This is a genomic window from Serratia fonticola, from assembly GCF_001006005.1.
Classification (GTDB): domain Bacteria; phylum Pseudomonadota; class Gammaproteobacteria; order Enterobacterales; family Enterobacteriaceae; genus Chania; species Chania fonticola.
This window is the reverse complement of sequence record NZ_CP011254.1, coordinates 2,129,524-2,244,866: the sequence shown is the minus strand read 5'-3', so window position 1 is coordinate 2,244,866 and position 115,343 is coordinate 2,129,524. Positions and strand designations below refer to the sequence as shown.

At 55.3% G+C, this 115,343-nt stretch carries 97 protein-coding genes, 5 tRNA genes, 3 rRNA genes, 1 other RNA gene and 1 riboswitch; of the genes, 38 read left to right on the top strand and 68 right to left on the bottom strand.

Annotated features, from left to right (window positions below):
- Positions 1-17: 17 nt before the first annotated feature.
- The 9 genes from WN53_RS09955 (at position 18) to WN53_RS09915 (ending at position 7,206) form a co-directional block, all read left to right on the top strand.
- On the top strand, positions 18-533 hold the full coding sequence (locus WN53_RS09955) for an Rsd/AlgQ family anti-sigma factor (RefSeq protein ID WP_024485317.1): 516 nt from the start codon (positions 18-20) through the stop codon (positions 531-533).
- A gap of 113 nt (positions 534-646) precedes the next feature.
- A riboswitch (TPP riboswitch) is annotated at positions 647-769 on the top strand.
- Positions 770-886: 117 nt separating this feature from the next.
- Positions 887-2,830: a phosphomethylpyrimidine synthase ThiC gene (gene thiC, locus WN53_RS09950; RefSeq protein WP_024485318.1), complete on the top strand. Its 1,944-nt coding sequence runs from the start codon at positions 887-889 to the stop codon at positions 2,828-2,830.
- Positions 2,823-3,476 (top strand): thiamine phosphate synthase, encoded by a 654-nt coding sequence (gene thiE, locus WN53_RS09945; protein ID WP_024485319.1) that lies wholly within the window; start codon positions 2,823-2,825, stop codon positions 3,474-3,476. Before thiC ends, thiE begins: the two co-directional genes overlap by 8 nt.
- Positions 3,466-4,215: a HesA/MoeB/ThiF family protein gene (locus tag WN53_RS09940; protein ID WP_024485320.1), complete on the top strand. Its 750-nt coding sequence runs from the start codon at positions 3,466-3,468 to the stop codon at positions 4,213-4,215. The genes thiE and WN53_RS09940 overlap by 11 nt, the downstream gene beginning before the upstream one ends.
- On the top strand, positions 4,212-4,412 hold the full coding sequence (thiS, locus tag WN53_RS09935; RefSeq protein WP_024485321.1) for a sulfur carrier protein ThiS: 201 nt from the start codon (positions 4,212-4,214) through the stop codon (positions 4,410-4,412). Before WN53_RS09940 ends, thiS begins: the two co-directional genes overlap by 4 nt.
- A gap of 1 nt (position 4,413) precedes the next feature.
- Entirely contained in the window at positions 4,414-5,193 is a 780-nt protein-coding gene (locus WN53_RS09930; RefSeq protein WP_024485322.1) for a thiazole synthase, read from the top strand.
- A complete protein-coding gene (gene thiH / locus WN53_RS09925) occupies positions 5,193-6,356 on the top strand; it encodes a 2-iminoacetate synthase ThiH (protein ID WP_024485323.1) in 1,164 nt (387 codons plus the stop codon). Before WN53_RS09930 ends, thiH begins: the two co-directional genes overlap by 1 nt.
- Positions 6,357-6,611: 255 nt before the next feature.
- The gene (locus WN53_RS09920) at positions 6,612-6,932 is read left to right on the top strand and encodes a type II toxin-antitoxin system RelE/ParE family toxin (protein ID WP_024485324.1); all 321 of its coding nucleotides are present in this window, start codon (positions 6,612-6,614) and stop codon (positions 6,930-6,932) included.
- The gene (locus WN53_RS09915; RefSeq protein WP_024485325.1) at positions 6,922-7,206 is read left to right on the top strand and encodes a helix-turn-helix domain-containing protein; all 285 of its coding nucleotides are present in this window, start codon (positions 6,922-6,924) and stop codon (positions 7,204-7,206) included. The genes WN53_RS09920 and WN53_RS09915 overlap by 11 nt, the downstream gene beginning before the upstream one ends.
- Before the next feature lie 64 nt (positions 7,207-7,270).
- Here the strand turns inward: WN53_RS09915 and shiA are convergent, their stop codons facing one another.
- From shiA to WN53_RS09845, 15 genes are all read right to left on the bottom strand, one after another.
- A complete protein-coding gene (gene shiA, locus WN53_RS09910) occupies positions 7,271-8,617 on the bottom strand; it encodes a shikimate transporter (RefSeq protein ID WP_024485326.1) in 1,347 nt (448 codons plus the stop codon).
- Positions 8,618-8,726: 109 nt separating this feature from the next.
- Complete coding sequence (gene rpoC / locus WN53_RS09905) at positions 8,727-12,950, bottom strand: DNA-directed RNA polymerase subunit beta' (protein ID WP_024485327.1); 4,224 nt, start codon at positions 12,948-12,950, stop codon at positions 8,727-8,729.
- Between the two features lie 118 nt (positions 12,951-13,068).
- Positions 13,069-17,097 (bottom strand): DNA-directed RNA polymerase subunit beta, encoded by a 4,029-nt coding sequence (gene rpoB / locus WN53_RS09900; protein ID WP_024485328.1) that lies wholly within the window; start codon positions 17,095-17,097, stop codon positions 13,069-13,071.
- A gap of 332 nt (positions 17,098-17,429) precedes the next feature.
- Positions 17,430-17,795, bottom strand: a complete 366-nt coding sequence (gene rplL / locus WN53_RS09895) for a 50S ribosomal protein L7/L12 (RefSeq protein WP_021182158.1) — start codon at positions 17,793-17,795, stop codon at positions 17,430-17,432.
- A gap of 65 nt (positions 17,796-17,860) precedes the next feature.
- Positions 17,861-18,358 carry a 50S ribosomal protein L10 gene (gene rplJ, locus WN53_RS09890; RefSeq protein WP_024485329.1) on the bottom strand — a complete coding sequence of 166 codons (498 nt, stop codon included), beginning with the start codon at positions 18,356-18,358 and terminating at the stop codon, positions 17,861-17,863.
- Between the two features lie 331 nt (positions 18,359-18,689).
- Positions 18,690-19,394 carry a 50S ribosomal protein L1 gene (gene rplA / locus WN53_RS09885; protein ID WP_024485330.1) on the bottom strand — a complete coding sequence of 235 codons (705 nt, stop codon included), beginning with the start codon at positions 19,392-19,394 and terminating at the stop codon, positions 18,690-18,692.
- A 3-nt stretch (positions 19,395-19,397) separates the two neighbouring features.
- Entirely contained in the window at positions 19,398-19,826 is a 429-nt protein-coding gene (gene rplK / locus WN53_RS09880) for a 50S ribosomal protein L11 (protein ID WP_024485331.1), read from the bottom strand.
- A gap of 157 nt (positions 19,827-19,983) precedes the next feature.
- A complete protein-coding gene (gene nusG, locus WN53_RS09875) occupies positions 19,984-20,529 on the bottom strand; it encodes a transcription termination/antitermination protein NusG (protein WP_021182154.1) in 546 nt (181 codons plus the stop codon).
- A gap of 1 nt (position 20,530) precedes the next feature.
- Positions 20,531-20,914, bottom strand: a complete 384-nt coding sequence (gene secE / locus WN53_RS09870; protein WP_021182153.1) for a preprotein translocase subunit SecE — start codon at positions 20,912-20,914, stop codon at positions 20,531-20,533.
- Between the two features lie 256 nt (positions 20,915-21,170).
- Positions 21,171-22,355 (bottom strand): elongation factor Tu, encoded by a 1,185-nt coding sequence (tuf, locus tag WN53_RS09865; RefSeq protein ID WP_046808053.1) that lies wholly within the window; start codon positions 22,353-22,355, stop codon positions 21,171-21,173.
- A 111-nt stretch (positions 22,356-22,466) separates the two neighbouring features.
- Positions 22,467-22,542, bottom strand: a tRNA-Thr gene (locus WN53_RS09860).
- Between the two features lie 6 nt (positions 22,543-22,548).
- A tRNA-Gly gene (locus WN53_RS09855) sits at positions 22,549-22,623 on the bottom strand.
- A 40-nt stretch (positions 22,624-22,663) separates the two neighbouring features.
- Positions 22,664-22,774: non-coding RNA, RtT sRNA (locus WN53_RS29140), on the bottom strand.
- Between the two features lie 44 nt (positions 22,775-22,818).
- A tRNA-Tyr gene (locus WN53_RS09850) sits at positions 22,819-22,903 on the bottom strand.
- Positions 22,904-22,928: 25 nt separating this feature from the next.
- A tRNA-Thr gene (locus WN53_RS09845) sits at positions 22,929-23,004 on the bottom strand.
- Between the two features lie 393 nt (positions 23,005-23,397).
- Between WN53_RS09845 and WN53_RS09840 the strand changes: the two genes are divergently transcribed.
- Together WN53_RS09840 and coaA are read left to right on the top strand one after the other, a co-directional pair.
- Positions 23,398-23,946, top strand: a complete 549-nt coding sequence (locus WN53_RS09840; RefSeq protein WP_024486839.1) for a GNAT family N-acetyltransferase — start codon at positions 23,398-23,400, stop codon at positions 23,944-23,946.
- 220 nt (positions 23,947-24,166) lie between these two features.
- A complete protein-coding gene (coaA, locus tag WN53_RS09835; protein ID WP_021808140.1) occupies positions 24,167-25,117 on the top strand; it encodes a type I pantothenate kinase in 951 nt (316 codons plus the stop codon).
- A 41-nt stretch (positions 25,118-25,158) separates the two neighbouring features.
- Here coaA and birA read toward each other — a convergent pair whose 3' ends face one another.
- The 10 genes from birA to pepQ all read right to left on the bottom strand — a co-directional run bounded on the left by birA (position 25,159) and on the right by pepQ (position 37,353).
- Positions 25,159-26,121 carry a bifunctional biotin--[acetyl-CoA-carboxylase] ligase/biotin operon repressor BirA gene (birA, locus tag WN53_RS09830; protein ID WP_024486838.1) on the bottom strand — a complete coding sequence of 321 codons (963 nt, stop codon included), beginning with the start codon at positions 26,119-26,121 and terminating at the stop codon, positions 25,159-25,161.
- Entirely contained in the window at positions 26,118-27,155 is a 1,038-nt protein-coding gene (murB, locus tag WN53_RS09825; RefSeq protein WP_024486837.1) for a UDP-N-acetylmuramate dehydrogenase, read from the bottom strand. Before murB ends, birA begins: the two co-directional genes overlap by 4 nt.
- A 639-nt stretch (positions 27,156-27,794) precedes the next feature.
- A 5S ribosomal RNA gene (gene rrf, locus WN53_RS09820) occupies positions 27,795-27,910 on the bottom strand.
- Positions 27,911-28,018: 108 nt separating this feature from the next.
- Positions 28,019-30,926, bottom strand: a 23S ribosomal RNA gene (locus tag WN53_RS09815).
- A gap of 242 nt (positions 30,927-31,168) precedes the next feature.
- Positions 31,169-31,244: transfer RNA gene (locus WN53_RS09810), tRNA-Glu, on the bottom strand.
- Positions 31,245-31,389: 145 nt separating this feature from the next.
- Positions 31,390-32,930 (bottom strand): 16S ribosomal RNA (locus WN53_RS09805).
- The 16S, 23S and 5S rRNA genes sit together here with 1 tRNA gene alongside, the layout of an rRNA operon.
- Before the next feature lie 433 nt (positions 32,931-33,363).
- Positions 33,364-33,897, bottom strand: coding sequence for a menaquinone-dependent protoporphyrinogen IX dehydrogenase (gene hemG / locus WN53_RS09800; protein WP_021181453.1), 534 nt, complete (start codon positions 33,895-33,897; stop codon positions 33,364-33,366).
- Positions 33,898-33,920: 23 nt separating this feature from the next.
- Complete coding sequence (trkH, locus tag WN53_RS09795) at positions 33,921-35,372, bottom strand: Trk system potassium transporter TrkH (RefSeq protein ID WP_021181454.1); 1,452 nt, start codon at positions 35,370-35,372, stop codon at positions 33,921-33,923.
- Positions 35,373-35,407: 35 nt separating this feature from the next.
- Entirely contained in the window at positions 35,408-36,022 is a 615-nt protein-coding gene (locus WN53_RS09790; RefSeq protein WP_024486655.1) for an IMPACT family protein, read from the bottom strand.
- A complete protein-coding gene (pepQ, locus tag WN53_RS09785) occupies positions 36,022-37,353 on the bottom strand; it encodes a Xaa-Pro dipeptidase (RefSeq protein WP_024486656.1) in 1,332 nt (443 codons plus the stop codon). Before pepQ ends, WN53_RS09790 begins: the two co-directional genes overlap by 1 nt.
- A 320-nt stretch (positions 37,354-37,673) precedes the next feature.
- Between pepQ and fadB the strand changes: the two genes are divergently transcribed.
- From fadB to tnpA, 3 genes are all read left to right on the top strand, one after another.
- Positions 37,674-39,866, top strand: coding sequence for a fatty acid oxidation complex subunit alpha FadB (fadB, locus tag WN53_RS09780; RefSeq protein WP_024486657.1), 2,193 nt, complete (start codon positions 37,674-37,676; stop codon positions 39,864-39,866).
- 10 nt (positions 39,867-39,876) lie between these two features.
- Positions 39,877-41,040 carry an acetyl-CoA C-acyltransferase FadA gene (fadA, locus tag WN53_RS09775; RefSeq protein ID WP_021181458.1) on the top strand — a complete coding sequence of 388 codons (1,164 nt, stop codon included), beginning with the start codon at positions 39,877-39,879 and terminating at the stop codon, positions 41,038-41,040.
- Positions 41,041-41,263: 223 nt separating this feature from the next.
- The gene (gene tnpA / locus WN53_RS09770) at positions 41,264-41,722 is read left to right on the top strand and encodes an IS200/IS605 family transposase (RefSeq protein WP_046808052.1); all 459 of its coding nucleotides are present in this window, start codon (positions 41,264-41,266) and stop codon (positions 41,720-41,722) included.
- A 384-nt stretch (positions 41,723-42,106) separates the two neighbouring features.
- On the opposite strand, the gene fre is transcribed toward tnpA, so the two are convergent.
- From fre to pepE, 3 genes are all read right to left on the bottom strand, one after another.
- Positions 42,107-42,808, bottom strand: coding sequence for an NAD(P)H-flavin reductase (gene fre / locus WN53_RS09765; protein WP_024485471.1), 702 nt, complete (start codon positions 42,806-42,808; stop codon positions 42,107-42,109).
- A 43-nt stretch (positions 42,809-42,851) separates the two neighbouring features.
- A complete protein-coding gene (gene ubiD / locus WN53_RS09760) occupies positions 42,852-44,333 on the bottom strand; it encodes a 4-hydroxy-3-polyprenylbenzoate decarboxylase (RefSeq protein ID WP_037412731.1) in 1,482 nt (493 codons plus the stop codon).
- Between the two features lie 213 nt (positions 44,334-44,546).
- Positions 44,547-45,272, bottom strand: coding sequence for a dipeptidase PepE (pepE, locus tag WN53_RS09755; protein WP_024485470.1), 726 nt, complete (start codon positions 45,270-45,272; stop codon positions 44,547-44,549).
- A gap of 232 nt (positions 45,273-45,504) precedes the next feature.
- On the opposite strand from pepE, the gene rfaH reads away from it, so the two are divergent.
- Positions 45,505-45,993, top strand: a complete 489-nt coding sequence (gene rfaH / locus WN53_RS09750) for a transcription/translation regulatory transformer protein RfaH (protein WP_024485469.1) — start codon at positions 45,505-45,507, stop codon at positions 45,991-45,993.
- 42 nt (positions 45,994-46,035) lie between these two features.
- Here the strand turns inward: rfaH and hemB are convergent, their stop codons facing one another.
- The 14 genes from hemB to udp all read right to left on the bottom strand — a co-directional run bounded on the left by hemB (position 46,036) and on the right by udp (position 59,258).
- Complete coding sequence (gene hemB / locus WN53_RS09745; RefSeq protein ID WP_024485468.1) at positions 46,036-47,058, bottom strand: porphobilinogen synthase; 1,023 nt, start codon at positions 47,056-47,058, stop codon at positions 46,036-46,038.
- A gap of 14 nt (positions 47,059-47,072) precedes the next feature.
- The gene (gene tatD / locus WN53_RS09740) at positions 47,073-47,855 is read right to left on the bottom strand and encodes a 3'-5' ssDNA/RNA exonuclease TatD (protein WP_024485467.1); all 783 of its coding nucleotides are present in this window, start codon (positions 47,853-47,855) and stop codon (positions 47,073-47,075) included.
- A gap of 52 nt (positions 47,856-47,907) precedes the next feature.
- Positions 47,908-48,678, bottom strand: a complete 771-nt coding sequence (gene tatC / locus WN53_RS09735) for a Sec-independent protein translocase subunit TatC (RefSeq protein WP_024485466.1) — start codon at positions 48,676-48,678, stop codon at positions 47,908-47,910.
- Positions 48,679-48,681: 3 nt separating this feature from the next.
- On the bottom strand, positions 48,682-49,254 hold the full coding sequence (tatB, locus tag WN53_RS09730; RefSeq protein WP_024485465.1) for a Sec-independent protein translocase protein TatB: 573 nt from the start codon (positions 49,252-49,254) through the stop codon (positions 48,682-48,684).
- 3 nt (positions 49,255-49,257) lie between these two features.
- Positions 49,258-49,524 (bottom strand): Sec-independent protein translocase subunit TatA, encoded by a 267-nt coding sequence (gene tatA, locus WN53_RS09725; RefSeq protein WP_024485464.1) that lies wholly within the window; start codon positions 49,522-49,524, stop codon positions 49,258-49,260.
- A 140-nt stretch (positions 49,525-49,664) separates the two neighbouring features.
- Positions 49,665-51,296 carry a ubiquinone biosynthesis regulatory protein kinase UbiB gene (gene ubiB, locus WN53_RS09720; protein WP_024485463.1) on the bottom strand — a complete coding sequence of 544 codons (1,632 nt, stop codon included), beginning with the start codon at positions 51,294-51,296 and terminating at the stop codon, positions 49,665-49,667.
- Positions 51,293-51,901 (bottom strand): ubiquinone biosynthesis protein UbiJ, encoded by a 609-nt coding sequence (ubiJ, locus tag WN53_RS09715; protein ID WP_024485462.1) that lies wholly within the window; start codon positions 51,899-51,901, stop codon positions 51,293-51,295. Before ubiJ ends, ubiB begins: the two co-directional genes overlap by 4 nt.
- Positions 51,902-51,914: 13 nt before the next feature.
- Positions 51,915-52,670: a bifunctional demethylmenaquinone methyltransferase/2-methoxy-6-polyprenyl-1,4-benzoquinol methylase UbiE gene (gene ubiE, locus WN53_RS09710; protein ID WP_021181470.1), complete on the bottom strand. Its 756-nt coding sequence runs from the start codon at positions 52,668-52,670 to the stop codon at positions 51,915-51,917.
- A 78-nt stretch (positions 52,671-52,748) separates the two neighbouring features.
- Positions 52,749-54,296, bottom strand: a complete 1,548-nt coding sequence (gene rmuC / locus WN53_RS09705) for a DNA recombination protein RmuC (RefSeq protein WP_024485461.1) — start codon at positions 54,294-54,296, stop codon at positions 52,749-52,751.
- 146 nt (positions 54,297-54,442) lie between these two features.
- Entirely contained in the window at positions 54,443-55,756 is a 1,314-nt protein-coding gene (locus WN53_RS09700) for an OprD family outer membrane porin (protein ID WP_024485460.1), read from the bottom strand.
- A gap of 108 nt (positions 55,757-55,864) precedes the next feature.
- Positions 55,865-56,653, bottom strand: coding sequence for a histidine phosphatase family protein (locus tag WN53_RS09695; RefSeq protein ID WP_080660734.1), 789 nt, complete (start codon positions 56,651-56,653; stop codon positions 55,865-55,867).
- Between the two features lie 284 nt (positions 56,654-56,937).
- The gene (locus WN53_RS09690) at positions 56,938-57,468 is read right to left on the bottom strand and encodes a DedA family protein (protein ID WP_024485458.1); all 531 of its coding nucleotides are present in this window, start codon (positions 57,466-57,468) and stop codon (positions 56,938-56,940) included.
- An 86-nt stretch (positions 57,469-57,554) separates the two neighbouring features.
- Positions 57,555-58,337 carry a tyrosine-protein phosphatase gene (locus WN53_RS09685; protein WP_024485457.1) on the bottom strand — a complete coding sequence of 261 codons (783 nt, stop codon included), beginning with the start codon at positions 58,335-58,337 and terminating at the stop codon, positions 57,555-57,557.
- A gap of 159 nt (positions 58,338-58,496) precedes the next feature.
- Positions 58,497-59,258: a uridine phosphorylase gene (gene udp, locus WN53_RS09680; RefSeq protein WP_024485456.1), complete on the bottom strand. Its 762-nt coding sequence runs from the start codon at positions 59,256-59,258 to the stop codon at positions 58,497-58,499.
- Positions 59,259-59,560: 302 nt separating this feature from the next.
- On the opposite strand from udp, the gene WN53_RS09675 reads away from it, so the two are divergent.
- Entirely contained in the window at positions 59,561-60,388 is an 828-nt protein-coding gene (locus WN53_RS09675) for a dienelactone hydrolase family protein (protein ID WP_024485455.1), read from the top strand.
- A gap of 301 nt (positions 60,389-60,689) precedes the next feature.
- Here the strand turns inward: WN53_RS09675 and fsa are convergent, their stop codons facing one another.
- Positions 60,690-61,355, bottom strand: coding sequence for a fructose-6-phosphate aldolase (gene fsa / locus WN53_RS09670; protein WP_024485454.1), 666 nt, complete (start codon positions 61,353-61,355; stop codon positions 60,690-60,692).
- A gap of 51 nt (positions 61,356-61,406) precedes the next feature.
- The gene (ptsP, locus tag WN53_RS09665; RefSeq protein ID WP_024485453.1) at positions 61,407-63,908 is read right to left on the bottom strand and encodes a phosphoenolpyruvate--protein phosphotransferase; all 2,502 of its coding nucleotides are present in this window, start codon (positions 63,906-63,908) and stop codon (positions 61,407-61,409) included.
- 361 nt (positions 63,909-64,269) lie between these two features.
- On the opposite strand from ptsP, the gene WN53_RS09660 reads away from it, so the two are divergent.
- The 5 genes from WN53_RS09660 (at position 64,270) to WN53_RS09640 (ending at position 69,335) form a co-directional block, all read left to right on the top strand.
- Positions 64,270-65,346, top strand: coding sequence for a PTS fructose transporter subunit EIIC (locus WN53_RS09660; protein ID WP_024485452.1), 1,077 nt, complete (start codon positions 64,270-64,272; stop codon positions 65,344-65,346).
- Between the two features lie 74 nt (positions 65,347-65,420).
- Positions 65,421-65,741, top strand: a complete 321-nt coding sequence (locus WN53_RS09655) for a PTS fructose-like transporter subunit IIB (protein WP_021181481.1) — start codon at positions 65,421-65,423, stop codon at positions 65,739-65,741.
- Positions 65,742-65,809: 68 nt separating this feature from the next.
- The gene (locus WN53_RS09650; protein ID WP_024485451.1) at positions 65,810-68,107 is read left to right on the top strand and encodes a formate C-acetyltransferase; all 2,298 of its coding nucleotides are present in this window, start codon (positions 65,810-65,812) and stop codon (positions 68,105-68,107) included.
- Complete coding sequence (locus tag WN53_RS09645) at positions 68,073-68,969, top strand: [formate-C-acetyltransferase]-activating enzyme (protein WP_024485450.1); 897 nt, start codon at positions 68,073-68,075, stop codon at positions 68,967-68,969. Before WN53_RS09650 ends, WN53_RS09645 begins: the two co-directional genes overlap by 35 nt.
- Positions 68,970-68,990: 21 nt before the next feature.
- Positions 68,991-69,335 (top strand): PTS fructose-like transporter subunit IIB, encoded by a 345-nt coding sequence (locus WN53_RS09640; protein ID WP_021807973.1) that lies wholly within the window; start codon positions 68,991-68,993, stop codon positions 69,333-69,335.
- A 243-nt stretch (positions 69,336-69,578) separates the two neighbouring features.
- On the opposite strand, the gene WN53_RS09635 is transcribed toward WN53_RS09640, so the two are convergent.
- Positions 69,579-70,466 carry an AraC family transcriptional regulator gene (locus tag WN53_RS09635; RefSeq protein WP_024484620.1) on the bottom strand — a complete coding sequence of 296 codons (888 nt, stop codon included), beginning with the start codon at positions 70,464-70,466 and terminating at the stop codon, positions 69,579-69,581.
- 120 nt (positions 70,467-70,586) lie between these two features.
- The gene (metE, locus tag WN53_RS09630; RefSeq protein WP_024484621.1) at positions 70,587-72,863 is read right to left on the bottom strand and encodes a 5-methyltetrahydropteroyltriglutamate--homocysteine S-methyltransferase; all 2,277 of its coding nucleotides are present in this window, start codon (positions 72,861-72,863) and stop codon (positions 70,587-70,589) included.
- Positions 72,864-72,968: 105 nt separating this feature from the next.
- Here metE and metR point away from each other — a divergent pair, with 105 nt between their 5' ends.
- Both metR and WN53_RS09620 read left to right on the top strand, forming a co-directional pair.
- Complete coding sequence (gene metR / locus WN53_RS09625) at positions 72,969-73,919, top strand: HTH-type transcriptional regulator MetR (RefSeq protein WP_024484622.1); 951 nt, start codon at positions 72,969-72,971, stop codon at positions 73,917-73,919.
- A gap of 126 nt (positions 73,920-74,045) precedes the next feature.
- On the top strand, positions 74,046-76,628 hold the full coding sequence (locus tag WN53_RS09620; RefSeq protein ID WP_158645276.1) for a hypothetical protein: 2,583 nt from the start codon (positions 74,046-74,048) through the stop codon (positions 76,626-76,628).
- A 57-nt stretch (positions 76,629-76,685) separates the two neighbouring features.
- Here WN53_RS09620 and WN53_RS09615 read toward each other — a convergent pair whose 3' ends face one another.
- Positions 76,686-77,546 carry a carboxylate/amino acid/amine transporter gene (locus WN53_RS09615; RefSeq protein ID WP_024484623.1) on the bottom strand — a complete coding sequence of 287 codons (861 nt, stop codon included), beginning with the start codon at positions 77,544-77,546 and terminating at the stop codon, positions 76,686-76,688.
- A gap of 158 nt (positions 77,547-77,704) precedes the next feature.
- Here WN53_RS09615 and WN53_RS09610 point away from each other — a divergent pair, with 158 nt between their 5' ends.
- Complete coding sequence (locus WN53_RS09610) at positions 77,705-78,058, top strand: hypothetical protein (protein WP_024484624.1); 354 nt, start codon at positions 77,705-77,707, stop codon at positions 78,056-78,058.
- Here WN53_RS09610 and WN53_RS09605 read toward each other — a convergent pair.
- From WN53_RS09605 to WN53_RS09550, 12 genes are all read right to left on the bottom strand, one after another.
- Entirely contained in the window at positions 78,039-78,995 is a 957-nt protein-coding gene (locus WN53_RS09605; RefSeq protein ID WP_024484625.1) for an AEC family transporter, read from the bottom strand. The genes WN53_RS09610 and WN53_RS09605 overlap by 20 nt on opposite strands.
- Before the next feature lie 254 nt (positions 78,996-79,249).
- Entirely contained in the window at positions 79,250-79,987 is a 738-nt protein-coding gene (gene ugpQ, locus WN53_RS09600; protein ID WP_024484626.1) for a glycerophosphodiester phosphodiesterase, read from the bottom strand.
- Positions 79,987-81,060: a sn-glycerol-3-phosphate import ATP-binding protein UgpC gene (locus tag WN53_RS09595; protein ID WP_024484627.1), complete on the bottom strand. Its 1,074-nt coding sequence runs from the start codon at positions 81,058-81,060 to the stop codon at positions 79,987-79,989. Before WN53_RS09595 ends, ugpQ begins: the two co-directional genes overlap by 1 nt.
- 5 nt (positions 81,061-81,065) lie before the next feature.
- A complete protein-coding gene (gene ugpE, locus WN53_RS09590) occupies positions 81,066-81,911 on the bottom strand; it encodes a sn-glycerol-3-phosphate ABC transporter permease UgpE (protein WP_024484628.1) in 846 nt (281 codons plus the stop codon).
- The gene (gene ugpA, locus WN53_RS09585) at positions 81,908-82,795 is read right to left on the bottom strand and encodes a sn-glycerol-3-phosphate ABC transporter permease UgpA (RefSeq protein ID WP_021181493.1); all 888 of its coding nucleotides are present in this window, start codon (positions 82,793-82,795) and stop codon (positions 81,908-81,910) included. The genes ugpE and ugpA overlap by 4 nt, the downstream gene beginning before the upstream one ends.
- A gap of 328 nt (positions 82,796-83,123) precedes the next feature.
- Complete coding sequence (ugpB, locus tag WN53_RS09580) at positions 83,124-84,443, bottom strand: sn-glycerol-3-phosphate ABC transporter substrate-binding protein UgpB (RefSeq protein ID WP_024484629.1); 1,320 nt, start codon at positions 84,441-84,443, stop codon at positions 83,124-83,126.
- Positions 84,444-84,636: 193 nt separating this feature from the next.
- On the bottom strand, positions 84,637-85,824 hold the full coding sequence (locus WN53_RS09575; RefSeq protein ID WP_024484630.1) for an aminotransferase-like domain-containing protein: 1,188 nt from the start codon (positions 85,822-85,824) through the stop codon (positions 84,637-84,639).
- Between the two features lie 92 nt (positions 85,825-85,916).
- Entirely contained in the window at positions 85,917-86,618 is a 702-nt protein-coding gene (gene livF / locus WN53_RS09570) for a high-affinity branched-chain amino acid ABC transporter ATP-binding protein LivF (RefSeq protein WP_021807790.1), read from the bottom strand.
- Between the two features lie 4 nt (positions 86,619-86,622).
- Complete coding sequence (gene livG / locus WN53_RS09565) at positions 86,623-87,390, bottom strand: high-affinity branched-chain amino acid ABC transporter ATP-binding protein LivG (protein ID WP_024484631.1); 768 nt, start codon at positions 87,388-87,390, stop codon at positions 86,623-86,625.
- Positions 87,387-88,670 carry a high-affinity branched-chain amino acid ABC transporter permease LivM gene (locus WN53_RS09560; RefSeq protein WP_024484632.1) on the bottom strand — a complete coding sequence of 428 codons (1,284 nt, stop codon included), beginning with the start codon at positions 88,668-88,670 and terminating at the stop codon, positions 87,387-87,389. Before WN53_RS09560 ends, livG begins: the two co-directional genes overlap by 4 nt.
- Complete coding sequence (livH, locus tag WN53_RS09555) at positions 88,667-89,593, bottom strand: high-affinity branched-chain amino acid ABC transporter permease LivH (RefSeq protein WP_024484633.1); 927 nt, start codon at positions 89,591-89,593, stop codon at positions 88,667-88,669. Before livH ends, WN53_RS09560 begins: the two co-directional genes overlap by 4 nt.
- Before the next feature lie 184 nt (positions 89,594-89,777).
- Complete coding sequence (locus tag WN53_RS09550) at positions 89,778-90,893, bottom strand: branched-chain amino acid ABC transporter substrate-binding protein (protein ID WP_024484634.1); 1,116 nt, start codon at positions 90,891-90,893, stop codon at positions 89,778-89,780.
- A gap of 463 nt (positions 90,894-91,356) precedes the next feature.
- On the opposite strand from WN53_RS09550, the gene panM reads away from it, so the two are divergent.
- Genes panM through WN53_RS09535 form a run of 3 tightly spaced genes read left to right on the top strand, consistent with a single transcriptional unit; the run spans position 91,357 to position 95,025 of the window.
- Positions 91,357-91,749: an aspartate 1-decarboxylase autocleavage activator PanM gene (gene panM, locus WN53_RS09545; RefSeq protein WP_024484635.1), complete on the top strand. Its 393-nt coding sequence runs from the start codon at positions 91,357-91,359 to the stop codon at positions 91,747-91,749.
- A complete protein-coding gene (locus WN53_RS09540; RefSeq protein ID WP_024484636.1) occupies positions 91,746-92,963 on the top strand; it encodes a DUF3142 domain-containing protein in 1,218 nt (405 codons plus the stop codon). Before panM ends, WN53_RS09540 begins: the two co-directional genes overlap by 4 nt.
- Positions 92,950-95,025 (top strand): hypothetical protein, encoded by a 2,076-nt coding sequence (locus WN53_RS09535; protein WP_024484637.1) that lies wholly within the window; start codon positions 92,950-92,952, stop codon positions 95,023-95,025. Before WN53_RS09540 ends, WN53_RS09535 begins: the two co-directional genes overlap by 14 nt.
- Before the next feature lie 293 nt (positions 95,026-95,318).
- Here the strand turns inward: WN53_RS09535 and rpoH are convergent, their stop codons facing one another.
- From rpoH to ftsY, 4 genes are all read right to left on the bottom strand, one after another.
- Positions 95,319-96,176 (bottom strand): RNA polymerase sigma factor RpoH, encoded by an 858-nt coding sequence (gene rpoH / locus WN53_RS09530; protein ID WP_021181503.1) that lies wholly within the window; start codon positions 96,174-96,176, stop codon positions 95,319-95,321.
- 314 nt (positions 96,177-96,490) lie between these two features.
- Entirely contained in the window at positions 96,491-97,444 is a 954-nt protein-coding gene (ftsX, locus tag WN53_RS09525; protein WP_024484638.1) for a permease-like cell division protein FtsX, read from the bottom strand.
- A complete protein-coding gene (gene ftsE, locus WN53_RS09520; protein WP_021181505.1) occupies positions 97,434-98,105 on the bottom strand; it encodes a cell division ATP-binding protein FtsE in 672 nt (223 codons plus the stop codon). Before ftsE ends, ftsX begins: the two co-directional genes overlap by 11 nt.
- A 5-nt stretch (positions 98,106-98,110) precedes the next feature.
- On the bottom strand, positions 98,111-99,718 hold the full coding sequence (gene ftsY, locus WN53_RS09515; RefSeq protein ID WP_024484639.1) for a signal recognition particle-docking protein FtsY: 1,608 nt from the start codon (positions 99,716-99,718) through the stop codon (positions 98,111-98,113).
- Positions 99,719-99,946: 228 nt separating this feature from the next.
- Between ftsY and rsmD the strand changes: the two genes are divergently transcribed.
- Genes rsmD through WN53_RS09500 form a run of 3 tightly spaced genes read left to right on the top strand, consistent with a single transcriptional unit; the run spans position 99,947 to position 101,497 of the window.
- Positions 99,947-100,570: a 16S rRNA (guanine(966)-N(2))-methyltransferase gene (rsmD, locus tag WN53_RS09510; RefSeq protein WP_024484640.1), complete on the top strand. Its 624-nt coding sequence runs from the start codon at positions 99,947-99,949 to the stop codon at positions 100,568-100,570.
- Positions 100,560-100,832 (top strand): DUF1145 family protein, encoded by a 273-nt coding sequence (locus tag WN53_RS09505; RefSeq protein ID WP_021181508.1) that lies wholly within the window; start codon positions 100,560-100,562, stop codon positions 100,830-100,832. Before rsmD ends, WN53_RS09505 begins: the two co-directional genes overlap by 11 nt.
- Before the next feature lie 59 nt (positions 100,833-100,891).
- On the top strand, positions 100,892-101,497 hold the full coding sequence (locus WN53_RS09500; protein WP_235166963.1) for a hypothetical protein: 606 nt from the start codon (positions 100,892-100,894) through the stop codon (positions 101,495-101,497).
- A gap of 5 nt (positions 101,498-101,502) precedes the next feature.
- Here the strand turns inward: WN53_RS09500 and WN53_RS09495 are convergent, their stop codons facing one another.
- Complete coding sequence (locus WN53_RS09495) at positions 101,503-101,862, bottom strand: DUF2500 domain-containing protein (RefSeq protein ID WP_021181509.1); 360 nt, start codon at positions 101,860-101,862, stop codon at positions 101,503-101,505.
- 164 nt (positions 101,863-102,026) lie between these two features.
- Here WN53_RS09495 and WN53_RS09490 point away from each other — a divergent pair, with 164 nt between their 5' ends.
- From WN53_RS09490 to WN53_RS09470, 5 genes are all read left to right on the top strand, one after another.
- Complete coding sequence (locus WN53_RS09490) at positions 102,027-102,653, top strand: lysoplasmalogenase (RefSeq protein WP_024484642.1); 627 nt, start codon at positions 102,027-102,029, stop codon at positions 102,651-102,653.
- 141 nt (positions 102,654-102,794) lie between these two features.
- On the top strand, positions 102,795-105,131 hold the full coding sequence (locus WN53_RS09485; RefSeq protein ID WP_024484643.1) for a zinc/cadmium/mercury/lead-transporting ATPase: 2,337 nt from the start codon (positions 102,795-102,797) through the stop codon (positions 105,129-105,131).
- Positions 105,132-105,454: 323 nt separating this feature from the next.
- Positions 105,455-106,372 (top strand): hypothetical protein, encoded by a 918-nt coding sequence (locus tag WN53_RS09480; protein ID WP_235166964.1) that lies wholly within the window; start codon positions 105,455-105,457, stop codon positions 106,370-106,372.
- Positions 106,372-107,508, top strand: a complete 1,137-nt coding sequence (locus WN53_RS09475) for a BamA/TamA family outer membrane protein (protein WP_024484645.1) — start codon at positions 106,372-106,374, stop codon at positions 107,506-107,508. Before WN53_RS09480 ends, WN53_RS09475 begins: the two co-directional genes overlap by 1 nt.
- A complete protein-coding gene (locus tag WN53_RS09470; protein WP_024484646.1) occupies positions 107,508-108,629 on the top strand; it encodes a DUF4056 domain-containing protein in 1,122 nt (373 codons plus the stop codon). The genes WN53_RS09475 and WN53_RS09470 overlap by 1 nt, the downstream gene beginning before the upstream one ends.
- A gap of 15 nt (positions 108,630-108,644) precedes the next feature.
- Here WN53_RS09470 and tusA read toward each other — a convergent pair whose 3' ends face one another.
- Positions 108,645-108,896 carry a sulfurtransferase TusA gene (gene tusA / locus WN53_RS09465; protein WP_024484647.1) on the bottom strand — a complete coding sequence of 84 codons (252 nt, stop codon included), beginning with the start codon at positions 108,894-108,896 and terminating at the stop codon, positions 108,645-108,647.
- Positions 108,897-109,094: 198 nt separating this feature from the next.
- Here tusA and WN53_RS09460 point away from each other — a divergent pair, with 198 nt between their 5' ends.
- The 3 genes from WN53_RS09460 to WN53_RS09450 are packed head-to-tail and all read left to right on the top strand — an operon-like array spanning position 109,095 to position 110,863.
- Positions 109,095-109,760 (top strand): 7-cyano-7-deazaguanine/7-aminomethyl-7-deazaguanine transporter, encoded by a 666-nt coding sequence (locus WN53_RS09460; RefSeq protein WP_024484648.1) that lies wholly within the window; start codon positions 109,095-109,097, stop codon positions 109,758-109,760.
- 48 nt (positions 109,761-109,808) lie between these two features.
- Complete coding sequence (locus WN53_RS09455; RefSeq protein ID WP_024484649.1) at positions 109,809-110,243, top strand: GNAT family N-acetyltransferase; 435 nt, start codon at positions 109,809-109,811, stop codon at positions 110,241-110,243.
- A 53-nt stretch (positions 110,244-110,296) separates the two neighbouring features.
- A complete protein-coding gene (locus tag WN53_RS09450; protein ID WP_024484650.1) occupies positions 110,297-110,863 on the top strand; it encodes a DcrB family lipoprotein in 567 nt (188 codons plus the stop codon).
- Positions 110,864-110,898: 35 nt separating this feature from the next.
- Here WN53_RS09450 and glpC read toward each other — a convergent pair whose 3' ends face one another.
- From glpC to glpA, 3 genes are read right to left on the bottom strand one after another with little or no spacing between them, the layout of a single operon-like run.
- A complete protein-coding gene (gene glpC, locus WN53_RS09445) occupies positions 110,899-112,098 on the bottom strand; it encodes an anaerobic glycerol-3-phosphate dehydrogenase subunit GlpC (RefSeq protein ID WP_024484651.1) in 1,200 nt (399 codons plus the stop codon).
- Positions 112,095-113,366 (bottom strand): glycerol-3-phosphate dehydrogenase subunit GlpB, encoded by a 1,272-nt coding sequence (gene glpB / locus WN53_RS09440; RefSeq protein WP_024484652.1) that lies wholly within the window; start codon positions 113,364-113,366, stop codon positions 112,095-112,097. The genes glpC and glpB overlap by 4 nt, the downstream gene beginning before the upstream one ends.
- Positions 113,356-115,005 carry an anaerobic glycerol-3-phosphate dehydrogenase subunit A gene (gene glpA / locus WN53_RS09435; protein WP_024484653.1) on the bottom strand — a complete coding sequence of 550 codons (1,650 nt, stop codon included), beginning with the start codon at positions 115,003-115,005 and terminating at the stop codon, positions 113,356-113,358. The genes glpB and glpA overlap by 11 nt, the downstream gene beginning before the upstream one ends.
- Positions 115,006-115,343 lie beyond the last annotated feature (338 nt).

Sequence of the window (115,343 nt, the reverse complement as noted above, 5' to 3'; positions counted from 1 at the left end):
TACACACGGAGTCAATCATGCTAAACCGATTGGAAAGCCTGACTCAGCGCGTTGGTGGCAGTAATGAATTAGTCGATCAATGGTTGCAGGCACGCAAGCAACTGCTGGTTGCCTACTGCAGTTTAGTCGGCATTAAACCCAACAAAGAAAAGCATACGCCGCTCAATGAAAAAGCGCTGGAGAACTTTTGCCATAATCTGGTGGATTATCTCTCTGCCGGGCATTTTCACATTTATGACAAAATTATCAAACAAGTGGAAGGCTCCGCCAGCCCCAAAATGGCGCTAGCCACCAAGTTCTACCCAAAATTACAGGCCAATACCGAAGCCGTCATGGCGTTCCATGACCGCTACACCGAAGTCGATATCGATCAGGACGTGTGTGAAGAACTCAATCAGGCGTTGTCAGATATCGGCGAAGCCCTGGCATCTCGTTTCGCCTTGGAAGATCAGTTGATCCAGTTGGCGGCAGAAACCTGGCAGCAGGGCCAACCGGGCACTAGCAATACTGAATCGCTATCACACCCAGCCTGATTTTGATCTCTATCCTCCTATAGATTTCAAGCCGTAGCTAGGCAGCCAACAACGCTACGGCTTGAAAGATGACGGGGGAGGGCTTGTGGTTTTTGTTGACCCTCTTATACTGAGGACTCTTGTCGGAGTGCCTAGCGCTGATTTTTCATTAAATTAGCCAGGCTGAGACCGTTAATTCGGGATCCGCGGAACCTGATCGGGTTAATACCCGCGAAGGGAACAAGAGTAATCTATCGCCATAGGCAAGATGCTCCCGCCAGGGGCTGTGCCTGCCTTACCGGCTACCATCATTACTCCCTCCGAGCTCCAGACAAGCAATTTTCCACACATCACTACACTGATAGGAATTTGCTATGTCTACCGTGAACAAACCTCGTGCCCGTAAACAACAGCGTGACCAAGCGCAAGATTTTATCGACTCTCTGCAAGGCGTCACCTTCCCCAACTCACAGCGGATCTATCTCGCGGGTTCGCGCAGCGATATCCAGGTACCGATGCGTGAGATCCAGCTCAGCCCGACGCTGATTGGCGGCAACAAAGACCAGCCCCAATATGAACAGAACGAAGCCATCCCGGTGTATGACACCGCAGGGCCGTATGGCGATCCGCTGGCGGTGCTCGACGTACATCGTGGTTTGGCCAAAGTACGAGCGGGCTGGATCGCCGAACGTGCCGACACCGAAGCGTTAAGCGGCGTCAGTTCCGGCTTCACCCAACAACGACTGGCCGATGTTGGGTTAGACCATCTGCGCTTTGAACACCTTCCGCTGCCCCGTAAAGCCCTGCCGGGTAAATGTGTTACGCAGTTGCATTACGCGCGCGCCGGTATTGTCACCCCAGAGATGGAATTTATCGCCATTCGCGAAAATATGGGCCGTGAGCGCATTCGTGGCGAAGTGCTGCGCCACCAGCATCCCGGCCAAAGTTGGGGCGCAAATCTGCCGGAGAACATCACGCCGGAATTTGTGCGCCAGGAAGTGGCCGCTGGCCGCGCCATCATCCCCGCCAACATCAACCACCCGGAATCCGAGCCGATGATTATTGGTCGTAATTTCCTGGTGAAGGTGAATGCCAATATCGGCAACTCGGCGGTCACCTCTTCGATCGAAGAGGAAGTCGAGAAGCTGGTATGGTCAACCCGCTGGGGCGCTGACACTGTGATGGATCTCTCCACTGGCCGCTATATCCACGAAACCCGTGAATGGATCCTGCGCAACAGCCCGGTGCCGATCGGTACGGTGCCAATCTATCAGGCGTTGGAGAAAGTGAATGGCGTGGCGGAGAACCTGACCTGGGAAATGTTCCGCGATACCTTGCTGGAACAGGCCGAGCAAGGCGTCGATTACTTCACCATCCACGCCGGGGTGTTGCTGCGCTATGTGCCAATGACCGCCAAACGCCTGACCGGCATTGTCTCCCGTGGCGGCTCGATCATGGCGAAGTGGTGCCTGTCGCATCATCAGGAGAACTTCCTCTATCAGCACTTCCGCGAGATCTGCGAAATTTGCGCCGCTTACGATGTCTCGCTGTCACTCGGCGACGGCCTGCGCCCAGGCTCGATCCAGGATGCCAATGACGAAGCGCAATTCGCTGAACTGCATACGCTGGGCGAACTGACCAAGATTGCCTGGGAATATGACGTACAGGTGATGATCGAAGGCCCAGGCCACGTGCCGATGCAGATGATCCGCCGCAACATGACCGAGGAGCTGGAACATTGCCATGAAGCGCCGTTCTATACGCTGGGGCCATTGACCACCGATATCGCTCCAGGTTACGACCATTTCACCTCTGGGATCGGCGCGGCGATGATCGGCTGGTTCGGCTGCGCGATGCTTTGCTACGTGACGCCGAAGGAGCATCTGGGGCTGCCGAACAAGGAGGACGTGAAACAGGGGCTGATCACCTACAAGATCGCAGCTCACGCCGCCGACTTGGCGAAAGGCCATCCGGGCGCGCAAATCCGCGATAACGCCATGTCCAAGGCGCGCTTTGAATTCCGTTGGGAAGATCAGTTCAACCTGGCGCTGGATCCACAAACCGCCCGCGCCTATCACGACGAAACGCTGCCGCAAGAATCCGGCAAGATTGCCCACTTTTGCTCCATGTGTGGGCCGAAGTTCTGCTCGATGAAGATTTCCCAGGAAGTGCGTGACTATGCCGCCGCACAAGAGGCCGCCAAACCGATCGAAGTGCAACTGACCGGGATGGAGAAAATGTCGGCTGAATTCCGCTCACGCGGCAGCGAGCTGTACCACAGTGCGGCCAATTTGCAGGAGGAGATAAATAATGACTAACCTCACCTCTCCCTTCCCTGCTACACCGCACAAGCTGGGTTTATACCCGGTCGTCGACAGCGTTGAATGGATCGCCCGCCTGCTGGAGGCAGGCGTTACCACTATCCAACTACGCATCAAAGATCTGCCAGACGAGCAAGTGGAGGCGGACATTGCCGCCGCTATCGCCCTTGGCAAGCGCTATCAGGCCCGGCTGTTTATCAATGATTATTGGCGGTTGGCGATTAAGCATGATGCCTACGGCGTCCACCTGGGGCAGGAAGATTTGGACACCACCGATCTGGCCGCTATCCATCGTGCAGGATTGCGCTTGGGCGTTTCCACCCATGACGATGCTGAGCTGGCCCGGGCGATCGCCGTCAAACCTTCCTATATCGCACTGGGGCATATCTTCCCAACTCAAACCAAGGAGATGCCCTCTGAGCCACAAGGCTTGGCCGAGTTGCGACGCCACGTCGCCGGATTACAGGAGTATCCCACAGTAGCCATTGGCGGGATCAGCATCGAGCGCGTCCCCGCAGTGCTGGCCTGTGGCGTTGGCAGCGTGGCCGTGGTCAGCGCCATCACCCAGGCACCAGACTGGCGTGCCGCTACGGCAACGCTGCTGCAGCTGATTGAAGGCAAGGAGTCATGCGATGCTCAATGACCAAGAGTTCTTGCGCTACAGCCGGCAACTGCTGCTGGAAGACGTCGGTCCCGAGGGGCAGGAAAAGCTGAAACAAGCCACGGTGCTGATCGTCGGATTAGGAGGATTAGGCTCCCCGGCGGCGCTGTATCTGGCTGCAGCAGGTGTCGGTACACTGCTGCTGGCCGATGATGACCAGCTACACCTCACCAATCTGCAACGGCAAATTCTGTACCGCACCGGTGATATCGCCACCAGCAAGGCTCAGTTGGCAAAGAACCATTTGCAAGCACTGAACCCTCTGGTGGAGTCGATCGCGCTGGAGCAACGCCTGCAAGGGGCAACGCTGAACGATGCCGTCGCCCGTGCCGATCTGGTGCTTGATTGCAGCGACAACATGGCCACCCGTCATGCGGTGAATGCCGCCTGCATCCGAGCCAGCGTGCCGTTGATCAGCGGCAGCGCAGTGGGGTTCAGCGGCCAGTTGCTGGTTATCGAACCGCCCTATGCCCATGGTTGTTATGCCTGCCTCTACCCGGAGCAGACCGAACCGCAGCGTAACTGCCGTACTGCGGGCGTGCTAGGCCCGGTCGTTGGCGTGATCGGCACGCTGCAGGCGCTGGAAGCGATAAAGATGCTGGCTGGGCTGCCCTCCTCCCTTAGCGGCAAGCTACGCCTGTTCGACGGCAAGCAGCAAAGCTGGAGCACCCTGCAACTGAGCAAGGCCAGCACCTGCCCCCTCTGCGGAGAGCCAGCATGAAGATTACGCTCAACGATCAACCACTGGAGCTGGAGCAGCCGTTAAACATCGACGCTTTGCTCGAACGGCTGGAACGCCACCAGCCAGGTAGCGCTTTGGCGATCAACCAGGTCATCATTCCACGCAGCGACTGGGCCACCCGTCAGGTGCAGGACGGTGATGATATCTTGCTGTTTCAAGCGATTGCCGGAGGCTGACATGCTGCAAATCGCCGATACCACCTTTACCTCACGTCTGTTTACCGGCACGGGGAAATTCGCTACGCCCGAGTTGATGCTGGCTGCACTACAAGCCTCCGGCTCGCAACTGGTCACCATGGCGATGAAACGCGTCGACCTGCGCGGTGGGAATGACGCCATTCTGGCACCGCTGCAACGGTTGGGCGTGAAATTACTGCCCAACACTTCCGGGGCAAAAACGGCAGATGAGGCGGTATTTGCCGCCCGGCTGGCGCGCGAAGCGCTGGGGACTCACTGGGTCAAACTGGAAATTCACCCAGAGGTGAAATACCTGCTGCCAGACCCGATCGAAACGCTCAAAGCGGCGGAGATCCTGGTCAAACAGGGCTTTGTGGTGCTGCCTTACTGCGGTGCCGATCCGGTGCTGTGTAAGCGGCTGGAAGAAGCGGGCTGTGCAGCCGTAATGCCACTCGGCGCGCCAATCGGTTCTAACCGTGGCTTACTGACCCGTGATTTCCTTGAGATCATTATTGAACAGGCCAAAGTGCCGGTAGTCATTGATGCCGGGATCGGTGCCCCAAGCCACGCGTTAGAGGCGATGGAACTGGGAGCCGATGCGGTACTGGTCAATACCGCCATCGCCGTGGCGCGGGATCCGGTGCAAATGGCCCAGGCTTTCCGCCTGGCTCTGGAGGCCGGAGAGTTAGCACGCAACTCCGGGCTAGGCAGCCGCCAGTCGATCGCCGCCGCATCCAGTCCGCTGACGGCGTTTCTCAGTCATTCAGAGGAGAAATGCTGATGGCCAGTGATTTTAGCGAGCGCCTGCCAAGTTGGGATTGGGATGACCTGACGCTGCGTATTAACAGCAAAACGGCACGTGACGTTGAGCAGGCGCTGAATAGCGCCAAGCTGACGCGGGAGGATTTTATGGCGCTTATCTCCCCTGCCGCCGCCCCCTATCTGGAGCCCCTGGCGCAACGAGCACAGCAGCTCACCCGCCAGCGTTTCGGTAACGTGGTGAGCTTTTATGTGCCGTTATATCTTTCTAACCTGTGTGCCAACGATTGTACCTACTGCGGTTTTTCGATGAGTAACCACCTCAAGCGCAAAACGCTTGATGCGGCAGAGATCGAACGGGAATGCGCGGCTATCAAGGCATTAGGATTTGAGCACCTGCTGCTGGTGACCGGAGAACATCAGCGCAAAGTCGGCATGGATTATTTCCGCCAGCATATTCCGGCGATCCGCCGCCATTTCAGTTCGCTGATGATGGAGGTGCAGCCTCTGGCACAACAAGACTACGCCGAGCTGAAAGCCCTTGGGCTGGACGGCGTGTTGGTCTATCAGGAAACCTATCATCCCGCGACCTATCAGCAGCACCATCTGCGTGGCCAGAAACAGGATTTTCATTGGCGGCTGAGTACGCCGGATCGTCTGGGGCGCGCCGGGATCGACAAGATCGGGCTAGGAGCGCTGATCGGGCTTTCCAGCAGTTGGCGCACGGACTGCTATCTGCTGGCAGAGCATCTGTTTTATCTGCAACAGACTTACTGGCAGAGCCGTTACTCGATCTCGTTCCCTCGCCTGCGGCCCTGCGCCGGGGGTATTGAGCCGGCCTCGATCATGAGTGAACCGCAACTGGTACAGTTGATCTGTGCTTTCCGGTTATTCGCTCCTGACGTGGAGCTTTCATTATCTACACGAGAGTCGGCCTTCTTCCGCGACCATATGATCCCGGTAGCCATCAACAGCGTCAGTGCCGGTTCCAAAACCCAGCCGGGTGGTTATGCCGACGATGTGCCGCCAGAGCTGGAACAGTTCGAACCGCACGACAACCGAACGCCGCAGCAGGTGGCACAGGCTATCGGTGCCGCCGGGCTACAGCCGGTGTGGAAAGATTGGGATGATTATCTGGGACGCGCTACGCAACTACCTGCAACGGTTGCACCATCGAGCCAATAGGTCTGGAAACACTGCGCAAAGCCGCCAAGGCGAGCTGGCAGGGAGAAATGGCCTCGTTATAGTGGCGGTGTTGGCAAGCGTTCCTAAACCAACCAAGGTTATCTCCCCCTCTTGATAACCTTGCTTACCAAACGCCGGAGCGTGCGGGGACTGGCCGCACGCTTCCGGTTCCTTGGTTGACTTTGCCTATAAAATATAACTTATACATTATTATAACCCATAGGTTATGTTGACTATTCACCTGTGGGGGCTTATATGTATGAATTGCTATTTCACCCAGAGGCTGAGAGAGAAATTTATGAGCTCGAACCTGTTATGCAGGCCAAGGCGCTTAAAGGACTTGAAAAGCTGGAAGCCAAAGGACCGGAACTGAGATATCCGGACACGGACATCATCGAAGGCGGATTGTTTGAGTTACGGGTTGGCCGAAAAGATATCACCAGAACGTTTTTTGCTTATGCGAAAAGACGTAAGATCTACATCTTAAGAACGTTCATAAAGAAATCCCCTAAGACACCGAAAGCTGAAATAGCCTTGGCGAAGTCAAGATGGGAGGAACTGAAAGATGACAGTTAAAGGTATTAAATTTTCAGAAGTTAAAGCTAAATCTCTTGCTAATCCTGAAGTTAGAAAGGCCTATGAGGAAGAAAGCCAGGAAGAGGAACTTCGCGCAGTCCTGATCGAAATGAAGTCTAAATCAGGACTGACAAGCACAGAGATTGCTGTACGAATGGGGGTCAGCCAACCCGCAGTGAGTCGGCTGGAGAGGAATGTTTCAAATGCAAGCCTCTCCACTTTACGACGATATGCAGCGGCCTGTGGAATGCGCATTAAACTGTCCCTTGGTTAAAAACACCCGCTAGCGCTACCTTTCCCTTTGTCGGGGCGCCGTATACTGCGCCCCTATAAACGTTTCAATCCGCCGTCTGGGGTTTCATACGCATACCAACAATGGCCGAAAGCAGGCACCCTAGCGCCAGATAGGCGGCAACCAGATGCCAGGAGCCGTCCATCAACTCCACCAGCAACACGGCAATAAACGGCGTGAAGCCACCGCCGACCACGCTCGCGACCTGATAACCAACTCCGGCTCCGCTATAGCGGTATGCCGTGCCGAACAGCTCGGTAAACATCGGCTGCTGCACGCTGACCAGCATATCGTGCGCCATATTTCCCAGCATGATGGCAAAGAAGATAATCATCACCGTGTTACGGCTTTCCAGCGCCATGAAAAACGGTACCGTGCTGGCAACACCAATCAATGCTCCCGTCACGTAGATCCGCCGTCTGCCAAAGCTATCGGCCAAATAGGCAAAGCAAGGGATCGAGACACAGCTCACCGCCCCGACCAGCAAGCCAATATTCAGGAACAGATCCCGTGACAGGCCAAGATGGGTGGTTGAGTAGTTCATGGCAAAGGCCGTGACGATATACATCGTCAGCAGTTCGCCAAAGCGTAGGGCAATGATCAACAAGAAGGCTTTGGGGTTCTGGCGCAGCGCCTCAAAGATCGGGAACTTGCGGATTTTCTCGGCCCGTTCGTGCAGCGTTTTATTGGCTTCAAACTCCTGTGACTCATCCATGCCGTTACGGATCCACCAGGCAATGGCGACCAGCACCAGGCTGAACAGGAACGGCAAACGCCAGCCCCAGTTGATAAAGTCCTCATTGCTGGTGTAGTGGCTGACCAGGGAAACAGAACCAGTAGCCAACAGCAGCCCGACGCCAAAACCAATCTGTACGCCGCTGCTGTAAAAGGCTTTTCTCTTCTTAGGCGCGCTTTCTACCGCCAGCAAGGCAGCACCACCCCATTCACCACCCACAGCAAACCCTTGCACCGCTCGTAGCAGCACCAGCATGACCGGGGCCCACCAGCCGACCGAATCGAACGAGGGCAGCAGGCCGATCAACGCCGTAGAGATCCCCATCATCCAGACGGTGATCATCAGCATACGCTTACGGCCCAGCTTATCGCCAAAATGCCCGAACACCATGCCACCTAACGGGCGGAACAAGAAACCGACGCCAAAGGTGCCAAAGGCGGCCAGCGTGCCCATCGTTGGGCTGACCTGCGGGAAGAATTCGGTGTTAAAGACTAAAGCGGCAACTATTCCGTACAGTAGGAAGTCGTACCAATCGACTACGGCACCAACAAAGCTTCCCCAGGCGGCGCGTCGCGCGCGGCTTTGAGAATACTGGGTTGATGAGGTTATTTCACTGTTGGCAGCGCTGCTGCCACTGACTGAAGTTGAGGTATCCATGCCTGTCCCGTTATTTTAACTTTACAGCACTGTACAACAAAAAGCCCCGGCTAGGATAGCCAGGGCTTTAGTCATTCACTGCTTAACGTGCAGTCAGGGATGAAGTGACTTATTCGTCACTGCCACCCAGGTTACCGGCGTTGAGCAATTCGGCCAGGTTGGCTGTCGCTTCTTCCGCGCTAACCAGCGGAACAACCGGAGTTTCACCCAGAGCCTTACGGCGCATACGATCCTGGTGATAAGCGTAACCGGTACCGGCTGGGATCAGACGGCCCACGATCACGTTCTCTTTCAGGCCGCGCAGTTCATCACGCTTACCGGCAACGGCCGCTTCGGTGAGAACGCGCGTCGTTTCCTGGAACGATGCAGCAGAGATGAAGGACTCGGTCGCCAAGGAAGCCTTGGTGATACCCAGCAGATCGCGTGAGAAGGTTGCTTCGATCTTGCCTTCAGCAGCAAGTTTACGGTTAGCAATCTTAACACGTGATACTTCAGCCTGTTCGCCTTCCAGGAACTCGGTGCTACCAGCGCTAACGATGGTCCCTTTACGCAACATCTGACGAACGATAACTTCGATGTGTTTATCGTTAATCTTAACGCCTTGCAGACGGTAAACTTCCTGCACTTCGTTGGTGATGTAGCGGGTAACCGCATGCACACCACGCAGACGCAGAATGTCATGTGGAGATTCTGGGCCGTCAGAAACAACGTCACCACGTTCCACAATTTCACCTTCGAACACGTTGAGCTGACGCCATTTAGGGATCATCTCTTCGTAAGCGTCGCTGCCGTCCAGTGGAGAGATTACCAGGCGACGTTTGCCTTTGGTCTCTTTACCGAACGAGATAATCCCGCTGATTTCAGCCAGGATTGCCGGCTCTTTCGGACGACGTGCTTCGAACAGATCAGCAACGCGTGGCAGACCACCGGTAATATCCTTGGTACCGCCGGATTCCTGAGGAATACGCGCCAGGGTATCACCCGCACCGATCTGAATGCCGTCTTCCAGCTGCACAATCGCTTTACCCGGCAGGAAGTATTGAGCAGGCATATCAGTACCTGGGATCAATACGTCGTCGCCTTTGGCATCAACGATTTTCAGTGCCGGACGCAGGTCTTTACCGCTACCGGTACGCTCTGCGCTGTCCAGTACTACCAGAGAAGACAAACCGGTCAGTTCGTCGGTCTGGCGGGTAATGGTCTGGCCGTCAACCATATCGGCGAAGCGAATGAAACCGCTCACCTCGGTCACAACCGGCATGGTGTGTGGATCCCAGTTAGCAACGGTTTCGCCGCCGTTAACTTCTGCACCATCACCTTTGCCCATTACGGCACCGTAAGGCACTTTGTAGCTTTCTTTGGTACGGCCGAATTCGTCGATCAGCTTCAGTTCGGTATTACGCGAGGTAATTACCAGCTTGCCTGCGGCGTTCATAACGAACTTCACATTGCTCAGCTTCAGGTTACCTTTGTTCTTCACCTGGATGCTGGATTCTGCTGCCGCACGAGATGCCGCACCACCGATGTGGAACGTACGCATCGTCAGCTGTGTACCCGGCTCACCGATGGACTGGGCCGCGATAACGCCGATGGCTTCACCTTTGTTGATGATGTGACCACGTGCCAGGTCGCGACCATAGCAGTTGGCGCACACACCAAAGTCGGTTTCACAGCTAACTACGGAACGGACTTTAACGCTGTCGACAGAGTTCTCTTCCAACAGGTCACAAGTCTTCTCGTTCAGCAGGGTGTTACGTGGCACCAGGATGTCAGCCGTACCCGGCTTGATGACATCTTCAGCAGTCACACGACCCAGAACGCGTTCACGCAGTGGCTCTTTAACGTCACCACCTTCGATAACCGGAGTCATCATGATGCCGTTGTGAGTACCACAGTCGTCTTCGGTCACTACCAGATCCTGCGCCACGTCAACCAGACGACGGGTCAGATAACCGGAGTTTGCCGTTTTCAGTGCGGTATCCGCCAAGCCTTTACGAGCACCGTGCGTGGAGATGAAGTACTGGAGTACGTTCAGACCTTCACGGAAGTTCGCAGTGATTGGCGTTTCAATGATGGAGCCATCTGGCTTGGCCATCAGGCCACGCATACCCGCCAACTGACGGATCTGAGCGGCAGAACCACGAGCACCGGAGTCGGCCATCATAAAGATGCTGTTGAAGGAAACTTGTTGTTCCACCACGCCGTCACGGTTAACCACGTCTTCAACCGACAGGTTTTCCATCATCGCTTTAGCAACACGTTCGTTCGCCGCAGCCCAGATATCGATCACTTTGTTGTAGCGTTCGCCCGCGGTAACCAGACCAGATTGGAACTGCTCCTGGATCTCGGCAACTTCGGTTTCCGCTTCTTCGATGATCTCTGCTTTCTTGGCTGGGATAACCATGTCATCGATACCTACAGACGCGCCTGAACGGGCAGCGTAAGCAAAACCGGTGTACATGATCTGGTCAGCGAAGATTACGGTCGGCTTCAGGCCCAGGATGCGGTAACAGGTGTTCAGCATCTTGGAGATCGCTTTCTTGCCCAAAGGCTGGTTGACGATCGAGTACGGCAGACCTTGCGGTACGATCATCCACAGGATGGCGCGACCGATAGTGGTATCAATAATCGAAGTCTGGTGAACAGATTCACCTTCGGTATTCTTGATCTCTTCTGTAATACGCACTTTTACGCGTGCATGCAGAGAGGCCAGACCGGCGCGGTAAACGCGTTCAGCTTCTTTAGGACCCGTCAGAACCATGCCTTCGCCTTTGGCGTTAACACAGTCACGAGTCATATAGTACAGACCCAATACAACGTCCTGAGAAGGAACGATGATTGGCTCGCCGTTCGCTGGTGACAGGATGTTGTTGGTAGACATCATCAACGCACGCGCTTCCAGCTGGGCTTCCAGCGTCAACGGTACGTGAACAGCCATCTGGTCACCATCGAAGTCGGCGTTGTATGCCGCACAAACCAGCGGGTGCAGCTGGATCGCTTTACCTTCGATCAGAACCGGTTCAAACGCCTGAATACCCAAACGGTGCAGGGTTGGTGCACGGTTCAGCAGTACCGGGTGTTCGCGGATCACTTCGTCCAGGATATCCCAAACGACAGCTTCTTCGCGCTCAACCATTTTCTTGGCGGCTTTGATCGTTGTGGCCAGGCCACGCAGTTCCAGCTTGCCGTAGATGAACGGTTTGAACAGCTCCAGTGCCATTTTCTTCGGCAGACCGCACTGATGCAGACGCAGGTATGGACCTACGGTGATTACAGAACGACCAGAGTAGTCAACACGTTTACCCAACAGGTTCTGACGGAAACGACCCTGCTTACCTTTGATCATGTCGGCCAAAGATTTCAGAGGACGCTTGTTGGAACCGGTGATGGCACGACCGCGACGGCCGTTATCCAGCAGGGCATCTACCGCTTCTTGCAGCATACGCTTTTCGTTGCGCACGATGATGTCCGGCGCAGCCAGATCCAGCAGGCGTTTCAGACGGTTGTTACGGTTGATCACGCGGCGGTACAGATCGTTCAGATCTGAAGTCGCGAAACGGCCACCATCCAGTGGAACCAATGGACGCAGATCTGGCGGCAGTACCGGCAGCACGGTCAGGATCATCCACTCTGGTTTGTTACCAGATTGCACGAACGCTTCCAGCAGCTTGATACGCTTGGTCAGCTTCTTACGCTTGGTTTCGGAGTTGGTTTCGTTCAGCTCTTCACGCAGCTGCTCACACTCGGCTTCCAGATCCATGTTTTTCAACAGGGCCTGAATAGCTTCCGCACCCATCTTGGCGTCGAATTCGTCACCAAACTCTTCCAGCGCATCCAGATACTGCTCTTCAGTCAGGATCTGACGACGCTCGAGGTTGGTCATACCGCCTTCGACTACTACGTAGGATTCGAAGTACAGTACACGTTCGATGTCACGCAGCGGCATATCCAGCAGCAAACCGATGCGCGAAGGCAGCGACTTCAGGAACCAGATGTGCGCAGTTGGGGAAGCCAGTTCGATGTGGCCCATACGCTCACGGCGTACTTTGGTCTGGGTCACTTCAACGCCGCACTTCTCACAAATCACGCCGCGGTGTTTCAAGCGCTTGTACTTACCGCACAGGCACTCGTAATCTTTTACCGGCCCAAAGATACGGGCGCAGAAAAGGCCGTCACGCTCAGGTTTGAACGTACGGTAGTTAATGGTTTCCGGCTTTTTAACTTCACCGAACGACCATGAACGGATCATGTCTGGCGATGCCAGAGCAATCTTGATCGCATCAAACTCTTCGGTCTTAGTTTGCGCTTTCAGAAACTTTAATAAGTCTTTCACGGATTGGCTCCTGTCGGAGTTAAACCTGTTGGGCGCACGCTGACAAATCGCGCGCCCGTGTGACCTGAACAACCACCCTCTGGCTCCCTAAGGTCGGGAGCCAGAGCTGGAATAGCGATTAGTCGCCTTCCAGTTCGATGTTGATACCCAGCGAGCGGATTTCTTTCAACAGTACGTTGAAGGACTCCGGCATGCCTGGTTCCATACGGTGATCGCCATCCACGATGTTTTTGTACATCTTGGTACGGCCGTTGACGTCATCCGACTTAACGGTAAGCATTTCCTGCAAGGTGTAAGCTGCGCCGTATGCTTCCAGCGCCCACACTTCCATCTCACCGAAGCGCTGACCACCGAATTGCGCCTTACCACCCAGCGGCTGCTGAGTAACCAAGCTGTAAGAACCGGTAGAACGCGCGTGCATCTTATCGTCAACCAAGTGGTTCAGTTTCAGCATGTACATATAGCCGACGGTTACCTGGCGCTCGAACTGCTCGCCGGTACGGCCATCAAACAGCGTAATCTGACCTGAAGTCGGGATACCGCCCATTTCCAGCAGTTGCTTGATTTCTGACTCTTTCGCACCATCGAAGACTGGGGTTGCGATCGGCATACCTTTTTTCAGGTTCTCTGCCAGACGCAAGACTTCGTCGTCGGTGAAGGTGTTCAGGTCAACTTTCTGGCAAACGCCGTCACCCAGATCGTAAGCCTTCTGGATGAATTCACGCAGCTTGGCCACTTCCTGGTGCTGCTTGAGCATTTGGTTGATCTTCTCACCAATGCCTTTCGCCGCCATACCCAGGTGAGTTTCCAGGATCTGACCGATGTTCATACGCGATGGAACGCCCAGCGGGTTCAGAACGATGTCAACCGGCGTACCGTTTTCATCGTAAGGCATATCTTCGATCGGGTTGATCTTGGAGATAACACCCTTGTTACCGTGGCGGCCTGCCATCTTGTCACCCGGTTGGATCTGACGCTTAACGGCCAGATACACCTTGACGATTTTCAGCACGCCTGGTGCCAGATCGTCGCCTTGGGTGATCTTACGACGCTTGGCATCCAGCTTCTTCTCGAAGTCGGATTTCAGTTCGTCGTACTGCTCTGCCAGCTGCTCCAGCTGGTTTTGCTTGTCTTCGTCGGTCAGGCCCAGTTCCAACCAGCGATCGCGTGGCAGTTTGCTCAGCTTCTCGGCTTCGATACCACCAGAAACCAGTACCGCATGGATACGAGCGAACAGGCCAGCTTCCAGGATCTGCAGTTCTTCAGTCAGGTCTTTCTTCGCCTGCTTCAGCTGCATCTCTTCGATTTCCAACGCACGCTTGTCTTTGTCCACGCCATCGCGGGTAAAGACCTGCACGTCGATAACCGTACCGGAAACGCCGTTTGGTACGCGCAGAGAAGAGTCTTTAACGTCAGACGCTTTCTCACCGAAGATCGCACGCAGCAGCTTCTCTTCTGGCGTCAGCTGGGTTTCACCTTTCGGCGTTACCTTACCAACCAGAATGTCGCCACCGGTCACTTCTGCACCGATATACACGATACCGGATTCATCCAGTTTGGAGAGCGCTGCTTCACCCACGTTAGGGATGTCGGCGGTGATCTCTTCCGGCCCCAGTTTGGTGTCGCGAGACACGCAAGCCAGTTCCTGAATGTGGATGGTGGTGAAGCGATCTTCCTGTACTACACGCTCGGAGACCAAAATGGAGTCTTCGAAGTTGTAGCCGTTCCAAGGCATGAACGCGACGCGCATGTTCTGACCCAATGCCAGTTCACCCAGGTCTGTAGACGGGCCATCTGCCAGCACGTCGCCGCGCTCGATTGGCTCACCCAGATTCACACAAGGCATCTGGTTGATACAGGTGTTCTGGTTAGAACGGGTGTACTTGGTCAGGTTATAAATATCGATACCTGCTTCGCCCGGGTACATCTCGTCTTCGTTAACTTTGATAACGATACGGGAAGCATCCACGTACTGGATCACACCACCACGTTTGGCTACGGCAGTAACACCGGAGTCAACCGCTACGGCACGTTCCATACCGGTACCTACCAGCGGCTTGTCAGCACGCAGGGTTGGCACCGCTTGACGTTGCATGTTCGCACCCATCAATGCACGGTTGGCGTCATCGTGTTCCAGGAATGGGATCAGTGAAGCACCAACAGAAACAACCTGCTGGGTTGATACGTCCATATAGTCAACCTGGTCGCGGCTAAACAGGCTTGATTCGCCTTTGCTACGACAGGTAACCAGGTCTTCTTCGAAGCGGCCTTCTTCATCCAGGTTGGAGTTCGCCTGAGCGATAACGAAGTTGCCTTCTTCAATAGCAGACAGATAGTTGATTTCATCGGTAACCACGCCGTCACGCACGCGGCGGTACGGGGTTTCCAGGAAGCCATACTCGTTGGTCTGTGCGTACACGGACAAGGAGTTGATCAGACCGATGTTTGGACCTTCCGGCGTTTCGATTGGACACACGCGACCGTAGTGAGTCGGGTGTACGTCTCGAACTTCAAAGCCGGCACGTTCACGGGTCAGACCGCCTGGGCCCAATGCAGAGATACGACGTTTGTGCGTGATCTCGGACAACGGGTTGTTCTGGTCCATAAACTGGGACAGCTGGCTTGAACCGAAGAACTCTTTCACCGCCGCCGAAATTGGCTTGGCGTTGATCATGTCCTGAGGCATCAGGGTATCCAGATCGCCCAGGGACAGACGTTCTTTCACCGCACGCTCAACACGTACCAGACCGACACGGAACTGGTTCTCGGCCATTTCGCCAACGGAACGGATACGACGGTTGCCCAAGTGGTCGATATCGTCCACTTCGCCTTTACCGTTACGGATATCGATGAGCTTCTTCATCACTTCGATGATGTCGTCTTTGCTCAGGATGCCCGAACCTTCGATCTCGTCACGCAGCAGAGAACGGTTGAACTTCATCCGGCCAACCGCAGACAGATCGTAGCGGTCTTCAGAGAAGAACAGGTTCTCAAACAGGCTTTCCGCGGCTTCACGCGTTGGTGGCTCACCAGGGCGCATCATGCGGTAGATTTCTACCAGAGCGCTCAGACGATCGCTGGTTGGGTCGACACGTACGGTTTCAGAGATGTACGCACCGTGGTCCAGATCGTTGGTGAACAGCGTTTCGATACGCTTGTGGCCTGACTGGCTCAGCTTGGCCAACAGATCCAGTGACAGCTCCATGTTGGCTGCACAGATCAGTTCGCCGGTATTGGTATCGATATAGTCCTTCGCGACCACTTTGCCCGCGATGTACTCAACCGGTACTTCAATACTGCGAATTTCGTCTTTTTCGAGCTGACGGATATGACGAGCGGTGATACGGCGTGCTTTCTCAACGTAGATCTTACCGTTGGCTTCGATATCGAAGGACGCAGTTTCACCACGCAGACGCTCTGGAACCAGCTCCATCTGCAGCTTGTTATCACGGATCTCGAAAACAACTTTCTCAAAGAACAGGTCAAGGATCTGCTCAGTGGTGTAGCTCAGCGCGCGCAGAATAATGGTCGCAGGCAGTTTACGGCGACGGTCGATACGCACGAACAGGTTGTCTTTCGGGTCAAACTCGAAATCCAGCCATGAGCCACGGTAAGGGATGATACGTGCGTTATACAGCACTTTACCCGAGGAGTGGGTTTTGCCCTTATCGCTGTCGAAGAACACACCAGGACTACGATGCAGCTGGGATACGATAACCCTCTCAGTACCGTTAATGACAAAGGTACCGTTTTCGGTCATGAGCGGAATCTCGCCCATATAGACTTCTTGTTCCTTGATGTCTTTGACCGTACCTTCTGGTGCTTCACGTTCGTAGATGACCAGGCGCAGTTTTACGCGCAGCGGTGCAGAGTACGTCACACCACGGATCTGGCACTCTTTAACGTCAAACACCGGCTCACCAAGACGGTAGCTAACGTATTGCAGCTCCGAATTGCCACTGTAGCTCTGGATCGGGAAAACAGAACGGAATGCGGCTTCTAAGCCGTATTGCCCTTCTGGGTCTTGCTCGATAAATTTCTGGAACGAGTCAAGCTGGATAGAAAGGAGATAAGGTATGTCCAAAACTTGCGGACGCTTACCAAAATCCTTACGAATACGTTTCTTCTCGGTATAGGAGTAAACCATAGGGTTCCTCAGCTCGCTGGAAAGTCGAACCTATTGTCCGTCCGGATAGGGGACGGTTCATGCAACACCGTTTTGTTGACCGGAAAGCGAGAACACTTTCCGCAATACTCGTTTCTATCACGCTTAAATCATTTCATTGCCGTGGCGGCAGATTCGGCTGCGGCGCAGAGGGCAGTATATTAAGTCGTCGATAGAAAGAAATATTGGGGTTAGCCAGTAGTCAAACAGTGTGAAACTCTACTGACGCCCTACAGCGCAAAAAGGCTGGTGACCAAAAAGTCACCAGCCATCAGTCTGTTAGTTAAAACAGACTGCACTCCAAAAGCAGTGGCTTATTTAACTTCAACTTCAGCGCCAGCTTCTTCCAGAGCTTTTTTCAGTGCTTCAGCGTCGTCTTTGCTGATGCCTTCTTTCAGTGCTGCTGGTGCAGACTCAACCAGGTCTTTAGCTTCTTTCAGACCCAGGCCAGTTGCGCCACGTACTGCTTTGATTACTGCAACTTTGTTCGCGCCGATACCTTTCAGTACAACGTCGAATTCAGTTTTTTCTTCAGCAGCTTCAACAGCAGCAGCAGGACCTGCAGCTACAGCAGCAGCAGAAACACCGAACTTCTCTTCCATAGCGGCGATCAGTTCAACGATTTCCATTACAGACAGGGCTGCAACGCCTTCGATAATTTGGTCTTTAGTGATAGACATAACAAAAGTTCCTAAAATTCAGAAATAGTTTAAATACGTAAGCAAAGGCTAAGAAAGAGAGAGGCTTATGCCGCTTCTTTCTGATCGCGTACTGCAGCCAGAGTGCGAACCAATTTGCCAGCAGCGGCTTCTTTCATGGTTGCCATCAGGCGTGCGATTGCTTCATCGTAAGTAGGCAGCGTTGCCAAGCGGTCGATTTGTGCCGCAGGGATCAGCTCACCTTCAAAGGCCGCAGCTTTAACCTCAAATTTTGCATTCGCTTTCGCGAACTCTTTGAACAGACGAGCAGCAGCGCCCGGGTGTTCAGTAGAGAATGCAATCAAGGTAGGACCGACAAACGTGTCTTTCAGGCATTCGAACGGAGTGCCTTCAACTACGCGACGCATCAAGGTGTTACGAACAACACGCATGTAAACGCCAGCTTCACGACCTGCTTTACGCAGTTCAGTCATTTTATCAACGGTAACGCCACGAGAATCCGCAACTACCGCAGACAGCGCGCCTTTGGCTACTTCGTTGACTTCAGCAACAATCGCTTGTTTGTCTTGAAGATTTAATGCCATTAGCTTTTTGCTCCTGGATTTAGCCGGGGAAAATCCCCGGAACTCACTTCACTCAACAGCTTGTGCGAACACGCGCCGTTGAGCGGCTTAACACGGTGAGCAGAATCCAGCAAAGACCATTCTTTTTAAAAAAGAAAAAATTTCTTTAGGCTCTGTCACCGTCTACGCAGGAAGGATTAAGTGCCTTGCGGCACACCTGCGGTCTTGGACGGAGGCCTGGATAGGCCAGGCTCCAACCGAAAAATCTGTTGTTCCGCACGTAGCAGAACCTTGGGGGATAAGATTCTAGATGAATCCCACCCCCAAGTCAAAGCGATTAATCACCAGGTGATTAGTTCGCTACAGCAGTCAAGCCGCTTTGATCGATAGCTACGCCAGCACCCATGGTGGTGGAGAGGCTAACTTTCTTGATGTACACGCCTTTTGCCTGAGATGGTTTGGCTTTTTTCAGCGCAACCAGCAGAGACTCCAGGTTTTCCTTCAGCTTGTCTGTGTCGAAATCAACCTTACCGATAGTGGTATGGATGATACCGTTTTTGTCGTTACGATAACGAACCTGACCTGCTTTAGCGTTCTTCACAGCTTCAGCAACGTTAGGGGTAACGGTACCCACTTTCGGGTTAGGCATCAGACCACGTGGACCCAGAACCTGGCCCAGTTGACCTACAACGCGCATTGCATCCGGGGAAGCAATAACTACGTCGAAGTTCATCTCGCCTTTCTTGATCTGGTCAGCCAGGTCTTCCATACCTACCAGCTCTGCGCCTGCAGCTTTAGCAGCTTCAGCGTTAGGGCCCTGGGCAAATACGGCAACGCGAACGCTGCGACCGGTGCCGTGTGGCAGAACGGTAGCACCACGAACGTTTTGGTCTGATTTACGAGCGTCGATGCCGAGGTTAACGGCAACGTCAACGCTTTCTACGAATTTAGCGGTGGCCAGCTCTTTCAGCAGAGCAACAGCTTCGAGGATGTCATACTGTTTAGTAGCATCAACTTTGTCACGGATCACGCGCATGCGCTTGGTCAGCTTAGCCATTTCTTAATCCTCCACTACCAGGCCCATGGAACGAGCAGTACCTTCGATGGAGCGAATCATCGCTTCAACGTCAGAACCAGTCATGTCCGCAGCTTTGGTTTCTGCGATTTCACGAACCTGTGCACTAGTCACTTTGCCAACTTTTTCTTTGTTTGGCTTGCCGGAACCAGATTTAACACCAGCCGCTTTCTTCAGCAGAACTGCTGCCGGCGGGGTTTTGGTTACGAAAGTGAAGGAGCGATCAGAATAAACTGTAATAACAACCGGGATCGGCAGGCCTTTCTCAACGCTGTCAGTCTTAGCGTTAAATGCCTTACAGAATTCCATGATGTTAACACCTTGCTGACCCAGAGCTGGACCAACTGGTGGACTTGGGTTAGCCATACCGGCTGCAACTTGCAGCTTAACGTAGGCTTGTACTTTCTTGGCCATTGAAATTTCCTCGTTTGGGTAATATCGCCTCCTGAGAGGCTCCCCGTGTTTCGTCTCGCTGCAAGAGCAAGACATCTAAAAACAAAAGGCGCGAAATTATAGTTCAATTTCGCGCCTCTGACAAGCCACAAATCCGCTCGCCTTGCTGATTATTTGATCAGCCTTTTTCTACCTGGCTAAAGTCCAGTTCCACCGGCGTTGCACGGCCAAAGATGGAGACAGACACTTTCAGGCGGCTCTTCTCGTAGTCCACTTCTTCAACGACACCGTTAAAGTCAGCAAATGGACCATCGTTGACGCGCACCAATTCACCCGGCTCGAACATCGTTTTCGGACGTGGCTTATCACCAGCCTGCTGCAGGCGGTTCATAATAGCATCCACTTCTTTATCGCTGATCGGTGCAGGACGATCGGAAGTTCCACCGATGAAGCCCATAACACGAGGAACACTGCGCACCAGGTGCCAGCTGGCGTCATTCATCACCATCTGAACCAGTACATAGCCAGGGAAGAATTTACGCTCACTCTTACGACGCAGACCGCCACGGATCTCCACCACTTCTTCGGTGGGAACCATGACTTCGCCGAACAGCTCTTCCATATCGTGCAGTTTGATATGTTCACGCAGCGATTGCGCTACGCGACCTTCAAAACCGGAAAACGCCTGAACGACGTACCAGCGTTTTTTTGGGGCTTCAGACATTTTAGAACCTCAGGCCAGTAATAAACGATACCAGACGGACCAATATACCATCCAGGCCCCACAGAATCAGTGACATCACGGCGGTTACCGCGGCAACGATCAACGTGGTGTGTAACGTTTCCTGACGAGTTGGCCAGATCACTTTACGTACTTCAGTACGCGCTTCGCGCGCAAACGCAACGGTGGCCTTGCCTTTAGTGGTCATCAATGCCACTGCACCTGCAACGGCAATAACCACGACAACGGCCAACGCACGCAGCGGCAGGCTGAAATCACGGTAGTAATAGTTACCGACGATAGCCACAACCAACAGAACGGCGACGATTGACCACTTGGCCGCTTCAAGGCCGCGCCCGCTCCCTTGAGCCTCGGTATTCGCACTCATAAACCAACCTGTCACTAATGATTCGAACAAACAACTTTGCCTCGCAATGCGAGGCAAACCAAACCGAACAGATGCCGCTTGGCAGCATCTCGGTGTTTTACGCCATGACGTATTTCAGTCAATACCGTTTAAGAGCCCATCTCACCAATGATTATGACTGCAAAATCGCTGATGAGATAGGTTCTAGTTCACAGCGTAGAAAAAGGGCATCAAATGATGCCCTTTTATCGCATGTCGCGTCAAATATTATCCGCGATTAAGCGATAACTTTGGCAACAACGCCCGCGCCAACGGTACGGCCGCCTTCACGGATTGCGAAACGCAAGCCTTGGTCCATAGCGATTGGGTGGATCAGGGTAACAACCATGTTCACGTTATCGCCTGGCATTACCATCTCTACGCCTTCTGGCAGTTCGATGGTACCGGTCACGTCAGTTGTACGGAAGTAGAACTGTGGACGGTAGCCTTTGAAGAATGGAGTATGACGACCACCTTCTTCTTTGCTCAGGATATACACTTCTGAATCGAACTGAGTGTGCGGCTTGATGGAACCTGGTTTAGCCAGTACCTGACCACGTTCGATGTCTTCACGCTTGATACCACGCAGCAGAACACCAACGTTCTCACCAGCACGGCCTTCGTCCAGCAGTTTGCGGAACATTTCAACGCCAGTACAGGTAGACTTAACGGTGTCTTTGATACCAACGATTTCAACTTCTTCGCCAACTTTAACGATACCGCGCTCAACACGACCGGTAACTACGGTACCACGACCGGAGATGGAGAATACGTCTTCGATTGGCAGCAGGAACGGCTGATCGATAGCACGCTCTGGTTCTGGGATGTAGGAATCCAGGTGACCGGCCAGCTCGATGATTTTAGCTTCCCACTCAGCTTCGCCTTCCAGTGCTTTCAGCGCTGAACCACGAACAACCGGCAGGTCATCACCAGGGAAGTCATAAGCAGACAGAAGTTCACGAACTTCCATTTCTACCAGTTCCAGCAGCTCTTCATCATCAACCATGTCGCATTTGTTCATGAATACGATGATGTAAGGAACGCCAACCTGACGACCCAGCAGGATGTGCTCACGAGTCTGAGGCATAGGGCCGTCAGTCGCAGCTACAACCAGGATAGCGCCGTCCATCTGAGCAGCACCGGTGATCATGTTTTTCACGTAGTCGGCGTGCCCTGGGCAGTCAACGTGCGCGTAGTGACGAGTCGGGGTGTCATATTCAACGTGAGAAGTGTTGATGGTGATACCACGAGCTTTTTCTTCTGGCGCGTTATCGATCTGGTCGAAAGCACGTGCAGAACCACCGTAGGTTTTAGCCAGAACGGTAGTGATTGCAGCGGTCAGGGTAGTTTTGCCGTGGTCAACGTGGCCGATAGTACCGACGTTAACGTGCGGTTTTGAACGTTCAAATTTTTCTTTAGACATCGATTGTCCCTCTAAGACACGGATAAATCGGTGGTATCACCACATCAACCAAGCATTTGCTTGTTGAATTCAGGAAACAGAAAGAAAATCAGGGGGCGAGAAATTAAGAAGTGGTGCTGATAGGCAGATTCGAACTGCCGACCTCACCCTTACCAAGGGTGCGCTCTACCAACTGAGCTATATCAGCACATCTTGGAGCGGGCAGTGGGAATCGAACCCACATCATCAGCTTGGAAGGCTGAGGTAATAGCCATTATACGATGCCCGCATCCTGGAACTCGGCTACCTGACTTTTCTGTAGACTTTAAAGGTGGAGAGAAGGATTGTTCGTCGCTTAACTCTTCACCCTTCGTGCCAGCAACTTCCGTTACGCGGCGCGAACTGTTTGAAGGTTTTCACCTTCCCCGCTCGGCGCTTGATTCAGCATGACCGCTCGGTGTGACCATGAACTTCAGGTCTAAAATGGTGGTGGGGGAAGGATTCGAACCTTCGAAGTCTGTGACGGCAGATTTACAGTCTGCTCCCTTTGGCCGCTCGGGAACCCCACCAGATTTTAACTACTTTATACTTGAATGGTGCCGGCTACCGGAATCGAACTGGTGACCTACTGATTACAAGTCAGTTGCTCTACCTACTGAGCTAAGCCGGCATCAAGTGCAGCGCATTCTAGGTAGAGCTGACGGGCTATGCAACAAAAAAATTGCGATCTAAGCCCTATCGCTCATAAATCAGCCGATTTCTGCATCCGGCTCGCAATTTTTTACCGTTGAGGCGCAAAATTTCATCAATTATGGGCATTAATCTAAACTATTTTAGACCTACCCTGCTGAGGCTTTCCCTGAACTTTTCCGTATCGCTCAATCAAAGATAGCCTATCGGTTGAAAGCCGCGATCGGGATGGTGCACCACAAAAAGGACGGTGCTCTCTGATGGTGCTTATATACCGCTTTCGTCCCTGGACTGGCTGCACCCGCACAGGTTAGCCGCATTGGCGCGCTTATTGCTTATCATCATTATCCCTAATAGCCAGGAGGTATGACCGATGAAAATTGTCCTGATCAATGCGGCAACGCTTCCCATTTACCGCGCCGAACTGGCGCAGTTGCTCACCGATGCGGTCACTCACGGGGCTTCAGTAGGTTACGACACGCAAATTCCCCACGAAGATGCCGAGAGCTACTTCCATAGCCTACGCCCTGCTTTGGCCAAAGGAGAGTTGCTATTGTGGATTGCCAGAGATGAAAGCGGCGTCATTGGCACCGTCCAACTAGCCCTGTGTCAAAAGCCGAACGGCCGCAACCGGGCCGAAGTACAAAAACTGCTGGTGCACAGCCGCGCCCGCCGCAATGGCGTTGGGCAAGCGTTGATGAAATCGCTGGAAAAAATGGCGCTTGAGATCCGCCGTGGCCTGCTTTATCTGGACACCCAGGCCGGTTCTGCAGCCGAAGGGCTGTATCGCTCGTTGGGCTATCGTTGCCTCGGGGAGATACCCGATTACGCCGCGGCTCCCGACGGGTATTACCATCCGACGGCGATTTACTACAAGCGGCTGTTTGCCGTTCAACAACCCTCTCGCGCCGCCGTTAGCTGACCTGAAAACGGTATCATTGCCCAGTGATACCGCCTTGCAACAGGCCCTTTCTCAATTGCGTGCCTGTTCGCACTATTGGTAAAAACTGCCACTAATCGACCACAATTGCGAAAAAAGTCTACGCCTAAAAGCCAGCTGTCTATAATATGCAGTTTGATTATTATCTGGAGTTGGCGTCCAGCGCCTTTCCCAACCTGCGTTAACAGGCAGAATTTGGCTTATGATAAAAAGAGATCAATCTTTAGCGACGCCTTACCTTCAGTTCGATCGCAGCCAGTGGGCCGCGTTACGGGATTCGGTGCCGCTGACGTTGTCAGAAGAAGAGATTGTTAAACTCAAAGGGATTAACGAAGATCTCTCCTTGGAAGAAGTCGCACAGATCTACTTGCCGCTCTCACGGTTGCTGAACTTCTATATCAGTTCTAACCTGCGTCGCCAGGCAGTTCTGGAGCAATTCCTTGGCACTGATGGTCAACGCATTCCTTATGTGATCGGCATTGCTGGCAGCGTAGCCGTGGGTAAAAGTACCACAGCGCGTTTATTGCAGGCGTTGTTGAGCCGCTGGCCTGAACATCGTAGCGTGGAGCTGATCACCACAGACGGCTTTCTGCACCCGAACAAGGTGCTGAACGAACGCGGCCTGATGAAGAAAAAAGGATTCCCGCAATCCTACGATATGCATAGCCTGGTGAAATTCGTTTCGGAAGTTAAATCCGGTGCCAAACGTGTTACTGCCCCGGTATACTCTCACCTTATCTATGACGTCGTGCCAGAAGGCAATAAAGTTATCGAACAGCCTGATATTCTGATCCTGGAAGGATTGAATGTTTTGCAAAGCGGTATGGACTATCCACACGATCCTCACCGGGTATTTGTTTCCGACTTTGTTGATTTCTCAATCTATGTTGATGCCCCTGGCGATCTATTGCAAAGCTGGTATATCAACCGCTTCCTGAAATTCCGTCAGGGTGCGTTCTCTAACCCAGACTCCTATTTCCATAGCTATGCGCAGTTGCCGGAAACGGAGGCGATCAACATCGCCACTCAGCTGTGGAATGAGATTAATGGATTGAATTTACAGCAGAATATCTTACCGACTCGCGAAAGAGCCAGCTTGATTATGACTAAGAGTGCCAATCACGCTGTGGAAAGTGTACGGTTACGGAAATAATCGATAGCGTAAGAGAGGCCAATGGCCTCTCTTATTTTAGCTTATTCAGCACTCCGCAAAGATATCTCACCACCAATAAAGGGTTTTATTACCCCTTCCTGCTCAAGCAGCAATGCACCTTGCTGATCAATACCGCGGGCAATACCGAAAATCTGTTGTTCACCAATTAATAGCTTAACCGGGCGATCGATAAAGTTATCTAATTTACGCCAACGTGAAATAAAGGGAGCTAACCCGTCTATTTCAAATTGCCGTAATGAATTGCGTAGCTCATTAAGCAATTTGGCGGCCAATTCATTACGATCGATAGTGATCCCGGCTTCCTGTAGGTTGATCCAGCGCTGATCAATCTGACTGGCGTTGGTTTCGCGCATCGCCATGTTGATACCCGCTCCCAGCACCAACTGGGCTGCATCCCCGGTTTTACCGGTCAGCTCAACCAGAATACCGGCCAACTTGCGATCGTTAAGGTATAAATCATTGGGCCACTTCACACGGACCTGTTCTGCACCGAGACGCTGCAACACTTCTGCCATCACGATGCCAATAACCAGGCTCAACCCCATCGCGGCCGCTGGCCCTTGTTCAAGACGCCAAAACATGGATAAATATAGGTTGGCCCCGAAAGGTGAAACCCACTGCCGCCCACGCCGCCCACGCCCTGCCTGCTGATACTCGGCTATGCAGGCATCACCGGAAGTCAGTTCTGCAAGCCTGTCCAACAGATACTGGTTGGTTGAATCAACCACGGGCAACACTGTGACACGCTTGTCTTCCAGTAAGCCAAGAATACGCTCAGCGTCCAGCAAGTTGATCGCCGCAGGTAGGCTATAGCCTTTCCCCGGAACCGTGAACACATCCAAACCCCACTCCCGAATGGTCTGAATATGCTTGTTAATCGCTGCGCGGCTCATTCCCAATGACTCACCCAAATGTTCGCCAGAGTGGAACTCGCCGTCCGCCAGTAGGGAGATGATCTTAAGTGGAACTGTGGTGTCTCTCATGAAATGACCTCTACGGCATCCAACTCACCAGTGGCCCCCATAAAACGCACCTCCGGTTCTAACCAGACATCGAATTTCTGCGCTACCGTATTGCGCACGTGTCTGGCCAGTGCCACCACATCCTGGCTGCTGGCATTATCGACATTTACCAATACCAAGGCCTGCTGACGGTGCACCGCTGCGCCACCGATCTGATGCCCTTTGAGTGAACACTGATCGATCAGCCAACCGGCAGCCAACTTTTCTTGCCCGTCCGGCTGCGGATAATGTGGCATTGCAGGGTACTGGGCTAATAACGTTTTAGCGGCCTCCCCGCTCACCAGCGGGTTTTTAAAGAAGCTGCCTGCATTGCCGGTAATACGTGGATCTGGCAGCTTGCTGCGCCGCATGGCGCATACCGCGTCAAATACCTGCTGCGGCGTTACCGTCTTGGGATCCAGCTTGGCAAGGTCGCCGTAGTTCAGCAACGGGCTCCACTGTTTGCTAAGCCGTAAACCAACGCCCACAATCACGAAGCCTTGCTTAAGTTCATGCTTAAAAACGCTTTCCCGGTAACCAAACTGGCAGCGTTCAGGATCCATGCGATCGATTTCACCCGTAGTCAGGTTCAGCAGATCGACATACTCACAGACCTGTTTGAGCTCAATACCGTACGCCCCGATATTCTGGATCGGAGCCGAACCGACTAACCCCGGGATCAATGCCAGATTTTCCAGCCCCGGGATACCACGCTCGAGCATCTGGCTAACCAGATGGTGCCAATTCTCTCCAGCGCTGACATGCAGATGCCAGGCGTCCTGCTCTTCCCTGACGGTGATACCTTTTAACTGATTAATCATGACCGTACCGGCAAAATCCTCCAGGAACAGGACGTTGCTCCCTTCACCGAGTACCAGCAGTGGCTCTTGGCGCTTTTGCGCTTGCTGCCAGGCTTTAATCATCATTTCAATTTCTTCAGCAATGACTAAATGCGCTGCGTTGACCGGGAGCGCAAAAGTATTGTGATTTTTTAAAGACGCGCTTTCAGTAGACATGATTTAAATACTCTGACGGAACAAATTATCATCTAGTCTACTCGATCCACCGCGCATGGCTATTATTTGTTTTTATTCACTTGTAATTTCTTGTTAGCTAATAACCGCTGACTTCATAGGATATTAAAAATATCCTTGTAAATCATAACAATATGATAATTCCATTATCTCGATTCAAGCAGAAGTCTGAGTTATATAAAATCTATCGGCATTAATGATATGTATGAATTAGCCAGGCGGGTGTGGAACTAAAAATTTCATGAATATTTCCAGGTGGGAACCCGGTTATATTTAATCGTTTACCGATGCGGAGATAATTCGGGATAGCCGAGTAATGACCCCTCACCCTAACCCTCTCCCACAGGGAGAGGGAACCGATCGAGTCCACTGATATTCCTGCGCAATACCCCATCTTTCTGCTTACTCATCACTGCCGAAACGGCATGGGTTCATCAAAGCTTCCAACTTGCCGAAGCGGCACAGGCTCACCCACGGAGCCGGACAGCTCCCTCTCCCTCGCACGGGTGTTCAGGATGTTCTCGGTGGGTACTCTGGGAGAGGGCTGGGGTGAGGGGCATTTCCATTTCCGACCCATAGCAAAAAGGCCATCCTTGCGGATGGCCTCTTGGCTTAATTGATGCCTGGCAGTGTCCTACTCTCGCATGGGGAGACCCCACACTACCATCGGCGCTACGGCGTTTCACTTCTGAGTTCGGCATGGGGTCAGGTGGGACCACCGCGCTATTGCCGCCAGGCAAATTCTGTTTCATTTCAACCGCTTCACTCTCGTGTCGCCATTGAAACCAATCTCGGAACTTCGCTGAAAATCTACTTCAATCTCTTCAAAACACCTTGGGTGTTGTAAGGTTAAGCCTCACGGATCATTAGTACTGGTTAGCTCAATGCATCGCTGCACTTACACACCCAGCCTATCAACGTCTTAGTCTTAAACGTTCCTTCAGGGGCCTTAAAGGCCCAGGGAAGACTCATCTCGAGGCAAGTTTCGCGCTTAGATGCTTTCAGCGCTTATCTTTTCCGCACTTAGCTACCGGGCAGTGCCATTGGCATGACAACCCGAACACCAGTGGTGCGTTCACTCCGGTCCTCTCGTACTAGGAGCAACCCCTCTCAATCTTCCAACGCCCACGGCAGATAGGGACCGAACTGTCTCACGACGTTCTAAACCCAGCTCGCGTACCACTTTAAATGGCGAACAGCCATACCCTTGGGACCTACTTCAGCCCCAGGATGTGATGAGCCGACATCGAGGTGCCAAACACCGCCGTCGATATGAACTCTTGGGCGGTATCAGCCTGTTATCCCCGGAGTACCTTTTATCCGTTGAGCGATGGCCCTTCCATTCAGAACCACCGGATCACTAAGACCTACTTTCGTACCTGCTCGAGCCGTCACTCTCGCAGTCAAGCTAGCTTATGCCTTTGCACTAACCTCACGATGTCCGACCGTGATTAGCTAACCTTCGTGCTCCTCCGTTACTCTTTGGGAGGAGACCGCCCCAGTCAAACTACCCACCAGACACTGTCCTCACCCCGGATTACGGGGCCGAGTTAGAACATCAAACATTAAAGGGTGGTATTTCAAGGTTGGCTCCATGCAGACTGGCGTCCACACTTCAAAGCCTCCCACCTATCCTACACATCAAGGCTCAATGTTCAGTGTCAAGCTATAGTAAAGGTTCACGGGGTCTTTCCGTCTTGCCGCGGGTACACTGCATCTTCACAGCGAGTTCAATTTCACTGAGTCTCGGGTGGAGACAGCCTGGCCATCATTACGCCATTCGTGCAGGTCGGAACTTACCCGACAAGGAATTTCGCTACCTTAGGACCGTTATAGTTACGGCCGCCGTTTACTGGGGCTTCGATCAAGAGCTTCGCCTTGCGGCTGACCCCATCAATTAACCTTCCAGCACCGGGCAGGCGTCACACCGTATACGTCCACTTTCGTGTTTGCACAGTGCTGTGTTTTTATTAAACAGTTGCAGCCAGCTGGTATCTGCGACTGGCTTCAGCTCCGAGAGCAAGTCTCTTCACCTACGCGCCAGCGTGCCTTCTCCCGAAGTTACGGCACCATTTTGCCTAGTTCCTTCACCCGAGTTCTCTCAAGCGCCTTGGTATTCTCTACCTGACCACCTGTGTCGGTTTGGGGTACGATTTGATGTTACCTGATGCTTAGAGGCTTTTCCTGGAAGCAGGGCATCAACTACTTCTGCACCGTAGTGCATCGTCATCACGCCTCAGGGTTGATAGCGTTCCGGATTTACCAGGAACACCCCCCTACACGCTTAAACCGGGACAACCGTCGCCCGGCTAGCCTAGCCTTCTCCGTCCCCCCTTCGCAGTAACACCGAGTACAGGAATATTAACCTGTTTCCCATCGACTACGCCTTTCGGCCTCGCCTTAGGGGTCGACTCACCCTGCCCCGATTAACGTTGGACAGGAACCCTTGGTCTTCCGGCGAGCGGGTTTTTCACCCGCTTTATCGTTACTTATGTCAGCATTCGCACTTCTGATACCTCCAGCAAACCTCACAGTTCACCTTCAACGGCTTACAGAACGCTCCCCTACCCAACAACGCCTAAGCGTCGCTGCCGCAGCTTCGGTGCATGGTTTAGCCCCGTTACATCTTCCGCGCAGGCCGACTCGACCAGTGAGCTATTACGCTTTCTTTAAATGATGGCTGCTTCTAAGCCAACATCCTGGCTGTCTATGCCTTCCCACATCGTTTCCCACTTAACCATGACTTTGGGACCTTAGCTGGCGGTCTGGGTTGTTTCCCTCTTCACGACGGACGTTAGCACCCGCCGTGTGTCTCCCGTGATAACATTCTTCGGTATTCGGAGTTTGCATCGGTTTGGTAAGCCGGGATGGCCCCCTAGCCGAAACAGTGCTCTACCCCCGAAGATGAGTTCACGAGGCGCTACCTAAATAGCTTTCGGGGAGAACCAGCTATCTCCCGGTTTGATTGGCCTTTCACCCCCAGCCACAAGTCATCCGCTAATTTTTCAACATTAGTCGGTTCGGTCCTCCAGTTAGTGTTACCCAACCTTCAACCTGCCCATGGCTAGATCACCGGGTTTCGGGTCTATACCTTGCAACTATTCGCCCAGTTAAGACTCGGTTTCCCTACGGCTCCCCTATACGGTTAACCTTGCTACAAAATATAAGTCGCTGACCCATTATACAAAAGGTACGCAGTCACACCACGAAGGTGCTCCCACTGCTTGTACGTACACGGTTTCAGGTTCTATTTCACTCCCCTCGCCGGGGTTCTTTTCGCCTTTCCCTCACGGTACTGGTTCACTATCGGTCAGTCAGGAGTATTTAGCCTTGGAGGATGGTCCCCCCATATTCAGACAGGATGTCACGTGTCCCGCCCTACTCATCGAACTCACAGTTAATGCATTTTAGTGTACGGGGCTATCACCCTTTGCTGCGCGACTTTCCAGACGCTTCCACTAACACAAGAACTGATTCAGGTTCTGGGCTGTTCCCCGTTCGCTCGCCGCTACTAGGGGAATCTCGGTTGATTTCTTTTCCTCGGGGTACTTAGATGTTTCAGTTCCCCCGGTTCGCCTCGTATGGCTATGTATTCACCATACGATAGTGTGTCGAAACACACTGGGTTTCCCCATTCGGGTATTGCCGGTTATAACGGTTCATATCACCTTACCGACACTTTTCGCAGATTAGCACGCCCTTCATCGCCTCTGACTGCCTAGGCATCCACCGTGTACGCTTAGTCACTTAACCTCACAACCCGAAGGTGTTTCTGTAAACAGAGACACTGTCGTGCTGTTTATTTGAGAGACTCTATGACAGGTTAATCCTTACCCCAATACATCTACGGAGGGATAAGTTTCAGCTGTCATGTTTCAATTTTCAGCTTGTTCCAGATTGTTAAAGAGCAATATCTTAAACACGACTCGCAAGAGTCATCTTTAAGATAATCAGTCACGAATGACCGGTGATAATGTCTTTCACTCATTATCGGATGGCGTCCCCAAGGGGATTCGAACCCCTGTTACAGCCGTGAAAGGGCAGTGTCCTAGGCCTCTAGACGATGGGGACACAAAATCCGATTAAACCCAGGGTTTAACCGTTTCTCGTATCAGCATGAGTCCAGAAGACTCATTACATCAACAGGTAGCGCTTTGCTCATTACTTTTCATCAGACAATCTGTGTGGACACTGCACTCAACTGCATATCTTTAGGTAAGGAGGTGATCCAACCGCAGGTTCCCCTACGGTTACCTTGTTACGACTTCACCCCAGTCATGAATCACAAAGTGGTAAGCGCCCTCCCGAAGGTTAAGCTACCTACTTCTTTTGCAACCCACTCCCATGGTGTGACGGGCGGTGTGTACAAGGCCCGGGAACGTATTCACCGTAGCATTCTGATCTACGATTACTAGCGATTCCGACTTCACGGAGTCGAGTTGCAGACTCCGATCCGGACTACGACATACTTTATGAGGTCCGCTTGCTCTCGCGAGTTCGCTTCTCTTTGTATATGCCATTGTAGCACGTGTGTAGCCCTACTCGTAAGGGCCATGATGACTTGACGTCATCCCCACCTTCCTCCGGTTTATCACCGGCAGTCTCCTTTGAGTTCCCACCATTACGTGCTGGCAACAAAGGATAAGGGTTGCGCTCGTTGCGGGACTTAACCCAACATTTCACAACACGAGCTGACGACAGCCATGCAGCACCTGTCTCACAGTTCCCGAAGGCACCAATCCATCTCTGGAAAGTTCTGTGGATGTCAAGAGTAGGTAAGGTTCTTCGCGTTGCATCGAATTAAACCACATGCTCCACCGCTTGTGCGGGCCCCCGTCAATTCATTTGAGTTTTAACCTTGCGGCCGTACTCCCCAGGCGGTCGACTTAACGCGTTAGCTCCGGAAGCCACGCCTCAAGGGCACAACCTCCAAGTCGACATCGTTTACAGCGTGGACTACCAGGGTATCTAATCCTGTTTGCTCCCCACGCTTTCGCACCTGAGCGTCAGTCTTTGTCCAGGGGGCCGCCTTCGCCACCGGTATTCCTCCAGATCTCTACGCATTTCACCGCTACACCTGGAATTCTACCCCCCTCTACAAGACTCTAGCTTGCCAGTTTCAAATGCAGTTCCCAAGTTAAGCTCGGGGATTTCACATCTGACTTAACAAACCGCCTGCGTGCGCTTTACGCCCAGTAATTCCGATTAACGCTTGCACCCTCCGTATTACCGCGGCTGCTGGCACGGAGTTAGCCGGTGCTTCTTCTGCGAGTAACGTCAATGAACGGTGCTATTAACACCGAACCCTTCCTCCTCGCTGAAAGTGCTTTACAACCCGAAGGCCTTCTTCACACACGCGGCATGGCTGCATCAGGCTTGCGCCCATTGTGCAATATTCCCCACTGCTGCCTCCCGTAGGAGTCTGGACCGTGTCTCAGTTCCAGTGTGGCTGGTCATCCTCTCAGACCAGCTAGGGATCGTCGCCTAGGTGAGCCATTACCTCACCTACTAGCTAATCCCATCTGGGCACATCCGATGGTGTGAGGCCCGAAGGTCCCCCACTTTGGTCCGAAGACGTTATGCGGTATTAGCTACCGTTTCCAGTAGTTATCCCCCTCCATCGGGCAGTTTCCCAGACATTACTCACCCGTCCGCCGCTCGTCACCCAGGAGCAAGCTCCTTGTGCTACCGCTCGACTTGCATGTGTTAGGCCTGCCGCCAGCGTTCAATCTGAGCCATGATCAAACTCTTCAATTAAAAGCTTGATTTGCTTCAACTCGTGAAGCGATGCTCGAAAATTAACTTTCGTAATAATTCATTCGCATGAATTACTGCTTGGTCACTCTTCAAGACTTGATATTTTTTTGCTACCGAAGTAGCTGGATATCGTCTTGTGAGTGCCCACACAGATTGTCTGATAAATTGTTAAAGAGCGTTCGTTACCGGGATGTTTCTCGGTAACGCGGGAGGTGCATATTACGCTTTCCCGCTGAAGAGTCAACCTTTTTCTCTTACGAGACGCGGTGTTTTCACCGGGTTGCTTCTTCCTGGCTGGGCGACTTGTTCGTCGTTGTTCCCGGTCAGTGGAGGCGCATTATAGGGAGTTCTCAGAAGGGCGCAACCCCTAAATTCAAAAAACTTTTCAAGCGCGGCTTTTTTCGGCAAAACGCTGCACAAGGCAGCATTTCTATCACTTTTCGTACTGGATGCGGCTGAATTCCTGGGAAAAACGGTCCACCTGCTGCCAATCTGTATATTCCACTTCTTTACTGGTATCCGTCTCTCCCCCGGTCATTTTCATAATAAAGCGGATCATGACGCGATCGAACCAGCGATAACGCGGATAACGCAGCGCACCGGCGAACACGGCGCACTGCTTCGGCTGCCAAGGTGATGACAGTAAGAACTTACGGGTGTAGGCATTGGTTTGCGGCGAACGCTTTTCCGGTTTGCGTGCCGTCAGGTTAACCGCGAAGAACGCACTAGGCATCTGATTCAGTTGATCAGCGTGGCGTTTCACAAATCGGTGTAATGCCGTATTGAAATGCCCGTAGCGTATCGAAGCCCCTATAAGTACCTGTTGGTACTGCCCAAGCTCGATATGCTCTGCCTGCTGCAGATCGATAACGTCGCAGTTCAGGGTATCCTGCAACTGGTTAGCTATATAAGCAGCTATAGAGTGCGTTTGTCCGTCACGGCTAGAATAGAGAATCAGTGCCTTCATGGCGTTACTCCTCGTAGATACATTTACTCACGCCAGAAAGTCGGTGTGAAGAGAACCAGCAGCGTAAACACTTCCAAACGGCCAAACAGCATGGTCAAGACCAGTACCCACTTTGCCGGTGGCGGCATGGTGGTAAAGTTATCGGCGACGACGCCGAGGCCCGGCCCCAGGTTATTAAGCGTAGCCGTTACCGCGGCAAAGGCCGAGAACTCGTCCACGCCGGTGGCGATAATGGCCAGCATGCTGACGATGAATACCAATGCATAGGCGGAGAAGAATCCCCACACCGCTTCAAGAATACGCTCCGGCAACGCGCGGTTGCCTAACTTGATGGTGTAAACCGCATTTGGATGCACCAATCGCTTCAACTCACGCGACCCTTGCAGATACAGCAGCAGGATGCGGATCACTTTCAAGCCACCGCCGGTTGAACCCGCGCAGCCACCGATAAAGGCTGAACAGAGCAAGAGCATTGGCAAGAACAGTGGCCATTTGGCGATACTGTCGGTGGTAAACCCTGCAGTGGTTGCCATCGACACGACCTGGAAGAAAGCCTGATTAAGCGTTTCCATGCCGCTTCTATATATACCGTGCCACCACAGCACCACGGTACACACCGCCACCAGCGTGAACTGCACGGCGATAAACATGCGAAATTCCGGATCGCGCCAATACACTTTCAAGCTGCGCCCGCTGAGCAAGGCAAAGTGCAAGCCGTAGTTACAACCGGAGATCAATAGGAACACAGCGATAATGGTGTTGATGGCCGGGCTGGCAAAGTAACCCACACTGGCATCATGCGTGGAAAAGCCCCCGATGGCGATAGTTGCAAAGCTGTGGCCGATAGCATCGAATACCGACATTCCGGCGCCCCATAACGCCAGCGCGCAGGCAATGGTCAGCAGTACGTAAATCAGCCACAAGGTCTTGGCCGTTTCGGCAATACGCGGGCGCATTTTATTGTCTTTCAATGGGCCGGGCATTTCCGCGCGGTATAGCTGCATGCCCCCGACGCCGAGGATAGGCAGTATGGCGACGGCCAGCACGATGATCCCCATCCCCCCCATCCATTGCAGCATCTGGCGATAGAATAAGATGGCTTTAGGCAAGGAGTCTAACCCGACCAGGGTGGTAGCTCCGGTGGTGGTTAAACCCGAGAAGGATTCGAAAAAGGCGTCTGTAAGGGAGAGATTGGGCCGTTCGGAAAACAGGAAAGGTAATGCCCCTACGCTGCCCAGTACGGTCCAGAACAACACCACTATCAGGAAGCCTTCACGAGGCTTTAATTCATGCTTCTGCTTGCGGTTTGGCCACCACAGCATCAAGCCAATGGTCACGGCTACAAAGAAGGTCTGGCTGAATGCCCGCCCCGCTCCGTCGCGGTATATCAATGCCACCAGGCCAGGAATAAACATTGTCCCGGAAAACAGGATAACCAGCAGGCCCACAATACGGGTTATGGCGCGAAAATGCATTTCAGCACGATCCTTAACAATTCAGTTGGTGGGAATTATTGCGATATAGGGACTAATTGCAAACTTCCGCGGCTGAGATCGCGTAATTTATTCCCGAATGCCTCGGTACCCGTGGCCGGTAGCGCCAAATGTAACACCACGGCAGCACCGTAATCCCCATGCACAATCCGCCCTTCACTAAGCTGTAGCAAATTCTCTACCATTGCCAGCTGAGCATAGTCGCACTGCAAAGTATATTCGAGCTGCGGCACTTTATAGCTGACAACCAACTGCTTAAGCGCCTGTTGTACGCCGCTGCCGTATGCCCGCACCAGGCCACCGGTACCCAGTTTGATCCCACCATAGTAGCGAACTACCACCGCGGTTATTTCACCGATCCCACTGCCCATGAGCTGGCTCAGGATGGGCTTGCCCGCCGTGCCGGAGGGTTCACCGTCATCGGAGAACCCCAACTGCTGCGAATCATTCGGTTCCCCGGCAACAAAAGCCCAGCAATGGTGCCGGGCCGTTGGATGCTCGTCACGCACCTGCTGGATAAAGGCTTTGGCCGCCTCGACCCCGCAGGTAGGTGCCAGCAGGGTGATGAAACGGCTTTTCTTTATCTCTTCACTGACGCTGATGACAGCGCCAGGAATGGGGTAAGGCTGCATCAGGCCAGGTTCAGATCGCGCGTCATATTCTCAATACGCTTTTCGTGGATCACGATATTGTCCTCAATGCGGATACCGCCGTAAGGTTTCAACGCGTCGATACGATCCCAGGCAAAGTGTTTACTGAACTCGCCACTACGCCAAGGTGCCAACAGGGACTCAATGAAATACAGGCCCGGCTCAATGGTTAGCACCATGCCTGGTTGCATGACACGAGTGCAGCGCAGGAAGGGATATTTTGCGGGTGCTGCCAGATGAGTACCATTTTCATCCTGCATAAACCCGGCAGCATCATGCACCTGCAAACCAAGCGGGTGACCTAAGCCGTGCGGCAGGAACGGACAGGTGATGCCTTGTTCGACCATCGCTTCTTCGCTGATGCCCGTTACCAGCTTATGATTTTTCAACAGCTTGGCGATACGTTGATGCATCTGTACGTGGTAATCCGTATAGCGAACCCCGGCTTTCATGGTATCTATCAGCGCAAGCTGTTCACTGTTGAGATCTTTCACCAGATGGGCGAACGCATTGTCGCTCTGAGCCGCATAGGTGCGAGTCAGGTCGGCGGCATAGCCGTTGTATTCCGCCCCTGCATCGATCAGGAAGCTGCGGTATTCGGCCGGAGGTTGATGATCCAGCTTGGTGTAATGCAGCACCGCCGCATGCTCATTCAGGGCCACGATATTATCGTAAGGCACGTCCGTATCACGATGGCCAGTGGCGGTCAGGTAGGCCAGGTTGATATCGAACTCGCTCATACCGGACTGGAAGGCTTCATGAGCGGCACGGTGCCCCATCACGGCCGTTTTCTGCGCTTCGCGCATGCAGGCCAGTTCATAGCCGGTTTTGATCGAGCGACGGAAATCGAGGAAATTCAATACCGCTTGCGGGTTGATGTGTTCGGCCGCAATGCCAAGAGAGAGGGCCCGCTGTTGTGCATAGCCGATATAGCCTACACGCTCGCGCTGCTGCGGCAGTTGGCTGGCGATATCATCGGCATTGGTCAGCGGCAACAGTTCAATGGATTTGGTCCAGAAGCTGTTGGGTAACGGTTCAACGCTATGCCAGTAATCCACCGGGGAATAGAACCACAGCTTTGGTTTGTTAACGCCGTCCACCCACAACCAGCAGTTCGGCACCGACGTTACCGGCACCCACGCCTTGAAGTTGGCGTTCACTTTAAACGGGTAGCTATGGTCGTCCAGAAAGACCCGTTGCAGCTCGCCTGAGTGGATCAGCAATGCATCCAGATTGTTGCGCTCTAATACTTCACGAGCTCGTTGTTGCAGTGTTGCCAGGTGGTCGTTATACAAAGAAGCCAGCGTTTCCATCACAGTACCCTTATGCCCTCAGAACGGAATGTGCCATCTTAACACACAGATCCCACGCTCCAACCCCATCTCCTCTTGCATGAGGTGTGCTTCGCAAACCACTGCAAACAGATTACATCCCCGGGTGATATGGCCGCTACCCGCCAAAGTTTCTCGCCCAGGGGTGAAAAATAACTTGATTGTGTATCAAGCAATTAGCCATTCCGCCTGTGATCCGGTTTGCAAATATGCAATCTATTATTTGCAATTTATTAACATAAAAACCACACTCCTCATCATCTGGTCATACCAGATCATCTGCGCTGATTCAGGAGATAGACATGCTCTACCAAGGCGAAACATTACAAGTACACTGGCTCGACAACGGCATCGCCGAGTTGGTGTTCAACGCACCAGGCCCGATCAACAAGCTGGATACCAGCACCGTTGCCAGCCTGGGTGCCGCACTCGAGGTGCTGGAACAGCAAACCGAGTTGAAAGGGCTGCTGCTGCGCTCTGCCAAATCCGCATTCATCGTGGGTGCCGACATCACCGAGTTCCTCTCGCTGTTTGCCGCACCGGCCGAAAAGCTGCATGAATGGCTGGTGTTTGCCAATACCATCTTTAACCGGCTGGAAGATTTGCCGGTGCCAACCCTCTCTGCCATTAACGGTTACGCGTTAGGCGGCGGCTGCGAATGCATCCTGGCGACCGATTTCCGTATCGCCTCTCCAGACGCACGCATCGGCCTGCCGGAAACCAAACTGGGTATCATGCCAGGATTCGGGGGTTCCGTACGTCTGCCACGCCTGCTGGGTAACGACAGCGCGCTGGAAATCATTGCCGCCGGGAAAGATATCGGCGCGAAAGACGCACTGAAAGTCGGCCTGGTCGATGCCGTAGTCGCACCGGAGAAACTGGTGGAAGCCGCGCTGAAAGTGCTGCAACAGGCGATCGACGGCCAACTCGACTGGCGCGCCTACCGTCAGCCGAAGCTGGAGCCACTGAAGCTGAGCCCAATCGAAGCGGCAATGAGCTTCACCACTGCCAAAGGCATGGTGATGCAAACCGCAGGTATTCATTACCCTGCGCCGATGACTGCGGTAAAAACCATCGAAGCCGCCGCCAAGTTTGGCCGTGAAGAAGCGTTGAAACTGGAAACCGCCAGCTTTGTGCCTTTGGCCCGCTCTAACGAAGCGCGCGCCCTGGTGGGCATTTTCCTCAACGATCAGTTCGTGAAAAGCCAGGCGAAAAAACTGGCCAAGAACGTTGAAGCACCGAAACAGGCTGCCGTGCTGGGTGCCGGGATCATGGGGGGCGGCATCGCCTACCAATCCGCGCTGAAAGGCGTGCCGGTGATCATGAAAGACATCAGCGACAAATCCCTGACCCTCGGCATGAATGAAGCGGCCAAACTGCTGAATAAACAGCTGGAGCGCGGCAAACTGGATGGCCTGAAGATGGCACAGGTGCTGTCAACCATCCAGCCAACACTAGACTATGCCGGTATCGAACGCGCCCAACTGATTGTTGAGGCCGTAGTTGAAAATCCTAAGGTAAAAGCGGCGGTGTTGTCTGAAGTGGAAGCCCTGATCGGCGAAGATACCGTATTGGCCTCCAACACCTCAACCATCCCGATCAATCACCTGGCAAAATCGTTGAAGCGCCCGCAAAACTTCTGCGGTATGCATTTCTTCAACCCGGTGCACCGCATGCCGTTGGTTGAGATAATCCGCGGTGAACACACCAGCGACAGCACTATCGCCGCCGTGGTGGCCTACGCCACCCGCATGGGCAAAACGCCGATCGTGGTCAATGATTGCCCTGGGTTCTTCGTTAACCGCGTGCTGTTCCCGTATTTTGCCGGGTTCAGTCAACTACTGCGCGACGGCGCCGATTTCCGTCAGATCGACAAAGTGATGGAGAAACAGTTTGGCTGGCCGATGGGCCCGGCGTATCTGTTGGATGTGGTCGGTATTGATACCGCGCACCATGCCCAGGCGGTGATGGCCAACGGTTTCCCTGAACGCATGAGTAAAAATTACCGCGATGCGATCGACGTGATGTTCGATAACCAACGCTTCGGCCAGAAAAACCAGCTGGGTTTCTACCGCTACAGCCAGGATAGCAAAGGGAAGCCGCGTAAAGATAACGACGAGCAAACCGACACTCTGCTGGCAACCGTGAGCGCATCGGCACAGACCTTCAGCAGTGAAGAGATCATCGCCCGCATGATGATCCCGATGATCAACGAAGTGGTACGCTGCCTGGAAGAAGGCATTGTGGCCAGCCCGGCAGAAGCAGATATGGCATTGGTTTACGGCATCGGCTTCCCGCCGTTCCACGGTGGTGCATTCCGCTATCTGGATACGCTCAGCACCGCCAATTACGTCGAAATGGCCCAGCGTTACGCTAACCTGGGGGCGCTGTATCAAGTGCCAGCCGGTCTGCGTGCCAAGGCGGAACGTAATGAAAGCTACTACCCGGTGGCGACAGCGGCGCTGTCTGATATCACCACTGGCCAACCGGCATGAGGTTATAAAGATGGAAAACGTAGTTATTGTTGATGCCGTACGTACGCCAATGGGCCGCTCAAAAGGCGGCGCTTTCCGCCAGGTTCGCGCGGAAGATCTTTCCGCTCATCTGATGCGTGCCGTGCTGAGCCGTAACCCGGCGCTGAATGCCGCTGAAATTGATGATATTTATTGGGGCTGCGTGCAGCAGACGCTGGAACAAGGCTTCAACATCGCCCGTAACGCCGCGCTGCTGGCCGAGATCCCACATCGTGTGCCAGCGGTAACGGTGAACCGCCTGTGTGGTTCTTCGATGCAGGCCTTGCACGACGCAGCCCGCGCAATCATGGTAGGTGACGCGCAGGTCAGCCTGATTGGCGGTGTGGAACATATGGGCCACGTCCCGATGAACCACGGCGTAGACTTCCATCCAGGCCTGAGCCGCACCGTGGCAAAAGCGGCCGGGATGATGGGCCTGACCGCAGAAATGCTGGCCAAAATGCATAATATCAGCCGCGAAATGCAGGATGAATTTGCAGCCCGCTCCCACCAACGTGCCCATGCCGCTACGTTGGCCGGCTATTTCAAGAACGAAATTATCCCCACCACTGGCCATGACGCCGACGGCGTACTGACTCGTTACGATTATGATGAAGTGATCCGCCCGGAAACCACCGTTGCCAGCCTGGCGGCATTGCGCCCGGCGTTTGACCCGGTCAACGGCACCGTCACCGCAGGTACATCTTCCGCACTGTCTGACGGCGCTTCCGCCATGTTGATCATGAGCGAGTCCCGCGCCAAGTCGCTCGGCCTGAAGGCTCGTGCCCGTATTCGCTCAATGGCGGTCGTGGGATGCGATCCTTCGATCATGGGCTATGGTCCGGTGCCTGCCAGCAAACTCGCGCTTAAACGCGCCGGTCTGAGCGTGCAGGATATCGATCTGTTTGAATTGAATGAGGCCTTTGCCGCCCAGTCGCTGCCCTGCATTAAAGATCTGGGGCTGCTGGAAAGCATGGACGATAAGATCAACCTCAACGGCGGTGCGATTGCCCTGGGTCACCCATTAGGCTGCTCCGGCTCTCGTATCTCCACCACCCTGCTGAATAATATGGAACGCCGTGACGTGCAGTTTGGTCTGGCCACCATGTGTATCGGCCTGGGTCAGGGGATTGCCACGGTATTTGAACGCGTTTAGCTGTGTCTGATTGGATGCCCCAAAAGGGCATCCCAAAGGTTTTGTTGCCGTACTTCCCGCCTGTCAGGGGCGGGTTTTTTGTGCACAGAAAACCTCCAGCTAGGCTGGAGGTTCCGTAAAGCTTTCAGCTTTGAACCAGTTATAAAAACCCCTTTTGATTTGTTAAAACAGTTTGCGGTCTGGCAACTGCAAACGTTCAACAAGAAATCAAAAGGGGGTCCCAATGAGGGACGAAAAGAGCTTAGCGCACACGCGATGGAACTGTAAATATCACATAGTATTTGCGCCGAAGTACCGAAGACAGGTGTTCTACGGGGAAAAACGCAAAGCGATTGGCAGCATCTTAAGAAAGCTGTGCGAATGGAAGAACGTGAATATTGTGGAGGCGGAATGCTGTGTGGATCACATCCATATGCTTCTGGAAATCCCACCCAAGATGAGTGTGTCGGGTTTTATGGGATATCTGAAGGGAAAGAGCAGCCTGATGCTTTATGAGCAGTTTGGCGATTTGAAGTTCAAATATCGTAACAGGGAGTTTTGGTGTCGAGGGTATTACGTTGATACGGTTGGTAAAAATACAACCAGGATACAAGAATACATAAAGCACCAACTGGAAGAGGATAAGATGGGTGAGCAGTTGTCGATCCCCTATCCGGGTAGCCCGTTTACGGGCCGTAAGTAATCCATAGATGCAAATGTCAGATCGCGATGCGCCTGTTAGGGCGCGGCTGGCAAGAGAGCCTTATAGGCGCATATGAAAAACCTCCGGCTATGCCGGAGGATATTTATTTATGCCTGGAATTCGGCACCAATAAAAACGGGGCAGCACCTGGCCACCCCGCTTGTACTAATCGACATTTTATACCCTATGGATTTCAAGCTGCGGCTAGGCGACAAGCTTACTCATCCCCAGGGGCTTACTTTTGGGTAAGTGACTGGGGTGACAAATCTGTCAGGAACAGATTTGAACGCTGTATCCAGCGGCCCCGTAAGGGGTGAGGCCCATGGACGGGTCGAATAACTAAGCGCAGGTAACAACGCTGCAGCTTGAAAGACGACGGGTATATCAGATGAACGCGAAAGCATCGCCAAACATGTGCGCTTCCAGTGCGCCACGCTCGGCACAGAAACGCTCACGGGCAATTTTCGCCATCTCGAAACGCCCTGCGATATAGATATCATGCTCCGCCAGCGAGCCAAAATCCTGTAACACGGCGCTCAGCACCGTGCCGCTGCGGCCACGCCAGTCCTCTTCCGGCTGTTCAACTACCGGGATGACCTTCAGATTTGGGTATTGCAGTGAAATCGCCTCCAGTTCGCTGAGATCATAAAGATGCTTCAGCTCACGGCCACCCCAGTAGATTGAGATATCGCGATTGGGTTGCTGTTCCAGCGCCGTCAGCAAAATCGAGCGCGCGTAAGAGAACCCGGTACCACCGGCAATCAACACCAGCGGGCGCTCGCCCTCTTCACGCAGCCAGGCTTCACCATGCGGAATATCCACGGTGATGGCCTGCTCTTTCAGCACCCGATCCATCACCGCCATGGCATACAGGTTCAGTTCAGAAGCGCCAATATGCAGCTCGATATAATCTTGCTGTGCTGGCGTCGAAGCCACAGAGAACGGGCGTTTATCACGCTCATCCATCACTACCATCAGGTATTGCCCTGCTTTGAACGAAAACGGTGCCTCTGGCACCAAACGTACCCGATAAACGGTATCGGTAATGGCCTCTACGGAGGTCACTTTACAGCTCAGGATTGTCATGCGTTCCTCTGTCGGGTCATCACTGGCGCTTAAAGCGTCGGCTCTAATCACTTAATATGGCGAGCTCATCCCAGATGTCATCGATGCGCGCACGCACCTTCTCATCCATCTTGATCGGACGGCCCCACTCTCGTTGGGTTTCTCCCGGCCATTTATTGGTGGCATCCAGGCCCATCTTCGATCCCAGCCCGGAAATCGGCGAGGCGAAGTCCAGATAATCAATCGGCGTATTCTCCACTAAAACGGTATCCCTTGCCGGATCCATTCGGGTAGTGATCGCCCAAATCACGTCATTCCAGTCACGCGCATTCACGTCGTCATCGCAAACGATGACAAACTTGGTATACATAAATTGGCGTAGGAAAGACCAGACCCCCATCATTACGCGTTTGGCGTGCCCTGCGTACTGTTTTTTGATGGTCACCACCGCCAGGCGATAGGAACACCCTTCCGGCGGCAGGTAGAAATCGACGATTTCCGGGAATTGTTTTTGCAGGATCGGCACGAACACTTCGTTCAGCGCCACTCCCATCACCGCTGGTTCATCCGGCGGGCGACCGGTATAGGTCGAGTGATAAATCGCGTTGCGCCGTTGGGTAATATGGGTCACGGTAAAGACGGGGAAGTGGTCGATCTCGTTATAGTAACCGGTGTGATCGCCATACGGGCCTTCCGGCGCCAGTTCCCCTTGCTCGATATAGCCTTCCAGCACAATTTCCGCGCTGGCGGGAACTTCGAGATCGCAGGACAGACATTTGACCACTTCGGTCTTGTTGCCGCGCAACAGCCCGGCAAAGGCATATTCAGACAGATTATCCGGCACCGGCGTCACCGCGCCCAAAATGGTGGCAGGATCGGCCCCCAGCGCAACGGCAACCGGGAAACGTTCACCAGGATGTTCCTGACACCACTCCTGATAATCCAGTGCGCCGCCACGATGCGAGAGCCAGCGCATAATCAGCTTGTTCTTGCCCAACACCTGCTGGCGATAGATCCCCAGATTCTGTCGTTCTTTATGCGGGCCACGGGTAACCGTCAGCCCCCAGGTGACCAGCGGTGCGGCATCTTCCGGCCAGCAGTGCATCACCGGAATACGGCCAAGATCGACATCTTCCCCTTGCCACACCTGTTCCTGGCACGGGGCAGAGCCCAGCACCTTGGTCGGCATATTCAGCACTTGCTTGAATTTGGGGACCTTGTCGAACAGATCGCGAAAGCCCTTCGGTGGCTCCGGCTCTTTGAGGAACGCCAACAGCTTGCCCACTTCGCGCAGCGCACTGACGTCTTCCTGCCCCATCCCCATCGCCACCCGCTTGGGCGTGCCGAACAGGTTACAGAGCACCGGCATATCGTAGCCTTTCGGGTTTTCGAACAGCAATGCCGGGCCGCCTGCTCGCAGCGTACGATCGGCAATTTCTGTCATTTCCAGATAGGGATCAATCGGCTGGCTGATGCGTTTTAGTTCCCCTCTCTTTTCCAGCAACGAGAGGAAATCGCGTAGGTCACGGTATTTCATGCAAGCCATTACACCATTGATTTATAGAAGATTTAAACGACGAACTCGGAAAATATCAAGGTGGTTCGACGTTTAATTAACTGGCTGATTTTAAGGCGTTTCACAGCAAAGAGATAGATTAACAAATTCTAGCCAATCTGCCCACATTAGCGCTACTGGTTTGGGTTGTCATCACAATGCTGAATCTCTAGGGGCGCCGCATGCTGCGCCCCCTTCGGTTTATCAATGGCAGATGAACGGCACCAACGAGCGCAGCGCCAAAGTATCATGATATTCCTGTATCTCTACTCCGTGGCGGAACACTTTAAAACCCTGCTCCCTGGCGCTGAAGTAGCGCAGATCGTTGCCGCAGACGTGTAGCAGGCTGCCTTCACGCAGTGCGACAACCGACTCGCTTGGGTTCACCGCACAGAACTCTGCCAGGCGCTCATCACGGGTTTCCCCCATGTGGCCGCTGATATGGGCATCGATGTAATGTGGGTTGATCTGTACCGGGAACAGCCCCAGCGCAGGCAACACGACGCTGTTGCGTACCGGCATATCGTTGGTGGTACGGATGCTCGGCGTCGCCACGTTGCAGCCAGCGCTCCAACCCACATAAGGTACTTCGCGCTCACGCACCGCACGTTGGATTGGCACTATCAGGCCATTTTCATGCAGCATCTGGTTCAGCATCCAGGTATTGCCGCCGCTGACCAAAATACACTCGGCCTGTGCGATCGCCTCTGCCGGAGACTCGGCATGGTGGATGCTGGTAACCTTGATACCCAACGTCTGCGACAGTTCCCCCGCACGCTGGTCGTAATCACCGCGGATCATGGCATAAGGAATAAATACGGCTGACGTGATGTTACGGCGTTCAATCATGGCCAACAGCTGGCTCTTGGCATAACCGAGCAGCTCAGCTTCGCCGGAAAGCTTGCCGTTACTTAGCAAAAATAGCTCCATGTCTCTCCCTCAGTGCAAAAATGATTAAAGACGTCACATTGAGCATCAGGCCTCTGTGACAGTCGCAAATTTTGAACCTATGGTTATACCTGAACTGGGTAATCAAGTGTGTGACTTTACGCGGGCTACGGGGGATTGCAGTCACTAATGGCAACAGATGGATACTTGCGTCACTAGGTATCCGCGGTGGCTTTTGGTATGCTTAGCGGCTGACAGAAAGGCATGTGAAACTATGGAATCTTGGTATTTACTTTATTGTAAGCGCGGCCAACTCTTACGGGCCCAGGAACACCTGGTGAGGCAAGCCGTCAACTGCCTGAGCCCAATTATTACGTTGGAGAAAATCGTGCGTGGCAAGCGTACCGCCGTTAGCGAACCGCTATTTCCCAACTACCTGTTTGTTGAATTCGATCCGGAACGTATTCACACCACTACGATCAGTGCAACCCGTGGTGTCAGCCACTTTGTGCGATTTGGAGCCTTACCGACCCAGATACCTTTACAGGTTATCGAAGAACTCCAGACACATAGCGAAGAATTCTATGTGGATCCAGAGACCCCGCAGCCGGGCGATACGGTGTTGATCACCGATGGCGTGTTCGAGGGCCTACATGCGATCTACACCGAACCTGACGGTGAAGCCCGCTCAATGCTGCTGCTGAATCTGATCAACAAGCAGATTAATCAGAGCATCGATAACCGGCAGTTCCAAAAACTTTAATGCAAACAGGCACCCTTGGGTGCCTGTTTTGTCTGCTACCGATTAACGGCGCATCGCATCATCATGCAGCCACTGGGCAACACGCTTGGCGAAGTAGGTCAGCACACCATCAGCCCCGGCACGCTTAAAGCACAGCAAGGATTCCATCACCGCCGGTTGCTCCTGCAGCCAGCCGTTCTGGATCGCCGCCATATGCATCGCATATTCGCCCGATACCTGATAGGCGAAGGTCGGCACCCCGAAGGTATCTTTGACACGACGCACCACGTCCAGATACGGCATCCCCGGCTTCACCATCACCATATCCGCGCCTTCCTGCAGATCCTGAGCAATCTCTTGCAGGGCTTCGTCGCCGTTGGCCGGATCCATCTGATAGGTTTTCTTGTTGCCGCCTTTCAGGTTACCGGTGGAGCCGAGCGCATCACGGAACGGGCCGTAATAGCATGAGGCATATTTGGCGGAATACGCCATGATCTGGGTATTCACCAGGCCTTGCAGCTCGAGTTGATCGCGGATAGCGCCGATGCGGCCATCCATCATATCGCTGGGAGCCACGATTTCGGCACCGGCTTCTGCATGAGATAGCGCCTGGCGAACCAGAATTTCTTTGCTGATGTCGTTGATCACGTAGCCATGCTCGTCGATCACACCGTCCTGCCCATGGGTCGTATACGGGTCGAGCGCCACATCGGTCAGGATCCCCAGTTCCGGCACGGCATCTTTCAACGCACGCACGGTACGCTGCACCAAACCATCCGGGTTGTAGGCTTCCTCGGCATGTAGCGACTTCAGGCCAGACTCAATCACCGGGAACAGAGAGATCACCGGCACGCCGAGCTTGGCAATAGCTTCTGCCTCTTTGATCAGCAGATCGATGCTCATGCGCGATACGCCAGGCATCGAGGAAACGGCTTCCTGGCGGTTGCTGCCTTCCATAACAAAGACCGGGTAGATCAGGTCATTGACCGTTACCTGATTCTCGGCAACCAGACGGCGGCTGAAGTCATGACGGCGCACACGGCGCATACGGCGACCAGGGAAGGTGCCCGGAAATGCATAGCTCATAATTTTCTCCTAACTCAGACCAGCCGGAATAACCGGCGGGCATTCTCATCAGTTTTCTGGCCCAGCCACGCGGGATCTTCTTCGCGCCAGGTCGCAACCTGCCGAATGATATGGGGCAGAAAACAGGGTTCGTTGCGGCGAGATGCAGGTTTCGGGTGTAAATCCCGGGGCAACAAATAGGGGGCATCGGTTTCCAGCAGCAGGCGTTCGGCCGGGATTTGGGGTAACAAGGCACGCAGTTCCAAACCCCGGCGCTCATCACAAACCCAACCGGTGATACCAATCGACAGCCCCAGCGCCAGGCAGTCTTGTAACTCTTCGGCGCTGCCGGTGAAGCAATGCACGACTGCGGCGGGCAGTTTATCCAACCAAGGGGTCAGCAGTGCAACAAAACGTGCGTGTGCGTCGCGACAATGCAGGAATACCGGCATATTGAGCTCGGCGGCCAATGCCAGTTGAGCGTTGAAAGCCAGTTCCTGCTGTGCCGGAGTAGAAAAGTTGCGGTTAAAGTCCAGCCCACATTCGCCAATGGCTGCCACGAAGGGCTGCGATGCCAACCGGTGAATGTGCTGTGCGACCTCATCGTTCCAACTGCTGGCATCATGCGGATGCACGCCAGCCGTAGACCAGCAATAGCCACTATGCGCACGGGCCAGGTGGCTGGCCGCCTCGCTTTGCTGTGCGTTGGTGCCGGTGATCAGCATCCCCGTCACGCCTGCGGTTTTGGCTCGCTCAACCACCTGTGTGGCATCTTTGGCAAATTGGGAGCTGGTAAGGTTGACGCCAATATCAAACATGGTTTTTCCAAAGCAAAAGCCGCCCGATGGGCGGCTTAGGGACAGACGAGTATCAGGAGGCTGGTGGCTCTTCGCCTTCCTCTTCTTCCTCTACCGGCTTGCGCCGCTTCCCGACATAGAAACGGGCGAAGAATACCCCGACCTCAAACAGCAGGTACATCGGGATCGCCAACAGGGTTTGCGAGAACACGTCCGGCGGCGTCAACAGCATGCCGACCACGAAAGCACCAACCAGCACATACGGGCGTTTCTTACGCAGGTCATCTGGCGTAGTAACACCGCTCCAGCACAGCAGAATAATGGCAACCGGCACTTCAAAAGCCACGCCAAACGCCATAAACAGCGCCATGACGAAACTCAGGTAGTTGCTGATATCGGTCGCAATCGTGACGCCGATGGGTGCAGTTTTGGCAAAAAAGCCAAAGGCCAGCGGGAACACGATAAAGTAGGCAAACGCCATCCCCAGATAGAACAACAGGCTGCTGGAGACCAGCAACGGCATCATCAGGCGGCGTTCATGCTGGTACAGCGCAGGAGCGATAAAGGCCCAGACCTGATAGAGAATGAAAGGCGCGGCAACGATCACCGAAACCATCATCGTCAACTTGATCGGAGCAAAGAAGGGTGAAGCCACGTCGGTGGCGATCATGCTCGCCCCAGCAGGCAACTGATCGATCAGCGGTGCAGAAACGATCTGATAAATATCGTTAGCGAAAAACACCAACACAATAAAGATCGCCAGCACGCTGATGATCGAATTCAACAGCCGCTTACGCAGTTCAATCAGATGACTGATAAGCGGTTGGGTATCTTCAACGGCCATGTTTTAACGTTCGCCACTAGGTTGTTGAGACGCAGGGGATTTATCCGCCACAGGCTCTGGGATGGCCTGCTTTGCAGGGATTTGCTGATCCACGACCGTTGCCTGAGCCACGGGGGGCACCACCGGCTCGCTTTGCACGACTGGCGCAGGTTCGGTGGGCTGCGGTGTGGCAACAGGTGCCGAAGCGGTAGTCGCCGCTTCCGCCGGAGTCACGCCGTCGTGAATAGCTTCAGGATCGGTGACCACTGGATTGTGAATGGTATGCGGCGGCTCGTCCTTATCGACGTGATAAGAACGTTTCAGCGACTCAGCCGCCTCTTTCAGCTCATCCATTGAAGCTTTGAGTTCCGGCGTTAAATTCTGCAAGCCCGCTTTCTCTGCCTTCTTCAGGCTTTCCTGCAGTTCTTGCAGCTTCAATTCCTGCGTCAGCTCATTCTGCACCGAAGCTGCCAGAGAGCGCAGCGCTCGGATCCAGCCCGCAACGGTTCTGACCGCCACTGGTAACCGTTCTGGCCCAAGTACCACCAGGCCAATCACCAGTACCAGCAGCAGTTCACCAAACCCAATGTCAAACACGGTTTATACCTGCTCTTTGTTCTTCGACTCTTCCGCAGCTTTCACTTCCGGCTGCTTATCGGTGATAGGCTTGGCCGCAAAGTCTGCATCGTGGTTGGTTTTTTCAGTCGTGTTGGTTGGCGCCGCGCTGTTGTCGTCGCCAATCGCTTTTTTGAAGCCCTTGATTGATGCACCGAGATCGGAACCCAGCGTACGCAGTTTGTTGGTACCAAACAGCAGCACCACGATCACCGCGATGATCAACAATTGCCAAATACTAATACCGCCCATTGTACTTACCTCTGGTTTAAAAAAGGGTCTATACCCGTTGTCTTTCAAGTTGCCGCATTATATACCCTTCATCTTTGTGTTGGATATGCCCCGTTTTTGCAGGGCTGCAGCGACAACGCTTAACCTGATAGTTAATTTATTCAGACGGTGCGTTTCCAACCGACGACCCAGGCCACTACGCCTGCGGCCATCATCCAGGCAGGGAACACCTCTACGCCTCCCAGCAGTAAAATCGTACCACTGACTAACAGTGTAGCGCCAACCCCGAACAAATACCGTGATTGACCTTGCCGAACGCGTTGCGCCTGCATCTGACCGGTCAATTTATCGACGCTTTGTTGCAACAGTTTATGCTGTTGCAGACTGTCATAAAACAATTCAGGTAGCTCTGGCAGTTTCTCGGCCCAAAACGGCGCTTTTTCTTTCAGCGCGCGGATCACCGCCGGAATGCCTACCTGATCCCGCAGCCAGCTTTCCAGGAACGGCTTCGCCGTGGTCCACAGATCCAGTTGCGGATAGAGCTGACGGCCAAGGCCCTCAACGTACAGCAGCGTCTTTTGCAGTAATACCAGCTGCGGCTGCACTTCCATATTGAAGCGGCGTGCGGTGTTGAACAGGTTCAACAGCACGTTGCCGAACGAAATTTCCGCCAGCGGTTTTTCAAAAATCGGCTCACAGACGGTACGGATGGCAAACTCGAAATCTTCCACGTTGGTATCACGCGGTACCCAGCCAGAATCAACGTGCAGCTCCGCCACCTTACGGTAGTCGCGGTTGAAGAAGGCGATAAAGTTTTCCGCCAGATAGCGCTTGTCGTCTTTGTTCAGTGAACCCACGATACCGCAGTCGATGCCGATATAACACGGATCTTCCGGGTGCTCATAGCTAACGAAAATATTGCCTGGATGCATGTCGGCATGGAAGAAGCTGTCACGGAACACCTGGGTAAAGAACACCTGGACGCCACGCTCGGCCAGCAGTTTCATATTGGTGTTCTGCTGTTCCAGAGCCGCAATATCCGACACCGGGATGCCGTAAATCCGCTCCATCACCAACACGCTCTCACGGCAGTAATCGGAGTAAACCTCTGGCACGTAGAGCATCGGGCTACCGTCAAAGTTACGGCGCAGTTGGATGGCGTTGGCCGCTTCACGCAGCAGGTTCAGCTCATCGAGCAGGGTTTTCTCATATTCACGCACCACTTCGCGCGGGCGCAGACGGCGACCGTCCGGCATCAGCTTGGGTACCCAGCCTGCCAGGCGATACATCAGGCGCACATCGGCTTTGATAATCGGCCCAATGTCTGGGCGGATCACCTTCAGCACCACCTCTTGGCCGGTCGTTTTCAACCGGGCGGTATGCACCTGGGCAATCGAAGCCGACGCCAGCGCCTGCTGGTCAAAGTCATCGAACCAGGTTTCCAGCGGGCCGCCCATCGCCAACTCGATATGCTTACGCGCCAGCGCACCATCGAACGGTGCCACTCGGTCCTGCAACAGCGTCAGTTGGTCGGCAATATGGGGTGGGAACAGATCGCGGCGGGTCGACATCATCTGGCCGAACTTGATCCACACCGGACCCAGCTCTTGCAGCGCCAGGCGCAGGCGTTCGCCCAACGGCTGGTTTTTATGGCGGTTCGGCATCCAGAACAGCAGGCGACGGCCAATGCGCAGCGGCAGCGTCAAGCGCATCTTGGGGATCAGTTCATCCAGTCCATAGCTCAGGAAAACGCGCACGATCAAATACAGGCGGCAAATTTCGCCAGGGGTCATCGCTTACCCTCCAACTTGTCAAGACGAGCAATCAGTGCGTCCACACTGCGAACGGTGGCATCAACCTCTTCGTTAAACCACACCACTTCAAGCGGGCCGGGAGCCATACGCCACTCTTCGGTCAGCGTTTCGGCCACGTAGCGTTGCTGGCTCTGCAAACCGGATTTCAGCAGGCCTAAACCTTTACCTACGATCTGACTAACCCCTTGCGCGGCGATGTCGCCCACATAAGGTGCCAGCCATTCCGCCGGATCCCACTCTGCCAGATCGAGCAAACCGACCAGCTGTTGCACTACCTGAATATCGCCTTCGACAATCAGCTCGCCGCTACGCATCAGCGGGGAAAGTTGCTGACGATCGCGCAATTTCAGCAGCACCGGTACGCGGGTTTGCACCGTACAGTCGGCACTATCTTCTGATTGGCCGAGCACATCCACGCGCTGTTCGCTGAACAGCAGAACCAACGGCGAAGAGAGCTCCTGTAGCTCGATACGTAACACTTTACCCGCCAGCCGTTGGCGGGCAGCTTTCATGCTGCGATCGCGAAACAGCAGGCTATTGAGCGAGGTTTCCAGCACGCCGGTCAGTAACGGGGTTAGCAGCATCGGCATTTCCATATCAGAACTTGAAGCCCCGGTGCAGCGCCACGATGCCGCCGGTCAGGTTGAAGTAGTTGACGTTCTCGAAACCGGCCGCAGCCATCATACCCTTCAGGGTTTCCTGATCGGGGTGCATGCGGATCGATTCTGCCAGATAGCGGTAGCTGTCCGGATCTTTCACCACCAGCTCACCAATTTTTGGCAGCACGTGGAAGGAATAGGCGTCGTAAGCCTTGCTCAGCGGCTCCAGCAGCGGCTTGGAAAATTCCAGCACCAACAGGCGACCACCCGGTTTCAGCACGCGGAACATCGAGCGCAGCGCTTTGTCTTTATCGGTGACGTTGCGCAGGCCAAAGGAGATGGTGATGCAGTCAAAATAATTATCTGGGAACGGCAGCGCTTCGGCGTTGGCCTGCACGTAGCTGATATTGCCAACAATACCGTGGTCACGCAGCTTTTCGCGCCCCATCTTGAGCATGGAATCGTTGATATCCGCCAGCACCACCTGCCCCTGCTCACCCACCATGCGGGAGAACTTGGCAGCCAGATCGCCAGTACCACCGGCCAGATCCAGCACACGCTGGCCGCGGCGCACGCCGCTGCAATCGATGGTAAAACGCTTCCAGATACGATGGATACCAAACGACATCAGGTCGTTCATCACGTCATATTTTGCCGCTACCGAGTGAAAAACGTTAGCCACCATGGCCTGCTTCTCGTCTCTTGCTACGGTACGAAAGCCAAAATCGGTGGTTTCCTGCGCTTGATCTGCCATTGTCCTGCCTGCCATTCAGTCAATTTAGTGTCGTGGAGTGTACCAGAAAGCCGCGTAATACCCCACCTTGCAACGGCATCATCCGTGCGATGCGCGATGCGGTTCTTCGTTGCTATCATCGTTCTCTTCCCCCGGTAGCGAGGCGATATCCTCGTCAGGCTCGGAGAGCAGCTCATCATCCTGTTGTTCCGACGCCTGCTGCGCCAAAAGCGGGTTGATGGGACGTTTAATTTCAACCCCAAGCGCGCGGAAGCCCTCAATGCGGCCGATAAGATTACCACGGCCTTCGCTCAGTTTATTCATCGCCTGGTGATAACTGCCCTGCGCCCTATCCAGGCTCTGCCCCAGGGCCGACATATCGTCTACGAACAGGCGCATCTTGTCATACAGCCGGGCGGCGCGATCGGCGATCCGTTGGGCGTTCTGGCTCTGATGCTCATAGCGCCACAGGTTGGTAATGGTACGCAGCGCTACCAGCAAGGTGGTTGGGCTGACCAGCATGATGTTATGTTGCAATGCCTCGCTAATCAGCTCCGGCTCACGATCGATGGCCAACAGGAAGGCCGGTTCCACCGGGATAAACATCAGCACATAATCCAGCGAACGCAGGCCAGGCAGCTGTTGATAATCCTTTCGGCCCAACACGCGAATGTGCCCGCGCAGCGAAGTGATATGTTCGGTCAACGCCGCTTCCCGTTCGAAGTCATCTTCACTGTTGAAATAACGCTCATAGGCCACCAGCGACATTTTGGCGTCGATCACCACGTCTTTACCCTGTGGCAAACGTACGATCACGTCTGGCTGCATACGGCTTTGGCTATCCAGCCGCACATTAACCTGTGTCTCATACTCATGCCCTTCGCGTAGGCCAGAGGCTTCCAACACGCGGCTCAGCACCACCTCGCCCCAGTTGCCCTGGGTTTTGTTATCGCCTTTTAGTGCCTTGGTCAGGTTGAGCGCCTCGCGAGCCATTTGCGCATTCAACTGTTGCAGATTACGGATTTCGTGCGTCAATGTATGGCGTTCGCGTGCTTCCTGGCCAAAACTATCCTGTACTTGACGGCGGAAACCGTCCAACTGCTCGCGTAACGGCAGCAACAGGCGATCCAGGCTTTGCTTATTTTGCTCATCCACCTTGCGGCCGCTGTTTTCGAAAATGCGGTTGGCCAGATTCTCAAACTGGGTGGTCAAACGTTGTTCACTGCTGATCAACAGCCGCTGTTTCTCTTCTGCGGCCATCCGGGTCTCTTCCAGGCGGATCGTTACCTCACGCAGTTCTGCTTCCTGAGCGCTGTTGACTTCCCGCTGCGCTCGTAGCTCCTGGTTCAGCAATTCACATTCATTGCGCCAATGGTTGAGCTGTTGCAGCCTCTCCTGCCCGGCGGCCAGTTGGCTATGCAGGGTGCGCAGTTCCAGATCGTTTTGCCGTAGCAGTTGTTCGTGGCTTTGCAGCGTCTCTTGGCGGGAGGCCGTTTCAAGCTGTGCCTGCTGTAAAGACTGTTCAAGCAGACGCAGGTCGGTTTCATGTTGCGCACCGTGCTGCTGCGCACGCAGGCTGGCGATCAGCCACCCCAGCAGTAAACCTATCGCCACACCACCAATACCGTAAATCAGACTGGTATCCACCCTGCCTCCTGTCATACATGCATGCGCTTGCGGCGCGTATTGCGCCCATTGCCTGTCACGTTAAAGGGAGCCTGTATGGATGTCCAGTCTGTTTTTATGTGGAAGTGAGCACGGTAACCAAGGCATTACCGTGCAGATAAGGCGGGTTAAAACAGTTTGAAGCGATATTCGGCGATAAACTCGCCGGACAGTGAGTGGGAGAGCTGGGAATGCCCATCCACCAGTATCGGCGTTTTATTGCTGTTCTTATAAGACCAGCCCGGCCCGGCCATGGCGAATACCGTCAGGTTTTTCAGCTTGGGATGGGAGGGAGCCCAGCGGCCAAAGACGTTGATCTCACCGGTACGCACCGCGGCACCTTGATAGCTGAACTGGCCCACGTTGCCCGCCAGCCCGGCGGTAAACTCAGGCGTGATGCGGTATTCGGCCATGGTGGCCAGCATGGTTTCGCCATCGCGCATATAGTCTTCACCGGCATAGGCCATGGAGGTAAAGGTACCGCGTGAGTTTTTGGACATATGGCGGGGATAGAAGCCAAGCTGACCGTCCCCCTTCGGTGCTCGCGTATGGGCGATGCCGACCTTGACGCTCCACAGCGGCTCCTGCCATTTGGCATCCAGCGCAAAATGGTTGGCGTTATGATCGAAGTTGCGCTTGCTCAGCGCCATCTGTTTGTACTCGTCCAGCGCCTGAGTGGTGTAAATCTGGCTGCCGAGGCTGAGTTTTTCATTGGCTTTGTAACCCACGCGTAGGATCTGGCGGCGTAAATAGTCCTGAGATTCCCCATAGGCCAGTTGCCCATTGAATTGCTTATTGTCATAGCCCAATTCAGCGCTGGCAAGATGATTGATATAGCGGCCATCGTTGGTCTGCAAACGCAGGCTGTCAGGGGAGTTACGATCCATAGAACGTTCAACATACGCGCCGCGCAAAGAGAGCCCGGCACCGGACACGCCACCGGACCAACCCAGGTAAGTCGTAGGCGACAGGCGAGTGGAGGTGGAAATCACGCCGTAGTTACGCAATACCTGCCAGCCCGCCTGCGCATTCAGCGCCGCGCCGCCCACGTCGCCTTTCAGCTTGATATAGCGTTGGCCCACCTTGCTGTAGCCAGCAGCATTCTCTTTGCTGTTGCCGGGACCGTTGTTATATAGCACCCCACGAGTATTGAAGTAATCACTGGCGCCCAGCTTTACCGCGCTGTAGTAATCGAGATTAACGCCGATAAAGTCAGCCAGATAGCCGGACTGATAGCCCAGTGCCAGCCCTTGCCCCCAGGCGTTATGCACCTCTTTTGGGTTGGCGGCATCTTCCTTGAGGTACTTCCAGTAGTTTTTCAGCGACAGTTCAGCATGGCTGTCGCTGAAAAAGGGCGAATCCAGGACGTCATCAATGCTGGCCTGGGCCGCGGTGGAGAATAGCGAAATAGCGACCAGACAGCTTAAAGCAGAACGTTTCATTATTGTTATCCCCGAAAAAGGTATAGAAAATCCCTGCCGAGGCGATATGCTATCGCCTCAGATAATATCCCCGAGCCAAAAGGGTGAGTTATTTTTATTGGGTAATAATCAAGGTGCTTTATTTAGTAACGCTTTCCCTTTAGCGACATAAGTCATATCGCCAATATCGGTTACGGTATATTTTCCGTCTTTATAAGTCATCTTGACGACTGCCGCATTAGTCAGTGGCTTATTTTTGTTCGGGTTATCGGTCATATCAGAAATCATCATCTGCATCGAGAGCCCGGAAGAGACCGCCAGGATGTTTTTATCCCCATTCTTTACGGCATTCTGCACCATGGTATGCAAGGCTTGTTGCATACGGGTTTTGACCTGCAGCGCGCTTTCCGCCTCTTGCTTATCATCGCTTTGCGTGATGGCATCCACCATCGGGATCAGGCTGATCTTGCCTTCGCCCATTTGCTTGAACATCTCGCCACCAGAGGCCAGGCTCAGCTTCTTGGCAGCAGCGTCGGCCATTTCTGCGTTAGCGCGCCCTTCAAAACCGCCGAAGAACATTTCGCGCAGGTCGGTCAGTTCCGTGACCTTGGCGTCCGACTTACCCATTTCCTTGAGGATCACCTGCATCGTTTCACGCTGGCGGCCAGCGTCGCTGGTGTAGAAGCTATCGAAAGGGATCCCCTTCAACCCGGCACCCAGATAGCGCGCGGTTTCGATCCCGGCCGGTGTCAGCGGTGAGTCAGCCCAGCCCTGCACGCGATCGTAGGTATTGAGCAGAGTTTTACCGTGGCGAGCAAAATAGATATCGACGCTGTCGCTTTGCGCGGCAGTTACGTTGAAGGCCGCAGCAGAGGAAACGGCAAGTACGGAGGCCAGTAACCAGGTTTTAATTTTCATTAATTTTTCCTTAGTGAACAAAATAACGTCTATAGGTTAATTTTTTTAATCATCGGCAGATCATTTGCCAAAATAAGGGCGAAAAAAAACCCAAACCCATGACATTGGTTCGTCAACGGGTTTGGGTTTTGCCTGTTTATTCACAGTAACAATCCACTTATTGGGAAAGTAACACTGTTAAAAAAATAAGGGAATTAAAAAGCGCCAGATAAGGATAAATTCGTGATCGAATTCTCACTGTGACGCTGAATAATTAAAATACGAGGTTATTGCAAGGCACCGGTTCATGCCATCCACTGGGTAAACCATTTGATACCAAAGGCGCCTGGTGCCAGGATGCCGAAGGCCCAGACCATTGCCGAGGCCACATTAGCAATCTGGAATGCGGTTTGCGGCATGGCGCAGATGCCCCCTACCAGCGGCACCACGGCGCGCAACGGCCCGAAGAAGCGCCCAAAGAAGATACCCAGCACGCCCCAGCGCTCAAAAAACGCATGACCACGCACCAACAGTTGTGGATTGCGTGACAGCGGCCACATATGAGCTACACGCCCCTGATAGTGATAACCGACCCAATAGGAGAGCCAGTCACCAAAGAAGGCACCAGCAGCGGCGGCAGCCCAAATCGGCCAGAAGGCAATGCCGCTCTCGCCAATCAACGCCCCCAGCCCTAGCAGAATAACCGTGGCAGGCAACAACAACGAGAGGAAGGCCAGCGACTCGCCAAACGCCAGGAAGAAGACGATCGGGATCGCCCAGGCTTCATGCTGGCGCACTGTTTCGCTAACCCAGTTAATCACGTCATTGAGGTTCATAGCCTGCTCCTTTTGAGAACGGATCCGGCCTCAAGGATACGCAGTACCCTACCTCACTGGCTAAACTCCGGTTAAACATGGCGCCGTTATTCCAGATAGAGCGCCTGCAACGTCTCGAGCTGGCTTTGCCCCAGCCCATATTCGGCCTCCAACCAACGGTTGGTGGAGCCATATTGCTCATGAATGCAACCCAACGCAGTCGCCAGGAACTCTTCACGTGCGCTGAGCACATAGGCAAACTGCGCCACCGAAGCATCGTTCAGGCGGCTAGAGATCTGCTCCAGCATGTGTTCACGGTAGCTAGCCAGCGTGGTTTCCGTCAGCAGATAATCTTCCATTACCGTAGCCTCATCCGCGCCCAGCGCCAGCAGCACCATTGCCGAACCAACGCCGGTACGGTCTTTACCTACCGCACAGTGCTGCACAATCGCACCACCTTCAGGCTGAGCCAGCAGTTGCGCCAGTTGGCGATAGGCGGCGTTATTGAACGGCAGGCGGCGGTACAGCTCCAGCATAAAGACCCGGGCATCAAACTTGGCCAGCGTTTCGTCGGTGAGTTTTTCAAGGTTGGCATTCACTTCGCTGCTGAGCGGATTGGCCGGCACGTGGTAATAGTCGGCTCCCGACCATAGCACGTCAGGTTTGGCCTGCACTTCGTCGAAGTCGCGGTAATCCAGCACCGAACGCATTGGCATCTGAGCCAGGTAGCTGCAGTCGTTTTCGCTCAACCGATCCAGTGCACCGGAACGAAACAGCAGCCCGCGTTTGATGCGGCGGCCATCGGCCACGCTGTTGCCGCCTAAATCGCGGAAGTTGATGCCACCGTCTAACGGCGCAAGTGAAGGATGGAGCAGGATCTGAGCGGTCATAAGACGTCCTTACATTGATTGTCTCGGGATATGCCGCCACATCAGCCGGCAATCGGCAAACACAGACAACAGAAGGCCAGCAGCATGACGCAGAGGGGGATAACCGTAACAGAAGGAGAAACGGGCCGTCAAACGGCCCGCTTTTAACGAGGATTTGGATTACAGCAGACGGCGAGCTGCCTCGACGACGATTTGCACCGCTTGGCTTTCGGTCTTCTTCATGGTTTCCGCATTCGGGATCTCTTGCTGGGTGCGGTTAACGATCACACCGGCAACCATTCCCGCACGCAGGCCCTGGCTGGCGCACATGGTCAGCAGGGTAGCGGATTCCATTTCATAGTTCATCACGCCCATTGACTGCCACTCTTCCATCGAGCCCTTAAAGCGGCTGACTACACGGCCGGAATAGGTGTCGTAACGCTCCTGGCCTGGGTAGAAGGTATCGGAAGAGGCGGTTACGCCGATATGCGTGGTAGCACCGCAGGCCTTGGCGGCTTCAACCAGCGCAGTGGTACAGGCAAAGTCCGCCACTGCCGGGAATTCCATTGGGGCAAAGTGCAAGCTGGCACCGTCGAGGCGCACAGCTGCAGTTGTCACCAGCACGTCGCCCACGTTGATATTGGCCTGAATGGCACCGGTCGTGCCGATACGCAGGAAGGTACGGATGCCCAGCTGAGCCAACTCTTCAACGGCAATAGAGGTAGACGGGCCACCGATACCGGTTGAGCACACGATCACTGCCTTGCCATCCAGCTCTGCACGCCAAGAGGTAAATTCGCGGTGGGAAGCCAGGTGAACCGGGTTTTCCATCAGCTTGGCAATTTTCTCAACACGCTGCGGATCGCCAGGGACGATGGCCAATGTAGCGCCTTGCAGATCGTTTTTAGTGAGACCGAGGTGGAAAACGTCAGACTGAGACATGGGAGACTCCTCATGGATACGGTTTTTGGGAGGAACAAACAGAGATTCTACTGACAATCGTCATTAAATTTCGTGATGATCATCACTTTGAATAAAGAAACAGAAATTCATCTACATTATTTTTGTGATTTAAATCACATAAAGAACCCTAGCACGCTTAATCTCCACTCAGTTTATACCAATTTGCTACCTGAGCAGCCATTGCTATCCTGCGCGAAAATTCGCCATGCGGTGCTAATAAGCGCTAATCTGCCTATAGTTAACTGCCGCGCTTTTTCTCTAACGCATGGAGCCTGCAATCAATGAAAACAGAACAACAAATGACGTTAAAACAGGCCAAAGGGGGATTTACCCCGGCCGTCGCACCGTTGGCCACCTCAACCATTCTGACCGACGATCAGGATATTCATGTGGGGGAAACCACCATCCCTTCGCAGGGGGACGATCTGCCAGCCTATATCGCCAAACCGGCCCATCACCAAGGGCCGTTCCCAATTGTGCTGGTGGTGCAGGAAATCTTTGGCGTGCATGAACATATTCAGGATCTGTGCCGCCGCCTGGCGAAGCAGGGTTATCTGGCCATCGCTCCAGAACTCTATTTCCGCCAGGGCGATGCCAGAGAGTACAGCGAAATCAGCGAGCTGATGCAAAAGTTGGTCAGCAAGGTACCAGACAGCCAAGTCTTGGCGGATCTGGATCACGCTGCGCACTGGGCAACGCGCCACGGCGGCGACGCCAGCAGGTTGGCGATCACCGGTTTCTGCTGGGGCGGCCGCATCACCTGGTTATATGCGGCGCATAATCCGCAGCTGAAAGCGGCAGTGGCCTGGTACGGCAAGCTGGTGGGGGAGAAAACCTTGAATTCGCCGAAGCATCCGGTTGATATCGCGACCGATCTTTCGGCGCCGGTGCTTGGGCTATACGGTGGCCAGGATGGCAGCATTCCGCAGGAAACGGTGGAAACCATGCGCAAGGCGATCCGTGCGGCCAATGCCGATGCGGAAATCGTGGTGTATCCAGAAGCGGGGCACGCTTTCCACGCCGATTACCGGCCAAGCTATAACGCGGAGGCTTCCGCCGACGGTTGGCAGCGCATGTTGGCCTGGTTCAGCCAGCATGGTGTGAAATAGATGGGCGCAGCATGCAGCGCCCCTACATGCCAAGTTGGGTGAGGAATATCAGCAGTTTCAGGGGCAGCGAGTGCCCCTGATGCTTGTCACCAATCTCCCCTCACCCCAACCCTCTCCCAATGTACAAACTGAGGATGTCATGGGCTTTTGTGTAGGGAGAGGGAGCCAGTTCGGTGCTGTGTTCAGGTACAAGAGTTAATCTGTGGCAGGATTGATGTCGAGGACGAATACCCTAATCAAATAGAGGCACTTTCGGTCCCCTCTCCCTGTGGGAGAGGGTTAGGGTGAGGGGCGTCTTATCTTAGCTCAGTGACAAAGTGCCAAACGCACCGTGCCAATCGTGCTCGAACTTTTCTACCGCCGCCTGCACCGCCGGGGCGCTGATAAACTGCTCTGCGACATCAACCGGTAAGGTAATAGCTTCACAACCTGCCAACAGGCACTCCAACGCCTGACGCGGAGTCTTGAAGCTGGCAGCCAGTACCTTGGCCTGCGGAGCGTGCAGTTCTAACAAGTGCTGTAACTCCTGTACGGTAGTAATGCCATTGCCGCCCTGAGCATCCACGCGGTTGACATAAGGTGCCACATACTTCGCCCCTGCCAAGGCAGAAAGCAGCCCCTGTGCCGCCCCATACACCGCCGTCCCTAACGTTGGAATAGCCAAGCCGCTCAGGATTTTGATCGCCGCTAACCCTTCACCAGTCACCGGCACTTTCACCACCAGGCCAGGAACGCGCTGGTGAAGCATGACCGCCTCTTCAACCATCTGCTCGGCCGTGGCCGCCATCACTTGGGCAAACAATTTGCCTTCGCCACCGATGATATCGCGTAAAGCAGGCAGCACTTCCCATAGCGACGTGCGTGACGCAGCCACAATGCTCGGGTTAGTTGTCACCCCTTGCAGCGGCAACACACGTGCCAGGCGTTTCACCGCATTGATGTCGGCAGTATCCAGATAGAGTTCCATAGTTGCTCCTCAAGGCTAAAAATGAAGGGCGCCGCAGCGCCCAAAAATGGATTACAGTTCAAGCTCTTGTTTCAGCAACGCTTCTACCTGTTGGGCAGACACTGCGTTCACCAGTGCGTCACGGAAACCTTCATGCATGATGCGCCGCGCCAGCTTGGAGAAAATACGCATATGCTGGTCCCCGGCGGCATGTTTATTAAGTGTCAGCATAATCACGAACTGCGCCTCTTCATCGCCCCAGACGACCGGCTGCGCCAGCTTGGCCACGCTGATAGTGGACTGTTCAATATGTTCAGATTTGGTATGCGGAATGGCAAAACCGAAGCCCAGCCCGGTGGAGAATACCGCCTCACGCGCCCACAAATCGGCGGCAAGATTACGTGGGTAACGGCAACGCCCGGCCAGCAGCAGGTTATCCGCCATCCCTTTGATAACCTCTTCTTTGCTGCGCCAATCGGCCCCCAGGGCAATGCATTCCGGCGTGATCAGCGGCGCATCACTTTGCTCCATGCGGAACTGGGCCAACAGGTGCTCCACTTCCAGCGACGTACGGCAGGCCATGGCCCGGTTGAGCAGTAAACGGCATTCGCGGCTATCCAACTTGGCCAGGCGGGTTTTGGTGGCGGCAATGGAAGGCGCGCTCATGCTGATTTCATCCAGCCCCATCCCTACCAGCAACGGCAGCACCGAACCTTTCGCCCCCAGCTCTCCACACAGGCCGATCCATTTACCGTGGCGGTGCACTTCCCGCACTGCATGATCCAACCCACGCAGGAACGCCGGGTTCAGGCTGTTGTAGTGTTTGATGACCTTGGCATTATCACGATCCACCGCCAGCAGATACTGCGTCAGATCGTTGCTGCCGATACTGAAGAAGTCGATCTCCTCACAGCACTGGTCGATGATAAACAGCACCGAAGGCACTTCTAGCATGATGCCGAGCGGGATTTTTTCGTCGAACGGGATCTGCCCGGCACGCAGCGATTGCTTCACTTCGGCCAGTTGATCTTTCACCCACAGGACCTCTTCCATCGAGGAGATCATCGGGATCATGATCTTCAGCGGACCGTGTGCCGAAGCGCGCAGGATCGAGCGCAACTGGGTACGAAATAGCGGCAGAAACTCCTGATAGATACGCACCGCCCGGTAACCGAGGAACGGGTTGTTTTCGGCCGGGATATTTAGATAATCCACCGGCTTGTCACCGCCGATATCCATGGTACGCACGATGATCGTCTTGCCTGCTGCGGCTTCCACCGCCTGGCAGTAAATGTTGTAAAGCTCATCTTCGGAAGGTGCTGTCAGGCGATCCATATACAGCATTTCGGTACGGAACAAACCCACTGCCTCTGCACCGTTACTGAAGGCCGCCTCTGCTTCTACCGCGTGGGCGATATTGGCGGCAACTTCCATCCGCACGCCGTCGGCCGTACGCCCCGGTTGATCGAGATAGGCGCTTTGCTGGCTGCGGATCTGCTCGCTCAGCCACTGCTCCTGCTGATAGTAACGACGAACCGGCTCGCTGAGATCACAGGCCACCAGCCCAAGATCGCCGTCGATCTGCACCGATTGATTCAAATACGGCAACATTGAGGCGGCATCGACGCCAACCAGGGTTGGAATGTTAAAGGAGCGCGCCAGGATCACCGTATGCGAGGTACTACCGCCGCTGCCCAGCAGCAGGCCTTTCAAATAACGCTTGTCCAGCTCCAGGAATTGGCTCGGGGTCAGCTCATCGGTGATGCAAATGCTATCTACACTTAGCGCCTGCTGCGCCGGGAAGCACTGCTCGCCATAAATTTGCTGTAATAGTTGGAAGCTGACATCACGAATATCCAGTTCGCGCTCGCGCAGATAGGCACTGGCAGACTGTGCCAGCTGCTGGCTAAAGTGGGCTGAGGTGGCCACAATGGCGGCAGCACAGCTTTCCCCTGCCAGCACGCCATCTAGCAGGTGTTGGCGGAATGCGCCGTCACGTAGCAAGGAGCGATGCGCTTCCAGCACCGCCGTAGTAGTGCCGTTACCGCCCATCAGTTGCAGATCCAGCGCCTTGCCAAAGCGCGTCAACCCTTCGGCCAACTGCTGCTGCTCCTGTTCAACAGATTGCGTAGGTGGCAACGTTAGAGCGTTTAAATCCACCCGCGCCAGATGCACCAATTTCCCATTAGCGGTGCCTTGGTTGACGGAGCGAGCGCGCACCAGCGTTGGGTTCAGGTTAGCCAGAGACTGCGGGATAGGCTCCTGCTCTGCCTGGTCATCCACCTGTGGCAGCGCTTCGTCGCAATGCGGGAATTCATGTTGGATAAACTGGCTCAGGCGCTCAAACGCCGCCTGTTCATCTTCCCCTTCGATGGTGATGCGACACTCATCGCCCAGCAAAGTATCGGTACCAATCAGTGACAACACGCTTTTGCCGTCGCCACGCAGGCCGCTACGCGAGTTGTGCCATTCAAAGCGGGAACGGAAACCGTTGCACAGGGTTTCGATATGGCTGGCTGGGCGGGCATGCATCCCGTTGGGCAGCACGCAGGTAAACGTCACTATTTTCGCCATCACTCTTTCCTCATACCACAAGCAGCGGTGAACAACACCGGTTTGCCACAAGGATAAAAGCGCAGCGCGGCCCAGGGCTATCGGATAAAAATGTCAAACACTGGACAAATGTATCCTGACGGCATAAATGCGATGCCGCTCACAAAGCCCGTTTCCACAAGCCCGGTTTATTCTGTCGCACACTTTGAGTTAGATCGCACTTTTCTCCTGACAATACAAAAATCCAGTAAATGGCAATTTTATCCACTGTTGATAGTACCGCCAGATGCCTATTGTGATAGCCAACAACCTTTATCCATCAGGGGTCATTCCCCGGTGGTTTTATCTCAGAAGCACGCTGGTTGCGGCCAGGGAGTGAACGATGAAAGAGCTACTCAATATTCTAAGAAACACACGCCAGCACTTGATGACCGGCGTCTCCCATATGATCCCGTTTGTGGTCGCCGGCGGCATTTTGCTGGCCATCTCCGTGATGCTGTATGGCAAAGGGGCGGTACCCGACGCGGTGACGGACCCTAACTTGAAAAAACTGTTCGATATCGGCGTGGCCGGATTGACGTTGATGGTGCCTTTCCTGGCGGCCTATATCGGCTACTCCATCTCGGATCGCTCCGCGCTGGCTCCTTCTGCGATTGGGGCCTGGGTGGGCGCATCCTTCGGGGCTGGTTTCTTCGGGGCGATCATCGCTGGCCTGCTGGGCGGCATTATTGTGTTCTATCTCAAGAAGATCCCGGTACCGAAGATCCTGCGCTCGGTGATGCCGATCTTCGTGATCCCAATCATCGGCACCCTGCTTACCGCAGGCATCATGATGTGGGGCCTGGGTGAACCGGTTGGCGCGCTGACCAACGGCCTGACCCACTGGCTGCAAGGTATGCAGCAGGGCAGCATCGTAGTGCTGGCCATCATCATGGGCCTGATGTTGGCGTTTGACATGGGCGGCCCGGTTAACAAGGTGGCCTACGCCTTTATGCTGATCTGCGTCGCTCAGGGCGTGTACTCGGTGGTCGCCATCGCGGCCGTTGCCATCGCCACCCCGCCGCTTGGCCTGGGATTCGCCACGCTGATTGGCCGTAAATACTACACCCTGGAAGAGCGCGAAGCGGGTAAAGCCGCGCTGCTGATGGGCTGCGTCGGCGTTACCGAAGGGGCTATCCCGTTCGCCGCTGCCGATCCACTGCGTGTTATCCCCTCCATCATGATTGGTTCTGCCTGCGCCGCCGTGACCGCCGCATTGGTGGGTGCACAGTGCTACGCCGGTTGGGGTGGACTGATTGTGCTGCCGGTAGTTGAAGGCAAGCTGGGCTACGTTGCTGCGCTACTGGTGGGCATGGTGGTCACCGCCCTGTTGGTTAACCTGCTGAAAAGCTTTGCCGCCAAGAAACAGGCTACTAAAGTCGCCCAGGATGATCTGGACTTGGATTTCGAAATTAACTGAATAAATACGCCTGCAAGCTGCCGCTAATCACAGTGCAACTTGCAAGACACGCATACCATTTTGAGGAGTTTTCCATGACTATGATTATCGCTGTAACCGCTTGCCCATCTGGCGTTGCCCATACCTACATGGCTGCCGAAGCCATCGAACGTTCCGCCAAAGCCCAAGGCTGGCAGTGCAAGGTGGAAACCCAGGGCTCCATCGGCCTGGAAAACGAACTGACGGCCGAAGACGTGGCCGCCGCCGACGTGGTGATCCTGACCAAGGATATCGGCATCAAGTTTGAAGAACGCTTTAAAGGGAAAACCGTGGTACGCGTGGCCATCAGCGACGCGGTAAAACGCGCCGATGCCATCATGGAGAAAATTGCCGCCCACTTAGCGCAAAAGGCCTAACCGCACAGCCAGCCCGGCACGCCGTGCCGGGTTTTCCCGCCCCCATTACCGCACAAAAGGAAAATGTGATGCTCTCCCGGGTCGAACGTCTAAAAGCCGCCTTGTTCTCCGCCCCGCGCGAAATTTCACTCGAACGCGCACTACTCTATACCGCCAGCCACCGGCAGACCGAGGGAGAACCGACCATCATCCGCCGTGCCAAGGCAACCGCCTATATTCTCGATCACGTAGCGATCACCCTGCGGGAAGATGAGCTGATTGCCGGTAACCGTACGGTGAAGCCGCGTGCCGGGATCGTGTCGCCAGAGATGGACCCTTACTGGCTGTTGAAAGAGCTGGATGCTTTCCCTACTCGTCCACAGGATCGCTTTGCCATTTCCGAAGCGGACAAACAGGTGTACCGCGAACAGCTTTACCCCTACTGGGAAAAACGTTCGATGAAGGATTTCATCAACGGCCAGATGTCAGAGGAGGTTAAAACCGCCACCCAGACCCAGATTTTCAGCGTCAACCAGACGGACAAGGGCCAGGGGCATATCATCATCGATTACCCGCGCCTGCTGAATAACGGCCTGGATAATCTGCTAACCGAACTGCAAAGCCATGCCGAGCAGCAGCCAGACAACGCGTTCTACGCCGCAGCATTGTTGCTGTTACAAGCCTCACAGCGCCATATTCTGCGTTATGAATCCCTGGCACGCCAAATGGCGGAGCAATGCAGCGATGAGACTCGCCGCGCCGAGCTGCTGCGCATCGCAGAGATCTCAAGCCACAACGCCCACCACAAGCCGCAGGATTTCTACCAGGCGTGCCAGCTGTTCTGGTATATGAACATCATTTTGCAGTATGAATCCAACGCCAGCTCGCTGTCGCTGGGCCGTTTCGATCAGTACATGCTGCCGTTTTATCAAGCCTCCCTCAATCAGGGGCAGGATCCGGCGTTCCTCAAGGAGCTGCTGGAAAGCCTGTGGGTGAAATGCAACGACATCGTGCTGCTGCGCTCTACTTCCAGCGCCCGCTATTTTGCGGGTTTCCCTACCGGCTACACCATCTTGCTGGGCGGCCTGACGGAAACCGGCCGCAGCGCGGTCAACGTGCTGTCGTTCCTGTGCCTGGATGCCTACCAGAATATCCGCCTGCCACAGCCGAACCTCGGCGTGCGGGTCAATGAGTTTATCGATCGGCCATTCCTGCTGAAAACCGCCGAAACCATCCGCCTCGGCACCGGTATTCCGCAAATCTTTAACGATGAAGTAGTAGTGCCAGCATTCCTGAACCGTGGCGTCTCACTGGAAGATGCACGTGATTATGCCGTGGTGGGCTGTGTTGAACTGTCGATCCCTGGGCGCACCTACGGCCTGCACGACATTGCCATGTTCAACTTGCTGAAAGTGATGGAGCTGACGCTGCTGGATAACGAAGGCAACGCCAGCCTCACCTATCCGCAGTTGCTGGATCACATTCGTGAAAAAATTCGCCATTACGTCCGGCTGATGGCCGAAGGCAGCAACATCTGCGATATCGGCCACCGTGACTGGGCACCGGTGCCGCTGCTATCTTCCTTTATCGATGACTGCCTGCAACACGGCAAAGACATCACCGAAGGCGGCGCACGCTACAACTTCTCCGGGGTACAAGGCATCGGCATTGCCAACCTGAGCGATTCGCTGTTTGCCCTGAAAGGCCTGGTGTTCGATCAACAGCGCCTGAGCTTTGATGAGCTGCTGGCCACGCTGAAGGCCAACTTCGCCACACCGGAAGGGGAAAAGATCCGCGCACGGTTAATCAACCGCTTCGATAAATACGGCAATGATATCGACGAAGTTGACCTGATCAGCGCCGATCTGCTGCGCTTTTACTGCAAAGAGGTGGAACAGTACCGTAACCCGCGCGGCGGCCAATTTACCCCAGGCTCTTATACCGTTTCTGCCCACGTGCCATTGGGTGCGGTGGTGGGAGCCACGCCAGACGGGCGCTATGCGGGGGAACAGCTGGCGGACGGCGGGCTTTCGCCGATGCTCGGCCAGGATGGCCAGGGGCCGACGGCAGTGCTGAAATCGGTGAGCAAGCTGGATAACTACCTGCTCTCCAACGGTACGCTGCTAAACGTGAAGTTCACCCCAAGCACGCTGGAAGGTCAGCAGGGGCTGAACAAGCTGGCTGATTTCCTCGGGGCCTTTACCAAGCTCAAGCTACAGCACGTGCAGTTCAACGTGGTGAATGCCGAAACGCTGAAGGAAGCGCAGGCCAGGCCACAGGACTTCGCCGGGCTGGTGGTGCGTGTTGCAGGCTATAGCGCATTCTTCGTGGAGCTGTCGAAGGAGATCCAGGATGACATCATCCGCCGTACAGCGCATCAACTGTAACCTGATCACGCCCGGGTTTTCCCGGGCGACACCCGCGGAGCCAATGGCCCGGATCTTCAATATTCAGCGTTATTCGCTGAACGACGGCCACGGCATCCGCACTGTGGTGTTTTTCAAAGGCTGCCCACATAGCTGCCCTTGGTGTGCCAACCCGGAGTCGATGTCCGGCAAAATCCATCGCGTACGCCGTGAGGCCAAATGCCTGCGCTGCCAGCCCTGCCTGAACGACGCACAGGAATGCCCAAGCGGAGCGATGGAACTGATCGGGCAAAACATCACGCTGGAGGCGCTGCTGCTGCAAATCCTGAAAGATGAGGTGTTTTATCGCACCTCCGGCGGCGGGGTAACGCTTTCCGGGGGCGAAGTGCTGATGCAGGCCGAGTTTGCCACCCAGCTGTTGCAGCGCTTGCGGGCGTTGGGCATCAATACCGCCGTCGAAACGGCCGGAGATGCCTCACAGGCCCAAGTGCTGGCCCTGGCAGAACACTGCGATCAGATCCTGTTCGATCTGAAAATCATGGATGCCGATTCCGCCAAACATCAGTTGAACATCAACCAGCCACGGGTACTGGCAAACTTTACTGCGCTGGTGCAGCGCGGAGTTAACCTGACCCCGCGTCTGCCGTTAATACCCGGCTACACTTTGAGCACGGAGAACATGGCACAGGTGCTGGCATTCCTGGCACCTTTTGGGCTACAAGAGATCCACCTGTTGCCTTTTCATCAGTATGGCGAGGCGAAATATACCCTGCTGGGGCGCGAATATGCCATGCGCGGGGTAGCGCCCCCAACAGAGCAGCAGATCGCTCCCTTGCAGGCGATGGCGCAACAGGCAGGTTACCGGGTGATCATTGGCGGTTGAACAGAAGATAGAGAGGCAGGTATGACGATAAAACTCGTAGCGGTAACGGCCTGTATCAGCGGGGTCGCCCATACCTACATGGCTGCCGAGCGGCTGGAAAAACTGTGCGCGCAAGAGAAATGGCCGGTCAAAGTAGAAACCCAGGGTGCTCTGGGGATTGAAAACTCGCTGACGGCGGACGATCTGGCGCAAGCCGACGTGGTGCTGTTGATCAGCGACATCCTGCTGGCGGAAAGCGAGCGTTTTGAGCACCACCGCTGCGTGCAGATCGGCATAAACACCTTTCTGCGTACGCCGGAGAAGGCGCTCAGTGCGGTACGCAAGGCCGCCGCATCACCCCAGGAAACGCATATCCGCGTGGTTTAACTGCTGTGTTAGCCCCCCTCACCCTAACCCTCTCCCCAAGGAGAGGGAACCGATCGAGAGTGCTTGAAATTGCAGTGACTCACCTTGGATGAAGGGACGATCGAGTATCTCTGAAATTTTAGTGACTCACCTTGGATGGAGAGGGGCGATCGAGTATCTCTGAAATTTTAGTGATTCACCTTGGATGAGGGGACGATCGCGTTTGCTGCTATGGCCTCTTTACTTGCAAAAGAGCAAGGGCCATCAGCTCCCTCTCCCTGTGGGAGAGGGTTGGGGTGAGGGGCACAGCTCACTGTGGTATTGGCCGCGATACTCCGACGGGGAACGCTCGGTGTTCTTGCGAAACAGGCGGCAGAAATAGTTACTGTCGACAAATCCGCAGGCGTGCGCCACCTCTTTCACCTTCATGTCATAGCGTTTGAGCAGGTGCTTCGCCTGCTCCAGCCGCACGTGATTGAGATATTCGTTAAACCCAACCCCACCGGCCTTCTGGAACAGATGAGAAAGGTAGTTGGGCGAGATATAAAACGCCTGGGCCACCGACTCACGGGTGAGCGGTTCGCGATAATGCTCCTCCAGGTGGCCCCGCACCGCATCAAACAACGCTTGGCTGCGCGAGGCGGTTCTCACCGAGGTGCCAAACAGATCGAGCGCATGGCTCAGCAAGCCCTTTACCAGGAAACGTGCGGTAGGCTGATCGCTCTGATGCCAGGAGAGTTCGTTAAGCGCCTGCAACATGAATGACCCCACGCGCGGGCCACGGCGCGCCACGTTATCCTTACCCAGCGGCAGCGTGTTTTCCCCGTCCCAACCCAGCAGGCTATAGCCCAGTTGCTGCTTGCCAAACAACAGGCTGAGCGTGGTCGTCGGTTGCTGCCAGTGCGGGCTGTTCCAGCCTTGCGCCGGAACAAACAGCACATCCCCCGGCAGCAAAATTTGTTGTTGCCGCGTTCCCTGGCTGCCTTCCCACTCCATTTCCTGTTCCCCGTCTACCACCAGTTCAAGGCGTGGAAAACCTACCTGATAAGCCAGCTCCGGTGCCGGATGTTGGTTACCGGCAAAATAAACCTGCCGGATCCCCTGCCCATCATCGAGCAGCGGAGCCAACACGGCCACCAGCGGGTGTTTCATCGGGAATAATCCTTCAAACCAAGTGAACAACGAGACTTGATAATAACCAATAGCGGCGAGGAAAACGCGGGAGTAGAACAAGAAAAGGGCGCCGAAGCGCCCTTGGTAAACGTGTTTGGATCAGACAACCTGGTCGCGCAGGCGCTGAGCCGCTAACACCATGTTGGCCAACGATTGGCGGGTTTCTGGCCAGCCACGGGTTTTCAGGCCGCAGTCCGGGTTCACCCACAGGCGTTCTGCCGGGATATTCTGTGCCGCTTTACGCAGCAGCGCTTCGATCCATTCTACGCTTGGCACGTTCGGCGAGTGGATGTCGTAAACGCCCGGCCCAATTTCGTTTGGATAGTCGAACTCTTTGAACGCTTCCAGCAGATCCATATCGGAACGTGAGGTTTCGATGGTGATCACGTCAGCATCCAGCGCCGCGATAGAATCCATGATGTCGTTGAACTCGCAATAACACATGTGGGTGTGGATCTGGGTATCGTCCTGCGCCACGGCGGCGTTCAGTTTGAAGGCATCCACCGCCCAGTCGAGGTACGCAGCCCAATCGGACTGGCGCAGCGGCAGGCCTTCGCGCAGTGCAGGCTCGTCGATCTGGATGATACCGATACCGGCCTTCTCCAAGTCTTCCACTTCGTCACGCAGTGCCAACGCAATCTGCTTGGCGATCACTTCACGGGTCACATCTTCACGTGGGAAGGACCAGCAAAGAATGGTCACCGGGCCGGTCAACATGCCTTTTACCGGCTTGTCGGTCAGCGACTGGGCAAATTTGGCCCACTCTACGGTGATGGCTTCCGGGCGGCTGATATCGCCAATAATCACCGGTGGTTTCACGCAGCGGGAACCGTAGCTCTGTACCCAACCGTTTTGGGTGAACACGAAGCCGTCCAGGTTTTCGCCGAAGTATTCCACCATGTCGTTGCGCTCGGCTTCGCCGTGCACCAGCACGTCCAGCCCCAGGCGTTCCTGCTCAGCGATGGCCTGCTTGATATGTTCGCCGATGCTGGTGCGGTAGTTGCTCCCATCCAGGCGGCCCTGCTTGAAGTCCAGGCGCAGGCCGCGAATTTCGGTGGTCTGCGGGAAGGATCCGATGGTGGTCGTTGGCCAGGCAGGCAGGTTGAAGCGATCGCGCTGAGCCTGGGCACGTTGTTCATAAGGGCGCTGACGTTCGCTGTCTTTGGCAGTGATGGCCGCCAGGCGTTGCTCAACCTGCGCATTATGCACACGGCTGGATTGGCGACGGGCGCGGATTGGTGCGCTGTAGGCATCAAGTTTGGCTTGTTTATCTGCCCCTGGCGCATTCAGAGCTGAGCTCAACAACGCCAGCTCGGCACATTTTTGCAGTGCAAAGGCGAACCAGCTTTTCACTTCTTCGTCCAGGCGGCTTTCCACGCTCAGATCGATCGGGCTGTGCAGCAGCGAGCACGAGGTGCCAATCCACAGTGGGCGGCTCCCTACCAGCGGTTGCAAGCGTTCAAACCAGCTGCTCACATCGGCACGCCAGACGTTACGGCCATTGATCACCCCCAGCGACAGCACCCACTCTTTCGGCAATGCGTTGTTCAGGACAGCGGCATCATCTTTGCCTGCGACCAGATCCACATGTAGACCCTGTACCGGCAGTTCACGGATGGTGTCGAGGTTATGGCCAATGCTGTCGAAATAGGTGGTCAACAGCAGTTTGACCTGGCCTTGCAGCGCGGTATAAGCCGGTTTAAAGGCCTCCAACCAGGCCTTAGGCAGTTCCAGCACCAGCGCAGGTTCGTCGATCTGTACCCACTCGATGCCGCGTTTGGCCAGCTCCGCCAGCACTTGCTGGTAGACCGGCAGGATATCGTTCAGCAGCGACAGGCGGTCGAACTGCTCACCCTTCACCTTGCCCAGCCACAGATAGGTTACCGGGCCCAACAGCACCGGCTTGATTTTGTGGCCCAGCGCCAACGCTTCGTCAACTTCATCCAGCAGTTGGGTCCAGCCCAGTTTGAACTGCTGGCCTTTAGTAAACTCAGGCACCATGTAGTGATAGTTGGTGTTAAACCATTTGGTCATTTCCGCCGCCGCCGCAGGTTCACCGGTCGGTGCGCGGCCACGGCCAATACGGAACAGGGTATCGAGATCGATCGAGCCATCTTTATTTTGGTGACGCGCCGGGACGTTGCCCAGCAGCAGGCTGGTGGTCAGCACGTGATCGTACCAGGCGAAATCGCCAACCGGCACCAAATCCACCCCGGCCTGCTGTTGTTGTTGCCAGTGGCGAGCGCGCAGCTCGCGGCCAACCGCCAACAGCTCTTCCTGTGTTGAATTACCTGCCCAGTAACTTTCCTGCGCTTTTTTCAGTTCACGACGCAGACCAACGCGTGGAAAACCCAGTGTGTGATTTAGAATTGTCATCGTCATATTTCCCATTTAGCCGTCCAGATGTTTACACATCCATAATCCGCAGGTACTGTATGATCCACAAGCGCAATATTTTCACTGTCACTGTGAAGGACTCTCATGATCGAACTGAAACACTTACGGACCCTACAGGCTCTGCGTAATACCGGCTCCCTGGCCGCCGCTGCCGCACAGCTTCATCAGACACAGTCTGCCCTTTCGCATCAGTTCAGCGATCTGGAACAGCGTCTGGGCTTTAAGCTGTTTGTTCGTAAAAGCCAGCCGCTGCGCTTTACCGCTCAGGGGGAGATCCTGCTACAGCTGGCAGAGCAGGTATTGCCGCAGATCCAGCAGGCACTGCAGGCCTGCCACGAACCGCATCAAACCACGCTGCGCATCGCCATCGAATGCCACAGCTGTATTCAGTGGCTAACGCCGGCGTTGGACAACTTCCGCTCCTATTTCCCGCAGGTGGTGATGGATTTCAAATCCGGCGTGACGTTCGATCCGCAACCGGCCTTGCAGCAAGGAGAACTGGATCTGGTGCTGACCTCAGACATCCTGCCGCGCAGCGGGCTGCACTACTCGCCGATGTTCGACTTTGAAGTCCGGCTGATCCTGGCCCCCGATCACCCGTTGGCCAATAAGCCGCACATTGAACCGGCAGACCTGAGCGATGAAGTGCTGATGATCTACCCGGTGCAGCGCCAACGGCTGGATATCTGGCGTCATTTCCTGCAACCGGCAGGCGTCAGCCCGGCGCTGAAAAACGTCGATAACACGCTTTTATTGATTCAAATGGTGTCAGCCCGGATGGGGATCGCCGCGTTACCGCACTGGGTGGTGGAGAGTTTTGAACGCCAGGGGCTGGTCGTCACCAAGACGCTTGGGGATGGCCTGTGGAGCCGGTTATATGCCGCCACCCGCGATGGCGAGCAGCGCCAGACTGTCACCGAAGCCTTTATCCGTTCGGCACGTCAGCACGCCTGCGATCACCTGCCGTTTGTGCGTGATGCCGCCAGGCCCAGCGCCAATATTGCAGGGGCCAAATCCTTAACGTCCTTGAGTTAACTGATTGGCGGACGGGGAGTCTAATTTTACACACACTCTGCACCATGCAAATTCGGCAAAAGCGGTTACAGTAATTTCATCGGGAACAATTCCCCCCTAGAAATTATCGGCTTTTCCGAGGCGCTTATGCGAACACTGCGTGGTTGTTATCAATGGTTCCTTCTCCTGGCGCTGTTAGCCAGCACAGCGTTATGGGCGGCCGAAGCGGTTGCTCCCTGGCCACACAGAGTGACCCTTTCCGGCACCTCCATGGAGCTGCACCAGCCGCAGCTCGACAGTTGGCAAGATAACCTGCTGAAAGGCCGCATGGTGGTCGCGGTGAAAACCGGCACCCTGACCGATGCCAAAGGTAAAAAACAGGACAAAATCAGCTACGGCGTCGCCTGGTTCAGCGCCCGCACTAGCACCGACAAGGAACAGCGGCAGGTCACGCTGGATAATCTCAAAGTTGAAAAGGTGAACTTCCCGACAGATAGCGCCAATCAACAGCATTATCTGGACCTATTGCGACAACTTCCGGCAAAAACCTTGCTGGTCAGTCTAGACCAACTGGAGTCCGATCTGGCCATTCAGGATCAGGCCCCACAACAGGGCGTGAAGGTAAACAACGCTCCGCCAAAAATCCTGTTCGCTTTCCAACCCGCCGCGCTGGTGTTACTTGATGGGCAACCCGCCTGGCAGGCTAGCGGGCAATCGGGTGTGGAACGCGCCATCAATACCCGCTCATTGCTGCTGAAAAAAGACGGCACGCTGTATATCTACTTTGCCAATCAATGGTATACCGCACCAGGCCTTGGCGGACCTTGGGCGCAAAAACTCACGGTGCCGGTAGAGCTGACCCAGGCTATGCAGGCCGCAGTGAAAAGTAAGCTGGTCACCACCGGGCCGCAGGAAAAAACGTCGGTCACCAAACCAGCGGAGATCACCGTCTCCACTGAGCCCGCAGAGTTGATCCAGATCGACGGCGATCCGCAGTTTATGCCGATTGACGGCACCCAGCTGTCTTACGTGGTCAATACGCCTTCAGACGTGTTTATCGATGCCCAGCAAAATAACAGCTGGTACGTGCTGGTGTCTGGCCGCTGGTTCCGTGCCGATTCCACCAACGGCCCATGGCAGTATGTTGCCGGTAGCGCTCTGCCCGCAGACTTTAGCAATATCCCTTCCGACAGCCCAAAAAGCGCGGTACTGGCCTCGATCCCAGGAACGCCGGAGGCTCGCGAGGCGCTGATCGCCAACTCGGTACCACAGACCGCCAAAGTGTCACGCAGCAAAGCGGCGCTACAGGTCCGTTATGATGGCGGCAGCGCCAAATTCAGATCGATCGACGGTACGCCGCTGCAATATGCCTGGAACACCGATGTGCCGGTGATCAAGGTAGACGGTAAGAGCTTCTTCGCAGTGAAAAACGGCGTATGGTTTGCCGCCACCGCACCGCAAGGCCCGTGGGTGGTTGCCACCAACGTCCCGGCGGTGATCTACACCATTCCAGCCAATTCTCCTTTGCATTACGTGACCTATGTTCGCGTCTACGGCAGCACCAACGAGGAGGTATACGTCGGTTATACGCCGGGCTATTACGGCACAGTGGCCAGCAATGGCGTAGTGGTGTATGGCACCGGATACCCTTGCAACGCCTGGGTTGGCAACGTCTGGTACAGCTGCCCGGCCACCTACGGTTACGGTAGCAGCTTTGCCTGGGACCCGGCGATCGGCTGGAGCTTTGGCTTTATCAGCGGCTGGATCTGGGGCAGTGCCTGGAGCCAACCTTGGTGGGGCCCCTGGTACGGTTACTACCCGCCCTATCATCCTGGCTACTGGGGTGGCGGCGTGTCGGTGTATAACGTCTATAACCACTGGGGGAACACCGTGGCGCAAGGCGTGCGCGCCGACTGGAGCAATCCGTGGAACGGCCATTACGGCAGCAACGTGCGCGGCAGTTTCTATAATAACGCCACCGGCGGTCACGGAGCCGGTTACGCCTGGCGTGATACCAACGGCAATAACGGCATCACCCACGCCGGTGCAGGCGGCGTACGTTTCAATCCGCAGACCGGCCGAGCGGTGGCAGCCAACGGGGCCGGGGCTTATAACCCGAATACCGGCAACGGCATCGCTGGGGGAGAGCGCAACAGCGTGAACACCAAGACCGGGCGCGTGACCCACAGCCAAAGCATCAGTGGCACCACGCCGCAGGGGGCGGGTAAGGTAGGCAGCTTTACCACCGCCGGGAAAAATGGCGTGGCGCAAGGCTCAGGTTACGTGCATTACAACAAGGAAACCGGCCAGGTGACACATGGTGGCGTGGTTAACGGCCCCGATCACGTCTACGCCGGGCGCGATGGCAATATCTATCAATACAACAACGGCAGTTGGCAACAGATGAACGCCAGCGGCAAATTTGTTAAAAGCCAGCCTCCGGCAGAGGTCAGCAGCGCCCAGCAGGCCCGCCAACGCGGCGATGAACGGCAGACCGAGCGGGCGCAAACCTTACAAACGCAACCGCGCCTGAGTCAGGAACAGCACCAGCAGGTGCAGCAGCGGTTACAACAAAGAACCCCTGCCCAGCAGGCACAACCACGCATTAATCAGCAACAGCATCAGCAGGTACAGCAACGGTTGCAACAAAGAGCGCCGGAACAGCATCATCAGTTCGACCGCAGTAACTATGAACCGCGTTTCCATGGGGGCATGGGGGGAAGAAGGTAGTCGTAGAACTCACAAGGGGCGCTGCATGCAGCGCCCCCTACGATAAGACATCCTGCGTTAATGGGTGCCTTTCGGCGCAACCCAGCGGCGATGGACCCATAGCGAAGCGACAATCACCGAGCCACCGATAATAAAGCTGGCCCAGTGCGGCTGCTGATGCCAAACAGCAAAATTAACCAGCAGGCCCGCGGGCACATGCATATTGTTCATGATGCCCAGCGTACCGGCATCCACCTGTGTCGCCCCGTAATTCCACATAAAGTAGCCCAGCCCGGAAGCCACCACACCCAGCCAGACCAAAATACCCCATTGCAGGTTGGTGGTTGGCAGTTGGTTCGGATTACCCCACAGGAACCAGGCGACCACCGCTACCGCCGCCGCGCCCAGATAGAACCAGGAAAATGCCGTATGCTGCGGCAACGGATGCACTTCCATCAGGCGTTTGTAACCCACCATGCCGATGGCGAAGCTGATATTCGCCGCCTGCACCAGCAGCAACCCCCACCAGAAGTGATCGCTCAATTGGTGGTAGCGGATAATCGCCGCCCCCAGCACGGCCAGCAACGCGCTGAACAGATAGCCCCAACGCAGACGGCGGCCGCTGATCAGATCGTAAATCAGCGTGATATACAGCGGCGTCAGCACCGTAAACAGCAGGAATTCCGACACGGTCAGATAGATAAAGGCACGGAAGCTGATCAGATACATGATGCCAAGCTGGAAGGCACCCACCAGCATATACAGCAGGATCACTTTCAGCTTGATATTGCGCCAGCGCAGGAACGGCAGAAACACCAGCGCCGCCAGCCCAACGCGCATCAGCACCGAGAACCAACTGTCGACATTGCCAGCCAGGTATTCGCCGATCAGGCTAAAAGAAAATGCCCATAAAATGGTGGTAATAACCAGAAGCAGCACGACAAGTTCACCCTAAAAGATCCGAAAGGGCGATTGTAGCGGAAGCAGAACAACAATGTGGCGCAAAGGAGGTTTACATTTGAGTATAAAATAAACTATCGAGCAATTTTGCCTGACTACGTTAGGCTTAAGACTACGGAGAGAACCGGAGGTAGAATATGAGACGTCAACTTATTATGGCCACCCTGCTGTGGCTGCCTTGCCTGGCTACGGCGGAAAACGGCGTCACTACGCTCAGCCAGCAACAGCAGTTTCTTAATCAACGCGACCAGCAGGCACAGCAACAGCGCATGCTGGACAATCAGCAGATGGAGCAGCGCCAGCAGCAGGGTTATCCGCTCAAGGCCAACCAGCCCAAAATGCTGCCCTATAACGGCAATAACAACCCGATGCAGCCGCAGATGACCACTGGCAAGATGCTGCAAAACGGCAATCAGCCGGTTAATCCCTTTAACCAGACTGCTCCGGTAATACCACAGGCGCCGCTCCCGGCTACACCCTTACCCCCATAATGGTGAGGATTAACGGGGTGGTGATCGCCGCCAGCGCGGTGGACATCACCAGACTGGTGGCCGCCGGGCCAGTCAGCACGTTAAATTGGCGTGACATCAGGTAGACGTTTACCCCCACGGCCATTGACCCCAGCAGTACCACCACGCGGGTCTCCATCGGGGGTAAATCCATTGACCAAGCCAGCAACCAGACCACCATCGGCTGGACGATCAGCTTGAGGAAGCAGATGGCGCTGCTCAGTTGCCAGCCTTCGCTGATACGATATTCCGCCAACCCCATGCCGAGCACCACCAGCGACAGCGGAGCCGCCACCTGGCCCAGCATGCTGACCGGTTGATCGACAAACACCGGCAGTGGCAGGCCGGTCAGGCTGAACAACGTGCCAGACAGGATGCCGATAATCAGCGGGTTGGTCAGCACGCTGCGCGCCGTTTTGATAAAGCCTTGCAGCGTGGGGGAGCCATTCCGTGCCCATTCAATGGAGATGGTCACCAGCGTCCACAGAATCAGGCCGTTAAATACCAGCACCAGAGCCACCGATGGGATGGCCTCCTCTCCCAGCATCACCGTGGCGATTGGCAGGCCAAGCATGACGTTATTGGAGAAAATACCGCCCAGAGCAAATACCGAACCCGAAACACCGTCCAGCTTGAAGATCCGCCGTGCGGCAATGCGGCCGATGACGAAGACGATCAGGCAACTGCCGAAGAAGGCGATCAGCAGGCGGGCATCCACCGCAGGACGCTGTGAGAAATCGCACATCATGCGAAACAGCATCGCGGGCAAGGCGAGGGAAAACACGAAACGGGTCATGCCATCGGTGATGGTCGCTGGCCACTTTCCCCAGCGGATAAGGCCATATCCCAGCACGATTAGCACAAATAACGGCAAAGACAGCACTATCTGGTGCCACAGCGAAACAATAAAGGCAGGCATCGTATCCCTTCCGATGGCGCGGCGGCAACGGGCTGACGTCGCTATGTTCTGGTTTAGTCAAAGTGAATGGCCCCTCACCCTAACCCTCTCCCACAGGGAGAGGGGACCGATCGAGCTCGCTGATTTTTCTGCGTAAGACCCTTACTCCCCACTTCCCGAAGCAGCACAACCTCATCAAATACTCCGGACTAGCTCCCTCTCCCTGTGGGAGAGGGTCGGGGTGAGGGGTCATCTTTATCTACTAAATTAACCGTTTAAAAATCCGGGCCGATCAAATCTATCCGGTCGGTGCAAATACAGTCAACGCCCCAATTCAACAATAAGCGCGCCCGCTCCGGCTTATTGACGGTATACACCAGAATACGCAGCCCAGCGTCTTTTAGCGCCGCGACACGCTCTGCGGTCAGTTCTTTATGATTAATATGCAGCGAGACACAGCCCAGACGCTCGGTCAGCTCACGCCAATTGTCATCCCACTTGTCCAGCAACAGGCCGCGCGGCAGTTCTGGGGCGGTCTGCTGTGCCGCTGCCAGGGCTTCCACCGAGAACGAAGAAAGCAGCGGATCGGTTTGCCCCTGCCACAGCATGCTGGCGGCAAACGCCACCACGCGGCCAGTTTCCTCGTCGCTGCCGGTGGTTGGCTTGATTTCAATGTTGGCCATCATGCCATGCTGCTTACAGCGCTCCGCCACATCCGACAGCAGCGGCAAACGCTCCCCTTTAAAGGCCGAGCTATACCAGTCACCGGCATCCAGCTCTACCAGCTTTTCCCATGGCAGTTCACCCGCCACACCCCAACCGTTGCTAGTGCGTTCGAGCGTGTCATCATGCAGCAGGAAGATCTGCCCGTCCTGCGCCAGTTTGGCGTCAAACTCAATCATCTTGTGGCCATGACGCGCGCCGACATCAATCGCCGCCAGGGTATTTTCCGGTGCCAGAGAACCGCCGCCGCGATGAGCGACAATATGGGGATAAGGCCAGGCTGTAGTCATCAATCCATCCGTGTTCCGCTGTGGGTAGCAAAAAAGTGCAGCGCCGACGCAGGCAGCTGTAAATATAGGGTACTGCCCGCAGGTGGCAGGGTTTCATGGCTCAGGCGGACGATCACGCCTGAACTCCCCCATTGGCCATGCGCCAGGTTATCGGCACCGAGCAGTTCCAGCGTTTGCAGTTCTAGCGGAATACCGCCCTGCTCGCGCGTACTCAGTTGAATATGCTCCGGTCGGATACCCAACGTCAACTCCTGTCCGCCCCACTGTGGCCGAGGTTCTGGCAGATCCAGCGCCATGCCACCGGCCAATTGCAGTTGCTTGCCGTCCGCACTCAGCGTGCCAGGCAACAAGTTCATCGCCGGGGAACCGATAAAGCTGGCGACAAACAGCGTCGCCGGGCGTTGATAAACCTCACTTGGCGTACCAATCTGCTCCGCCACGCCTTTATTCATCACGATCACCCGCTGCGCTAGCGTCATCGCTTCAACCTGATCGTGGGTAACATACAGGCTGGTGGTTTTCAGGCGGCGATGCAGCTGCTGCAATTCCAGGCGCATCTGGACACGCAATTTGGCGTCCAGGTTGGAGAGCGGTTCATCAAACAGAAACACCGCCGGTTCGCGCACAATCGCGCGCCCCATCGCCACCCGCTGGCGCTGACCACCGGAAAGCTCACGCGGTTTGCGTTGCAGCAGCGGTTCCAACTCCAGAATACGCGCGGCCTCTTCTACCCGCTGGCGGATGTGCTGTTTGCCAAAGCCACGGATTTTCAGGCCATAGGCCATGTTGTCGTACACGCTCATATGGGGATACAGCGCGTAGTTCTGGAACACCATGGCGATGCCGCGATCTTTCGGTTCCAGATCGGTCACGCGCTGGCTATCGATATAGATATCACCGCTGGTGGTGCGCTCCAGCCCGGCCACCATCCGCAGCAGCGTCGATTTGCCACAGCCGGAGGGGCCAACCATCACAATAAATTCGCCGTCAGCCACGTCGAGATCGATCTGCTTGATCACCGGCGTTTTGCCGTCGTAAGACTTGGTGACCGCCTGTAGTTTTAAACCTGCCATATTCGTTACTTCTCGCTATCAACCAGACCGCGCACAAACCAGCGCTGCATCAGAAGAACCACCGCCAACGGCGGGATCAAAGTCAAAATCATTGCCGCCATCACCTGATTCCACTGGGTTGGCGCGCCGGAGGTAGAGATCATGCTGCGGATCCCCGCTACCGCCGTGCTCATTGAGGCGTCACTGGTGACCAGGATCGGCCACAGGTACTGGTTCCAGCCGTAGATGAAGGTGATGACAAACAGCGCCGCCAGATTGGTTTTCGACAGCGGCAACACAATGTCCCAAAAGAAGCGCATCGGCCCGGCTCCGTCGATGCGTGCAGCCTCTAGCAGCTCATCCGGCAGGGTCATAAAGAACTGACGCAGCAGGAAGGTGGCCGTGGCCGATGCCATCAGGGGCAGCGTGAGGCCGGTGTAGCTATCCAGCAGGTTGAGGTTGGAGATCACTTCCACCGTCGGGAAGATACGCACCTCGACCGGCAGCATCAGCGTCATGAAAATCAGCCAGAAGAACAGGCTACGCAGCGGAAAACGGAAATAGACGATGGCATAGGCGGAAAGCACCGAGACCACGATCTTGCCGCAGGTGATCGCCAGCGCCATGATCACACTGTTGAGCAGCAGCATCGAGAACGGCACCTTGAGGGTACCCACACCGCCCTGCCAGATATGGCGGATGTTGTCCCAAAGGTGGCCTCCGGGTACCAGCGTCATAGGCACCTGGAACACCTGCTGATCGTCCAGCGTGGCGGCCACAAAGGCCACATATAGCGGAAACAGCACCACCAGCACGCCAACAATCAGCATCGTATGGCTGAAGATATCCAGCCCGCGTCGGTTCTCAATCATTGGTAACGCACCTTACGTTCGACAAAGCGGAACTGGATCACCGTCAGGCCAATCACCAGCAGCATCAGCACCACCGACTGCGCCGCTGAACTGGACAGATCCAGACCGGCAAAGCCTTCACGATAGATTTTGTACACCAGCGTGGTGGTCGACTGCACCGGCCCACCGCCGGTAGCGGCGTCGATCACCGGGAAGGTGTCGAAGAAGGCATACACCAGGTTGACCACCAGCAGGAAGAAGCTCACCGGCGTGATCAGCGGCAGCACCAGATTGAAGAAACGCCGCACCGGGCCTGCCCCGTCGATCGCCGCAGCTTCCACTAGGGAGCGCGGGATAGATTGCAACGCGGCCAGGAAAAACAGGAAGTTATAGCTGATCTGCTGCCAAACCGATGCCAGCACCACCAGGAACATCGCCTGCCCGCTGTTTTGCGCATGGTTCCAGTCGTAGCCGAAACCGGCGAGCACATGGGTGATCAGGCCCATGCCGGGGCTGAACAGGAAGATCCACAGCACCGCCGCTACCGCAGGGGCAACCGCATAGGGCAGGATCATCAAGGTCTGATAGAAACGGCTGCCGCGCAGCACATAGTCCACCAGCGCGGCAAAGAACAGCGAGACCAGCAGGCCAACACCGGCCACCAGGAAGCTGAACAACAGCGTGGTGTAGAAAGAGTCCAGGTAATACGGGTCCTGGAACAGCTGTGTGAAGTTGTCCAACCCGACAAACTGGCTGGAAAGGCCAAACGGATCGACGCTTTGTACCGAGTACCACAGCGCCTGACCGGCAGGCCACAGGAAGAAAACGACGGTGATCAGCAGTTGTGGCAGCACCAACACATAGGGCAGCCAGCTACAGCCGAAGCCGGGACGGGATGATGACATAGAGTTAACCGTTAAATGGGGATGAGGATCGGTAGCAGCCCCTCACCCCAGCCCTCTCCCAAAGGGCTGAGGAATCCCCAGAAAAATTGAGACGAGAAATAGGCTGTTTTTTGCCCAAAAACGGACTAAAAAACAGCCTCAAGCAGAAGAGAAGAAGTGGTTCGTCATTCTCTCACTGCCAATTTACGAACAAAATGGAACAGATTGATCGTAAAACACTCGCTCTAATTCTCTGAAACCACTAAGAAAAAATTAGTGGGGATTCCTCAGCCCAAAGGGAGAGGGAGTGGATCGATGTCGTTTGGCAAAAGAACGCCCAATCTGACGCTTACTTGGTGGAGGCCTCAAAGCGGCGCAGCAACACGTCACCGCGCTGTACGGCGGCATCCAGCGCCTGCTGTGGGGTTTTCTTATCGGTCCACACGCTTTCCAGCTCTTCATCCACCACGGTACGGATCTGCGGCATATTGCCCAGACGCAGCCCTTTGGTGAACGCCAACGGTGGTTTGTTCAGCATCTGGCGGGTGGCCACATCGGCCCCTGGGTTTTTGTCGTAGAAGCCCTGCTGCTTGGTCATTTCATAGGCGGCAGTGGTGATCGGCAAGTAGCCGGTCTTTTGATGCCATTCGGCGGCAATCTCAGGCTGGGCCAGATATTGCAGGAACTCCGCCACGCCTTTGTAGGTCGCCGCGTCTTTGCCGTTCATCACCCACAGGCTGGCCCCGCCGATAATGGCGTTCTGCGGTGCATTTTTGGCGTCAGCATCGTAAGGCATCATGCCCACGCCGAAATCAAACTTGGCGTATTTGCGGATACTGGCTAACGAGCCGGAAGAAGCAGTCGCCATGGCGCAGTCGCCGTTGTAGAACTTCTCGGTCGGTTCGTCCTTGCGGCCAAAGTAGGTGAAGTCACCCTTCTTGTTCATGTCTTGCAGGAACTGAATATGTTTAACCTGCAGCGGCTGGTTGAACTCCAGCTTGGCATTGGTGCCACCAAAGCCGTTGTTTTCACTGGCGAACGGCACGCCATGCCAGGCGCTGAAGTTCTCCAGTTGGATCCAACCCAACCAACCGCTGGTGTAGCCGCACTTCATGCCAGCCGCGCGCAATTTGGCGGCATCGGCCGCCAGTTCCTGCCAGGTTTTCGGTGGCTGATCCGGGTTCAAGCCCGCTTTCTTGAAGGCGTCTTTGTTGTAATACAGCACCGGGGTGGAGCTGTTGAAAGGCTGGGACAGCAGATGGCCGCTCTTGTTATCGGTGTAGTAACCGGCCACGGTCGGCACAAACACCGACTCATCGAACTTGATGCCCGACTCCTGGAACACCTGATACACCGGTTTGATCGCCTTGCTCGCCATCATGGTGGCGGTGCCCACTTCGTACACTTGCAGGATCGCCGGTGCCTTGCCGGAACGGTAAGCGGCAATGCCCGCCGCCAGGCTCTGTTCGTAGTTGCCTTTATAAACCGGGACGATCTTCACATCGCTGTGAGTTTGGTTGAAACGGTCTGCCAGAGAGTCGACTTCGGTACCCAATTCCCCTTCCATCGAATGCCAGAATGGGATCTCGGTGGCAGCTATTGCATGGCCGCTGACCGCCAGGGCCAAGGTAACGCACAACGTGGTTTTTTTAATCGCGTGAGCAAACATGCCTAACTCCTGAAAAAGCTGGTGTGATCAAAACGCGTGAGCGAAAAGAAACAGTTTTTGTTCGGATGCTAAACATGCCATGCGCGGATGACAGTAAAATAACTTTGGCGTGACAGCTAGATGACAGCGAGGTGAAGTGCAGATGGCGGTTTGATGTCGGCGGTAGGGAATTCACCCCACCGCCGCAGAGAGATTACAGCGAGCGACGCAGGCGGGCGACGGCCTCTTGCATCTGCTGTTCGGTTGCCGTGGCAAACGACAGACGGAAGGTAGAGCGATCCGGTTTGTCAGAGAAGAAGTATTCTCCCGGCACAAACACCACGCCCTGCTTCAGGGTGGTTTTCAGCCACTCGGTGGCATCGAATTGCTGACGGAAGCGCGCCCACAGGAACATGCCGCCTTTCGGCATATCAAAGCTGATCACATCACCCAGCTCTTTTTCCACCAACCCGGCCAGGATCTCGCCTTTGTGCTTGTAGGCCGCGCGGATCTTTTCGATCTGCGCCGGTAAACGATCCAGCCCCAGGTAACATTCGACGATGCTCTGCGACAGCGCGCTGGCATGCAGATCCGCCGCCTGCTTGATGATCGCCACTTTATGCAGCAGGAATGGCGGCAGGATGGCCCAACCCAGGCGCAGGCCCGGAGCCAGGATCTTCGAGAAGGTGGAGGTATAGATAATGTTTTCGGTATGGCCCAGCACCTGCTGCGAAACCTGATACAGCGTAGCATTACGCTCTTCGGTGAAGCGCAGCTCGCCGTAGGGGTCATCCTCGATAATCAGGAAATTATGCTCTACCGCCAGTTTCACTAACTGCTCACGGCGTGCGGCGCTCAGGGTCAGGCCGCTCGGGTTGCCGAAGTTCGGCACCACGTACACCCCTTTGATCTTCTGGGTTTTCAGCAGTTCAGCCAGTTCATCCACTACCATGCCGTCGCTGTCGGAAGAGACGGACATGACGTTGGCTTCCGCCAGTTCCAGCGTTTGCAGCGCCGCCAGATAGGTCGGGCGCTCTACCACAAACACATCACCAGGGTTAATCACCGCACGCATCACCAGATCTAACGCCTGCTGGGAGCCTGCGGTCACCACGATATCTTCCGGCTTGGCATTAACGCCACGCTGTGCGCATAGGGTACAGATGCCTTCACGCAGCAGTTCGCTGCCTTCGGTCAGCCCATATTGGAAAGCGCTTTTCGGTTGTTCGGTAATAGCCTGCTGGGTAGCAATGCTCAATCCTTCGAAGTCAAACAGCGCATCAGAGGGAATGCCACCCGCCAGCGAAATGACGTTTTCCATTTTGCTGTGCTTGAGCAATTCGCGGATTGCCGAGCTTTTGACCTTTACGATGCGCTGCGCGAGTAGTCCTTCTGTCTTCATTGCTTGTTCTCGTAATCGTTAAAATAGGGGCGCAACACGTTCTGGTACACCCTGATAGGCAGCCGGGTCGAACATGTTCGATCCCTACCGATTCATCCGCCCAAATACGCCGACCGTACTGCTTCGTTTGCTAATAATGCGGCCCCCGTATCTTCCAACACCACGCGCCCGTTTTCCAGCACATAACCACGATCCGCCAGTTTTAGTGCCTGATTGGCGTTTTGTTCCACCAGGAAGATGGTCATCCCCTCTTCGCGCAGCTGTTGGATGATGTCGAAAATCTGCTGGATGATGATGGGGGCCAGCCCGAGTGAAGGCTCGTCCAACAGCAGCAACTTGGGCTGGCTCATCAGCGCACGGCCAATCGCCAGCATCTGCTGCTCACCACCGGACATGGTGCCAGAGCGCTGGCTGCGGCGCTCCAGCAGACGTGGAAACAGGGTAAATACCCGCTCGATACGTTGGTGATACTGCTCGCGATCGGCAAAGAAACCGCCCATCGCCAGGTTCTCTTCCACCGTCATGCGCGAGAACACCCGCCGCCCTTCCGGTACGATCGCCACGGCCTCACGCATGATGCGCGCTGTCTGCCACTGGGTGATGTCCTGATCCATCAAGGTGATGGACCCTTCGCTGGCCCTTGGGTCGCCGCATAGCGTGCCGAGCAGGGTGGTTTTACCGGCACCGTTGGCGCCGATCAGGGTGACAATCTCCCCCTGTTGAATGTTCAGGCTGACCTGGTGCAGCGCCTGAATTTTGCCGTAATGGGCGGAAACCTGATTAAATGACAACATATGCTTATTCGCCCAGATAGGCCCGGATCACGTCCGGGTTATTGCGGATTTCTGCCGGTGTGCCTTGCGCCAACGGCGTTCCCTGATTCACCACGTAGATGCGATCGGAAATCCCCATCACCAGTTTCATATCGTGCTCAATCAACAACACCGACACCTGGTGCTGGTCACGCAGCTCGACGATCAGATGATCCAGCTCATCGGTTTCTTTCGGGTTCAGGCCCGCCGCCGGTTCATCCAGCATCAATAGTTCCGGGCGCGTTACCATGCAGCGGGCAATCTCCAGCCGACGCTGCTGGCCATAGGCCAGATTACCCGCCGAACGGTTGGCCATGTCCAACAGACCCACACGTTCCAGCCACACCGCCGCACGCTCCAGCGCATCGGCCTCTGCACGGCGGAACGCCGGGGTTTTCAGCAAACCGGCAAACACGCCACTTTTCAGATGCTGGTGTTGGGCCACCAGCAGGTTTTCAATCACCGTCATTTCACGGAACAACCGCACGTGCTGGAAGGTACGCACCACGCCCATGCGGGCAATAGTCTGGCCGGAAAGCCCTTCCAGATGGCGATCGCGCAGTTTGATGGTACCACTGGTCGGGCGATAGAACCCGGTCAGGCAGTTGAACACCGTGGTCTTGCCTGCGCCGTTCGGGCCAATCAATGAAACAATCTCACCTTGATGCAGTTCCAGCGCGACGTTGTTTACCGCCAGCAAACCGCCAAAACGCATCGAAAGCCCGGCTACCGCCAGTAAAGGTTGAGTACTCATGCCTGCTCCCCCTTCACGGCTTTGATATCAGCCACTTTCAGCTTCAACTGCGGGCGTTTCATCGGCAGCAGCCCCTGTGGCCGCCAAATCATCATCAATACCATCAGCGCCCCCAGCAGCAACATGCTGTATTCATTCAGATCACGCATCATCTCACGGGACACTACCAGCAGGATCGCCGCTAGGATCACCGCAAACTGTGAGCCCATGCCGCCCAACACCACGATCGCCAGCACAAAGGCCGACTCCACAAAGGTGAAGGATTCCGGGCTGACAAACCCCTGACGTGCGGCAAACAGCGTACCGGCGAAACCGGCAAAGGCGGCACTGATGGTGAAGGCGGTCAGTTTGATTTTGGTCGGGCTCAAGCCCAGTGAACGGCAGGCGATTTCATCTTCGCGCAACGCTTCCCAGGCACGGCCCAGCGGCATGCGTAGCAGGCGGTTAATCACAAACAGCGTCAATATCACCAGCAGCAGCGCTACCAGGTAGAGGAACACGATGCGGTCACTGGGATCGTATTTCAGGCCAAAGAAGTTATGGAAGGTATCCCAGCCGCCATCGCGAGCACTGCGGTTAAACTCCAGACCAAAAAAGGTAGGTTTCGGGATCTGGCTGATGCCGTTCGGCCCGCCGGTAATTTCGGTGTTGTTCAGCAGCAGAATACGGACGATTTCACCAAAGCCGAGCGTGACGATCGCCAGATAGTCTCCCCGCAGGCGTAATACCGGGAAACCAAGCAGGAAGCCGAAGATAGCGGTGACAATCCCCGCCAGCGGCAGGCTTTCCCAGAACCCCAGGCCGTAGTAATGGTTCAGCAATGCGTAGGTATAAGCACCGATGGCGTAAAAGCCGCCGTAACCCAGCACCAACAGGCCGGAAAGGCCGACCACCACGTTCAGGCCCAGCCCCAGCATCACGTAGATCAGCGTCAGGGTGGCAATATCTACCGTGCCGCGCGACACCAGGAACGGCCAGACGACGGCGGCAATGATGATCGCCGCTGCCAGCACCTTCTGGCGCATGGTGGAACCGTCAAAGCTGGGTAATACAAACGACGGGCCGGAGATTTTCTTCATCCCATGCTGCATCAGCGGACGCAGCAGTTGGAAGAAGAACACCACCACACAACCGATACCAATCCACATCCAGCGCACTTCGGCAGCACCGTGCACCACCAGCTTGGTACCGTCGAGGCTCAGTTGCATCCCCATCAGGAAGGAGGCCATGACAAACAGGACGACCGTGGCAATACAGGCGTTAAGCAGACCGAGTTTCATACTTTCTCAACCTCCGGACGCCCAAGGATGCCGGTTGGCATCACCAGCAACACCACAATCAGCAAGGCGAAGGACACCGCGTCTTTGTATTCGGTGCTCAGATAGGCCGAGGTGAGCGCTTCAGCCACGCCCAGCACCAGCCCACCGATCATCGCCCCAGGAATGCTACCAATCCCGCCCAGTACCGCCGCGGTGAAGGCTTTCATCCCGGCCATAAAGCCGATGTAAGGGTTGATCACGCCGTAGAACTGGCCAAGAAGTACGCCCGCCACCGCCGCCATCACCGCGCCGATCACGAAGGTGAGCGAAATCACCCGGTCGGTATTGATGCCCAGCAGGCTGGCCATCTTCAAATCTTCCGCACAGGCACGGCAGGCGCGGCCCATACGCGAATAACGGATAAACATCGTCAGTGCCAGCATCGCCAGGAAGGTGACCACCCAGATGATGAGCTGCATGGTGCTGATGGTCGCGGCAAAGCCGTTGCTCTCACCCAACACCCATTGGCCGGTGACTAGGCTTGGCAACGCCACATCACGCGAACCCTGCGTCAGGCTGACGTAGTTTTGCAGGAATATCGACATCCCGATGGCGGAGATCAGCGCAATCAGGCGCTTAGAGCTGCGCACCGGTTTGTAGGCCACCCGCTCGATGCTCCAGCCATAGGCGCTGGCAATCACGATCGACACCAGGAACGCTGCGCCGATCAGCAGCCAACCCACGTCGATGCCGATCATCATCAGGGCGGCGATCACGATAAAGGAGACATAGCTGCCGATCATATATACCTCGCCGTGGGCGAAGTTGATCATGCCGATAATGCCGTAGACCATGGTGTAACCGATGGCGATCAATGCATAGGTGCTGCCCAGCGTCACGCCGTTGAACATCTGCTGCAGAAAATAGAGAAACTGCTCTGACATACTCTGACCCTTGGCCACGTTTTTATATTGCAGCTTGGAATAAAAAATCAGGAACGATATACCCTATGAATTTCACGTTGCAGCTAGGCGGCAAACTGGTAAATCCCCAGGAGCTTAGTTAACTAAGTGACTGGGGTGCACCCGTGCAGCCAACAACGCTGCAACGTGAAAGGCGACGGGTATATTATTTAATCGGCGTTGATGAGCCGTCGGCATGCCACTCAAACACCCCGAACTCGAAGCCTTTCAGATCGCCTTTATCATCCCAGCTCAGTGGGCCCATGACGGTTGCCACCGGTTGGCCGGTTTTCAGATCTTTGACGATATCTGCCGGTTCCTGGCTACCGCTGCGCTCCATCCCGGTAACCAGCGATTGCAGTGCTGCATAGGTGGTCCAGACAAATGGCCCAGTCGGATCCAGCTTCTTGGCTTTTAATGCATCAACCACCGGCTGGTTGGCTGGCACCTGATCGTAACGTTTTGGCAGCGTCACCAACATACCTTCAGACGCGGCACCGGCGATGTTGGACAGCGAGGAGTTACCCACACCTTCTGGCCCCATGAAGCGAGTAGTCATGCCCGCCTGTTTGGCCTGACGCAGGATCTGCCCCATCTCCGGGTAGTAACCGCCGAAATAGACGAAATCGACGTTTTCTTTCTTCAGACGAGCTACCAAGGTAGAGAAATCTTTATCCCCAGCGGTGATACCTTCAAACAGCACTACGTCGGTACCCTGCTTTTTCAGGCTGTCACGCACTGAACGCGCCAAGCCTTCACCGTATTGCTGCTTGTCGTGGACCACAGCGATGCGCTTGGGCTTGATTTCGTTGAGGATGTAGCTGGCAGCCGTTGGGCCTTGATCGGAATCCAGGCCAGTGGTGCGCAGGATCATCTTGTAACCACGGGTGGTCAGATCGGCGTTGGTCGCCGCCGGGGTGATCATAATCACGCCTTCATCTTCATAGATGTCGGAGGCCGGCTGGGTCGAAGAAGAGCACAGGTGGCCGATCACGTAACGAATACCGTCATTGATGACCTTGTTGGCTACCGCTACCGCCTGTTTCGGGTCACAGGCATCGTCATACTCTACCGCCACCAGCTTATCGCCCTTGATCCCGCCTTTGGCGTTGATATCGGCAATCGCCTGACGCGCACCGGTGAACTCCATATCACCATACTGCGCCACCGGGCCGGACATGGCGCCCACTACGGCAATCTTGATGTCTTTTGCCACAGCGACATGGCCGATAGCCATCGCGATACAACCGGCCAGCAGCGCTTTACCCTTTGTTAATTTCATCCGCATATTCCCCATCTGTCGTTGTGAGTATTTCTGTTGTATTTGTCACACCTAATCATTGTTTCTACCCGGCAGATTGCAAGTAACGGCCAACTGACTGTGGCTTGCAAAACACCGGTAAATCGCTTTTATCTATAAGTAATAATGATTTAGGTAGATTCGCGACAATATTTTCTAATAAGACTTTATTTTTCATGCCATTAAACAGGAGTTTTCTTCTGCAAAGCAACTCACAGCACCAGAAACAAGCGGTGTAAACAGGATAAAATCCGGATTAAATCTGCGCCGTTTAGCGCAAGGAACAGCGCGATGTGCTGGTTAACATGCCATTAACTAACCGTTTACTCGGAAAATGCCCGCAGCAAAAAACATTTCACGCAGACCTCGTATAGAAAAACTTACACAACGCGCTGTGCAAGATCCATTACACTGTCGACATCCCTTATCGGTGCGGAAATCCGGCATGAAACTGACCATTGAACGCTTGACCAGCTTATCCCCACAAGACCTTATCGACCTTGGTAAAATCTGGCCACATCAACAGCCTGAGCAGTGGCTAAGCTGGCTGGAGGAGGGGAAAGCACTGTTTGCCGCCCGTTTTAACGAGCGGCTGCTGGGGGCGGTAAAAATCGAGATAGCGGGCCAGAGCGCCCAATTGCACGATCTGCTGGTGCGCGAAGTGACACGCCGCCGTGGCGTGGGGCTGTATCTGATGGAAGATACCCAACGCCAATTGCCACAGGTGCAACATTGGCAACTGGATACTGCCGGGTTGGCCGCTCGTGAACGAGGCGAGGTCGGCAACTTTATGCGTGCCTGCGGATTCCAGGCTCAGGGCGATTGCTGGCAAAAATGAAACGTTGGATAGCTCTGATCGTCATTATGCTGCTCGCAGTCATGGCCTGGTTTGCAGGGCGCTACCAGGCCATGACTCTTCATCAACCTTGGGATCAGCAGGCCTACGTTTGGCAAAGGGTGTGGACACCTCAACATGCCGAGGCGCTGGCTGCCAGCCGTGACCTGTTTACTACCCTGCGCGTGTTGGGTTTGCAGGTGCATCCCCGTGAGGGTTTCCGGGACATCACGGTCAATACCGCCCTGCTGAAACAGGATGGCCGCCCACTATGGCTGGTAGTGCGGGTAGACGGGCAACTGATGCAGTTGGATGAGGCCGCCATCTACGAACGTCTGCAGCAACAGCTGCAACGCTGGCAGGCGGCCGGTTTACCGGTGATTGGCGTGGAGATCGACCATGACGCCGCTACCGCACGGCTACCCAAATATCAACAATTCCTGCGCCAACTGCGCCAACGGCTTCCCTCTTCATTACAGCTAGGCATCACCGCCCTGCCCGCCTGGCTCGGCTCCCCAGCGCTGCCTGGCGTACTGCAACAGGTAGACAGCTCGGTGCTTCAGGTGCATGCGGTGCTCTCCCCCACACAAGGTTTATTCGACGGCCGGTTGGCGCAGGAGTGGACACGCCAGTACGCGCGCCTTAGCCCTAAACCCTTCCGTATCGCTCTGCCAGCCTACGGCATGGCTCTGCTAGGGTTCGATGCCCAGGGGGCTCTGGTTGAGAGTGAAGTCTCGCAGCGCGTGGCGGGCCAAATCCAGGAGCTGACCGTAGCACCGCAGCAGATTGCCGATTTCTTGCAGCAGCTCGCACAACGCCCACTGCCACATCTGCGCGGCATTATCTGGTTCCGCCTGCCGCTGGAAAACGATCGGCGCGCCTGGTCGATGGCTACGCTACGGGCAGTGATCCAACAGCAGCCATTGCTCGCCAACTGGCAGGTAAAATTTTTGCCGCAGCCTCAGCAAAATGGGCTGTATGATTTGATTATCGAGAATCAGGGACCGGTGGATGCCCCGTTACCGCGTGAGATCCACATTCAGGCCGAAGGTTGCCTGACCGCCGACGCGGTAGGCCATTACCAGTTGGCAACGCCATCGGACCCCCAACGCTTTATCCGCATTAGCGGCGATCAGCTACGAGCAGGGCAATCACGCCCCTTGGGCTGGCTACGCTGCCAACAGATCACGCCAGGAGGCACCCATGTCATACCTTGATTTGCACACAACAGGGCACCGTCGCCGTGCGCTCCCGTTAGCATCACTGATCGCTGCGGCATTGATGGTGCCGCTGAGCGGCCAGGCCTGTGGGCCAGACTTCCCCAATCGCCTGCTGGTTAACCGCAACGGCACCCTGCTGTATATGCCTGAGGGCAACTTCGCTTTCGAAGCCACCCGTCTGGTACCGGTAGACCCGCAGCTGCCACGCTGGCAGGCCCCGGCCCCGGCGACACCGCCAAAACCGATGCCCCTCTCGCCGGAACAGCAAGCCATTGCCCAGATGCGGGCAACCCAGACCGTAGAGGAAGCCGATGCGGTGAATGCGCAAGGGCTATCTAATGCCGCGCGCTTATATACGCTGGGGGCAGTGGCTTTTGCCGCAGAAGATCCCCGGGCGTCGCAATATTTCCAGCAGGTGTTGGCGTTGCCAGCCGCCGAGCAGGAAGCATGGGGGTTACGGGCACAATACTCGCTTGGCCGCCTGCTGATGGGCGATCATGGCACGCCGGAAAACGAATCCGGTAGCGAGCCGGTGGTGAAACATCCGGAGAAAGCGCAGCTTGAGCAGGCCTTGGCCGCCTTCCAACAGGTGATCGACCAGGTGAAAAGTGGCACCGCCGATCCCGATCAACTGGCTCTGAGTAGCCTGGGCCAGCAAGCACGTATTCATTTGTGGCTCGGGGAAATCGCTCCGGCGGCACAGCTATATGCTCAGCAGGCCGCCCAAGGCGATCCCGATGGTGGTCTCTCGCTGCAATATATCTCCACCTATCTGGTCAACCCGCAGCATGTGGAGGCGTTAAAACAGGCCATTCACGATCCGTTGGTGCAGCAGTTGGTCACCATTGAGCTGTTCGCCCGCAGCAGTAATCTGGAGATGTCCGGCATCATTAACGGTGAGACCGGCGTCAAACAGCTTGTCAATCAGACCCTGACGCTGCTGAATGACTCGGTTAAAAGTGGTTTCACCGGTAGCGACCGGCTGGCGGCGCTGGCCTATCGTTCCGGGCAATATGCCATGGCGGCCAACCTGCTGAAAAATGCGGGTGATGGCGGTTTAGCCTGGTGGTTACGTGCCAAAATGGCCTTGCGTGATGGTGATGTGAAAGCCGCCACTGCCGCCTATGCCAAAGCCGCAGCCGCATTCCCTACGGATGAAAGCTGGGGGGAGCAGCGTAACGAAGACTTCGCAGCCGAAATGATCGTGCCGGATTGCCGAGTTGCCGGCGAGCAGGCCATTCTGGCGCTGAACCGTGGTGACTATTTGCAAGCGATGGACCTGATGTATCGCGGTAAAGAAAACTACTGGGCAGACGTGGCGGATATCGCCGAGCGGGTGCTGACGGTCGATGAGCTGAAAGGCTTTGTGGATAAGCATGCACCAGCGCCCACCACGCCGCTCAAGCCGGTCAAACCCGATGAATACAATGGCGAGCGGATCACCCAAGAGGTTCAACTGCGTGAATTGCTGGCACGGCGCATGATGCGCGCTGGCCGCTATGAGGAGGCGGTGAACTACTTTGCCATTCCGAACTACCGCCAAGCGGCGCAGGACTTTGCCAACCTGATGAAAGCGGCGAAGGATAAATCGGCAGATAAGAACGCACGCGCCAAAAGCTACTATCAGGCGGCGGCGCTGTTGCGCTCGCAGGGGTTGGATTTCACCGGTTACGAAATGACGCCGGATTACAATATTTATGGCGCGGGGTATTCCTATCTGGGGGATGCTTTCAACACCAAGGATATCAAAGACAAGAGTTGGATCAGCGCGGCAGAAGCGGCACGGGCCAAGAAATCGTTGCCAGATGCGGATAACCGTTTCCTGCATTACCGCTGGCAGGCGGTGGATCTGGCGCAAAAGGCCGCCGACCTGTTGCCACCGAAAAGCCAGGCCTACGCTGCCGTGCTGTGTAATGCCGCTGGTTGGGTGATAGCCCGCGACGCCAAGACCGGTCGGGCGCTGTATCAGCGGTATATCAAGAACGGCACCCAGTTTGAGTGGGGAACCAAGTTTGGCTACAACTGCCCGGCACCGGAGTTTGATACCACAGCCAACTAGTGAACCGACCCCTCACCCTAACCCTCTCCCACAGGGAGAGGGGACCGCCCGTGCCACAAATTAATCTCTGAGTTTATTCTGCTGCCCCCCTATCGCCCCTTCCCCACAGAAGCAGGTATTAGCGTGCTACAAGTTATCTCCTGCATCTAACTGAGGCTCCGGGCTAGCTCCCTCTCCCCCACACAAGTGTTTATGACGCCCTCGGGCATAGGCTGGGGTGAGGGGTAAAGCCGTGTGACAAAAACAGAAAAGCCCGGCAAGCCGGGCTTTTCGAGCGTTAAGCGCTATCGGTATCAGGCTTCGATCGCCATCTTCAGTTTCTTCATGGCGTTCTTTTCCAGCTGGCGTACACGTTCGGCGGAAACGCCGTACTGATCGGCCAGCTCCTGCAGGGTGGACTTGTTGTCGTCGTCCAACCAGCGGGCGCGAATGATATGCTGGCTACGCTCGTCCAGACCTTCCAGCGCGTAGGCCAGTTTGTCTGCGGCGTTGCTTTCCCAGTTATCTTCTTCGATCCCTTCGGCAAAGTCCGAGCTTTTATCTTGCAGGTAGAGCATCGGGGCCATGGCATGACCGTCACGCCCTTCGTCTTCCGGCGTTGGGTCAAAGGTCATGTCCTGTGCCGCCATGCGCGACTCCATCTCACGCACGTCTTTGCTGGTGACACCCAGCTCGCGCGCGACCAGCTCCACTTCGTCCTGATTGAACCAGCCCAGACGCTGCTTGGTTTTACGCAGGTTGAAGAACAGCTTGCGCTGTGCCTTGGTGGTCGCCACTTTGACGATACGCCAGTTGCGCAGCACGTATTCGTGAATTTCTGCCTTGATCCAATGCACCGCAAAGGACACCAGACGTACGCCAACCTCTGGGTTGAAGCGACGCACGGCCTTCATCAGGCCGATATTACCTTCCTGGATAAGATCTGCCACCGGCAAACCGTACCCTGAATAGTTACGGGCAATATGAGCGACAAAGCGCAGGTGAGACAGGATGAGCTGCTTAGCTGCTTCCAGATCGCCCTGATAATGCAGCCGTTCAGCCAGTTCCCGCTCTTCCTCTGCCGTCAGCATCGGATAGGTGTTGGCTGCCCGCAGGTAGGCTTCCAAGCTGCCCTGTGGGACTAAGGCTAAAGTGCGCATTTCTTTGGTCATTCAAAACCCTCTCTTGATAAAACTGGTCATGCAGGTGATTTCACGGCGGGGAGCTATTGATCTTGCGGCAGTTGCTGTTGCAAAAGCGGGTCCACACGCCGGGCACCTAAACATTTGCTGCAGATTTGGACCGTGCTCAACCCCAAAAGTTCACCGTTTTTCACACACAGTGCACACGACAATACGTCATGCAAGCTCAGGTTGATTGGGAATTTGTGCGTTTGAGAAGAGATCGGAGATGTTGAGGTCTGGCAGCTCTTCTCCCGCAGCACGGCAACCGGGCCGCAGCAGGAGAAGAGTATACCAAAAATTCACTATTGTGGTGTAAATCGGCGTAAATGTTGCACGGTGGCCAACCAGGCGGCAATCCAGCCGATCATCGCCGAAATCAGCAGCAACAACAGCGCCTCATCCCAACCCAGGCCATGCAGGGTAAAGGTGGTGCCAAATACCTTCGCCACGTTGGTCACCACCGACTCCAGCTTCCACACCAGTGCGCCAGATAGAACCAGCGACAACAGCGCGCCGAAGAAGCCGAGCATTGCACCACCGTTGAGGAACGGCCGCAGGATAAAGCCGTCGGTAGCACCGATCAACTTCATCACGTTGATGGTATCGCGACGGCTGAAGATGCTCAGACGCACGCTGTTACCAATCACCAGGAACACCGCCACCACCATCAGTATGCCGATCATCAAGGCCACCTGGCCCACTAACCCGGTCAGCGCCGCCAGGCGGGCAAACCAGCTGTCGTCCATCCTGACTTCATCCACGCCCTGCACCGCCGCTACGCGATCGCGCAGGGTGGTTAGCGTATCGGAACTCTGGAAACTCATCTGCGGAGTGACAATCGCCACGGCTGGCAGCGGGTTTTCTTCCAGCATATCCAGCGCGCCACCAAAGCCAGACCAGTTGCGGAACTCGCCCCGCGCCTCTTCACGCGACAGGTAGTTCACCTTCTCCACCCCGGCCTCGGCCTTGATGGCATCCAGCACTTTGACCGCCGCGTCATCGTCGAGGGATTTATCCAGATACACCGTCAGCTGTGGCGTTGGGTACCACTGTGTCGCCGCGGTACTGACGTTCTTCCAGACGATGTAGCAAACGCTCGGCAGCGTCAGAGAAATGGCGATGACCATCACGGTCAGCAGCGTTGCCAGCGGTTGGCGCAGCATATCGGCAATGGCGTTCATCCAGGCATAGCGCCACTGTTCACGCCAGCCACCGCGCAGTGCCTTGCTCTTGGCGGTTTTTGCATTATTCGCCATGCTGTGCCCCCCCTACCATACGGCCCTGGCTCAGCGTCAGGATGCGGTAATTACGCCGGGCGATCAGCCCGGTGTCGTGGGTTGCCATCAGCACCGTCACCCCAACGCGGTTAAATTCTTCAAACAGGCGCAGGATCCCTTCCGACAGGGCGTCGTCCAGGTTACCGGTCGGTTCGTCCGCCAACAGCACCGCTGGCTTGTTCACCACCGCGCGGGCAATGCCAACGCGTTGCTGCTCACCACCGGAAAGCTGAATGGGGAAGTTCTTCGCTTTATCCAGCAGCCCGACCTTGTCCAGCGCAGCCGAAACGCGGCGACGGATATCTTCGGTACTGGCTCCGGCGATGACCAGCGGCATCGCCACGTTGTCATACACCGTACGATCCAGCAGCAGATGGTGATCCTGGAAAATCATGCCGATCTGGCGGCGCAGGAAAGGCACCTCGCGGTTTTTCAACCGGCTGATGTCATGCCCGCCAAACCAGATATGACCGGCGCTTGGCCGCTCAATCCCACAAATCAGTTTCAGCAGGGTACTTTTCCCCGCGCCGGAATGGCCGGTCAGAAACGCCATCTCCGCCGGACGTAGATGAAAATCTACCCCCTGCAGGGCTTGCCGTCCGCCCAGATAAGCTTTACTGACCTGTTCAAAGCGAATCATCCGTATCAATCCTCTCGGGCAAAAAGTGCCTCAATAAAGTCATCAGCCTTAAACGGCCGCAAATCTTCGATGCCTTCACCAACGCCGATGTAACGGATCGGGATAGTAAACTGATCGGCGATGGAGAAGATCACCCCGCCTTTGGCGGTACCGTCCAGTTTAGTCAGCGTTATGCCGGTCAGGCCCACGGCTTCATTAAATAATTTCGCCTGGTTAACCGCATTTTGTCCGGTGCTGGCATCCAGAGTCAGCATAACCTCATGGGGGGCCTGCTCGTCCAGTTTTTTCATCACCCGCACGATCTTCTTCAGCTCTTCCATCAGGTGCGCCTTGTTCTGCAGGCGACCGGCGGTATCGGCGATCAGCACATCGATATTACGGGCTTTAGCCGCCTGCACCGCGTCGAAGATCACCGAAGCGGAGTCGGCACCGGTATGCTGAGCGATGACCGGAATGCGGTTACGTTCGCCCCAGACCTGCAACTGCTCAACCGCTGCGGCGCGGAAAGTGTCGCCTGCGGCCAGCATCACCGATTTACCTTCGGCCTGGAACTGACGCGCCAGCTTGCCGATGGTGGTGGTTTTACCCACGCCGTTGACGCCAACCATCAGGATCACGAACGGCGTTTTGCCACCGACATCCAGTGGCTGATCCACCTTGGCGAGAATTTCCGCCATCTCTTCTTTCAGTTTGCCATACAGCGATTCGGCGTCTTTCAGCTGCTTACGGCTGGCGTGCAGAGTAAGAGACTCAATGATTTTACGAGTGGTTTCTACACCAACGTCGGCGATTAACAGCTGTTCTTCCAGCTCTTCGAACAGATCGTCGTCGATCTTCTTGCCGCGGAACAGGCCGATAAAACCGGAGCCCAGGTTCTGTTTGGTTTTCAGCAGGCTGCGTTTAAGACGGGCGAAGAAGCCTTCTTTGCTAGGGCGCTCTTGTTCTTGCGTTACCGCCGGAGCCAGCAGCTCAGGCTGTTCAGGTTCCAGTTCTGGCTCGATAACCTCTTCAATCACCTCTGGCTCAGGCTCGATAATTTCGGCAGGCACTTCGATTACCGCTTCAATCACCTCTGGCTCAGGTTCGATAATCTCGGCAGGCGCTTCGATTACCGCTTCAATCACTTCTGGCTCAGGTTCGATAATCTCGGCAGGCGCTTCGATTACCGCTTCAATCACTTCCGGCTCTGGCTCGATAATCTCAGCAGGCACTTCGATAACCGCTTCAATCACTTCCGGCTCTGGCTCGATAATTTCTGCAGGCGCCTCGATAATCGCTTCAATCAGCGCTGGTTCTTCTGCTTGCAGCTCAGGCTGTTGCGCTACGGTAACTTCTTCGATCGCTACCGGCTCAGCGTGGTGTTCATCCAGCGGCAGGATATTTTCGGTGATAGGCTCGCCGCTCAGGCTGCTATCCCACTCCCCTGGGGTATCTTTGGTGGCGGCTGGTGCAGATTCCTGGGGAGGAAGCTTATCGTCCAGTTTGGGGGCAGCCGGGGTTTCTGCGGCCTGCTGTTCCGCCGGTTCTACGGCAGATTCAGGTTGTTGCTGCTCTTCTTCCTTCTGGCCGAAGCCCAGCCAGGAGAAAAACCCACGTTTTTTATCTTTTGCCATGTTCTGACCCTACTCCGTACCAATGGCTTGCAAATGCGAAAATTTAATTCGCCGAGTCTATCACTTTCCCTGGCACAGCAACACGCATCGGCAATGCTTTCATAGAGGTAGTTTTGCTGTCCCCCCGGCCTACACTGCGCCCCATCGCCTACGGGCTGCAACTTATTAACGATTGGGTATAGAATAGCGGTAACTTTTCGTTAACCCCGCAACTGATTAAGACTCTTTATGGCAAAACAACCACCGCGCGGCGCGCTCAAAAAACCGCAGACGGCCTCCGCTGGCCAGATCCGCATCATCGGCGGCCAATGGCGCGGGCGCAAACTGCCGGTGCCAAACAGCGAAGGTCTGCGGCCAACCACCGACCGCGTACGCGAAACCTTGTTCAACTGGTTAGCCCCGGTGATCCGTGGGGCTCGCTGTCTGGACTGCTTCGCAGGTAGCGGTGCGTTGGGGTTGGAAGCCTTGTCGCGCTATGCAGAAAGCGCCACGCTGCTGGAATACGAACGATCAGTAGCCCAACAGCTGGGGAAAAACCTGGCGCTGTTGCAAGGCAATGGCAGCGTCGTGAATACCAATGCTTTGACCTGGCTGGCAGGCAACGGGCAACCTTTTGACGTGGTGTTTCTCGATCCCCCGTTCCGCAAAGGGTTGCTGGCCGATACCGTCACGCTGTTGGAACAACAGGGCTGGTTAGCGAACGAGGCCTGGATTTACGTCGAGGCCGAAGCCGAAAGCGCCGCCACCGATGTTCCTGCGACCTGGACACTACACCGCGAGAAGGTCGCCGGCCAGGTAGCCTACCGCCTTTATCTCCGCACTCTTGAAGAGAAAACCGAACATGCTGATTAATCTGGGCCGTCTGCTGATGCTGTGCGTGTGGGGCTTTCTGCTCACCAACCTGTTTCACCCGTACCCCAAGCCGCTAACCTACTTCATCAACGTAGCCTTGTTCTTTATGGTAGTGATGCACGGCCTACAGCTGGTGTTACTGAAATCCACCCAACCGAAAGATCAGCCCATCAGCCGCTGGCTGGAAACCAAGATCTTTATTTTTGGCGTGTTTGAGCTGTTGGACTGGCAGAAAAAACAGCCGCCGCTGAAGAAAAAATAGCCTTTTAACGGGCGCAGCATGCGGCGCCCCTACGACTTCTGCGCTGGGCGTAAGGACGAATGATGGCATTACTGGGATTCGTTAGTGAACAGGAGTGTCGGCGCTGGCAAGGCGCCACGCCTTACCTTCCCACCTTCAGCTTTTATGAAAAGCATCAGTCCCCTCCCATTGATGCCTCGCCTGAAGCCATTATCCAGGCGGTGCTCGCTCTGGATATGGAAGAAGATCCCTTTATCCGGCGCTTGCTGATGCTGCGTCAATTACCCGGCAGGTTACGCCAACGCTACTTCGGCACCAGACAAACTCCCACGGCACCCTTTGGCTTCGACACTTTTACCCTGCTACAGCAAAATAGCCATGAAGTTTCTTTTGGGCTGGCTGGCCGATTCTGGCGCCCGGAATTGGGCGTGCGCAAGCTGGAAAGTGCCGACGAGTTTCACCATTTTACCGATCCCACGGCCGCCAAGCTGGTGCTGCGCTTTATGGTCGTGCCAGACAACACTGGGCATGCCAGGCTGCGAACGGAAACTTTCGTCTGCTGTCCTACGCCACGGGTCAAAGCGTTATTTGCCTGTTACTGGGCGCTGATTCGCCCCGCTAGCGGCTGGATAAGACGCCGCACCCTGCTCTCTGTGCAACGCAAACTGTCAGCAATCAGCAATTAACGCCCCTACGACTTCTGCGCCGTGAAGGAGATAAAGCGGGTGCCCTGCAGGCTCAGCGTACCCTGAGCGCCTTTATCTATCTGATTATATTGCTGCTGCGGCAACGGTATTTTGATCTCGCTGCCGCCCGTCAACGGACGGAAGTACACTTCGTAACGCATATCTTCCACCACGATATTTTCCCGCTGCCGCGAACGACGATTCGGCGAGGGGAACTCACGCTTGGCGCTGACCTCCACCTGCAATGTACGCACCGGCTGGCGGTCATTATCCGCATCCTGGCGGCGTTTATTGAGGTATTGGCGAGTCGCCAACACCGCAATCAGCGCGATCACGGCAACAAAGAACAACGGTGGCTTACTCATTGACGGTTTTCCTTTTTTTACCCGGCGAATTTCATTCACGCCTAAAACCGCGTAAACATAGCATTCAGAAGAAAGCATTGTCGAACCCACGCGCGCTGCTTACACTGAGAAAGTGACAACCTGGAGTTGGTTATCCCCGCTCCTATCATAAATAAGGAAGACATATGAGTTGGCCGTTCCTTGCCGTATTTTTTTCCGGTTGGTTGTTCGTTGATGCCTCCTACCGCGGCCCGCGCTGGCAGCGCTGGGTGTTTAAACCGGTCACCTTGCTGCTGTTGCTGTTATTGGCCTGGCAGGCTCCGGTATTGGGCCCTGCGGGTTACCTGATCGTTTTGGGCCTGTTGGCAACGCTGGCGGGTGACGCCTTGCTGCTGTTGCCACGTGAGCGGGTGCTTTACGCCATCGGCGCTTTCTTCCTCTCACACCTGCTGTATACCCTGAGCTTTGCCAGCCAGATGACCTTCAGCCTGTTCTGGCCCTTGCCGCTGGTGCTGCTGATAATTGGCGCGCTGCTGCTGGCCATCATCTGGAGCCGGTTGGAAGAGATGCGCTGGCCGATCGCCACGCTGGTCGCCATGACGCTGCTGATGGTGTGGCTGGCGGGGGAACAATATTTCCTACGCAGTACCGACTTTGGCTTCTCATTGCTAGCGGGTACCTCGCTGCTGCTGTTGGCCAATATCGTCTGGCTGCTGAACCGCTACCGCTTTACCTTCCGCGCGGCAGATGCCGTGGTCGCCTTCTGCTACTTCTCCGGGCATTTCCTCATCGTCCGCTCGCTATATCTGTAATGGCAGGCTACGGATTCGGGCAACCGGATCCGTAGCCCCCCTGCAATTAACAATAATTCTCATATCACGCTTGACTCTGGAGTCAGCTCCAAGGTGTAGAGTGCTGGTTGAGATGATATTGGATTGCCTGAAGGGGGCGCTATGCAGACTCATAAACCACATAATCACCAAGAGCATCAGCATCAAGAACATAATCACGATCACGGCTGTGGCTGTAGTCATGACCACGCCAAAACCCAGCATGGTTGTAGCACTGAAAAAACCCCGGTTGGAGCAACTGCTGCCCATGACCATCAAGCGGCCCATGAGCACGGCACCAGTTGTTGCAGTAGCGATGGCCCCGACGACCCGGATGAGGAAAGCGACAGGCTGGCTGCCGTTCCCCCTTCCGGCAGCCAGCGTTTCAGTTGGAAAGTCACCGGCATGGATTGCCCGAGCTGTGCCAAGAAAATCGAAAATGCCGTGACGTCGATCCCCGGCGTCGACAGCGCTCGCGTGCTGTTTGCCACGGAAAAACTGGTGGTGGATGCCCAATCCGACGTCAGCATGCGGATCCAGGACGCGGTAAAACAGGCTGGCTTTACCCTGTTGGGAACTACCCCGGCGGCACAAGGCGATGAACCAAAAACCTCCCGGTTTGGTGAATACGGCCCTCTGATACTGCTCTCCGCGCTGATGGTACTCAGTTGGGTTCTCGACTTCTTCAACCCACGGCTGGGCGAAATTGCCTTCATCGCCACCACCTTGGTCGGCCTGGTGCCGATTGCCAGCAAAGCCTTGCGGCTGATTCGGTCAGGCACTCCGTTCGCCATAGAAACCCTGATGAGCGTTGCCGCCATCGGTGCGCTGTTTATCGGTGCCACCGCCGAAGCGGCCATGGTACTGCTGTTGTTTATGGTGGGGGAACTGCTGGAATCCTACGCGGCCAATCGTGCACGCCGTGGCGTGAAGGCATTGATGGAGTTGGTGCCGGAAGATGCTCTGCTTATCCAGGGCAGCGTACGTAAACGCGTGCCGGTGGCCAGCCTGCGCCCCGGTGACGTGATAGAGATCGCGCCCGGTGGCCGCTTGCCTGCCGATGCCGAATTGCTAAACCCGTTCGCCAGCTTTGACGAGAGCGCTTTAACCGGTGAATCCGTGCCGGTAGAGCGCCAACAGGGTCAGAAAGTGGCCGCTGGCAGCCTGTCCGTCGATCAGGCCGCGCAGATGAAGGTCACTTCCGAGCCGGGCAAAAATGCCATTGACCGTATCCTGCAGCTGATTGAAGAGGCCGAAGAGCGTCGGGCACCGATTGAACGCTTCCTCGATCGCTTCAGCCGTTACTACACCCCGGCGATCATGCTGCTGGCCGTGGCGGTGATCCTGGTGCCACCGCTGCTGTTTGCCGAAGCTTGGGAGATGTGGATCTACCGGGGTCTGACCTTGCTGCTGATCGGTTGTCCGTGTGCCTTGGTGATCTCTACGCCAGCGGCCATTACCTCTGGCCTTGCGGCGGCCACACGCCGAGGTGCGCTGATTAAAGGCGGGGCGGCATTGGAGCAGTTGGGTCAGGTGCAGACCATCGCGTTCGACAAAACCGGTACGCTGACCGAAGGCAAACCGACGGTGACCGACGTGCTGCCGGCAGCCGGCCTCAGCGAGCAGCAACTGCTGGCCATCGCAGCGGCTGTCGAAGCGGGTTCACACCACCCATTGGCACAGGCGATCGTCAACCGCGCAGCGGAAAACGGCGCCGCATTGCCACTGGCCGAAGGCCGCCGTGCGCTGGCGGGTATTGGGGTTGAAGGGAAGGTTGACGGTAAAACTATACTGATCAGCACTCCGGGCAAGTTGACGGAAAGCCAGTTGAGCAGCGAATGGCGCAGCCAGGTAGAGACGCTGGAAACGGCGGGTAAAACCGCAGTGGTGGTGTTAGAGGACGGGCAGCCTATCGGTTTGCTGGCGTTGCGTGACACCTTGCGTAGCGACGCTAAGCAGGCGATTGCCGAGTTGGCCCAGTTAGGCGTTCGTGGCGTGATGCTCACGGGTGATAACCCACGCGCAGCGGCAGCCATTGCCAATGAATTGGGGATCGATTACCGCGCCGGGTTAATGCCGGAAGACAAAGTGAACGCGGTAACTGAGCTGAGCAAGTTGCAACCTACCGCCATGATCGGTGACGGTATCAACGATGCCCCGGCGATGAAGGCCGCCAGCATTGGCATTGCGATGGGGAGCGGCACCGACGTGGCGTTAGAAACGGCTGATGCCGCACTGACGCACAACCGGTTGACCGGCGTTGCCGAAATGATCCGCATCTCCCGCGCCACACACGCCAATATTCGCCAGAACATTACCATTGCGCTTGGGCTGAAAGCGATTTTCCTGGTCACCACCCTGCTGGGGATGACCGGCCTGTGGTTGGCCGTATTGGCAGACTCTGGGGCAACCGCGCTGGTGACCGCCAACGCCTTACGGCTGTTGAAAAAACGTCAGTAAGACCATTCTATCGTCAGGGCGCAACCCACTGTGCCCTGACGTTCTTACCTGAAAAATAGCACGACCAAGACGCACTTAATGCCCCTATAAGCCACAGGACTTTAATATATTCTCCAAGCACCTTTACACTACATACCTATAAATTCTATGAATTTATCAGGGTAATGGTCGAGTTAATGAAACCACTGCATTCTTATAACATCCTGAATCTGATCGTCGTTACCTTCATTCCTTCCCTGGCTCTGGCGCAACAGCCTGATGCCGCCGCTACCGCACAGCTCATTGATGAAGCAAAACGCCCACCCTTCACCCAAGGTGCGGCGATGCCAACCGCCCAACATAACGCACCAACGACAGTGCCCCAGCCAGAACATCGTATGTTGCCAATTTGGGGGGATGAGGCTCGAGCCCGCGGCTATGAGCTGCCAGAGCCGTTCGGTATTGGCGTCAACTACATGAACATACGGCAGAATATCGATGTCGAGAGTATCAATTTTTCCGGACTAGGCCTGGGTTCGCTCGCCATTCCGTCGGATTTGTTCAACATCGGCGTTGGCAAAACCCGCGAACAGAGCAAAACGGAAACCATGCGTCTGGACACCTGGCTGCTCCCGTTCCTCAACGTTTACGGCATTGTTGGCCATACCAAAGGCAGTTCGTTGTCTCAGGTCTCCGTGGACGCCGATCCCAGTAAATACAAAGGACTGGATCGTATCATCGCTTCTGCCGTGCACAGCCTGAACCAAAGCGGGCAACTGCGCGATCTGGACTTCAAGCTCGATTTTAAAGGCACCACTTACGGTGCAGGCGTCACGCTAGCCGGGGGCTATGAGAACTGGTTCACCACGCTCGATACCAACTATACCCGTACCAGCTTCAATATCCTTGACGGCCAAATTTCCGCGCTGACGGTGACACCCCGTGTCGGCTACCGCTTCCAGGTGCCCGGTATCCAAGGCCAAAGCAATCTGAACCTGTGGGTCGGCAGCATGTACCAGGATGTGCAGCAGGAGTTCAGAGGCAGCCTGTCTGATTTGCAGATGCCCGCAGCGCTTCAGCCCCTGATCGCCATCGCCAATCAGAAAGGAGAAGGCCGTTTCGACGTGAAGCAGCATCTGCAATCACCTTGGAATGTGCTGCTGGGTGCACAATATGAGATCACGCAGCATTTCAACCTGTTGACCGAATTTGGCTTTAGCCAACGCAACAGCTTTATGGTCTCAGGTGAATATCGCTTCTGATGGCGATACCGCTCCGCTACCTGACGCTGCCCCTGCTCGCTATGCTGTCCTGCGCCCATGCCGCTTTGCTGTCACGTCAGCAAGTTGATGGGATGCTAGCCCCTCTGGGTTCAGACAATCATTTCGACAGCAGTAAAACCATCGATTGGGGTGTGTTGCCCGGCCCGTTTTATACCCCAGAACTCGGTCTTGGCATCGGCACCGCTGTCGTGGGCATGTACCGGCCAGACAGCCTTGATAGCGTCAGCCAAAATTCAACGCTGGCGCTAAAGGGCTTTTTCAGCAGTACCGGTGCCTTCGGCGTTGGCTTTGAAAACTACAGCTTTTTCGCTAACGACCAATGGCGCTTCTTTGCCAGCGGCTCCCTGAATAATATGCCCACCTATTTCTGGGGCACCGGTTATCAAGCCGGGCGTCACGACGGCAATAAGGAGAAATATACCCAGCAATCTTTCCAGATAGCGCCAGAGCTGCTGTATCGTATTGCCAATGCCACCTACGCGGGAGTTGGCTGGGATTTTTCTTCAACGCACGCCAGCGATCCCGATGGGGGAGAGAGCAGCCTGTTCAAAGCTCAAGCAGCGGGCACCTCATCGATCAGTTCAGGGATCAGTGGCTCGTTAAGCTACGATACGCGTGATTTCGTTTCTAATGCCAGCCGTGGCCAGTTTCTCAGCCTGAGCGACACCTATTTCGCACCAGAATTGGGCGGCGATAGCCGCTTTAATACCCTTGAAGGCCAATACAACGCCTATTACAGTCTGAGTGAGAAGAGCGTATTGGCACTTGATGTCTACAGCCGTCTGACCACTGGCGATGTCCCCTGGGACAGATTATCTGAACTGGGTGACGACAAACGGATGCGAGGCTATTACCAAGGACGTTATCGCGACAGGAATACGTTCAGCGGCCAAGTTGAATATCGCCGCAAATTGAACTGGCGGCACGGTTATGTTCTTTGGGCAGGAGCCGGAACCCTAAGCCGCAAAAGCCGTGATCTAGGCCAAGAGCCTTGGTTGCCGACGGTGGGGGCTGGCTACCGTTTTGAATTCAAACCGCGGATGAACGTACGGCTCGATTTTGGGGTCGGGCGTGAAAGTAGCGGGTTTTATTTTCAGGTAGGAGAAGCTTTTTAATGCGTTTTGTTGCGCTGATATTTTTGCTGCTGCTTAGCCCCATACTGCCGGCCAAGGCTCTGGAAACGCTGATCGCCTCGCAACCAACCCGCCAGAGTCCTCTTGCCTGGCCGGTGACCAAGCCACTCTCGCCACCGGATGGTTTGCGCCCTTGCTGCGCCTTTGGCTATAACCTCAAAGTACAGGCGTTAGGCATCCCGGTGCCGTTTTATCAATTGGGTAACGTCGTAGACGCCGATCGCCTTGGCGCACATCACTATAATGACAGCGCTTTCAATGCCGTCGGCAACTTGATGGGCTTGGGCAGTGAACAATTGGGATTGGTCTACACCTATCGTGGGGGATTTATCGACATCGCTCACGTTCGCGATACCGCCGACAATACCCTGTTCCTGTTCAGCCAGCTGTTGCCTAAGCTGGGCCAGCAATGGACACTCGATCTTGGCCCGGAATTGGCAAAGCGTCGTATACAGCTGAACGCCTTCACCCCACCGCAAGAGGCTGCCCAACGCTATACGTTAGCGGCTTATCTGGCCGGAGAACTCGCTTTCCAGATGGCGGCATGGCATGAAGTGGCGCAGTGGTATGGCTACCAATCGGTGCCCGGATTTCCTGAAGAGATTTCGGCCTTTACGCCAGAGGATTTGTACTCCAACCTGCTAGGGGCAAGGTTGGCGATCGACGCTATCTTGCAAGGGCGCGCGGTATCCGTTGCCAGTTACAACAGCGCAATGGAGACACTGCTACCCGAGGCATTGCACCAGCTTGGCGCCGTTTCGATCACCGAAACCCAGCGGCAGTTTGACGGCATTGACGGCGACTGGTGGGACAGCCACCGCCGAGTACCGGAGAAATTTTTAGTCTTAAAACGGGATTACACCACCAGCAGCAATCGCCTGCCCAATCAGCCCCCCTTCGAGTATGCCGCTCCACAACGCCTGACGTTGCCGCTACAGATTGAAGGATTAACGCTGGCGAAACTGGCGGAGCTGCAACTCTGGCCAGGGGATTCCATGCACAACTTGCCAGCCCCGGTGCATTATTATCGCCCAGAGGATTTTAGTGGGTTGGCGTTACACGCGAGCGCACAGGACGCACGGCAGATACTGCAGAAACGTTAAGCAACCGCTTGTTGATTAACTCTCGAGCCCTTTGCGCAGCAGATAGCGATACGGGGCCTGCTCGGTTTCCTGGGCCACCAGCGTATGTTCCATAAAGCGGCAAAAGCCCGGGATGTCACGGGTGGTGGCCGGATCGTCGGCGATAATCAGCAAGGTTTTACCGTTATCCATATGGCGCACGGTTTTGCGCACCATCATGACCGGTTCCGGACAGCGCAGCCCCAGAGCGTCTAGCGTCTGGTCTGCCTGGGCAAAAATGTCAGTCATACATCTCTCTCGATCTAAAACGATCGGCGAACCCTCGCCGGATCTGATTACCCGCTAGTTTACGCCGGTAGTTTTTCTGCGCAAGATACGTTAACGTTTGCGTTAAATTTAACCATTGCATTGAATGCCCAAACGCGTACCATGTCGCCGCGCAGTTAACAATGGGTTCCCTCACCCCACACTCAAAAAGGCTACATTATGTATTCGTTTACCGATCGACAACGCTTAATCGCGTTGGTTTGGCTATCGCTATTCCACATCGCCATCATAACTTCCAGCAACTACCTGGTGCAGTTGCCGATCAGCATTTTCGGCTTTCACACCACCTGGGGTGCCTTCACTTTTCCGTTTATCTTCCTGGCCACTGACCTGACCGTGCGGATCTTCGGTGCCCCGCTGGCACGCAGGATTATCCTTGCCGTGATGGTCCCGGCGCTGTTTATCTCCTATGTGATCTCCACCGTCACTTTCCAGGGCGAGTGGCAGGGTTTTGCCGCCTTGACCAGCTTCAACCTGTTTGTGGCGCGTATCGCCGCCGCCAGCTTTATGGCCTACGTACTGGGCCAGATCCTGGACGTGCAGGTGTTCAACCGCCTACGCCAACGCAGCGCCTGGTGGGTTGCCCCCGCCGCGGCCATGTTCCTGGGCAATATCAGCGATACCCTGGCCTTCTTCTTTATCGCCTTCTACAAAAGCAGCGATCCCTTTATGGCCGCTAACTGGGTGGAAATCGCGCTGGTGGATTACAGCTTCAAAGTGCTGATCTGCCTGGTGTTCTTCCTGCCGATGTACGGGGTACTGCTCAATATGCTGCTCAAACGCTTGGCAGAACGCCAACCCGCCAACCGGTTTCAACTGAGTTAACCCTGCTTCTCGGTTATTATGGGCAGCTTGATTTTACGGAGGCTGCCCATGCGCTTAACCACTCGCCAAGCTACACTTGAAGAGATCCACTCTCTTTACCTCTGCATTCCAGAATTTGGCAGCCTGCACAGCCTGAGCGATTTGCAGCAACGCATCGGGGATAACCCCTCTCACGGCTTGATTGCCGAAATTGATGGCCAGGCAGCCGGTTTTAAACTCGGCTATCAAACCACGCCTGGGGAGTTCTACAGCTGGCTGGGGGCAGTTTTACCTGCCTTTCGCCGCAAAGGGGTCGCCCAAGCCATGCTGGCGGAGCAGGAGCGTTGGGCGCGTTCGCAAGGCTATCAACAGCTGTGGGTAAAAACCCGCAACCAGTTCCGCGCCATGCTAATAATGCTCATTAGCCACGAATATCAGATTTTCACTCTAGAAAAGAAAGGCGAAGTAGACGAGTATCGTCTATTACTTAAAAAAAACCTGTGACATCTAGCCATACGGTCAACCAACTCTATCTGCAAAGGAATAAGGAACACCAGATGCGTAAAGTAACAAAATTGATGGGTATCGGCCTGTTAGTGCTTGGCCTGGCGGCCTGTGATAGCGCCACCAAAGACACTAATGCCCCCGCAGGCAGCGCAGCAGCCAGCGTCCCAACCGGGCAACAGGTGAGTTTATTGGATGGCAAGCTGACCTTTACCCTGCCAAACGGTTTGGCCGATCAGAGCGATAAGCTGACCAACCAGCCAACTAACGTGCACATCTATGCCGACAGCACCAACCAGCGTGCGGTGATCGTGATCGTTGCCGACAAGGCTGCGGGCGATCTGGACACCCTGGCCAAGCACATGGAAGAGCAGCAACACTCCCGCGATGCCAACCTGCAGGTCATTACCAATAAAGCGGTTGAAATTAACGGCACGCCAATGCGCCAACTGGATACCGTGATCACCGTGGCAGGCCAAAAAGCCTATTCTGGCGTGCTGCTCGCTATGCTGCCAGACGGTAAGCAACTGACCCTGCAAATCACGCTGCCAGCGGATAACCAGCAGCAGTCTCAAAGTGTAGCGGCTGGCGTGTTCAATACGGTGAAGATCAAGCAGTAATCGAAGTGGGCCAGCATGCTGGCCCGTTTAATCAGTTACGCCAATGCCTGTGCTAACAGGGTGATCGGATGTTCACAGCGCTTGCTGGTGGACATCTCGATCTGCCATTTGCAGGTTTCACAGTCGGTGATCACCATATCCACTCCGCTGGCTTCAATCTGGCGAAATAGCGAGGCACCAATGCCTTGCGAGGTTTCATAGTTTTCCGACTTGAAGCCGTAAGTTCCGGCGATACCGCAGCACTGCGAGTCCAGCACCACCAGTTCCAGCCCTGGGATCTGCCGCAATAGCTCCAGCGTATAGGCTGTCCAGCCCATTTTCTCCATATGACACGGCGTGTGGTAAGCCACCCGCAGCGGTGTCTGTTTGAGCGGCAAGGTGCGCCCTTGGCTGATCAGACGATAGAGATAACGCGTAGCCAGCTCAACTCGTTCACGTACCGCCGAGGTGTCCACGTCCAGCAAATGCGGATACTCATCACGCAGGGTGAAGGTGCAGCTCGACGAAGTGGCCACCACCGGTATGCCTTTGGTCAGGACCGCCTCATGCAGTGACTCCGCATTCACTTTGGCCTGCTTCTTCGCCTGCGCAATAAAGCCGTTGGCGATCAGCGGTACACCGCAGCATTTTTCACGTTTAAGCAGTTGCACACCGATATCCATGGCGTTAAACACCTTGATCAGGTCTTTGCCAAGTTGCGGGTGGTTGTAATTAACAAAGCAACCGTGGAAAAACGCCACCTGCTCGGCATAGCGCTGCTGCTGTTCCGCCTGCTGGCGATACCAACGGCGGAAGGTGCCAAACGAGTATTTCGGCAGCTCACGCCGATGGTCGATCTTCAGCGCCTTATCCAACAGCTTGCGCACCGGCTTCAGGCCGGTAGTGGCATTGACGATCGGCGCAAACGGCGTCGATAGGGTGCCCATGATGTCAGTATGGCTTAGGATGGCATCGCGCAGCGTCGGTTTACTTTGGCTGAAGTTGGCCCGGGCGCGTTGGATAATATCGCCGATTTTAACGTCGGAAGGGCAAGCCACCTCACAGCGCTTGCAGTTGGTACAATACTTCAACGCTTCATCATAGAGCGCCGGATCTTTCAGCCGCAGGCGTTCCCCATCTGGCCCGGCCTGTTTTGGCCCCGGATAGAGCGGGTTGGCCTTGGCGACCGGGCAATAGGTGGTGCAGACGGTACATTTGATGCAGCTCTCGAAGCTGTTGTCTGGTAACAGGCTCATGCTGAAACCTCCTGGGCCAGGATCTGTTGGGCTACGTGCAGTGCACCGAGCAGCGAAACCCCGGCACCACATCCCTGCTGCAACGGATCGTAACCGCCAACCACGGCACCGATAGCATACAGATTGGTCATCGCCTCCCCCTGTTTTAACGCCCGCAGCGCGGTATCGGTCTGAACCCCAAATTGCAGGTACGGCTGCGGAGCAAACAGATTGGCATCGCTCCAGTCGGCACGTTCGGTTTTGCTGTACACGTCGAGGCCAAATACCGGCTCACGAATACCGTCAAAAGCGGCCACCAGGCCGTTGCTGAAGAAGCTGCCGCTGGCCAGTATCACCTGCTGTGCCCGCAGCGGAATATCGGTGTGATTGCGGGTATACAGACCGGTGACGCGCTGCCCGTCGAAGCTGGCACGCAACACGCTATCCCCCGGCATAAATATCCCACCCAGCTGCTGCAAGCGCTGGCGCAATGCCTGATGCAGCCGCATGCCGAGCACGGAAGGTGGCAGCGTGGGTAACAGATAAACAGGCTTACCGACCAACCGGCGCAACGTCATCAACGGTTCATCATCCTCTAGCCCCAGGCAGGCTGGCAGCAAGATGGCCTCTGCCTCACCTGCCTGGCGTGTGATCTCTTCCGCCAGCAGGGCCAGATGTTCTGGCAGATCCAGTACGCGGGCGATATTCACCGCGCGGAACTCGCTGGGATTATTACGTAAGCGATCCAACACTGGCAGATGCAAAAATGCCACCTCAGCCTTGAGACCCTGCTCTTGCATCAATGAGCTGGCCGCCATCTGCGGTTGGAAATCCAGAAAACCTTCAATCCCAAGCACGGCGATATTCTGCCACGGCAGCTTGCCGTCCAAGGGAGAAACAGGGATCGCCTGGGGGCTGAGCCAGGTGGCACGGCGGGTCCCAAGCGGGGTCACGCGTAGATGGTTTTGGCTGCTATCACCCTGCATCTGCCACCCGCAACGCTGTAGCAATTGCTCGGCTTGCGTTGCCAGCGCGGCCACCTGTGCGGCCCCCATCAGGCTATACGGATGCTGTGGAGCCTGTTGCGCCAGTTCGGACAAGGCAGACAGAGGCGACGCCACCGGAGAACCATCGGGCAGATGGGCCAGCAGATCGAGCGAGCCGGAAGAAAAATAGAGCGCGCTTTGGCCGGAACTGACCACCGCGCAGCGTTTGCCATGCTCGGCTAAACGGATAGCACAGCTCAACCCGGCCAAGCCACCACCAATCACCACCGCATCAAATTGCATCATCCGCCTCCTGCTTAGGGTCGCCTTGCGCATCTAACCCACATAACCCTTGATATACCCAACTGGTGAATTCGCTCTCCCGCAGGGCATCGCCCCAGGCGATAGGCCGCACGCCTTTCCAGCGTTCATTGAGGAAATGGGACAGTTGGGTGATGGATTGCTGCGGCGTCACCACGTTAAACCGCGTCAACAAGCCTGCGGCACGGCAGGCACACAGCTCACCCTGGCAGGTCCCCATCCCAACGCGGGTGCGGCGGCGCAGATCGACCAGATTGTTGACGGTCAGAGAATCCACTGCATAACGCACCTCACCGGCAGTCACCGCTTCACACTCACACACCAGGCTGTTGTCCAGCCGGTTGCCAGAAGGGACCAGGCTGGCGCGATCGCCGTGGCGATACACCGCCGAACCCCGGATGCTGGCAGGTAGTGAAACCACGCTGCGCACCGTTTCTTCGGCGCTCTGACGGGAACCGGGCAACGCCGCTTCCGCCGTGGTGCAAGGGCTGTCGATGCCCAGTTTGGCGCAGACCAGATCGGTGGCCCATTCGGCCATCAGCCGGTAAGTCATCAGCTTGCCGCCGGTAATGGTGATAAAGCCCTCCAACCCATCGCGTGCCGCATGGTCGAGCAGCACGATGCCGCGGCTGACGTTGCGCCCAGAAGGGTCGTCGTCGCTGGCGACCAGTGGCCGCACGCCCGCATAGGCACGCAGAATGCGCGTTTGCGCCAGTTTCGGGGCCAACAGCGTGCCTTCGCGGATTAATATATCCACTTCCTGTGGCGTCACGACCATGTTGTCGATCTGGTCGTAATCGATGTGGGTAGAGGTGGTGCCAATCAGCGAGATGGTATCGCCAGGCACCAGAATGTCGGCATCCGCTGGTTTGCGGCAGCGGTTAATCACCATGTTATTGATGCGATGACCCAGGATCAGCAACGCCCCTTTAGCAGGGAACATACGGATGCGCAGATCGGCATACTCAGCAATTTGCTGGCCCCAGATCCCGGCGGCATTGACCACCACCTGAGCATGAATATCGTACTGCTGTGCGGCCTTGTGATCGAAAACGCGCACGCCCGTCACGCGATCGCCAGTACGTAACAAACCGGTAACCTGATGATAGGTCAGGATTTGTGCGCCATGTTCACGCGCGTCAAGCATGTTGGCCGCCGTTAAACGGAAAGGATCGACGGTGCCATCCGGCACCCGCACCGCGCCGATCAGGGCGGGGTTAGCCGCAGGCTCCAGGCGTAATGCCAGCGCGGGGTCAATGGCTTCGGCCTCAATGCCAGCGCTGCGACAAGCGGTAATAAACTGCTGCTGAAAGGCTAACGAGTCCTGAGGCAAGGTAATGAACAGGCCGTCGGTACGTTCGATGCAATGGTGGGCAATACGCTTGAGGATGCGGTTTTCTTCAATACATTCGCGTGCCGATTCGCCGTCGGTGACCGAATAGCGCGCTCCGCTGTGCAACAACCCGTGGTTGCGGCCAGTAGCGCCAGTGGCGATGTCATGCCTTTCCAGTAAAACGCAACGCAGACCGCGCCGCGCGCAGTCACGGGCAATCCCCGCGCCGGTAGCGCCGCCGCCAATGATGATCACGTCCGTTTCGGTGATTGGTGAGTTGTTGCTCATCACGCCCCCTGAGCCTGTAGTTATGGATTTATTTAGCCACAGTTAGTAGGGTTTTTGTTTGATAAGGAACAATAACGAACAGAAAACGAAAATAATATGGCCATAAAAAGCCATGAATGTGACCAATATCACGTATTTGTGCTATTTAGTCATTCCAAAATGTTAACCGATCACTCAAAATTCGCCACAGTTTCATAAAAGTGTAACAAATGCGCCATCCATCACGGTGTGACCGGGGGGTTTTCTCTAGCATTGCGCTCGTTATGGAACATTTAACAACACTTCAGGTATCCGCAAGCTCATCTTCAGGACAGCCGTTTCCTGTTGAGGCAATAAAC

Bases quoted from the DNA above. Each gene is read 5' to 3' on its own strand.
- WN53_RS09955 (WP_024485317.1), top strand. From the start codon at position 18: ATGCTAAACCGATTGGAAAGCCTGACTCAGCGCGTTGGTGGCAGTAAT.
- thiC (WP_024485318.1), top strand. From the start codon at position 887: ATGTCTACCGTGAACAAACCTCGTGCCCGTAAACAACAGCGTGACCAA.
- thiE (WP_024485319.1), top strand. From the start codon at position 2,823: ATGACTAACCTCACCTCTCCCTTCCCTGCTACACCGCACAAGCTGGGT.
- WN53_RS09940 (WP_024485320.1), top strand. From the start codon at position 3,466: ATGCTCAATGACCAAGAGTTCTTGCGCTACAGCCGGCAACTGCTGCTG.
- thiS (WP_024485321.1), top strand. From the start codon at position 4,212: ATGAAGATTACGCTCAACGATCAACCACTGGAGCTGGAGCAGCCGTTA.
- WN53_RS09930 (WP_024485322.1), top strand. From the start codon at position 4,414: ATGCTGCAAATCGCCGATACCACCTTTACCTCACGTCTGTTTACCGGC.
- thiH (WP_024485323.1), top strand. From the start codon at position 5,193: ATGGCCAGTGATTTTAGCGAGCGCCTGCCAAGTTGGGATTGGGATGAC.
- WN53_RS09920 (WP_024485324.1), top strand. From the start codon at position 6,612: ATGTATGAATTGCTATTTCACCCAGAGGCTGAGAGAGAAATTTATGAG.
- WN53_RS09915 (WP_024485325.1), top strand. From the start codon at position 6,922: ATGACAGTTAAAGGTATTAAATTTTCAGAAGTTAAAGCTAAATCTCTT.
- shiA (WP_024485326.1), bottom strand. From the start codon at position 8,617: ATGGATACCTCAACTTCAGTCAGTGGCAGCAGCGCTGCCAACAGTGAA.
- rpoB (WP_024485328.1), bottom strand. From the start codon at position 17,097: ATGGTTTACTCCTATACCGAGAAGAAACGTATTCGTAAGGATTTTGGT.
- rplL (WP_021182158.1), bottom strand. From the start codon at position 17,795: ATGTCTATCACTAAAGACCAAATTATCGAAGGCGTTGCAGCCCTGTCT.
- rplJ (WP_024485329.1), bottom strand. From the start codon at position 18,358: ATGGCATTAAATCTTCAAGACAAACAAGCGATTGTTGCTGAAGTCAAC.
- rplA (WP_024485330.1), bottom strand. From the start codon at position 19,394: ATGGCTAAGCTGACCAAGCGCATGCGCGTGATCCGTGACAAAGTTGAT.
- rplK (WP_024485331.1), bottom strand. From the start codon at position 19,826: ATGGCCAAGAAAGTACAAGCCTACGTTAAGCTGCAAGTTGCAGCCGGT.
- nusG (WP_021182154.1), bottom strand. From the start codon at position 20,529: ATGTCTGAAGCCCCAAAAAAACGCTGGTACGTCGTTCAGGCGTTTTCC.
- secE (WP_021182153.1), bottom strand. From the start codon at position 20,914: ATGAGTGCGAATACCGAGGCTCAAGGGAGCGGGCGCGGCCTTGAAGCG.
- tuf (WP_046808053.1), bottom strand. From the start codon at position 22,355: ATGTCTAAAGAAAAATTTGAACGTTCAAAACCGCACGTTAACGTCGGT.
- WN53_RS09840 (WP_024486839.1), top strand. From the start codon at position 23,398: ATGAAAATTGTCCTGATCAATGCGGCAACGCTTCCCATTTACCGCGCC.
- coaA (WP_021808140.1), top strand. From the start codon at position 24,167: ATGATAAAAAGAGATCAATCTTTAGCGACGCCTTACCTTCAGTTCGAT.
- birA (WP_024486838.1), bottom strand. From the start codon at position 26,121: ATGAGAGACACCACAGTTCCACTTAAGATCATCTCCCTACTGGCGGAC.
- murB (WP_024486837.1), bottom strand. From the start codon at position 27,155: ATGTCTACTGAAAGCGCGTCTTTAAAAAATCACAATACTTTTGCGCTC.
- hemG (WP_021181453.1), bottom strand. From the start codon at position 33,897: ATGAAGGCACTGATTCTCTATTCTAGCCGTGACGGACAAACGCACTCT.
- trkH (WP_021181454.1), bottom strand. From the start codon at position 35,372: ATGCATTTTCGCGCCATAACCCGTATTGTGGGCCTGCTGGTTATCCTG.
- WN53_RS09790 (WP_024486655.1), bottom strand. From the start codon at position 36,022: ATGCAGCCTTACCCCATTCCTGGCGCTGTCATCAGCGTCAGTGAAGAG.
- pepQ (WP_024486656.1), bottom strand. From the start codon at position 37,353: ATGGAAACGCTGGCTTCTTTGTATAACGACCACCTGGCAACACTGCAA.
- fadB (WP_024486657.1), top strand. From the start codon at position 37,674: ATGCTCTACCAAGGCGAAACATTACAAGTACACTGGCTCGACAACGGC.
- fadA (WP_021181458.1), top strand. From the start codon at position 39,877: ATGGAAAACGTAGTTATTGTTGATGCCGTACGTACGCCAATGGGCCGC.
- tnpA (WP_046808052.1), top strand. From the start codon at position 41,264: ATGAGGGACGAAAAGAGCTTAGCGCACACGCGATGGAACTGTAAATAT.
- fre (WP_024485471.1), bottom strand. From the start codon at position 42,808: ATGACAATCCTGAGCTGTAAAGTGACCTCCGTAGAGGCCATTACCGAT.
- ubiD (WP_037412731.1), bottom strand. From the start codon at position 44,333: ATGGCTTGCATGAAATACCGTGACCTACGCGATTTCCTCTCGTTGCTG.
- pepE (WP_024485470.1), bottom strand. From the start codon at position 45,272: ATGGAGCTATTTTTGCTAAGTAACGGCAAGCTTTCCGGCGAAGCTGAG.
- rfaH (WP_024485469.1), top strand. From the start codon at position 45,505: ATGGAATCTTGGTATTTACTTTATTGTAAGCGCGGCCAACTCTTACGG.
- hemB (WP_024485468.1), bottom strand. From the start codon at position 47,058: ATGAGCTATGCATTTCCGGGCACCTTCCCTGGTCGCCGTATGCGCCGT.
- tatD (WP_024485467.1), bottom strand. From the start codon at position 47,855: ATGTTTGATATTGGCGTCAACCTTACCAGCTCCCAATTTGCCAAAGAT.
- tatC (WP_024485466.1), bottom strand. From the start codon at position 48,678: ATGGCCGTTGAAGATACCCAACCGCTTATCAGTCATCTGATTGAACTG.
- tatA (WP_024485464.1), bottom strand. From the start codon at position 49,524: ATGGGCGGTATTAGTATTTGGCAATTGTTGATCATCGCGGTGATCGTG.
- ubiB (WP_024485463.1), bottom strand. From the start codon at position 51,296: ATGACCCCTGGCGAAATTTGCCGCCTGTATTTGATCGTGCGCGTTTTC.
- ubiJ (WP_024485462.1), bottom strand. From the start codon at position 51,901: ATGCTGCTAACCCCGTTACTGACCGGCGTGCTGGAAACCTCGCTCAAT.
- ubiE (WP_021181470.1), bottom strand. From the start codon at position 52,670: ATGGCAGATCAAGCGCAGGAAACCACCGATTTTGGCTTTCGTACCGTA.
- WN53_RS09700 (WP_024485460.1), bottom strand. From the start codon at position 55,756: ATGAAACGTTCTGCTTTAAGCTGTCTGGTCGCTATTTCGCTATTCTCC.
- WN53_RS09695 (WP_080660734.1), bottom strand. From the start codon at position 56,653: ATGAAAATTAAAACCTGGTTACTGGCCTCCGTACTTGCCGTTTCCTCT.
- WN53_RS09690 (WP_024485458.1), bottom strand. From the start codon at position 57,468: ATGAACCTCAATGACGTGATTAACTGGGTTAGCGAAACAGTGCGCCAG.
- WN53_RS09685 (WP_024485457.1), bottom strand. From the start codon at position 58,337: ATGACCGCTCAGATCCTGCTCCATCCTTCACTTGCGCCGTTAGACGGT.
- udp (WP_024485456.1), bottom strand. From the start codon at position 59,258: ATGTCTCAGTCTGACGTTTTCCACCTCGGTCTCACTAAAAACGATCTG.
- WN53_RS09675 (WP_024485455.1), top strand. From the start codon at position 59,561: ATGAAAACAGAACAACAAATGACGTTAAAACAGGCCAAAGGGGGATTT.
- fsa (WP_024485454.1), bottom strand. From the start codon at position 61,355: ATGGAACTCTATCTGGATACTGCCGACATCAATGCGGTGAAACGCCTG.
- ptsP (WP_024485453.1), bottom strand. From the start codon at position 63,908: ATGGCGAAAATAGTGACGTTTACCTGCGTGCTGCCCAACGGGATGCAT.
- WN53_RS09660 (WP_024485452.1), top strand. From the start codon at position 64,270: ATGAAAGAGCTACTCAATATTCTAAGAAACACACGCCAGCACTTGATG.
- WN53_RS09655 (WP_021181481.1), top strand. From the start codon at position 65,421: ATGACTATGATTATCGCTGTAACCGCTTGCCCATCTGGCGTTGCCCAT.
- WN53_RS09650 (WP_024485451.1), top strand. From the start codon at position 65,810: ATGCTCTCCCGGGTCGAACGTCTAAAAGCCGCCTTGTTCTCCGCCCCG.
- WN53_RS09645 (WP_024485450.1), top strand. From the start codon at position 68,073: ATGACATCATCCGCCGTACAGCGCATCAACTGTAACCTGATCACGCCC.
- WN53_RS09640 (WP_021807973.1), top strand. From the start codon at position 68,991: ATGACGATAAAACTCGTAGCGGTAACGGCCTGTATCAGCGGGGTCGCC.
- WN53_RS09635 (WP_024484620.1), bottom strand. From the start codon at position 70,466: ATGAAACACCCGCTGGTGGCCGTGTTGGCTCCGCTGCTCGATGATGGG.
- metE (WP_024484621.1), bottom strand. From the start codon at position 72,863: ATGACAATTCTAAATCACACACTGGGTTTTCCACGCGTTGGTCTGCGT.
- metR (WP_024484622.1), top strand. From the start codon at position 72,969: ATGATCGAACTGAAACACTTACGGACCCTACAGGCTCTGCGTAATACC.
- WN53_RS09620 (WP_158645276.1), top strand. From the start codon at position 74,046: ATGCGAACACTGCGTGGTTGTTATCAATGGTTCCTTCTCCTGGCGCTG.
- WN53_RS09610 (WP_024484624.1), top strand. From the start codon at position 77,705: ATGAGACGTCAACTTATTATGGCCACCCTGCTGTGGCTGCCTTGCCTG.
- WN53_RS09605 (WP_024484625.1), bottom strand. From the start codon at position 78,995: ATGCCTGCCTTTATTGTTTCGCTGTGGCACCAGATAGTGCTGTCTTTG.
- ugpQ (WP_024484626.1), bottom strand. From the start codon at position 79,987: ATGACTACAGCCTGGCCTTATCCCCATATTGTCGCTCATCGCGGCGGC.
- WN53_RS09595 (WP_024484627.1), bottom strand. From the start codon at position 81,060: ATGGCAGGTTTAAAACTACAGGCGGTCACCAAGTCTTACGACGGCAAA.
- ugpE (WP_024484628.1), bottom strand. From the start codon at position 81,911: ATGATTGAGAACCGACGCGGGCTGGATATCTTCAGCCATACGATGCTG.
- ugpA (WP_021181493.1), bottom strand. From the start codon at position 82,795: ATGTCATCATCCCGTCCCGGCTTCGGCTGTAGCTGGCTGCCCTATGTG.
- ugpB (WP_024484629.1), bottom strand. From the start codon at position 84,443: ATGTTTGCTCACGCGATTAAAAAAACCACGTTGTGCGTTACCTTGGCC.
- WN53_RS09575 (WP_024484630.1), bottom strand. From the start codon at position 85,824: ATGAAGACAGAAGGACTACTCGCGCAGCGCATCGTAAAGGTCAAAAGC.
- livF (WP_021807790.1), bottom strand. From the start codon at position 86,618: ATGTTGTCATTTAATCAGGTTTCCGCCCATTACGGCAAAATTCAGGCG.
- livG (WP_024484631.1), bottom strand. From the start codon at position 87,390: ATGAGTACTCAACCTTTACTGGCGGTAGCCGGGCTTTCGATGCGTTTT.
- WN53_RS09560 (WP_024484632.1), bottom strand. From the start codon at position 88,670: ATGAAACTCGGTCTGCTTAACGCCTGTATTGCCACGGTCGTCCTGTTT.
- livH (WP_024484633.1), bottom strand. From the start codon at position 89,593: ATGTCAGAGCAGTTTCTCTATTTTCTGCAGCAGATGTTCAACGGCGTG.
- WN53_RS09550 (WP_024484634.1), bottom strand. From the start codon at position 90,893: ATGAAATTAACAAAGGGTAAAGCGCTGCTGGCCGGTTGTATCGCGATG.
- panM (WP_024484635.1), top strand. From the start codon at position 91,357: ATGAAACTGACCATTGAACGCTTGACCAGCTTATCCCCACAAGACCTT.
- WN53_RS09540 (WP_024484636.1), top strand. From the start codon at position 91,746: ATGAAACGTTGGATAGCTCTGATCGTCATTATGCTGCTCGCAGTCATG.
- WN53_RS09535 (WP_024484637.1), top strand. From the start codon at position 92,950: ATGTCATACCTTGATTTGCACACAACAGGGCACCGTCGCCGTGCGCTC.
- rpoH (WP_021181503.1), bottom strand. From the start codon at position 96,176: ATGACCAAAGAAATGCGCACTTTAGCCTTAGTCCCACAGGGCAGCTTG.
- ftsX (WP_024484638.1), bottom strand. From the start codon at position 97,444: ATGGCGAATAATGCAAAAACCGCCAAGAGCAAGGCACTGCGCGGTGGC.
- ftsE (WP_021181505.1), bottom strand. From the start codon at position 98,105: ATGATTCGCTTTGAACAGGTCAGTAAAGCTTATCTGGGCGGACGGCAA.
- ftsY (WP_024484639.1), bottom strand. From the start codon at position 99,718: ATGGCAAAAGATAAAAAACGTGGGTTTTTCTCCTGGCTGGGCTTCGGC.
- rsmD (WP_024484640.1), top strand. From the start codon at position 99,947: ATGGCAAAACAACCACCGCGCGGCGCGCTCAAAAAACCGCAGACGGCC.
- WN53_RS09505 (WP_021181508.1), top strand. From the start codon at position 100,560: ATGCTGATTAATCTGGGCCGTCTGCTGATGCTGTGCGTGTGGGGCTTT.
- WN53_RS09500 (WP_235166963.1), top strand. From the start codon at position 100,892: ATGATGGCATTACTGGGATTCGTTAGTGAACAGGAGTGTCGGCGCTGG.
- WN53_RS09495 (WP_021181509.1), bottom strand. From the start codon at position 101,862: ATGAGTAAGCCACCGTTGTTCTTTGTTGCCGTGATCGCGCTGATTGCG.
- WN53_RS09490 (WP_024484642.1), top strand. From the start codon at position 102,027: ATGAGTTGGCCGTTCCTTGCCGTATTTTTTTCCGGTTGGTTGTTCGTT.
- WN53_RS09485 (WP_024484643.1), top strand. From the start codon at position 102,795: ATGCAGACTCATAAACCACATAATCACCAAGAGCATCAGCATCAAGAA.
- WN53_RS09480 (WP_235166964.1), top strand. From the start codon at position 105,455: ATGCCAACCGCCCAACATAACGCACCAACGACAGTGCCCCAGCCAGAA.
- WN53_RS09475 (WP_024484645.1), top strand. From the start codon at position 106,372: ATGGCGATACCGCTCCGCTACCTGACGCTGCCCCTGCTCGCTATGCTG.
- WN53_RS09470 (WP_024484646.1), top strand. From the start codon at position 107,508: ATGCGTTTTGTTGCGCTGATATTTTTGCTGCTGCTTAGCCCCATACTG.
- tusA (WP_024484647.1), bottom strand. From the start codon at position 108,896: ATGACTGACATTTTTGCCCAGGCAGACCAGACGCTAGACGCTCTGGGG.
- WN53_RS09460 (WP_024484648.1), top strand. From the start codon at position 109,095: ATGTATTCGTTTACCGATCGACAACGCTTAATCGCGTTGGTTTGGCTA.
- WN53_RS09455 (WP_024484649.1), top strand. From the start codon at position 109,809: ATGCGCTTAACCACTCGCCAAGCTACACTTGAAGAGATCCACTCTCTT.
- WN53_RS09450 (WP_024484650.1), top strand. From the start codon at position 110,297: ATGCGTAAAGTAACAAAATTGATGGGTATCGGCCTGTTAGTGCTTGGC.
- glpC (WP_024484651.1), bottom strand. From the start codon at position 112,098: ATGAGCCTGTTACCAGACAACAGCTTCGAGAGCTGCATCAAATGTACC.
- glpB (WP_024484652.1), bottom strand. From the start codon at position 113,366: ATGCAATTTGATGCGGTGGTGATTGGTGGTGGCTTGGCCGGGTTGAGC.
- glpA (WP_024484653.1), bottom strand. From the start codon at position 115,005: ATGAGCAACAACTCACCAATCACCGAAACGGACGTGATCATCATTGGC.